The organism is Thermopolyspora sp. NPDC052614 (assembly GCF_040678635.1).
In the GTDB taxonomy this organism is placed as follows: Bacteria; Actinomycetota; Actinomycetes; order Streptosporangiales; family Streptosporangiaceae; genus Thermopolyspora.
Genome location: NZ_JBFATZ010000003.1, coordinates 39,333 through 151,741, shown reverse-complemented (window position 1 = coordinate 151,741; position 112,409 = coordinate 39,333). Strand labels below are relative to the sequence as shown.

The following is a 112,409-nucleotide window of genomic DNA, read 5'->3' as shown; positions in this document are numbered from 1 at the left end:
GGCGGTCGACTTGTGACCCTTCCTGTCGTCCTCAACCAGAATGACCGAATTAGGAGTACCGTGGAGCCGCAAGCAGTCACTCAAGACGAGGACGAAGACATGGAACGCCGAGCACTCATGCAGATGATCGCAACCATGGGAGTCGGAAGCGCCGTAAACCCTGACGTCCTAAATCGTATATTCGCCCAGGCCGATAAAACCCTTGGCCATGCCTTCCCAAGCACCGACGAATGGGAATGGACGGTATACGAGCGATGGCTGGACTGGACTGCCAACCGGCCGGGAGCGGCGATCCCCTCGTTGGCATCCGATCTGCTAAGGGTGACCGGGGCACTCAACCATGCCGAATCCGGCGTAACCCGCAGCGGCCTGACCGGTATCGCCGCCCAACTCGCCGCCCTGATGGGTTGCGATCTCAACGACGTCGGCCAGCGTCAAAGCGCGGAACAGGCGTTCGCCACCGCACGCCGCTTCGCCGATGCCTCCGCAGACCGAGCCCTAGCCGCGTGGGTACGCGGCCTAGAGGCATCCAGCGGCCTGTTCAGCGGACGCCCCCTTCCCATCGTTCGCCGCCTTACCAAGGATGCACTTGAGCTCGCAGGCAACAAGCCATCTCCCGGAGCGGCCACAGCTCAGAGCATGCGCGCGATAGCAAACGCGACCGACGACAACAAGAGGGACGCCCAGGATGCGCTCAAGAAAATGACCGCCATCTGGGAACAGTCCTCCACGCTGAACAGCCCCGTTGGCCCGTCTAACTGGATGGGAGCCAGCAACCGGCTATGGGTAAAGGGCTACGTGCACGCCCTCATAGGAGAGCATGATCACGCGCGAAGGGCGATCGACGAAGCAGAAGTCATCTACGCGCGATCATCACAAAAAGGTGCGGCCGCAAACCTCAAGTTCGTCCGTGCGTTCGCCCTCGTGACGAAGCGGGACACCGAGGGAATCCGCCTCGCCGTCGAAGCGGGCAACGAGATGTCCCTCAGCGCCGTGCGACGGACGATCGGCAGCCAGATCATTGACGCCCTTCCCCCGCAGGAGCAAAAGTCAGAGGCCACACAGGAGTTGCGCTCCCTCATTGCCACCGCAGCCACCGTGCCCCCGCCATCCGTCGTCTGATCGTGTGACGAGGTGCAAGGCGCATCGAGTTGTGGTTCTCGCCGTACCCCGCCCCCGCTGCCCGATGATGCGCGGCACCCGGAACCTGTCAATCCCGGCTCTGCGGGCAGGACAACCAGCGCGCGAGGAAGGTGCCGGGCAATGGAACACGCGAAGCCGGGATTGACAGAACCCGGGCGGCAGTCGCGCCAGGGGCAGCCATCGGGGACGGGGGGAAGTGGCGCAGGAGCCATCCGCGTAACACCCTGCCACTTCCAGGCCCGCCGCATTCGGCGCGACGCCGACCAGGCCCCACCCCGACGAGACGACCGTATCCTCCCTTCTTAGGGATCATGGCTCTCGGTTGTCTGGTCCTTCTCTCGCGCGATCTTGCGGGCGGTGGCGATCCGTTGCCGGGCGATCTGTGCCCACATGTGTTCGCCCTCACGGTGGCCGCTCCCGACGTAGCGCCACGTGCCCAGGGTGACCGTGTCCTGCCCGGGAGGGTCGGGCAGGCCCATGCGTTGCCGCGCTTGCTCGGCCCGATGGTCGGCACGTGCCTGCCGCAGGGTGCCCAGCGTGGTGGAGTAGCGGCGGCTCTTGGTCGAGAAATGCCCCCGGTAGCCCAGCATGTGAGCCCACCGCTGCAGGCCGATCTTGGAATAGTTCGGCGAGCCGTCCAGGGCGAAGCAGGCGTAGATCATTCGCCGGGCATGCTCGGTGACCTTGAGCCGGGCGATCTCCCCGGCGTGCCGGATCGGGTGATCCACCGTGCCGGAGGCTTCGGCCCCCTTGGTGGCGTACTTGGCCACGTAGGAGGCCACACGCTCATCTGAGACCTCTTCCAGACCCGCCGCCACATACAGCGGCTCGATGTCGAGTTGACGGCCCCAAACCAGTTCCAGAGGCGGACCGCCGGGGACCGGGGATCGGACCCGAACCGACACGGTGTCGGCGGCCTGCCGTATGGAATGCTCCAGCAATTCCACCGTGGCCCAGCCCGGGGGGACATCGGCGGGACCTTTCGGGCCGTCCAGGCGGATCACGGCATGGAAGTGGACCAGGCCCCGAGCTTGATATTCGGCGACCTTGGCATAGGAGACGCGCAGCCGCCGGCGAAGCTCCGCGCGGGAGATGCCCAGCGTCCGGGCGAGTACTGCCGGGAGCGCCTGAGTGAAGCGCCGCCACAGCTCACCCGCATGCGCGTTCCACAACACGGCCCCGATGTAGTCGTAGCAGTCCACGCAGAGCGGTTGCCCGATCTGCGGATCATCTTCCGCGTGTCGCTTGCCGCAGCTTTTCGGCCGCCCGTGCCGACACGCGGGGTTGTCGCGCCGAGGCCGACAGGGCATCGCCGTTCCTTCCTTCTCACGACGGGCGTGCACCGCCCCGAAGGACGGCGCGGTGAAGGTGGCGAACACACGTGGATGGGCTGACACGTCCTCGGGAACGCCCTTCCCGCCGCGCAGGCCGGACAGGATCAAGTGATAGGTGTCGTCCCGGTAGGTGGCCGCACACGACGGGCAGACCGACGCGCGCCGGTTGCCGCACGCGGTGAGCAGGTAGCCGGTTGGTTCATCGGCCGTGCGGTAGACGTCAACGATCTCGCCCGTGCCGGTGTCCACGGTCAGGCGTTCCCCGTGGAGCCGGATCGGATGAGCGCAGCCGCCGGTTGCGTAGACCATCTGTTGCCACCGGGCGAAGTCGGGCATGGTCGCGCGCTGGACGGCTGCGATCAGATCCGGAGGAAGGTCGGGATGCCCTGTCATGCGGCATCCCTGCCGTCCTGGTCGGCGGACCGGGCAGCGTGGGGGATATCGGCGAGCTGAGCGCCGAAGATGGCAGCGACATCGCTCCACTTGTCCTTCTGCCATCGAGGGGACTTGGCGGCCTGACGCTTGCCCCACTCCCGAGCAAGCGCCGCGTAGGACGCAGGGTCCGTGATGACTCCTTTCCTCGCAGGGTGCCGCCGTCCCACGGCGGAGGGCAGCCAAGCCGCCCTCACCAGGTACCCGAAGGCGTGCCGGGCGAGCGTCGGTGATGTCTTGGCCTCAGCGAGAGGAATTTGGAGTGTCAGCCTCTTTATGTGCGATGTCTTATATACCGGGTGGGCGTGCCCTGATTCGTGGCCTACCGCTGGGCCGGGTCCCTCCAGCGGAACAGCAATCAGGTTTTCTGTCTGTTTTATGTCCCGGTGGCTATCTCACGCCCGATAAGTCGCGTGCCGGTTTCTCGCTGGCTTCCCTACGGTCGGGGGTCGGTGGCTTCGGTCGGTTCCAGTATGCCCTCTATCCAACGGATAACCCCAGCTCAGAGTTCATTAGTATGCCTGCTCGGCATGGTTTCGCAGCGTCCCACGGTGTCTCACGGTGTCTCGTGGCGTCCCATGGCGTCCCGCCGCATAGAGCTGCGTATGGGCATAAGAAAGGGAGCTGTCACCTTTCGGTAAGGTGGCCAGCTCCCCGTCTTTCCGCCAGACGTCTGGGACGTCTACTCCTCACGCCATATCGGCTCAAGCAGGTCAGGATCAAACCTCTTGCTTCCCCTGACCGCCGGATACACGATCACCGCGTGCAGCGCTCTGCGAATGTAAGTGCGCTTAATCGAGATCGGCAATCCGCCCTCACTCTCGGGCAGGAACCACCGCCGCCGGATCTCGGCGACATCGGTGGACGCCTTGATCTGCTCACGGGCCGCCGCCGCCTCGAACTTAGCCTTCTCTCCGCGAAGCCGGTTGACCTCCCGCTCAAGCCGAGGAGCCAGCGCAAAGAACATGTCGTTGGTCACCTGCTTGCTAATCCACTTTTGTTTCAGCTCCTCAAGCTGTTCCGTCGTCGCATCCAGTTCCGATTGCTTGTCCCACTCGCCCGCGTCGGCCCGTGCGGTGAACTGCGCCTCTTCCAACTTGGCCAGCACCGCCTCAGAGATGAACAGGTCAACCAGGTCCCCGCGTCGATGTACGCCCCCGCAGCCGCCCTCAGACTTGCTCGGACAACCGTACGCGTGATACGTAGCGTCCCTCTGGGGTTTGGCGCGCAAGGCCGTGTTGCAGGGCAAACCGTCATTCGCGCGTCCGCAACGCAAAATGCCGGACAGCAGATACGTCGGGTCCCGATAGTCCTCAGAGTGGGGCCTGTCGATACTCCGCCCGGGGGCATTCCTCTTGCGCCCGTCGTACAGTTCGCGAATCGCGGCCCACTGCGAGGGCTTGATAATCGCTTCCCACTGCCCGACCACCGGCTCACCGTCAGCGCCCCTGATCAACTCGCCGTTGATCTCCCGATAGCCGCAGATGCGCGGAGCGCGCAGCGCCGCCTTCAACGAGTTCACCGTCCAGACGTTGCCGCGCGAGGTTTCGACACCCTTCCGCTGCCACTCCGACACGATCGAGTTCTGGGACCGCCCGCTCAGCAAGTCTTCGGCCGCCTTCCGTAGGAGATCAGCCTCAGCCTTGTTCAAAGTGCCATCGGCGTTCCACCCGAACGGGCGCGGACCACCCCCCGGCTTCCCCCGCAGCGCCCGCGACCGATGCGAGTCCCGCATCCGACGCTGCATCTTGCGTACCTCCATCTTGGAGATCACCGCACCGAACAGGCCCATGCTCTCGACGTCTTCGCTGTATAGATCCTTCTGGCCGGTCTTCTTGTCGGCGTATACCCGTCCATCCCTGTAGGTGATCGCTTCGACGAACCGTTCATAGTCGCCGGGCCGACGTACCAGACGATCATCCGCAGTGACCACCACGCCCTGAACCGGCGTACCATCCGCCAGCCTGCCCGCCCTCAGCACCTTCAGCATGATCTCAAACTCATCCCGTACGACGTCCGCCTTAGCCGCCGACTTGTCGTTGTCGGTGAACTCGTGCACCACGACCCAGTCGTACCTCGCCGCCGTCTGTCGGTTGAACCGGTGCTGATCTTCGACGCTGTGCTCATCCTTCCTCTTGTCCGCCGAGGCACGCGCGTAGGAGACGACGGGGAGCGAACCCGAGGTGAGTGCCGGAACGTTCTGCATTGGAGCCCTCCTGACGAGCCTCATCTTACTTCAAATGCAAAACTAGAACCCGTTCTACATGGTCGAGGACGCCGGCGCGGCCGACCTCATCGCGGGCGGGCGGCTGCAGCTCGGCATCAGCCGCGGATCCCCCGAGCAGGTGATCGACGGCTGGCGCTACTTCGGCTACGCCCCGGCCGAGGGCGAGACCGAGGCGGACATGGCGCGCGGGCACGCCGAGGTCTTCCTCAAGCTGCTGGAGGGCAAGGGATTCGCCCAGCCGAACCCGCGGCCGATGTTCCCCAACCCGCCCGGCCTGCTGCGCCTCGAACCGCACTCGGAAGGGCTGCGGCAGCGGATCTGGTGGGGTTCCAGCTCGAACGCCACCGCGAAGTGGGCCGCCGGGCTGGGCATGCACCTGATGAGCTCCACCCTCAAGGAGGACGAGAGCGGCAAGCCGTTCCACGTGCAGCAGGCCGAGCAGATCGCGGCCTACCGGGAGGCGTGGAAGGAGGCCGGTCACGAGAGCGAGCCGCGGGTGTCGGTGAGTCGCTCGATCATGCCGATCGTCAACGACATGGACCGCGCGTACTTCGGCCGCGACCGCGACAGCTCCGACCAGATCGGCTACATCGACCCGACCACCAGGGCCATCTTCGGGCGCACGTACGCCGCCGAGCCGGACGTGCTGGTCAAGGAGCTGGCCGGCGACGAGGCGATCGCCGCGGCCGACACGCTCCTGCTGACGGTGCCCAGCCAGCTCGGCGTGGACTACAACGCCCACCTGCTCTCGTCGATCCTGACCCACGTCGCCCCGGAGCTCGGCTGGCGCTGACGGGCGGCAGACGGTCCACCGGCGGTTCCGCTCATCGGGGTGGTGGGTCGGTAAAGTGACGGGGTGGCGGATGAGCAGCCGAGTACGCGGGTGGACATCTGGATCTGGGCGGTGCGGCTGACCAAGACCCGGTCGGTCGCCGCCAACGCCTGCCGGGGCGGTCACGTGCGGGTCAACGGCGTACGCGTCAAGCCCGCGCACGCGATCCGCCCCGGCGACGAGGTTCGCCTGCGGCACGAAGGGCGCGAGCGGATCGCCGTCGTCTCCAAGATCATCACCAAGCGGGTGGGTGCCGCCGTGGCCGCCGAGTGCTACATCGACAAGAGCCCTCCGCCGCCGCCCCGCGAGGAGATCGTGCCGGTCGCCGTACGCGCTCGCGGCGCGGGCCGCCCCACCAAGCGCGAGCGCCGCAGCATCGAGAAGCTGCTGGGCCGCCGCGGCCGTCCGGGATGACGCCGCCCCCCGGCACGCCGCCGGTCCGAGGGCGGGCAGGCGTCCGGGGGTGGGCAGACGGACGCGGTCGCCACACGCGTTCGCCGTCAGCCGCACACCATGCGGATCTCCTCAAGTTGGGCGAGTGCCCGAGCGGCTTCTTCACGAAATTCCGCGACACGGGCGAGTTTGATCTCCTCGTAGCCGCGGATCCGCTCCGGCAACTCGGCGATCGCGAGCACCTGCGTGGCCGTGTCGGGGGCGAGATGCGCGAAGGCGTTCGTCATCAGGAGCCGGTACTCCTCGATGAGCTCCCGCTCCACCCGGCGGACCCGCGTGAAGCCGAAGACGTCGAACGGCGTCCCGCGAAGCCTCCTGGCCGCCCGTAGCACTCTGAACAGCGGTCCCGCCGTACGGCGAAGCCTGATCTTGCGCTTCATGCCGAGCGCGCGCAGCACGGGCGGATGCAGCAGCACGGCGACCTTGGCGCCCGGCCCGTGCTCGGCCACCACGCGAGCCCGCTCCGTGGGGTCCAAGTGGAGGCGGGCGACCTCATACTCGTCCTTGTACGCCATGAGCCGGTGCAGGTTCCTGGCGTACGCCGTCACGATCTCCGTGGCGGTCTCCGAGTCGACCTTGCCCTCGACGGCGGCCTCCGCCCGCGAAACCGCCTCGGCGAAGCGGCGGGCGTAGGCCGGGCTCTGGTAGCCGGTCAGGTCGTCGATCCACGCGGCCATGCCCAAGGGCTCCGCGGGCTTGACCTCCTCCGCGGCCGGAGGACTGACGACGCAGGCGCGCCCACTGCGGAACGCGGCGAGGTTCGTCTCCACCGCGGCGCCGTTGAGCCGGATGGCCTCCTCGATCGCGTCCGCGGTCAGCGGCAGGCAGCCGTACTGGAAGGCCGCGCCGACCAGGATCATGTTGGCGGGCATGTGGTCGCCGAACAGTTTCTCGGCCAGCCCGAGCGCGTCCAGGCGGAACGTCTCGGCCACCGACTCGATGCGCTCCAACGCGTCCGCCGGGGAGGCCGGAAGGGGCGCCCGGTGGGTCACCATGCCGAGCGTGGGCACCAGAGCGGTGTTGACCACGGCGACCGTGTGGCCGGGCCGGGCCGTGCTCAGGTTCACCTCGCCGGCGGCCCCGATCAGATCGAAGGCCAGCAGCACGTCGACGCTGCGCTGCGACGCCCTGACCGCCCCCGTGATGGGCTTGGCGGAGATCCGCACATCGCTGATGACCGGCCCGCCCTTCTGGGCCAGACCGGTCTGGTCCACCCCTGCGGCGTGCAGGCCGTCGAGAGCGGCGGCCATCTGGAGGATCTGCGACGCCGTCACCACGCCGGTACCGCCGATGCCGGGCATCCGGATCAGCACGTCGGCGAACCGCCGTACCGGATCGGGGAGATCCGCCGGCACGACCGGGAGCTCCTTCTTCTTCCTGCGTCCCGGCGTCACCAGAAGGAAGGACGGGCAGTCGCCTTTGAGACAGCTCAGGTCGGAGTTGCAGGACGGCTGATGGATGCGGGTCTTGCCGTTCGCGGTGGGATGCACCGACAGGCAGGTCGACTTCTCGGCGCAGTCGCCGCACCCTTCACAGACCCGCTCGTTGATCGCCACCCGCTCCTTCGGCGCGGGCAGCCTGCCCCGTTTGCGCAGGCGCCGCTCCTCCGCCGCGCACCGGTCGTCGTGGATGAGCACGGTGACCCCGCTCAGCGCGGCGAGCTCCCGCTCCGCCTCGGCGAAGTCGTCGCGGTGCCGCACGGTCGCGATCGGATCCAGCCGGACGCCCCGATAGGCGCCGGGCTCCGGGGTGGTGATGACGACCTTGGTGACCCCTTCGAGCGCCAGCCACCTGGTCAGCGCCGGCACGTCCAGGCGGCCCTCCACCCGCTGGCCGCCCGTCATCGCCACCGCGTCGTTGTAGAGCAGCTTGTAGGTCATCGTGACGCCCGCGTCGACCGCCGCCCGGATCGCCAGGGATCCGGAGTGGTGGAAGGTGCCGTCGCCCAGGTTCTGCACGAAGTGGCGGTCGTCGGTGAAGGGCGCGATCCCGAACCACTGCGCGCCCTCGCCGCCCATCTGGGTCAACCCGATCTGGGTGCCCCGGCCCTTGCCGTCCAGGGCGACCATCGAGTGGCAGCCGATGCCCACCCCGACCAGGGTCGTGTCGTCGGTGCGGGTGGAGATGTTGTGCGGGCAACCCGAGCAGAAGAACGGGGCCCTGGCCGCCACCAGGGGCAGCGAACGCCGTACGAGCGGTTGCGAGGCCGGGGCCGGGGCCGCGCGGCCGGTCAGGACGGTCAGCGCCCGGGCCACGTCGTCCGCGCCGAGCGTGCCGCGCGCGGTCAGCAACTCGCGGCCGATCACCTCGGGCGCGCCGGGACGCCGGTAGAGCGCCTCCTTCAGGCGCGCCTCGACGAAGCTCACCTTGTCCTCCACCACCAGCACCCGCGTCAGGTCGGCGGTCAGCTCCACCAGCTCCTCGTCGGACAGCGGGAAGGGCATGGACAGCTTGATCAGCCGGTACGGCTCCGCGTCCAGGCCAAGATCGGCCAGCGCGCGCAGAACCACCGGAAAGGCGCCGCCGGGCGCGACGATCCCCAGCGTGGCGCCCTCCGGATCGGAGACGACGCGGTTCAACCCGGCCGCCCGGCCGTAGGCGAGGGCCAGGCCCAGGCGGCGGGTCCGCATGTCGTACTCGGCCTCCACCGCCGCCGCGCCCGACCCCGGCGACAGCGCCCGATCACGGTCGGGCAGCGGGATCCCCGCACCCAGCCCGGCCAGGTCCACGGTGGCCGAGCCGTCGGCGACATCGGTGAGCATCTTCAGGCCCACCCACAGACCGCTGGCCCGGGACATCGCGACGGCGTGCAGCCCCAGCTCGATGACCTCGCCGACCGTGCCGGGCGCGAGCAGAGGCATCGACAGGCTCTGGCACATCTGCTCGCACGAGCTCGGCACCGTCGACGACTTGCACGCGGGGTCGTCGCCGATCCAGGCCACCGCGCCGCCCAGCGGGTCGGTGCCCGCGAGCATGCCATGCCGTAGGGCGTCCGCCGCCCGGTCCAGGCCCGGGTTCTTGCCGTACCAGAACCCGGTCACCGCCTCGTGGCGTCGCCCCGGCACGCGGGCCAGCAGTTGCGTGCCCGCGACGGCGGTCGCCGCCAGTTCCTCGTTCAGCCCGGCCTTGAACACCACGCCGGCGGGTTCGAGCAGGTGGGCCGCCCGTTCGAACTCCACGTCGACCCCGCCGAGCGGGGATCCCCGGTAGCCGCTGACGAAGACCCGGGTGTCGAGCCCCCGCTCCTCGTCCAGGCGGCGTTGCTCCAGCGTCAGCCGTACCAAAGCCTGGATCCCGGTCATCAGCGCCCGGCCGTCGCTCCGGGTGTACTTGTCAGTGAGCGAGGCCATGGCCCGCCCCTTCCAGCCGTGCGCGGACGAGCTCCTGCGCGACGAAGTAGGGGCTCTCGCCGGCCCGCTCGGCGTTGTCGAGCACCCGTGCCAGGGTGTCGGCGATTCCCGCCACCCGGGCTCTGGCCTGCTCCGGGGTCTCCCCGCGCAGCTCGATGGCGTGGGCGTAGATGGCGCCGCCCGCGCTGACGATGTCGTCGGGCGCCCACAGGACGCCCTTGTCGTGCAGCATCCGGGCGACCGACGGGTCGGCGATCTGGTTGTTGGCGGGTCCGGCGACGGCCGCGCAGCGCAGGCTCGGCACGAGCTCCTCGGTGAGCAGCCCGCCCAGCGCGGCCGGGACGAGGATGTCGAGCTCGGCGGTGACGACCTCGTCCGGGCCGAGCCAGGTGGCGCCGATCTCGTCGGCCAGCCCCCGCTTGGCCGGGTCGATGTCGGCGACCAGGAGCTCGGCCCCCTCGGCGGCCAGCATCCGGGCGAGATGCGCGCCGACGTGGCCGAGCCCCAGCAGGCCCACCCGCCGGCCCTTGAGCCCGCTCTTGCCCAGGTGATCGCAGACCGCGCCCAGCGCGGCCATCACTCCCGCGGCCGTCCCCGGCGAGGAGTCCCCGCTGCCGCCGACCTCGGCGGGGGTGCAGAAGACGTGCGGCGTTCTCTGCTTGATGACCGCCATGTCCTCGGGGCCGGTGCCGACGTCGGGAGCGGTCGCGTAGAGCCCGTTGAGGGAGTGCACCACGTCGGCCACGTCGTACAGCAGGTCGCGGCGGTCGCCCGGGACATGTCCGGGCGGCAGCGCCACCACCGTCTTGCCGCCGCCGTTGTCCAGACCGGCGATCGCGCATTTGTACGTCATGGCCTGGGACAGCCGGAGCGCGTCGGTCAGGCCGTCCCGCCAGTCGGCGTAGTGGTTGACGCGGCAGCCGCCGACGGCCTGGCCCAGCCTGGTGGAGTGCACGGCGACGATCACCGGAAGTCCCGTGCGCAAGCCTGCCCGAATGACGACTTCCTCATGCGAGAACATGTCATTTCCTCACTTGTCTCAATTCGACGATGTCGGCCGGCACCGGCAGCGGAACCGCGGAAAACGCCCGTGTCATCGCGTCGCCACCGAGACGGCGAGCACGTCCACCAGGCGCCGCAACCGGTCGCAGAGCAGCTCGACGTCGCGGTCGGCGGCCTGCACCCGCAGCTCGATCTCGCTTCGGCCGTACGGCGGAGCCGCCCGCAGGCTCACGGCGGTGACCCGTACGCCGCTACGGCGGCGGGCGGCCAAGGTGACCCGGAGCAGGGCGTCGAGAGGACGGACGGCCGACACCGTGATCGCCGATTCGCCGGCCCGCATCACGGCACCTGCCCGGCGATGGTCGCCATGACCGCCTCCCGCTGCTCGAACCCGACGGCGTGCGCCGCGCCGGGCACGAAATGCGGGACGCAGGACGGCAGCGCGGCCGCCATGGCGCGGGCCACCGCGATGGGCACGTTGACGTCCTGGTCCCCATGCCACATGTGCACCGGCCCGGTCACGTCCCCCAGGTCGAATCCCCACGGGCTGGCCAGCAGCCGGAGTTCGTCGGCGGCGGCCCGGGTCCCGGCGCGGAACGCGTCGGGCACGGCGAGGTGACGAATCCGGTAGTCGGGATCGGCCGCGGCCTCCCGATCCGCCGCCGGTCCTCCCCGCGCCATCAGCCCGGCCATCGCGGGCACCCGCAGGGCCCACCGCATCACGGCGAGCGGAACGCGCAACCCGGCGGGCAGGTAGCGCGCCAGGTAGTGAAACATCACGTTCGTCGGGCGCATCCCTTTGCGTACCCAGGGCTCGTGGCCCGGCCCCATCGCGGCGAGCAGAACCGTCAGGGTCACGGCGGCGGGCAGGGCATGGCTCACCGCGAGGGCGTGCGGGCCGCCGCCGGACTCGCCCGCCACCGCGAACCGCTCCAGGCCGAGGTGAGCGGCGAACTCCTCGACGTCGGCCGCCCACCGGGCGAGGGTCCGCCGCGGGCAGGGGTCGGACCGGCCGTAGCCCGGCTTGTCCACGCAGATCCACCGCACGCCGGCCTTCGCCGCCGCGAGGTGATAACAGCCACCGGCGAGCCCGGACTCGGGGGTGCCCGCGATGTAGAGGCAGGGCACCCCATCCGGGTCGCCGAACTCGTACCAGGCGAGCCTGCGACCGTCGGACAGCCGCATCGTCCGCGGGGTCATGCGCGCATCCGGACGCTCAACGGCAGGACGCCGTAGTAGCCGGTCTCGAACGACACCGAGGCCGGGCTCCACAACGAGTAGTCCACGTTCGCGAACGGAACGACGTCGAGGCCCGCGACCAGGGCGGAATCCGCCCTCGCCCACAGGTCGCAGCCCGCGGTGCCGGCGAGCGCGGCGGCCTTGGCCGCGGCGCCGTCGTAGGCGCCGTTCTGGATGTGCGCGAAGTTGCTGCCGCCCTCCGCCGGTGGCGGCCCGGAGAAATAGGCCCGCGTCTGGGCCGGGTTCTGCCCGTCGATCGGCACCCAGGCGATGTCGAAGTTCCCGGACTGGAACACGGAGGTGAGCAGCTGGGCGTCGGTCTCACCGTGTGCCTTCACCGTCACGCCCGCGGCCGCCCACTGCTTGATGGCGAGTTGCACCGCCGCGGCGGCGGCCGGACCCAGCTTCGACATGTAGCGCAAGGTGAGTTCCCTGCCGCTCAGCGGCGCCAGCGCCGCCTTCGCCGCCGCGACGTCCTGGGCCGGGAGGTTGCCCGGCACGGTCGACTGCTTGCACGGGCTGGATCCGGTCAGCCGCTCCGGCGCGGAGCCCAGCCCGGAGGTGGAGACCGTCCGGAGCTCGGTCAGGTTCAGCGCCTGGACCAGGCCGCGGCGGATGGCCTGCGGGCGGACCGGCGAGTCGGCCGACTGGTTGAAGAACAGCTCGCCGTACACCGATTGCGTGCTGTGGCGGGTGAGCTTGGCCGCCTGCAGGCGGCGCACGTCGGGCCCGGCGACGACGCCCGCCTGAAGACCGCCGTTCAGCAGCAGGTTCGCCGTGGTGGTCTCGTTGGTGACGACGTTGACGGTCACCTTGGCGGGCAGCCCCGCCGTGGCCGTGGTCGCCCCGCCGGGCCCCCAGCCGTAGCCGGAGCGCAGGGACAGGGTGTAAGTGGAGCCGGACACGCTGGAGTCGAGCACGTACGGCCCGGTGCCGTCGGCCCCCTGGGTCAGCAGCTTGCGGTCGGCGAGCCCGCGGTCGCAGACGATCGGCAGGTTGGCGACGCCGTGCAGGACGAAGGCGGCGGGCTCCGGGGTGATCAGTTCCACCTCGGAGGCGGCGGCGTCGGCGGTCGCCTTCGAACCGGCCGGGATGGTGAGGTCGGCGAGCGGCGAGCCGTTCTTGGGATCCGCCACGTAGTTGAGATTCGCCGCCACGGTCTCGGCGGTGAGCGGCTTGCCGTCGGAGCAGGTCACGCCCGGACGGATGTGGAACCGGACCACCGTGCCGTCCTGGCTCCACTTGTCGGCCAGGCCCGACGAGAACGCCTCGCCGTCCTGATGGATCAGCGGGTCGTAGAGGAACAGGGCGAGCTGCTGGACCACGCCCAGCGGGCTGGCGTGCGGGTCGAGGCCGCCGGGGTCGGCGTTGAGAGCGAGGGTGAAGACCTGTGCGGCGTCGCCGGTCCGGCTCGGGGCGGCCGGTGACTGGGCCGAGCAGCCGGTGGCCGCGGTGGTCACGGCCACCAGCGCCAGGGCGGCCGCCGTTCGACGGGGGGATGACATCAGGTGCGCTCCAGAGGTGGGGGGAAATGACACGCCGCGTGATGCGGGAGGCCACGGGTGATCGGCGTCGGCTCGTCGGTGACGCAGCGGGCGCCCGCCGGCTCGGCGCGCGGCCTCAGCGGGCAGCGCGTGTGGAAGGGGCAGCCGGTGGGCGGGTGCCGGGGATCGGGGGGATCGACATCGTCCGGCGGGCCCGCCGGTGCCTCGCCCAGCACCGGGATCGCCTCGATGAGGGTCCGCGTGTACGGGTGCCGCGGCGCGGCGACGACGGCCTCACCGGGGCCCAGTTCGAGCGTCCGGCCCAGGTACATGACGGCGATGTCGTCGCTCACCTGCCGTACGGCCGCGATGTCGTGTGAGATGAAGATCAGGCCCCAGCCGTACTGGCGTCGCAGCCGGATCAGCAGGTTGAGCATCGCGCCGCGCGCCGAGACGTCCAGCGCCGACGTGACCTCGTCACAGATCAGGAACTCCGGCTCGCTCGCCAGCGCGCGGGCCAGGGCGACCCGCTGCCGCTGGCCGCCGGAGAGCCGCCCGGGGAGGGCGTCGCGGAGCGTCGTCGGAAGCTGGACCGCCTCCAGGAGCTCGTCGACGCGGTCGCGGCGCCGCTCCCGGGGGACGCCCGCAGCCGCGACCGCGTCGCCGAGGATCCGCGCGACCGGCATCCGCGGACTCAGCGAGCCGCCCGCGTTCTGGAACGCGAGCTGGATCCGGCGCAGGTCCGAGCGCGAGCGGCGGGGCGGCAGGAGGCGGCCGTCGAGCCGGATCTCACCGCCGGCGGGGGCGACCAGACCGGCGATGGCCCGGCCGAGCGTCGATTTCCCCGACCCGGACTCGCCCACCACGCCGAGCGCCGCGCCGTGCGGGACGCCGAGGCTCACCCGGTCCACCGCCACCAGGCGGTTCCTGCCGTGCCCGAAGGCGACCGTGAGGTCGTCGACCGTCAAGCCGTTCATCATGCGACGCCTTCCAGGGGATGCCAGCAGGCGGCCCGATGCCCCGGCGACAGGTCCGCCAAGGGGGGCCGCTCGCTCAGGCAGCGGTCCGTGGCTCGGGGGCAGCGCGGCGCGAAGGCGCAGCCCGGTCCGGCGGACCCGGCCGCGGGCAGCGAGCCGGGAATCACCGGGAGGGGCGCCGCGCGATCGGCGTCGAGGCTCGGCAGCGTCGCCAGCAGCGCCGCGGTGTAGGGGTGGGCCGCGCCGCCGGGCAGCAGCCGGACCGGCAGGTCCTCGACGACGCCTCCCGCGTACATGACGATCAGGCGCTCGCACATGCCCGAGACGACGGCGATGTCGTGCGAGATGAACAGCAGCGCGGAACCCGACGCGGTGACCGCCTCCCGCAGGACCCGCAGCGTGGCCCGTTGCACGGTCATGTCCAGCGCGGTCGTCGGCTCGTCCGCGATGAGCAGGTCCGGCTCCGCCGCCAGCGCCATCGCGATCATGGCCCGCTGGAGGGTCCCGCCGGACAACTGGTGCGGATACTGCCGGGCCCGCAGCGCGGGACTGGCGACCTTCAGCGCGCGCAGCGCTTCGACGACGTCGCGCCCGGCCGACGCCTCCGCGATCTGTGTGCCGACCCGCAGCACCGGGTTCATCGCGCGGGTGGGGTCCTGGAAGACCATGGCCACGCGGCCTTTCAGGTCCCGGTCGCTTCGCCGTACGTCCAGGACGTCGACCTTCGCGACCGAGAGGCTGTCCGCCGTCACCACGCCGGGATGGGGGACGAGCCCGGCCAGGGCGAGTGCGGTGACGCTCTTTCCGGAACCGGACTCGCCGACCAGCCCGACGCGTTCGCCCTTGCCGATGGACAAATCGACGCCGTCGACGACGGTGACCGGGCGGCCGGCGGCATCCGGGAAGGCGACCCTCAGCCCGCGCGCCTCGGCCACGGTCGTCTCTTCCGGTACGGCGGGCACGGGGCGGCGGTCGCCTCGGGCGGTGGCCCGCAGGGCACGCCGGACGCCGGACGACGCCTCCGCGCCGTGTTCGCCCACCATGCTGAACGTCATGCCGGCCAGCATGATCGCGAGGGCCGGCCCGAGCGCGGCGGCCGGCGCGGTGTAAATCTGGCTGAGGCCGGACTGCAGCAGTTGACCCCAGTCGTACTCGGGCGGCTGCACGCCGAGGCCGAGGAAGGACAGACCGGACATCACCACCAGCGCGTTGCCCGCCGCGAAGGCGAGGCCGAGCAGCAGCGGCCCGGCCACGTTCGGCAGCACGTACCCGATCAGCACCCGGCTGTGCCGCAACCCGAGAAGCCGGGCCGCGCTCACGTAGTCACTGGCCATCACCGAGGCGCCGAGCGTCTGGGTGAGGCGGCCGAAGGACGGCGCCATGGCCAGGCCGACCGCCAGCACCGCGCCGCGGGTTCCGACGCCGAAGATGACCGCGAAGAAGATCGCGAGCAGCAGGGAGGGGAAGGCGACCAGAACGTTGAGCATGGCGGTGAACAGCGGGCCGACCCGCCGGGCGAGTGACGCGCCGCCGAGCGCGATCCCGGCGACGGCGGCGATGGCGGTCGCGGCGACCGCCGAACCGAGCGACAGGCGCGAGGCGACGATGATCTGCGCCAGGATGTCGCGGCCCAGATGGTCCGTGCCCAACCAATGCTGGGAGGAGGGACCCTGCAGGAGTCCCGCGACGTCGGTCCGGTCGGCGGCGGGCCCGGCCGGCACCGGCCCGACCACGGCGAGGACGAGGAAGAGCGGGATGAGGACGAGCAGCGCCCTTCTCATCGGCCCCATCAGCGCTCCAGGATGCTTGATCGCGGGTCGATGGCGGCGATCGCGAGATCGACGAGCAGGTTCACGGTCAGGATCGCGGCCCCGTAGACGAGCACGAACCCCTGCACCAGCGCGTAGTCCTTGCCGGTGATCGCGGTGACGATGGCCCCGCCGACGCCGGGCCAGGCGAAGACGTTCTCCACCACCACGGTGCCCGCGATCAGCCCGCCCAGCAGCAGCCCGCTGACCGTCAGCGTGGCGGTGAGCACGTTGGGCAACACGTGTCTCAGGTAGATCACCCGGCGTCGGAGCCGTTTGCTCCGCGCCGTACGGACATAGTCCTCGCGCAGGGCCCGCCGGGTCTCGACCCGCATCAGCCGTGCGATCACGGCGGCGGGCCCGACGGCCAGCGAGAGCACCGGCAGCACGTACGCGCCGGGCCCCGTGCCCCCGGCCACCGGGAACCACCCCAGCGACACGGCCAGGGCGTACACGAGACCGACGGCCAGCAGGAACTCGGGAAGCGCGCTGAACAGGCCGGTGACCACGGTGAACGCGAAATCCGATCCCGGTCGCCGGCCGTCGCGGCCCAGCACCCCGGCCGCCATCCCCAGCGGTATCCCGACCGCCAGGGTCAGCGCGAGAGCCGCCCCCGCAAGGCCGGCCGTCGCCGGAAGCCGCTGCTCCAGCACGACGCCGACCGGCTCCCGCGACATGATCGAGGTGCCGAGGTCTCCCGAGAACACGCCCCGCAGGTAGGAGAGGTACTGGTCGGCCAGCGGCCGGTCCAGCCCCAGCGTCGCACGGGTCCGCTCCACCAGATCCTGCGGCGCACTCGGGCCGAGCGCGGCCCGCACCGGATCGCCCGGCACCAGGTGGATCATCGCGAACGACGCGGTGACCAGAGCCAGCAGCGACAGGACGAACCGGCGCAGACGCCTGGCGGCGAACGCCATGCGTGGATGCGCGGTGAACCGGCCCACGCCCGCGTGTGTTGCTGTGCTCACGGCAGTTCCCGTAACTTCATTATCGTAATAATCCGGTTACGGTAATCTGGTTATGGGAAACTGTCAATGAACAGAAGGAGGACCGTGCGACTCACCCGGACCGAAGCGCGAGAAGCCAACCGGCGAGCCCTGCTCGACGCGGCTCGCACGCTGCTGGCCCGTGACGGTGCGGACGTCTCAGTCGAGGCCATCGCCGCGGCGGCCGACCTCACGACGGGGGCGATCTACTCGATCTTCGGCAGCAAGAGCGACCTGCTCGTCTCCCTCCTCGCGGACGACATCTCCCGCGTCGACGTCCTGCTGGAGCCCCTGCACGACCCCGAGCCATCCCTGGCCGAGGTCATCGACCGCTACGTCGCCGCCTGGTTCGCCACGTACGGAGACGACTCCAAGGCCCAGACCGCCTTCGAACTCCGCGTCATCCTGGCCGCCATCGAAGACGACCGGCTGCTGAAGAAACTCACCAAGACCCTCGACGACGAGATCGAGCGGCTGGCCGCGGTCCTGGTGAACCGGGTCATCGACCCCGCCCGGCCCTCCGAGCGGACCACGGCCGAGCAGAGCCTGGCGATCGCCAAAGCGCTCAAGTCCTTCCTCACCGGCTTCGGGCTGCGCCAGGTGGCGATGCCCGAGGCCTTCGAACTCGCCCGCCGGTCCTGCCTGGCGCTGACCTCACTCGCCTCGGACCAGGGATCCACGGCACGACCGCCAGACCGGACGAGTCACTGAGGCGTCATACGAACAAACCCCTGCTCGGCACCACCGAGCCGGGGTCTCTTCACGGACGGTGCGGCCCGCACGAGGCTCGCCGCGCTGCGGTCGCCGCCCATGGGCGATCGGGACACGCGGGAGAGCGGCCTCGACCCGCCGCCGGGCTCGCGGCGGAACGGGCGCCATCCCCACGCCCGGCCGAGGGGATGGCGCCCGGTGCCGTGCCAGGGGTCAGGGCCTCCAGTCGCTGATCATCTCGACATAGTTCTTCCCGCTGACCTTGGTGTTCTTGTAGGTGCCGGTGAAGGCGGCGGTGGCTTCAAGGCGACCGTTCTCGCCCTGGGCGAATTCCTGGTCGACGGTGCCGGTGATGGTGACGGTGAGGCGGGTCGAGAGCGCGGGGATGTTGATCCGCCAACGGGTCGGGTACTTCTGCCCGCTCACGGGGCTCGTCCAGAACTTGTCCGCATGCTTCTCAACCGGCTCAACCGCCACCACTTCGTGAGAGCCGTCGCGACGCATGACCGTGGCGAAGCTGTTCTCGCCCTTGTCGCTGCGAGCGTCCCAGATGGCCACGGCGTCGCCGTTGGGCAGGTTGAGATTCATCCATGTCCAGCGCAGGCTCGGGTCGTCCGGGGTCGGTCCCCATTGGCGATCCAGCCAGGACCGGCCGGTCACTCGCTGGGTCTTGCCGTCGATGGTCAGGGTGCCGGTCGTCCGCATGTCCGGGAAGGCGTACTCGTAGTTGGTGTCGCCGAGGATGGGGAACACTCCGGTGCCGCCGTAGTTCAGGACCGGTCCCCGTGAGGTGAGCGTGACGTCGAGGGAGCCCCACGGCACGTCGAGCGACACCGACATCTTCTCCGCGTTGCCGGTCCACCTCAGGCCGGGCGCCGAGATGTCAAGGCCGGTGGTGCTCCATTTGTAGTCCTCCGGATCGACGGCAAGCATGTAGTTCTTGTACCAGCCGGCGGTCACGTCGGTGACGGCGAACGACACCAGCCGTCCGAACCCCTTGGGGACGTTGATGGTGTGCACCAGCAACCCCATGTCGTGCCCGCCGGCCTTCACCTGACTGGTGAAGTAGATGGAGTCGGCCCAGCGGGTCTCCGGCCCCGGGGTTTTGGCTGCCAGATCCGCGTTCGGGTCAACCATTGCCGGAATCCCGTTACCCGCCGTGGTGACCGGCCTGTCACGGTTCGTGTCGCCGGCCGCTTGGGCGCCGGTCGGCACGAAGGTCGAGGCGAGCAGCGCCGTCAGGGCGACGGTCAGTTTGATACCGGTTGCTCTCCGCAACGGAACCTCCACATGTGATGGGATGTCGCGACTATTTGTCGGAAAAACTGCGTGGAATACGCGTCAGACAGGTATGCGGGATGGTCCGGCGGCAGGCGGAAGACCGGGCGCGCCTGGACCATGCCCCCGCAGGAGTGGCCGATTTTCACGCAGGAGTCGGCTGAACGTGAGCCGTCGGATGCTGCGTGCCGGCCCGACGGCAAGCAGCATGTCGTGGTTGTCGTGTCCGGTCCGGTTCGCCGCCGGAGCCGCGATCAACTCCCGAAGACGTAGCGCGGCGAGCTCGATCTTCCGCGCGGCGATGCGGCCTGAGTGATCCGGTGCCGCCACCGGCGAATCCTTGTCGCGGACGTGGTCGTACAGGATGTCGCACAAGGTCCGGCCGGTCTCGCCACGACTCCGGACACCTGCTGAGACTCAGGGGTGCTCAGCCGTACCTGCCCGGGGCATTGCAGCCACGATGCCTCATGTCAGTCCGGGACCACTACGCCTCGGGTACGGGGTCGACGAGATGAAGCCCCGTCGCCGGCGCGAAACCGTGCGCGCTACGAGCGCCGGACGTGGCGAGACGCTGGTGGGCCCAACGGGATGTTCGCCCTCGGTGGGCCGGGTCGGTGTTCGACACGGAAGCTCCTTATCTAAGTTAAGTTGACTTTGACCAGCGTGCCTTAACTTTGATAAGTTGTCAACATGTCGAAGGGGATAACGCGCGAGAAGGTCGTGGCCGCCGCATTCGAGCTGCTCGACGAGCAGGGCATCGAGAGCGTCACCGTCCGCGCGCTCGCGGAGCGCCTCAACGTCCGCGCGCCTGCCCTGTACTGGCATCTGCGTAACAAGCAGGAACTGCTCGACGAGATGAGCACCACGGTCCTGCGCCGGATCATGGATGTGCTGCCGACTCCCAGTTCGGGCTGGCGCGAAGATCTGGCCACGTACGCTCGCGCGCTCCGCGCCGAGTACCTGCGCCACCGCGACGGTGCCCGCATCTTCAGCGGCGCGCGGCTGACCGATCCCGAAGGGCTGATGCGCGTAAAGGAGTCCTGGTACCGGCACTGGACGGACGAGGGGCTCACCCTCCAGGAGGCGGACGACGCGATAGACCTGGTTGTCGCGTTCGTCGTCGGCTTCGTCATCGAGGAACAGGAACGGCTCCAGTCAGCCGACGCCGATCCCACGCGGTACTCGCTCGCCGAACGCGACGCCCGGCTGGGCGAGCACGCACCGCTGGTCAAGGCCGCCGGGCACCTTCGCGATGACGGTGATCAGAGGTTCGAACGCCACCTCGGCATCGTTCTCGACGGCCTCGCCGCCCGGCACGTTTCCCACAACCCGTCTTGACGGACGCGGCGCACCCGGTGAAATCCCGGCCCTCGGCCGAGTGGCACGGGGCGTAGCGGCGGCGGCAGGCTGAGGCCTCACGGCGCAACAACCCTGCAGAGGAGATCGAGCACGTGCCAGAGGAAGCCACTAAACCCGAACGGCCACCCGTCATCGCTGCGATCGTCACATGCGAGCGCGGCGTGCTGGTGGGGCGACGCCACGACGGAAAACCGCCCTGGACTTTCATTGCGGGCGAGGTCGAGCCCGGCGAGTCCATCGCCCGCCTTGACGTACCGGCCTCGCTGAACCCGCATCGTCGTCGACGCGAGGAGTCGCAGAAGTAGCCGCTTACGGGCGCGGCGGCGACCAAGTTTTCGCCGCCGGTGGAGCCTTCGGCAACAGCGGAAGGGTGCGCCTGCTCAGGCGCGCCCTTGGCGATGTGGAGAAGGTTCTCACTCCGGTGTGTCTGCGTGGGGCGCAGGTACCTGCGCCCCACGCAGAGTCAGATCATCCGGCCTGGGACGGCAGAGCCCTGATCGCCGGCCTCTGATCGCGCGCGGTGATGGTCCCGGCACGGTTTAAAAGCCTCCAGGCGGTGATCCACCGCGCCTGCTCTTCGGCGTCGCCGCCGCATCCCCTGATCAGCCCAAGCAGGTAGTGCATCTTGAGCGCCGGTTTATCCGCCCTGTCATAGATGATCTTTGAGATGGTGGCGTGTGAGAACGCGCCCCGGGAATAATCAGCGATTCGTCGGGAGGAGGGTGCACCGGCCCACCGCCAAAACTCCCGAGCCAGGTCTTCCAACTCGGAGATGGTCTGGGCGGTGAACGGATCCGGCTTGAGATCGTATCCGGACGCGTCCTCGATCACGGGCTCAGGGACTCGTTCCGACCGCCGCGGGAGGCGGCGTTCGGGCTGGATATTGATCGTGCCACCGGTGTTGTTGATGACGAGGGTGCCCGCCTGGTCGGCGTCACTCACGTTGACGCGGACGGTCTCTGACCACGGGCGGTAGAGCTTGGCCCGTTCGTATGCGGCGTGAAAGGCGATGAGGCTCGACTCGGGCGCGCCGAGCTGATTCAGGAGGGTGTGTACCGCACGCCATGAGGGGAGTTGACGGGTGGCGTCAAGCGCTTGCCGTAGAACGGTCCTACTGGTTCCAGGGGGCCAGAGGTAGCTCTGCCAGTCACGGCCCCTGGTCTGAAGATCGATGAGGGCCTTCAGAGCGGCCTCGAATGTGGGGACGTTGTCGGCTCCGCCACCGTCGCCCGGTCCAGGCAAGGCAGCACCGCCGCCGATGCCGTTCATGACCGTTTCCGGGTCGCGGAGGGCGAACGGCCACGCCAGGCGTTCAACAGGCGGCCATAAGACACACCGATGGCGAACACGATCGCGGTCGTGACGGCCGTCGACTGGTGAGCGATTTGCAAGTAGGCCAAACCGCCGCCGGTCGCGACGGTATGGGCCACAGGAAACAGCCACGGCGGCGGGCTGATTTCCGCCTTGAAGGCGAGCTTCATCAGGCATCCCTTGGCGTAAGGCACAAGGGAGCGGCCCGTCGGCCCCTCCCTTGTGCGACTGGAACACGTCCGGGGCAGACAGGTCCGCGTATGACGACGGGCCGACCTGCCACAGCCGACCCGTCACGGAAGCCTCACCCCGCTATACCAATAGTGGCCTGCCTAGCCTCCGGATGCAAAGCCGTAACGAATCATTTCCAGATCTGGGCAAACCGTAAGCGATTTACACCAGGCATTCGCAAAGTCGGGTCATGGTCTTTCCAGTGCAACCCTGTAAACGGATCAACTGAATGTGTTCATGGTCGTCAATTGCTGTCTCATCCTGTAAAAGCTACTCGCTAGTACACATCAAGTGCCTGCATACTCTTAGACATCGCCTTCACGGAGCTTTAGATCATCGTGAGGCGGAGTGCGTACCGGCATCCCTTGCTCGACTGGAACACGACAAGAACATCGGGACGCGCCCCAAGAGGTGCCCGCCTGCCACCGGGCCCCTCTGGACGTGAGCGGAGGCATCGCCCTCCGCTCATTGTCATTTCCGGCGGAGCCCCAGGGAGAGGCTGGTCCCTGCAGTTGGCGACTCGAGCAGGTGGCCAACGACTTACGACCCCCGCAGTGAGCCGTCGACGTCGCTGGTCTTGTCGAACTAGGGCGCAACGGCACCACGGTCTTCACCGAAGTTGCACGGTGTACCGCGATAACGATCAGATGCAGCCCCGCCGGATCCGGGCTGCGGGCCGCTGGAATGTAGTCGTGCCGTTGCTTCCCCGCCGCCGCCCCGCCCGTCCTCGGGCCGCTTCGGTCTTCGTTCCGCCGCCCTTGCCCACCCCGCGGGCCGCAGCCTGGTGGATTCTGCTGGCCGTGCTCCTGGTCGGCGCCGCCGTGGGCGGCACCCTGTGGTGGCTACTGACCGACCTGGCCGGTCAGGCCACCGGACCGGCCGGACAGCCCAGCCCCGGGGCGGGCAGCGCGCGGGGGGAGGTCCTGCGCACCGCGCTGGCCGCCGGCGCCGGCGTAGGCGCCGCCATCACACTGGGCCTGGCCTTCCGCCGCCAGCGCCACCAGGAGATCACCGCCGCGCACACCACCCACGACGCCACCGAACGCCGGGACCGCCCTGTACACTAAGGCCGCCAAACAGCTCGGCCACGACAAGGCCGCCGTACGTCTGGCCAGCCTGTACGCCCTGGAACGCCTGGCCCAAAACAACCCCGGCCACCGGCAGACGATCGTCAAAGTGATCTGCGCCTACCTGCGCATGCCCTACACCCCTCCCGCGACGCCGGATCCAGACCAGCAACGCAAAGCCGCCCTGCTGGCGGCCCGGCGCCGCTACCGGGCCGCTCACGCGGCCGCGGCTCCATAGCCAGCACCGTCACCCGACCTCGGCGATCAGGAGGGCGAACGGCAGGTCCGCGGAGTATAGACAGCGTCGGGCGTACGGTCGTGGGAGTCTGCAGAGGCTGGAACGCATGGTGGGGCCATCAGCCACCATCCCGGTCGGCATTCTGATCGTCTGAGGTTGTGGGGCGGCAGTTCGGGTCGCGATGGTTCAGCATCGCGCGGGCCGAGTTGTAGTCGCGCGTCGGATCGCCTCCAGCCATGCCTGAGACGGCGGCTTTCCGGGGGAAGCTGTCCGGACGTGAGGAAGTCGCACATGCGAGTGCCCCGTAGAGGGAATCTCCGGTGGCGCACTGGGGTGCGCACCTCCAGTTCGGTGGCGATCGCCGCGAGTACCCGTCCCGCCCGTGCTCGGGGATGCCCACCGTCAGCGCCTGGGGGATGGCCCGCTTATAGACCGCAGTGGCGGCCCGGCTCACCGCCTGCGGGGTGCGCGGCCGCGCCCGCCATGCACAAGATCCAAAGTCCAGTTGGGCACCCTGGCGTACGGCTCACCGGTCCTGCCGGGCAACCGGAGCACCGAATGCAGCACCGAGCGCTGGAATCCCCGAGGGCGCGACCGCGACAGCCACGCACCGCCTGGTACGTCTTGATGGAACAGTTCGCGACGGGCCCGGTCCAGCGCCTTGTCGCTGACGCCCAGCGCGTCGGCGACCACGCCACGCCGGATTTGGGCCACCCGTCGCGGACCGCGCACACCCCCCTCTATCCGGGGCACGGTTAGCGTCTCGTAGTACGCCCACACGACCACCGCGAGCGCACTGTGATCGGGAGAGCGGAGCAGGCTCTTGGGCATCTGGATGTGCCCGCGCGCGTAGGGCCGGTGAGAGGGCTCGAGGATGCCCCCCGATTCGGGCACCGTGCCATCGGTGGGCTCGGCCACCACCGCGGCGCTCATCGGGCGTCCGCACGCGAGGCGTCGGTCGGCCTCACCGCAGGGGCCGCCGCGGCCATTCCGCGTATATTCCGCCGCTGCTGGCGCTCGCGTGCCGTCAGTGGCAACCCCTGGCACACGTGCGATGCGGAGAATTTGGCGTTGTCCCAGGTCAGCCGCATGATCGGCCTGGTCGTGAAAGCGCGCCCTGCAGGATTCGAACCTGCGACCGTCGGATTAGAAGTCAGAGATTTGCGGCTTCCGTTTGCGCAGGTGAAAGGGTAAGAGCTCATCCAAGCAACATGAAGTTGCGCACGCATTTAGCACAGGCGGTGTCTGGTCTCTCCTCGATGGCTGGGTGTAGGCCGAGCCTGGCACGTGCTCCCGAGCCGTGCCAGGCTCTACGTCCACTCAATCAGGGATCTTGAACGTATAGGACCAGGCGAACCGGGACGCAGCATGCACGCCCCTGGCATATTCAATCGCCCGGCCCTCCGCCGTCCGCGTGACACGGTGCAGCTCCACCACCGGCTCACCGGGCGGGAGCTCCAAGAGATCCGCCTCATCGGCCGTCGGCATCCGCGCGAACAGATCCTCCGTAATCTCGTCTGGCACCAAACCGCGGTCGGTCAGGATCGCGAACCCGCCCGCCTGCCCGGCAATGCCCGGTCGGGGGTCGACGATCGGTGTGCCCTCGACATCCTCCACTCGGTAGTAGCTGGTCATGGTGTGCGTGGGCACCCCCTCGCGGGTCATCACCCGCGCCCGCTCGTATACCATCGCGCCGACCTCGACGCCGAGCGCGGCGGCCGTCCGCTCGTCGGCCTCCACCAAGGAGACCTCCTGCGTCTGGCCGCCCTGCTGTCGCGTGGCCTCGCTTGCCGAGCGGTCGTCGGCGTGCACCTCGACGGTCACGTTGGCCCAGCGAGATCGGGCATACCGGTCGGGCCCTAGCCGGCGCACCGGGTGGGCATCCCGGACATAGGCACCGCTGCCGTAGCGGGTGACGATCAGGCCTTCACCGCGCAGCTGGGCGACGGCCTTCACGGCGGTGTTGCGTGAGACGCCGTACTGATCGGCGAGGCTGCGCACGGGAGGGAGTTTCGCGCCGGGCGCGATCCGCCCTTCGATGATGGCTTCCCGCAGGTCCTGGACTATGCGTGCTGCGGGTCCTGTGTGTGCTTCAGGAGACATATCTCCACGCTACCCCAAGTGTCGTACGCCAATTTGGCCGACATACATGCGTCGTACGACGAATTACTTGACAGACCCTAAGCGTCGTACGATGCTTTGTCGTACGACGCCTTGCGAAATGTTGCTGGGCGGTCACATCCCGTGTCATGTCATGTCCGATTTCGATTGGAGGTGTCTATATGAGCGCCGCCTACGCCGTCGGCGGCCACTCTCCACTGATGACCCCGGAAGAGGTCGCGGAGTTGTGCGGTGTCGACATCGACACCGCCAGGCGGTGGGGGCGCACCGGGAAACTCACCCAGCGGAAGACCCCCGGCGGTGGGCGAACGCTCTTTCTCCGCTCCGAGGTGTACGCCCTCATGGGCATTCCCCAAGCCCCCGCCAACGTGAGCACCACGTGAATCAAGAAAACGGGTCCGCCCAGTGATTCCGGCACCAGGCGGACCCAGACAGACCGACCCCCTGCAGAGAGGACGAGTCCGCCATGCAGTTTACGACCCTGCGCTCCCGTGGGGGTGGCAGATGACCCCCGCCCAGATCAAGGCCACGCTGGCCGCCGTCAAGCAAGCGATCACCCCCAGCGGCAAGCCCGGCCTCACCCGGCCCGTCATCGACACCGGCACCCGCTGCACCAGCCCCGGATGCACCCGCTGCCGCAAGGGAGGCCAGCGGTGACCCGCGAGGACGTGCAGGGCTACGTGCAGGACCTGATCGCCTACAACGAGACCCGGCGGGGCGGGCAGGGCAGGCCGAAGCCGCCCGCGGAGCCGAGGCCGCCGGTGCGGCTGCCGGCCCGGCCGCCGAAGGCGGGGTGATCGGGGTGGGTCGGACCGATCACGATCAGACCGATCACGAGCGGGACATGGAGCGCCTGGCGGTGCGCATCGTGCGGATGAACCAGCGGGATGCGGCCCTGGCGCGGAGCGATCCGCGTAACGGTCAGGACCGGCGGCGGGACGGTGAGAGGTGAGCGGCAGGCGGCGGTGGCCCGCCGGCGCCGACACCGGCCGGGCCCAGCGGCTGTACTCGCCCTCGGGCCGGGCCATCAGCGCGCGGCAGGCGCGGCGTCCGCTGCAGACCAGCAAGCCGATGCCGGGCGAGCCGGTCAAGGAGGGGACGTGCCGTTGATCCCCGGTGAGTACCGGCGCCAGGACCTGGAGCGCATCGCGCGCGAGGAGACCGCCAAGGCCGCCGGCCGTGCCGAGCTCGGGCACACCTGGGCGGCTGACCGGCACCGGGGCAACGCGGCCGAGGCCATGCAGATGATCGCCGACGGCGAGTACGGCCGCAGGTCCGGAAACCACCAGTGGCGCTAGGGGACGTCGAGTCCACCTGGCCACGACAGCCCGGCCGGCAGACACCCGGGTGCGAGTCCCGGGCGGGCACGGACGACAGCGACCGATTCCCCAGTCACAAAGGAGGGCCGCATGGCCACCGACGAAGCCGGATGCGACTGCACGCCCGATGAGGCCTGCCCTGTCTGCGTCCCGTGCGACATCTGCCGCGAGGGGCCGCGGGAGTGCGGCTGCGAGGGCGGTGAGGACGGCGGCGGTTACACCTGCGACGGCTGTGACGGGTCCGGCTACCGCGTCCCGGAGCACTGCTGCGGCTGCGGCGGCTCGCCGTACTGCGTGCAGTGCCACACGTGCGGCGCCTCCTGCTTCGGGGCGTGCCGCTGCCCGGTGGCCGTCCGGTTGGACGGCGGGGGCGAGCTCGTCCTGTAGCCGTCGCACCGGCCCGGCCGGCAGGCACCCGGGTTCGAGCCCCGGGCGGGCGCGCAAGGCGGGGCGGCCCCCGATCCGCCAAGACACGAGGGCCGCCCCTTACTCCAGGAAAAGGAGCTCATCCATGATGACCGATCACGGCTGTGCCCCGCCGCCCCAGCGGCGGGCGGAGCCCCGCGAGGGCCCCGGCGCCGCGAGGGTGGTGGTGACCTCGTTCGGGTATGGGCACGGCCCGGCCCCGGAGGCGGAGCTGACCATCGACGCGCGCCGGTACCTGCGCAACCCGCACCACGACCCGGCGATGCGTCATCTGACCGGGCTGGACGCGGTGGTGGCCCGGCACGTGCTGGACACCCCCGGGGCGGCCGGCACCGTCGAGGCCGTCGTGGCGTTCGCCCGCGACCTGCTGACCGGCACCGCCGACACCGGCACCGGCACCGACGGCCGGTCGGGTCCGGTGCGGATCGCGGTGGGCTGCGCGGGCGGGCGGCACCGCAGCGTCGCGCTCGCCCAGGCCATCACCGACCGCCTGACCGGGCTCGGCATCGCCGCCCGGGCGTGCCACCGCGATGTGGCCAAGCCCGTCATCCGGCCCGCCTCGCCGGCACCGATGCCACCGGCCCAAGCGGAGGCCGTCACGGAGACCGCCGCGGAGGCGGGGCCGGTGCGCGTGGCGCAGCTGGCGGCGGTGCGGGTGCTGGCCGGTCTGCTCCAGGCCGATCTGCCCGTCGCGCACTGGCGCGTCAGCGAGGCATGCCCGGGCGAGCTGACGGCGCAGATCGGTACCTGGCGGGCCGGCGAGGGCGAGCGGACCACGCGGATACGGGCCTGGGCCGCGGCCCTGGGCGGCATCGCGCGGTGGACGCCCGACATCCACGTCAGCTGCGAGGGCGGGGACTTCAGTGTTCAGGCGGACGCCGGGGGTGTGCCGGTCCGCGTGTGGACCTATCTGAGCGGCGCCCCCGCCGCCGGGACCGATGGGGACCGGCCCGGCGGAGACGAGACGGACACCGGCGAATCCGGCGGGTCCGGTGCCGGGTGCGAGGCGCTGCGTGCGGCCGTCGCGGTGCTGGGCGGGCTGCTGGAGGCCGACAGGCCGGCGGCCGACTGGCAGATCAGCGACCGCTGGGGCCTGTCGGGCCAGATCCGCGTCCACTCCGCCGGTGACGCCGTCCGTGCCGCAGCGGTGGAGTGGTGGGCGGCGGAGCTGGGCCTGACCCTGCGCTGGCAGCCCTACGCTACCGGCCGGCCGGGCGGGGCGTGGCTGGCCGCCGGGAGCGTCGGCGACGTCCGGGTGGAGGTGTGGACCTGGCTGCCCGCCGACCCCGCCGACTCCGGCGGCATCCCCGGCACCGCCGCCGACGGCGGTGACCAGGCGGAGGGCCGGTCGTGACCGCGAGCCTCGACCTCGCCACCGACGCCGACACCGTGCCGGACGTGATCCTGGCCCTGACCTTCGGCGAGTTCGCCACCGCCCTGTGCTTCTCCCCCATGCCGGCGACCGGGCGGCACACCGCCGAGCAGGTCATCGGCTGGGTGCTCGACGGCATCGACCGGGCCGGGGGCGTCGCGGCGGTGCGCCGGATCGACCAGGAGATCCTGGCCGCGCTCCGCTACGGCGACTTCGACGGGGTCAACGACCGGCACTTCCCGCTGGGGGAGCGCCGCCGGCGCGCCGGCGACCTCGCCGACGACCTCACCCGCTGGCTGACCGGCCGGGGGCCAGCCCGCCCAGGGGTGATGCCCCGATGAGCGACCGGACGTACTACGAGATCGCCATGGAGCGCCTCGCCGAGGACCTCCGCGAGGCCAACGAGCGCGACGCGAAGGCCGCCGCGACCGACCCCCGCAACGCCGACCAGCAGGGGGTGCGGCGGTGACCACGACCATCGACCCCCGCGACAAGGGTGCGGCCGCCAGGTCCTGCAGGCCATGTCCGACCTGCCCGAACGGCCACGCCCTCTCCGGCGGACCGGTCGCGTTCTGGTGCCCGTGCGGCACCACGTACGCCGCGGACCTGGACAACGAGTTCAGGGGCGCGGCATGAGCGCCGAGAGCGTCCGCACCGGACGCGACGCCCCGCCCGATGACGTGCAGCCCCTCTACTCGCCCAAGGACCGGGCGCGTACCGCCGAGCAGGCCCGCCGCCCCATCCAGACCAGCAAGCCGAAGGAGGACCGGTGAGCAGCAAGTACCGGACCGTCAAGGCCACCCAGGTCCGCCCCGGCGACAAGTTCGCCAACGGGGACGAGGTCACCGACACCTTCCGCGACCCGATCGACGGCGGCGTGTACATCCGCACGCACGACGGCGACTTCGGCGGCGTCGAGCCCGACACCCGATTCCGCATCCACATCTAGGAGGAGCCGTGCCGCTGATCCCCAGCGACTACAACCGCGCCGACCTGCAGCGGATCGCCCGCGACGAGTCCGCCCGCGCCGCCCAGCGGTCGGAGCAGGGCCACACGTGGGCCGCCCGGCAGCACGAGGCAAACGCGGACGAGGCCCTGACCAGGATCGCCAACCGCCAGTACGGCAGGAGGAAGCGCTGAGGTTGCGGATCGCGCCCGACCTGACCGGGCGCGTGTCCGGAGCAGAGCGCTCCACCAGATCACAAGGAGACCCATGAACAAGCGCGAGCTCGTCGAGACCGTCGCCGAGGCCACCAAGCTCGACAAGAAGGACGTCAAGGCCGTCATCGACGCCACCATCGCCGCCGTCCAGGTCGCCGTCGCCGCCGGCGACAAGGTGACCGTCCCCGGGTTCATCACCGCCGAGGCGGTCCGGAAGCCCGCCCGTATCGCCCGCAACCCGCAGACGGGGCAGCCGGTCGAGGTCCCGGAGACGTGGAAGCCGCGGATCGTCGCGGGGTCCGCGTTCAAGGACCTGGTCAGCGAGAGCAAGGCGCTCGCGTCGGCGTAGCACCGTCCGGCCGCGCCCGATCGAACGGCGGGCGCGGCCGGGGCCGACCACCGACCACAACGAAAGGAAGCGACATGGCGACCGGAGGATCCACCTACCTCTACCGCGACGGCGTCGACTACCGCGTCACCGCAGAGGCGACCTCCACGGACGGGCTGTTCGAGCTCTCCGTCTACTGCCGCAGGTGCGGGCCCGCGGGAGGCAAGTACGTGCCCGACCTCCTGCTCGCCCGGGAGGCGGAGGCGATAGCGGCTGATCACGCGAGGCGTCGGCGCTGACCGCCCACCAGCCCAACCACCTCTGACCGTCCCGCCCGCTGTGGGCCCGCAGACCCACCCCGGCCCGCCCGGGGTGGGTGTCCAGACCCCCAGCACGCCGCCACCCGACCACCCCGACCACACCAGGAGAGACCATGCAGACCGCCGCCACGCCCGGCGACGAGCCGACGCCGCAGGACATCGCGGGTCTGCTCGCCGAGGCCGAGCGCATCGCCGCCGACCACGCCCCTCCCGCCGAGCCTCCCGCGCCGCCCGGGCCTGACGTGCAGGACGCGCCCGCGCCGCTGTTCGGCCCGGCCGTGCCCGCCGACGGCTACAACGGGTTCTTCCGCGAGAGGTGCCCTGGGTGTCGCCGTCGCGACGGCTATCACGATCTGGACTGCTCCGCCCTTGACGAGGCCGCCACGGCCCCGCCCGCCCGGCCCGTCCAGCCGGGCGAGGCCGGCGACCCCGAGGACGCCGACGTCAGCGGGGACCTGGAGGACTTCGCCGGCGTCGGCGAGGTCGCGCCGGTGGACGCGGGTGAGACGCGGCGGGTGCGCCAGCTGCGCGCCCGGGTCGCCGAGGCGCACCGCCTGGTCGAGCTGCAGGACGACCAGGCGCTGCTTGAGGTCGAGACCGACAAGGTGCGCAAGCGGCGGCTGAAGGTCAACCAGGCGGCCCGGTTGTACGCGCTGGGGCAGGACCCGCGTGCGCTGGCCTGGCGCGATCAGAAGGTGCGGCGCACGGTCACCGCGATGGTCATGTCGGCCGCCGGGATCGCGCTGTCGGTGTCGTCGATCGGCGTGCAGGGCTCGGTGTCCACGGCGCTGGAGCTGAAGGAGCGCAGCCTGGCGTGGTGGGCGGCGTTCGGTGTGGAGCCGGCGCTGTCGCTGCCGCTGCTGGCGGCGGTCGGGGTGCAGGCCTACAGCGCGATGCGCGGCAAGGTGGTCGACCGGCGCAGCCCCGAGGGCAAGCGGCTGACCCGGGTGGAGGCCCTGCTTTTGGGGCTGACCCTGCTGCTGAACTGCTGGCCGGCGCTGCCGGGCGTCGCCGGCGACTTCGACGCGCTGACGCTGGTGGTGCACGCGCTGGGGCCGGTGGCGGCGGTGACGGCGGTGTGGGTGCTGCCCACGCTGTGGTCGCTGCTGGCGGTCCTCCCGATGCCCGTCGGCGATCGGTCCCCGGCGGTGTCGCCCGCCACGTCCCCCACCGGGTCTGACCTGGGAGGGAGGACCTCGGAGGAGGGGGCGGAGGAGCCCCTCGGAGGAAGGGGCGGAGGAGCCCCCCGCCAGGAGTCTTCCAAGGGCCGGACGCCCGAGGAGCACCGTGCCGAGCTGCAGCGCCTGATCGCCGCCGGGAAGTTGCCGCCGCGCCCGTCCGCACGCGCGATTCAGCAGGCGCTGCACTGCCGGGAGGAACTGTCCCGCCTCCTGCGCGACGAGCTGCGGTGCCCGGGAGGTGCGTGATGGCCGGCCGTGAGAGGCAGTTCCCCGGGGTGCCCGAGAGCGTGGGCCAGGTGCGCGAGTTCGTGGCGTCCTGCCTGCCGCCCGCCTGCCCGCCGGCGGTGGCCTGCGATGTGGCGCTGTGCGTGTCGGAGCCGGCGTCCAACGCGGTGCTGCGTTCGGCCAGCGGCGCCCCGGGCGGGACGTTCGTGGTGCGGGTGCGCGTCGACGACGCCCACCAGGCGGTGGGCGTGGACGTGGTCGACCAGGGCCCGGCCCTGGCGCCGCTGCCCCGGGTGGCCCCGGGCGGGTACGGCCTGCGGCTGGTCCAGGCGCTGGCCGCCGCCTACGAGGTCGTCACCACCCCCCGCAGCCGCTCGGTGTCGTGCCGGCTGGACTTCCAGCAGGTGGAGGCGGCCCGGTGAGCGAGTCCATGGTGCCTGAGCCGGCCGCCCGTCTGGCCGGGGCGGTGGGGGGCGTGGTCGTGGTCGCGGTCGCCGCCGGCGAGGAGGGCCAGGCGTCGATGGAGATCGACTGCACCGGCACCACGCCGCTGATCACCGTTTCCGGGGATCTGGCCGCCGTCCCGGCTCGCCTGTACGGCGTGGCCGCGCACGAGGCGGCGCACTGCGTGCTGGGGCACACCGACCGGCGGCGGCGGTGGTGGCGGCTGGCCGCAGCGGGGGCGGCGTGGGCCGGGGTGGGCGCGGGGTCGGCGGCCCTGGTGACCGGCGCGAGCATGCTGCCGGCGGTGGCCGCCGCGGTGGTGTCGGTGACCTGTCTGCTCATCGGCGCGGCCCTGGGGCGGCGTGCCGAGTACGCGGCCGACGCCCACGCGGTGCGGCTGCTGGAGGCGGCCGGGGTGCCGGGGCGGCAGGCTGTGGCCGCCGCGCTGGCGGCGATCCCGGCCGAGTCGGCGTGGTATCGGGCGGGCGGGTGGCTGGTCGACGGCCACCCGCTGCGCGCGGCCCGTCTGCGCAGGATCGCGGGTGGCGCGTGATGACCCCGGCGAACAGCGCGAACACGCCGAACGCGACGTGCCCGGCGGGCACGGCGGCCGGGGCCGTGCGGCACCGCCCGGTCATCCGGCGCGACCGCGACGCGTCCGGCTGGGTCTACCGGATGCGCCTGCGGGGAGATCGGCGAGCGGCAGCCGGTTCGCCGCCTCGCCGAGCGGGACCTGAACGAGCACGTCAAGGCCCTGCCGAAGGTCCCGGCGGACCGGCAGTGCCGCCACCCCAAGGAACACGACCGCCGCCCGTGGGAGCCGTGCGGGCTGTGCGCGGGCCAGCTTTCCCTTTTGGACCTGGAGGTGACCGAATGACCAACCAGACCGCTGACCAGCTCTTCGACCGGCTGGCCGAGGTGCCGCTGCAGGCGGCCGGGCGGTTCCGCGCCCTGGTGGACGAGCTGGGGGCGCAGTACCCGCTCTGTGCCGAGGGGGTCGCCCGGCTGGAGGAGATCCACGACGCGCAGGCGCGGCTCGCCGCCGACTGCGCGCGGGCCGTTCGCGTCCTGCGGACGGGCGGTGCCTGATGGTCGAGAAGACCACGACGGCCGCGCCCGAGCAGGAGACGGTCCCGGCCTCGCCCGGTGAGGGCGAGCCCGGCCAGCCTGGGGCGGATCAGTGGGGGCAGATGCCCGCCGATGCGCCCGCTCGCGCCGACGACCCCGGCGACAACGACCAGGACGACGAGGACGACGGCGGTGAGCAGGCGGGGGTGCCCGCCGGGATGCTGCTGCTGGGCGGCCTGGCGACGGTGGTGCTGGGGCTGTTCGGCCTGTACCAGGTGGCCGGTTGGTGGGGGGTCGCCGGTGCCGGCGCCGCCGGTGCGGGTGCGGTCGCCTGGCGGCAGCACCGGCACGGCGACCGCGACCGCAGGCAGGACAAGCCCGGAAAGACCGGCGCCGGGACCGGCGGGCGCTCGCGCAGCGTGCTGGGCGAGCTGTTCGGCGGCGGCCGCGCCGGGGGGCGTGCGGGCAAGGGCCGCGTTCCGGCCGCCCACGGGTCGACCGGCCGCACCACGGCGACCGGGCGTCTGGGCGGCCGCGCGGGCGGCGGTGTGCCCGGTACGGCGGGCGCTCACGCGAGCCGGTCGACCGGGCGGACCGGGCGGTCGCTGGGGCGGCGGATCGCGGCCGCGCTGGGGGTGCGCGGCCGCGGGCCGGACAAGCACACCGACCGGGCGGGGGCCGGTCACCGCACGCGCGCCGCCGGCGGTGTGCGGGGGTGGCTGAAAAGACGGCGCCGGGCATCGGCCGGTGACCAGGACCAGCAGGACCAGGGGCAAGACCGGCGGCAGGGCCGGCGGCGGGACGGGCGGGTGTCCAAGGGCGCGCGTGCCGTCCGGCGCTGGGCGGGCGCGGCCGCTCGCGGGGTCGGCGGCGCGATCGGCGGCGGGGTGCGGCGGGCGGCGATCTGGGCCGGCCGGCGCGCGGGCGGCCGGTTCAGCACCGCGTGGGCCTCCGCCCGGCAGGGCCGGGGGCTGCGGGCCGCGCGGCGCCGGGCGCTGGCCGTGCTGGGCGGCCGTCACCGCAGCTGGGGCACCCAGGTGACGGCGGCCGTGGTCGCGGTGGCCGCGTGGCTGTCCGGCCCGTGGCGTCGCCGGCGGGAACGCCGCAAGGCCGACCGCCGGCACCAGGAGCAGGACCAGGAGCAGACTCCGCACGGCCAGACCGCGCCGGACGCCCCCGGCGGCGACGGCGATGGCGAGGGCGGCGGTGAGCAGGACGGGCGCACGCCCGAGCAGGCCGGCCCGGACAAGCCCGGGACCGGCGAGGTTCCCACCGATCACACCAGGAGGAGAAGGATGTCCGGATTCCCGATGGTCGCGCTCGCGGCGGAGATGCACGCCGCGGCGGCCGACTACGCCACCGACGACATGATGATCGTCGCGGCGCACCTGGACCAGTTCGGCGAGCTGCCCGGCAACGTCGCGCTGGCCATCCGCACGCTGGCGGCCCGGCTGGAGGCCGAGTACCCGGTCGACCACCCGGTGATCGAGCTGCTGTCGCAGATCTACGCCGGGATGGCCGCGCTGGTCCCGCTGGCCGAATCGGTCGGGCCGACGTTCCGCACGCTGCACCAGGCCGACATCGCCCGCCACGAGACGCCCCGCACCGGCGAGCAGAAGTGGAACGTCCACTGACCCGGTGCCGCGTCCGGTCGCCTCGGACCTGCCCGGTCTGGCAGGGGCTGGGGCGGCTCACCCGGCACCGGATCCGACGGGTCCCCGCCTTACCCGATCAGCACTCAGCACATCCACGCGATGGAAGGGAACGCCGCAGTGCACGCCAGCAGGAAGAACAAGCCCGCCAAGCCCGCCAGGGCGGCCAGGGCCGCTGCCGGTGCGGATTGGTCGCTGGTCCCGCGCGGCCCGGTCTCGGGCGCGGCCGTTGGGGCGCTGGGCCTGGCCGCCGCCGCCGCGGTGGGTCACCAGGCCGGCCTTGAGGCGTGGTGGGCGGTGACGGCCGCCACCGTGGGCGGCATCAGCACGCTGGTCACCGCCCAGAATCTGACCCCGGCCGCGCTGTGGTACCGGCTGGGCCTGTGGATCGGCGGCGGCGGCTGGCTGACCTGGGCATGGCTGTTCACCCCGTGGGAGCGCAACACCCTGCTGAGCCTGGCGGCCGGGGCGCTGACCGCCGGTCTGCTGTCCCCGCTGGGCCGCCGCAAGGCCCGGCCCCGGCCCGGCGTGGCCGGTGTACCGCAGCGGGCCGGCGGCGTGCTGATGCGGCGTGCCGACAGCCAGCTGATACAGCAGTGGCAGGCCCGGTTCTTCCGGGTGTGCCGCCTGCAGGTGCAGGTGCTGGACGTGCAGTGGTGGCCCGGCCGGACCGGCTACACCCTGACCTGCCTGATGCCGCTGGGCAACGCCCCGCTGTCGCGGATCGAACAGGCCGCCGACACCTTGGCGATCGACGCCCGGCTCCCGGAGGGCTGCGGGGTGGAAAAGCCCGGCCCCGGCTCGCACCGGGGCGAGTTCACCCTGCGCGTCTCGGTGGTCAACCGCCTGATGGAGCCGGTGCCGTATGAGCCGGACGCGGGGCCGGACGGCATCGACGAACCGCTGCCGTACGGCGTCTACCGCGACGGCACCCCGGCCCTGGCGGCGCTGCGCGAGCACTCCGGGGTCATCGTCGGGGCGCGGGGCGGCGGCAAGACCAACCTGCTGCACGTGACCACCGCCCGCGCCGGCCGCTGCCGCGACGCGCTGGTGTGGCACATCGACCTCAACGGCGGCGGCATGTCGCAGATCTGGCTGCACCCCTGGCTGGAAGGCCAATGCGACCGCCCGCCGATCGACTGGGCGGCCGGCACCCCCGGCGACGCGCTGGAGATGGTCCAGGCCGCGCTGGCGATCGCCAAGGACCGCAAACGCACCTCCCGCCGCCTGAAGATCGCCGCCAACAGCAACCTGCTACCGGTCTCCCCCGACCTGCCCGAGATCGTGCTGCTGCTGGACGAGGGAGCCGAGATCCTCTCGCCCCGGCACACCGACCCGGTGCGCAAGGGCATCCGCGAAGGGGTGGAGGAACTGCAGCGCATCGGCCGCAACGAGGCCGTCAACGTCATCGTCAGCGCGCTGCGCGCGACCATGGACATGATCCCCCGCGCGATCATGACCCAGGCCGCCTGGAAGGTCGGCTTCCCGGTGGAGGAGACCGCGGAGCTGGCCTACCTGTTCGGCATGGAGAAGTACGGCTCCTTCAACCCCGACAACGACCTGCCCACCTCCGGCTGCGTCTACGAACGCGACGGGCGGGCGCCGATCCGCCCGGCCAAGGTCGAGCTGATGCAGCCCGCCGACATCCTGTCCGAAGCACTGGTCATCGCCCGCACCCGCCCCGAACTCGACGCCGCCGCCGTCCGCGCCGCCGGCGCCGCCTACCAAGACCGCTACCAGCGCATGGCCGCGGTGTTCGCCGACGGCGACCTGGAGGCGCTGCAGGCCGCCGAACTGGCCGCGCTAAGCCGCACCGCCGGCCTCGCCGGTGGCGGGGGCGGGGGTGCGGCACCGCCCGCCCGCGGGCGCGCGCATCTCAGCGTGGTGCCCGCCGTCCCGGACGCGTCCGCCCTTGCCGTCGCAGGGGCGTCAGGCCCGGCAGCGACCTGGGCCGACCCGTATGAGCTTGGCCACCGCCAGGCCGCCACGTCGACGGTGACCGGCCCGGCCTCCTGGCCCGACCCGCCGATGACCCGCCGCACCACCCCGCGCCTGCACGCCCGGCAGATGCACCCGATCCCGCCCGGCCCGGACGCCCCCGCCGACCCCGTGCGGCCGATCCCGCAGATCCTGCTCCGCGCCCTGGCCGTCTTCGACGCCGAACGGGCCGGGCGGCTGCACAGCGAGGAGCTGGCGGCCGCGCTGAGCGTCGTGTCCGGCGACGGGCGCCCCGACCCCTACGCGCTGGCCGCGCTGCTGCGTCCGCTGGACGTCAGCACCCGCCCCAACAAGTTCATGCGCAACGGCAAGGACCGGCGCGGCTACGCCCGCGAGGACCTGCAGGCGGCTGCGGAGCGTATCAGCCGCGGCGAGATCGACGTCCCCGAGGAGGTGGCCGCCTGGCGCCCGGCCGCCGGCTGACCTCCCCCGGGGGAGTCCCCCGGGGGACCTCCCCCGGCCCCCAACCCTCCCCCGGGGTCCCCCATCCCCGAGCCACCAGGGCGGACGGCCGATGTGGGGGAGGTGGGGGACCCCCACGACCCCCCCTCCAAGGCCCGCCCGCAGGCCCGTCACCCCCACCTCCCGGCCTCCCCCACCCCGCTCCGCCCGGCTCGCCGGCCGGCCCCTGGGCTCCAAGGGGACCGTCCCGACCGAGCACCACCCGTTCATCACCCACCGTCACCACAGGAGGAACCACGTGGACCACACCGAGATCACTTTCACCCACCCCGACGTCCTGACCCGCGGCGTCACCGAGGGCTGGGCCGACCCCGAGACCGACCCGACCCGGATCGACTGGACCGAGCGGCTCAAGCACGCGGCGATCCCCTTCGCCGTGGTCGACGGCCGCCCGCTCAACCCGCACGCCCCGACCGGGATCCGGCACGGCAGAAATCAGCTGGGGCACTGGGGCGAGCAGCTGTGCGCCGACGCCGTGGTGACCGCCACCACCACCGACGGATGCCGCGTGCTGCTGATGGTCGAGCGCGCCGACGGCCACGGCTGGGCGCTGCCCGGCGGCGCCGTCGACCCCGGCGAGACCCCGCTGCGGGCGGCGGTGCGCGAGCTCGCCGAGGAGACCGGCCTGACCTTCCCCGGCATCCACTGGCAGGCGCTGCCCGCCCGCTACGTCCCCGACCCCCGCGCCAGCGATGAGGCGTGGATGGTCACCGTGCCCTGCCGGGCCGACATCGGCACCGTCGACTACGGCGCGTTCCCGCACCCGGTCCCCGCCGACGACGCCAGCGACGCGGCGTGGCTGCCCGCCGGCAACTACGTCGCCTTGACCTGTTTCCTGGAGGAGGTCTTCGGCGGGGACGTGTTCCCCGCCCACCAGCAGCTGCTGAAGGACCTGCTCGGCTGCCCGCCGGTCGAGGTCACCTCCTTCGGCTACGGCCACGCCGCCCCGCCCGAGGCCGACATCGTCCTCGACGGTAGGCGGCTGTTCCGCAACCCGCACGCCAGCCCGGCCATGCGCGCCATGACCGGGCTGGACCCGGCCGTGTACGAGCACGTGCTGTCCACCCCGGGCGTGCGGCAGGTCGTCGACCACACCGCCGCGTGCGTGCGCGAGCTGCTGGCCGCCACCGGCCAGAGCGTCCGCGTCGGCGCCGGATGCGCCGGCGGCCGCCACCGCTCGGTCGTGATCGCCCGCGCCCTGGCCGACGAGCTCGCCGCCACCGGGGTCGACGTTCGCGTTCACCACCGCGACGTCGACAAGCCGATCATCCAGTAACCGCAGACGGGCGCGTACCAGCGTGACCATCCGCCAAGACCGGTTCACGCCGGACGCGCCCGCAACCCCCATCCATGCAGATCAGGCAGATTCAGGAGGCGTCTCCATCATGACCCACACAGCCGAGCCGCAGGCCTGCGGGCAGCGGCTCACCGTCGGCGTCTTGCACGCCCTGCGAGGCGAGACCGGCTCGGTGCGTACCGAGCTGACCCGTATCGACGCCAAGGCGTCGGCGTTGATCGGATGGGCCGGGGCCGCCGTCGCGGTGGTGTCGGCGGCCGCGACCGTGGCGACCGTGCCCCTGCTGTCCAAGGCTCTGACCGTCGGCGCCGCCGGGCTGCTCGTCGCCGCCGCCGGGCTGCTGCTGGCCATCATCCGCCCGCGCGTCCCCCGCAAGGGCGCGGTCGGATTCGCGGCGATCGCGGGCGCCCGCGGCGCCGAGGAGGTCCTGGAGCAGGTGCCGATCCTGATTGAGGACCAGTGCCGCCAGGCCGCCGCCGAACTGCTGCTGCTGTCGCGGATCGCCCGGGACAAGTACCGCAGGCTGCGCCTGGCGGTCGATCTGCTGCTGGCCGCCCTGCTCGTGCTCGCCGCCGCGTTGGCGCCGGCGGTGACCGCATGACCGGCCGACGCGAGATCTCCGAGGCCGAGGCGATCGGCACGCTGCTGGCCCGTCTGCCCGACGCCGACGCCGGCGTCCTGCTGGAGCTGGGCCGTACCTGCCCCGACGAGACCGCCCGCAAGACCGCCGCCCGCATCGACGCCGCCCTGCGGCGTCTGCGCACCCACCTGGCCGACCTCATCGACGACGCCCACCGCCAGGCCATCGCGGCCGAGGAGTGGATCGCCTCCCTGGAGACCCCGACCGATTCAGGGGCGTGAACTCCCCGCGGCCTCGCCCACCCGTCGACCACACCGCAAGGAGGCTTCATGAGCATGATCGGACGCACCTATCTGGAACGCGGCCGGCCCGTGGTCGTGCCGGCGTCCTGGGGGCCGCCGATCCGCCCCGGCGACCGGCCCGGCCCGCGCATCGCTCCGGCCACCCCCTCGGGTCCGGCGATCCCGGCGCACGGCACCGGGCCGCGTAACGTGCTGATCCGCCGCGCCGGCGGCGAGCTGGTGGTGCGCCCGTTCCGGGGCCTTCGCCGCCTGCCCGAGGTGACGGGCCGGTGAGCACTCATTCGAGGTTGCGGTTCGCGCTGGCCGCCGCCGCCCGCGGCTGGCATGTCTTCCCGCTCGCGTGCGGTGACAAGGTCCCGCTGGCGGGCTGGCGGTGGACCAGGAAGGCCACCACCGACCCGGCCACGGTCCGCCGGTGGTGGGCGCGGGCACCGTACAACATCGGGATCGCCTGCGGCCCCTCGCGTCTGGTCGTGCTCGACCTGGACGTGGCCAAGCCCGGCGAGGTCCCGCCCCCGCAGTGGGATCTGCCCGGGGTGGCCGACGGCGCGGACGTGCTGGCGGTGGTATGCGAGCGGGCCGGGCAGCCGCTGCCGACCTGGGAGACCTTCAGCGTGCGGACCCGGCTGGGCGGCATGCACCTGTACTACACCGCCCCCGGCGGCGTCGAGCTGGGCAACACCCGGGGCGAGGACGGCGGCGGCCTGGGCTGGAAAATCGACACCCGCGCGAGCGGCGGCTACGTCGTCGGCCCCGGCAGCGTCGTCGATCTGCCCGACGGGGCCGGCGCCTACCAGGTCATCCACCCCGCGCCCCCCGCGCCGCTGCCCGGCTGGCTGGCCGAGCGGCTGCGCCGGCCGCCGCTGCCGCCGCAGCATCCGGTGACGGTGCCGGTCGCCGCCGACCGGCGCGGCGCCTACCTGCGGTCGGCGGTGCTGGCCGAAATCGGGCGGGTGACCGGCTCGCCGCCTAACGGGCACAACAACGCGCTCTACCACGCCTCGGTCGCCCTCGGCCAGTTGGTCGCCGGCGGCGAGCTGGATGAGGCCGATGTGATCGCCTGGCTCGCCCAGGCCGCGATCGCGGTGGGGCAGCGGCCCGGCGAGGCCCGCCGCACCATCGCCTCCGGGCTGCGCGCGGGGGCCAGGCGGCCGCGGAAGGTGGCCGCGTGAGCCGCACCCCGCACGTGCAGATCGGATCCGGGCCCGAGACCATCCGGGTGCTGAAGGCCGCGCTGGCCGACCGGCTGCTGCCCGACACCTATGTCGCCGGCGGCGCGCTGGTGCACATGGAAACCGTCTCCGGCGGCCTGGTCAGCCCGGCCGCCGACGAGGACTGCCCGCTCCCGGTCACCGCCAGCACCCTCACCCCCGCCACCCTGGCCGGGCTGCTGGCCGAACACGCCTACGTCTACCGGCTGCGCGCCCGCAAATCCGGCGGCTTGCGCGAGGGCGGCGGCACCGGCACCGGCACCGGTGAAGCGGGCGGTGCCGGTGCCGCCGGTGCCGGGGTGGAGCTGTTTGAGGAGGAGGTCACCCCGCCCCGCGACATCCTCGCCTCGGTACTGGCCGGAAAGACCTGGCCCGGCGTCCCGCCGCTGCGCGGGGTGATCGGGGCACCCGTGCTGCGCCGCGACGGCACCCTGCTGCAGACCCCTGGCTACGACCCCGCCACCGGGCTGTATCTGGCGGCCCGCGTCGCCATGCCGCCGGTGCCCGACCGGCCCACACCCGAGCAGGTGCGCGCGGCCCGCGAGTTCCTGCTGAACCGGTTCCTGCGGGACTTCCCCTGGGCCGGGCCGGCCGACCGGGCCAACTATGTGGCGCTGCTGGTCACACCGATCCTGCGGCACTTCACCCGGAGCCTTGCGCCGTTCGCGCTGATCGACGCGACCATGCCCGCCTCGGGCAAGTCCATCCTCACCGGCGGCCCCGGCATGCTGTACGGCCAGCGCGTCATCCCCTGGGCCTACGCCGAAGAGGAACTGCGCAAGAGCATCACCGCCGTGCTGGCCGAACAGGTCGGCGTCGTGGTCTGGGACAACCTGGCCGAAGGCACCGTCATCGACTCACCCACCCTGGCCCTGCTGCTGACCACCGGCGTCTGGTCCGACCGCCAGCTGGGCGCCTCGCGCACCATCGCCACCGTCAACGACCGGCTGTGGATGGCCACCGGCAACAACCTCCAGGTCGGCGGCGACATGGCCTCGCGCACCGTCCGCGTGCACCTGGACCCCGACATGCCCCGCCCCGACCAGCGCGACCAGTCCCGCTTCGGCATCCCGCACCTGGACCAGTGGATCACCATCCCGGCCAACCAGCACACCGTGCTGCGCCACCTGCTCATCCTGGTCCTGGACTGGACCGGCCATGGCGCACCCCGCGCCGCCGGCCTGTCGATGCGCCAGTTCACCCCCTGGGCCCAGGCCCTGGGCGGCTTCCTGGCCCACCACGGCATCGACGGCTTCCTGACCAACGCCGCCGACGTGGCCGCCATCGACGAGGACGAGTCCCGCTGGCGCGCGTTCCTGGCCTGCTGGCACCAGCTGCACGGCGCCACGCCGATGACCGCCGCCGAACTGCGCCGCTCGGCCGAACCCGACCACGCCGACGGTCAGGAGCTCGACACCTGGGACGGCCAGTTCATCACCACCCACACCGGCCGCCTGCCCAACCCGCTATCGCTGGGCCGGCTGCTGACCGGGCAGGTCGGCCGCTGGCGCGGGCCGTACGTCATCCGCTCGGCCAAGAACGACCGCGGCGACCGCAACGTCTTCTGGGTCGAACACCATGCGTGAGCACACCACGGCCGCAAGGCCGGTTCACACCGGAGAACCGCTGAAACATCTCCGCATCTCCGCATCTCCGCACACTCTCTTCTCGCCTGCGCAAACACCTGCGGAGATCTTGGAAGGGCGCGGAGGTCCATCTCCCGATCTCCGCAGATTCTGCGGAGATGGGCCGCCGCTGCGGAGGTGGCCCCCCTCCAGAACTTTCTATCTCCGCAGCCATCCGCCCTGGTCAGAACCGGTCGTGCGGAGGTGCGGAGGTGTGGCGATGTTTCAGCCCTCCCCGCACAGAACGAGCGCCGCCGCCCTCACCCCATGACCTGAACCCTCACTGTCCGTAACGACCAGCCGAACTCCGAGGTCCACATGAAGATCCGCATCATCTCCCTGCCCGAGGAGGCCGAACAGGCCGCCGACCTGATCGCCCGCGCCCTCGACGTCATCGAGGTCAGCGAGCCGTACCCCAGCCGCGGCAACAGCCGCAACGTCCGCATCTACATCGAGGCACGACTCCCCTGACCACCGGCACCGCGTCAGCTCACACATAAGAAGCGGCCCCGACCGAACCGACCAAAGCACGTCGGGGCCGCACCACCTGTCAAAGGAGGCACCACCATCATGGCCACGGCCAAGTCTGAGGAGAAACTCACGGTCGATGAGATCTGCAAGGACCTGCGGATCAACCGGCGCACCTTTTACGACTGGCGCGCGAAGGGGCGCGCGCCGCGTTGCCTCAAGCTCCCCAACGGCGACCTTCGCGTCCGTCGCGGCGACTACGAGAGCTGGCTCAAGGAGCGCGAGGAAGTCGCTTGATGAAGGACATCACCTACGACGTCCGCGTCTACAAGACCGAGGTCTACAGGGGCAAGAAGGTCATCACGTACTACGTGCGATGGAAGGTCGGAAAGAAGCCGCGGCGCAAGTCGTTCCGGAACGCAGCTCAGGCCGACACCTACAGAGGCGAAATCCAAGCCGCTGCCCGCAAGGGAGAGGCGTTCAGCCTCCTCACCGGCGAGCCGATTTCCTGGGGCCGCACGGATCGCCGGGTCATGAGCTGGTACGACTTCGCCTGCAAGTTCGTCGACATGAAGTGGAAGAGCGCATCGGCGAAGTACCGCCAAGACATCGCCCGCGCACTCATGGCCGCCACCCCCGCCATGCTCGCGAGCGAGCGTGGCAAGCCCGACGACATCATCCTCCGTACGGCTATGCGCCGATGGGCCTACAACACCAAGCAGCGGGGGAGGGCCGTCGGTGCCGTGGCCGCCGCTCTCCTCTGGCTGTCGACCAACACCAAGCCGATGTCCGAGCTCGCCGATGACCCCGCTCTGGTGAGGGCGATGCTGGACATGGCCACCTCGCGGCTGGACGGCAAGCGAGCTGCGACGAGCACGATTCTGCGGAACAAGACGATCCTGCAGAACGCCCTGGACTACGCGGTGGAACTCAATCTTCTTCCGGAGAACCCGTTAAAAGGCCTCAAGTGGAAACCGCCGAAGAGCACCCATGAGGTAGACCGCCGCAGCGTCGTCAACCACGCCCAAGCCCGTGCTCTGCTTGACGCCGTCCGGGCACAGAAACCGAGCGGCGAGCGCCTGGTGGCGTTCTTCGCGCTGATGTACTACGCGGGACTTCGGCCAGAGGAAGTCGTCCACCTGCGAGTTCACAACATCACCCTGCCACCCCTGGTCTTGAACGGGACCGGCGAACAGAAGGAGACCGATGAGGCGTGGGGGGAACTCCACCTGGCCGCTGCGGCCCCGTTCGCCGGGCGGGAGTGGACCGATGGCGGCACTCTGCGCGAGGAGCGTTCGCTGAAGCACCGGGCGGACGGTCACACCCGCCTCGTGCCGATGCCGCCCGCACTGGTGAGGATCCTTCGCGCCCATCTGGCCGCACCGTACGGTAAGGCCGCCGACGGCCGGCTGTTCTCCGGGGTGCGTGGGGGAGAGCTGCCTAGCATCACCTATCGGCGCGTCTGGGCGAAGGCCAGGAAACAGGCCCTCACCGAGCAAGAGGTCGCCTCTCCGCTGGCCAAACGCGTCTATGACCTGCGGCATGCCTGCGTCTCCACCTGGTTGAACGCGGGGGTCGCACCGACACAGGTCGCCGAGTGGGCCGGCCACAGCGTCCAGGTGTTGCTCAGGACCTACGCCAAGTGCATCAGCGGGCAAGACGAGATCGCCAAGCGACGGATCGCCGACGCACTCAAGCACGACCTCGAGTGATCGGGGCTCGCTTCAGAATCTGCGCACGTATTTGGCACACCCAACCGCAGTCATCCGCTGTCAGCCGCACACCACCGCCTACGACACGAGAGCCCCTGACCGGCGTTAGGGCAGGTCAGGGGCTCTTTCATACTGATCGTGGAACGCGCGCCCTGCAGGATTCGAACCTGCGACCGTCGGATTAGAAGTCCGGTGCTCTATCCAGCTGAGCTAAGGGCGCTCCTGCCTCATTGTGCAGGATCCGGGGAGTGCCTGTGCATCTGATATTGCATCGGTAGGGTAAACGAGTAATATCGCGTTGGCGACGATGGTGGATCTCCGCTGCGTGGACGCCGCTGGACCGAGCCATTTGCCGAGGACGGGGGTCGGTGGGGCGTTTGGTGGTCGGTGAGGACGATACTCAGCTCCGAGGCGGTCGCGGATTCGTGTGGAGCGGCTCGGGACCGAATTGGGATCTTGCGGAGCAGGGCGTCGTCGATGTGGTCGGCGAGTGTGTGGACGGGGTTCTGCCGGCATTCGGATGATGTTCGCGCACGTCAGGCTCGGGGTGCCTGTCCGTATTGTGGGGGAATTTCGCTGCGTGATCGGGTAAGGAGGGTTACCCTTGTGACCCATGTCTCTGAGCATGGCCCTGCCCGAGGTTTTCCTGGGTGGGGGAGAGGTCACCGAGGGAGTCGTGCGCGTCGGCGACACTGTGCGGCGGCCGGTGCGGGTGTCGACGCCCGCCGTCCATGCCCTGCTCACGCATCTGGAGGCCGTGGGGTTCGACGGTGCGCCGCGTGCGCTCGGGGTGGACGAGCGGGGCAGGCAGGTTCTGTCCTTCATGCCGGGCGAGTCGGTATCGCGGCCGCTTCCGCCTTTTGCGGTCAGTGATGCGACCCTGGTTGCGCTTGGGCGGCTGCTGCGCCGTTTTCATGATGCCGTGGAGGGGTTCGTCCCGCCGCCTGGGCTGGTCTGGGAGGACGGGTCCGGTGACGACGGGGAGCCTGAGATCGTCGGGCACTGCGATGTGACTCTCGAGAACGTCATCTTTCAGCGTGGCGTACCGGTGGCTCTGATCGATTTTGATCTGGCGCGGCCTACGACCCGCCTCTTCGACGTCGTCACCACGTTGCGGCACTGGGGGCCCATCGCCGATCCCGTCGACGCCGATCCGCTGCAGCGGGGGCTCGACGTCGGGGCCCGGCTTCGGTTGTTCTGTGACGCGTACGGGCTGGCGCCTCGCGATCGCCGCCGCGTCGTCGAGGTGGCCAGGTTGCGGTTCGGCCGTTCTTACGCGGCGATGCGGGCCCGTGCGAGCCGCGAGGGCGGGGGATGGGCGCGAATGTGGGCCTCCGGCGCGGGGGACCGCATCCGCAGGGCCGCCGCGTGGCTTGACGCGCATCAGGAAGAACTTGAAAGACATCTTTTTTGATGAGAAGCGTCGTGCTTCGGGGGCCGCGCCGAGTGGGAACCGTCTGTCGGTCGGGTCGCGACTGCGTTCGGATGGGCGCGGCCGCGGCCGTTGGCCTGCTTGTGGGCGCGGCCGCGGACGCGGTGTTCGCCGACCCGCGGCGAGGCCATCCGGTGGCGCTGTTCGGGCGGGCGGCGTCCGCGATCGAAAGGCGTCTGTACGCCGACTCGCGTGTCAGGGGAGCGGCGTACACGGCGGTGTGCGCGGGTGGGGCGACCCTGATCGGGGTGGCGGCGCATCTGCTCACCCGGCGTCGTCCGGTGGCGCGGGCCGCCGTGACCGCCGCCGCCACGTGGGCCGTGCTCGGCGGCACCACGCTGGGGCGTGAGGGGGCGTATATGGGCGCGGCCCTGGAACGTGGGGACGTCGCGGCGGCTCGGGCGCGGCTGCCGCATCTGTGCGGGCGCGATCCGTCGGGGCTGGGCGAGGATGAGCTGGCCCGCGCGACCGTCGAGTCGATCGCCGAGAACACCTCCGACGCCGTGGTCGGCCCGCTGGTCTGGGGGGCGATCGGTGGCGTGCCCGGTCTGCTCGGGTATCGGGCGATCAACACGCTGGACGCCATGGTCGGGCATCGCTCGCCGCGCTACGAGCGTTTCGGCTGGGCCTCCGCACGGCTGGACGACGTGGCCAATCTGCTTCCGGCCCGGGCGACCGCCCTGCTCACCGTCGTCAACGCGTCCCGGGTCGGGGGTTCGGCTCGGCGGGCGCTCGCCGTACTGCGGAGGGACGGTCATCGCCATCCCAGCCCGAACGCCGGGCGGTGCGAGGCCGCCTTCGCCGGTGCGCTGGGGGTTCGCCTGGGCGGGGCCAACGACTATGGGGGCCGGATCGAGCATCGCCCTCACCTTGGCGACGGCGACGGTCCTCGCGTACCCGATATTTCCCGATCGGTACGGCTTGCGCGTGCCGTCGGCCTGTCCGCCACCGGCCTGGCCGCGATCGCGGCGGCGATGCTCGGCTCCAGAGGCGGCCGAGCGCGTCGCTGGGCCGGCACGGGGCCTCGTTCGGTACGGTCGGCTCGTGCTTTCGGCCTGTCCGCCACCGGCCTGGCCGCGATGTTCGGCTCCAGGCGCGGGCACGTGCGTCGCTGAGCCGACGCCGACTGCGGCGATCGCCGATCTTGGTGGCCGGTTGGCTCGTCGCCGTGGCCCAGGGGGATTGCGGCTCTGTCTTCTCGTCGCGGTTTGGGGGAATGTGACATCTTTGTCCCATGGCGCGAGGGGCACTGCTGGTCGCGGGGACGGCGTCCGACGCGGGGAAAAGCGTGGTCACGGCGGGGATCTGCCGGTGGCTGGCGCGGCAAGGGGTGAAGGTCGCGCCGTACAAGGCGCAGAACATGTCGCTGAACTCGTTCGTGACGCTCGACGGCGCCGAGATCGGGCGGGCGCAGGCGATGCAGGCGGCGGCGTGCGGGCTGGAGCCGAGGGCCGACATGAACCCGATCCTCCTCAAGCCGGGCAGCGATCGGCGCAGCCAGGTCGTCGTGCTGGGCAAGGCGATCGCCGACGTGGACGCGATGGAGTACGGCGCGTACCGGGATCGGCTGCGGGAGATCGCGGTGGCGTCGCTGGAGCGGCTGCGGGCCGAGTACGACGTGGTGATCTGCGAGGGTGCGGGCAGCCCGGCCGAGATCAACCTGCGGGCGGGGGACATCGCGAACATGGGGCTCGCCCAGGCCGCCGGGCTGCCGGTGATCGTCGTCGGGGACATCGACCGGGGCGGCGTCTTCGCCTCCCTGTACGGCACGCTCGCCCTGCTCGACGCCGCCGACCAGGCGCTCATCGCCGGATTCGTGATCAACAAGTTCCGGGGCGCGGACGAGTTGCTCGCCCCCGGGCTCGACATGCTGCGCGAGCTGACCGGCAGACCCGTGTACGGCGTGCTGCCCTGGCGCGAGGGCCTGTGGATGGACGCCGAGGACTCCCTCGCCCTCGCCACGGCCCCGCCCGCCCGGGAGGCCGCGACCGGGGAGAGCCTGCGCGTGGCCGTCGTACGGCTGCCGCGCGTCTCCAACTTCACCGACGTCGACGCGCTCGCCGCCGAGCCCGGAGTGATCGTCAGGTTCGTCACCACCCCCGGCGAGGCCGAGGACGCCGACCTGCTCGTTTTGCCGGGCTCGCGGGCGACGGTGGCCGACCTGGAGTGGCTGCGCCGTACCGGCCTGGCCGACGCGGTCGCGGACCGCGCCCGGCGGGGGCGCCCGGTGCTCGGCATCTGCGGCGGCTACCAGATGCTGGCCCGCGACATCCGCGACGAGGTGGAGTCGGGCGCGGGTCTGGTCGAAGGGCTCGGTCTGCTGCCCGCCACCGTCGAGTTCGGCGCGGCCAAGACGCTCGGCCGCCCGGTGGGGGAGGCCTACGGCCGGCCCGTCGCCGCGTACGAGATCCACCACGGCGTGGTGACCGCGACCGGCGGCGAGCCCTTTCTCGACGGCTGCCGACTGGGCGCGGTGTGGGGCACCACCTGGCACGGCGCGATGGAGAACGACGGCTTCCGGCGCGCGTTCCTCGCCGAGGTCGCCGCCGTGGCCGGGCGGAACTTCACGCCCGCTGCGGACACGTCGTTCGCCGAGCTGCGCGAGCGCCGCCTGGACGCGCTCGGCGACCTGATCGAACGCCACATGGACACCGCGGCGCTGCTGCGCCTGCTGGACAATGGGGTGGAAAGGGATCTGCCGGTCCTGCCGCCCGGAGGAGCGTGACGGAGATGCGCCTGCTGCTGATTGCCGCCCTCGTGATCGCACTGCTGGCCGCGATCAGTTTCGGCATGGCCTGGCTGTCCAGAAAGACCGCGGAGGCGCGCCGCCCGGCGGCCGAGGATCCGCGCGAGATCCTCAAGCGCCGGTACGCCGCGGGCGAGATCGACGAGGACGAGTACCTGCGCCGGATGTCCGGCCTGTCACAGGACTGGTGACCCCCGCCGAAGCGTCGGCCGGACAACGGCCGTGCCCTCGCCTCGCCGGAAACCCGACTCGCCCCCTCGCCACGAGAGGCACTCACGATCAAGGGGGAGGGGCCCGGCGGAACAACCGGCCACAGCACTGAACCTTCTCAACCTGGCCAGAGGGTCGGGTAGGCCATGTGGCGGTCTGCCGGGACGATGGCCACTCAGCCTCTTCGCCGACCCGACCCGCTGTGGCGGAGTCCTCGTGTGGCCCTGTTGCCCGGCCAACTCGATGTTGAAAAAGGTCACTGAACCCTTTGCAACCTGGCCAGAAGGCCGGGGCTGGGCCCACGCGACGTTGGTCGGAATATGGCCGCCCTGCACCACGGGCCGCCTGGGGCGCGATGGCCGAGGCCGCGCGTACCTGTCCTGACCGGCAAGCATGAGGTTGAAAAGGGTTCACTAATGTCCCGCGCCGGAGACCCGCCGGTTGAGTACGAGACGCCTCCCACCGCGCTATCGCGGTCCCGCGAATGAAAGTAATCATTCCGGTCGCAGAGGCACACGGTCGGCCGTATAGCTCCAAGTCACCCGTATCGTCCCCGTCGACCAGTGGCTTCACGGAGATGATCCGCGCGTCCACAGTCCACGCGCGCGTTACTCCCCACATCGATGGTTGACACGGAATATGCCAAAACTTTAGCGTCCGACGACTGTCAGAGCAGATCGTCAGATCCGGGCGAAGACGGTCTCATGGTTGATTCCGCGCGAAAAAGGTTTTGATGCAGCAATATCTCCTGCGCGCCGCACGACGACTGACGGCGGCGCTGGTGATGATCACACCGGTTGCCGCCGGGCTGATCATGGCCTCCCCCGCCTCGGCCGGCGACCCGGCCGCTTCCTCCGGAACCGCCACAGCGACCACCGGCGACTACATCGTCGTCCTCAAGAAGGACGCCGGCACGCGCAGGACGGACGTTCGTCTCCGCGCCCGCCAGGTGACGGAGCAGACGGACGCGCGCCTCGGGTTCGTCTACCAGCACGCCCTGCAGGGCTTCAGCATCCGGGCGACCCCCGACGAGGCCAAGAAGATAGCCGCCGACCCCGCCGTGGCCTTCGTGGAGAAGGACCGCCCGATCACACTCGCCTCCGATCAACAATCCAAGCCGCGCTGGGGCCTGGACCGCATCGACCAGCGCCACCTGCCGCTGGACTCCACCTACAACTACTCCACGACCGCCGAGAACGTGCACGTGTACGTCATCGACAGCGGCATCCACTCCGCCCACAACGAGTTCGGCGGCCGGGTGACCGGCGGGTACAACTTCGTCGAGGGCAACACCGACACCTCCGACTGCTACGGTCACGGCACCCACGTGGCCGGCATCATCGGCGGCTCCACCTATGGCGTCGCCAAGGGCGTGCGGCTGGTGGGCCTTCGGGTGGGCGACTGCTCGAACCTGGTCAACCTCACCAGGGCCATCGCCGCCGTCGACTGGGTCACCGCCAACGCGATCAAACCCGCCGTGGCGAACCTGAGCGGCGGCATCAGGGGTGGCAACGCGGCCTTCGACCTCGCCGTGAGCAACGCCATCGCCTCCGGCATCACCGTCGTGGCCGCGGCCGGCAACTACGGCATCGACGCCTGCCAAATCTCCCCGGCACGACTCCCCCAGGTGATCACCGTGGGCGCGACGACGCACGACGACAGGCGGTGGAGCAACTCCGACTTCGGATCGTGCGTGGACATCTTCGCGCCCGGCGAGGGCATCATCTCCGCCTGGCACACCGGCCCGACCGCCATCGACGCCAAGACCGGCACGTCGATGGCCGCCCCGCACGTCGCGGGCGCGGCGGCGCTCTACCTTGCCGATCACCCGACCGCCACCCCCGCCCAGGTTCAGGACGCCATCGTCGCGGCCGGCACCAAGGACGTGGTCACCGACGCCGCCGGCGCCCCGAACGTGCTGCTGTATACCGGGCCATGACCTTCCGGCCGTCCCGCGAAGGGTGACGTCCTCAACGCGACCGGCGGCTCGGATCTTCCGAGCCGCCGGTTCCATGCTCACATCCCGCCTGAACACTCGTGTCGTCACGACCAGTGCTCGACCTCTAGTACTTGACCTCGAACCAGACGGCCCGCCCCGCGCTGTCGTCGTAGATCCCCCAGCTCCGCGCGAGCAGATCCACGAGAAACAGGCCGCGCCCGCCCTCGCCGTCCTCCTCCTCGCCGCCGATGTGCGGCACGTTCGCCGCCCCGTCGTCGATGACCACGATGTGGATCACGCCGGGCATCGCCGCGGCCACGAGCGTCACCGTCCCGCCGTGCCGCGAGTCGGAGTGCCGCACCGCGTTCGTCAGCAGTTCGGAGGCGAGCAGCAGCACGTCGTCCAGGGCCGGGTGGTCGTTTCCGAGGCGGCCGCGCAGCCAGGCCCGGCCGCGTGCTACCGACTCCTCCGCGCCGGGCAGGTCGAGCGTTCCGAGCAGGCCGCCTTCGGTCATCGGCCGCCGCGCCTGGTGTCGGGCCGGAGCATCGGTGCCGGCGTGGCGGGCGGGTACGTGGCAGGACATGGCACGGGCGCCTCGATTCCCAGAGGAGGTGTGTCCCACTCACGGCTACGTGCGGGCTAAACGGGAAGTTCGAGAGTACCGTGTTGTCCGAAATCAGACCATAGGCGGTCCAAAAAGGGGTAAGGTGCGCCCGAAAGTCCGGCGGACCGGGAGACCTAGGCGAACCTGTCGAACAGGAACAGGGCGAGTCCGACCCCGGCGGCCACGGCGGCCACGTGCACGAGGATCGACCAGACGCGCAGCTTGGCGGGGTTCATCAATGCGCTCCGTTCAGCAACCGGGCCTTGGCCGCCGCGAACTCCTCGTCGTCCAGGTGTCCCGCGCGGTGCAACGCGGACAGCCGCTCCAATTCGCCGACCAGGGGGTGCGCCAAGGGCACCGCCTCCGGGCCGCGGCGCAGACCCGGCAGCCGGACCGGGCTGATCCACCGCTGCTCCTCATGTACGCGCCGCCGGTCGCCCGGCCTCGATGACGCCGCCGGTACGGCCGGGCCGTACACGATGCGCTTCCAGGTCTCCTTGGTCCAGAAGGCCATCGGCGCCAGCCCCAGCAGGACGAAGAACGCCCCGAGGACGGCCCAGCCCCAGCCCTGCCCCGCCACGGCGGACTCGATGAAGGGCCCGCCGACGGCGAGGAACAGGGCCGGCCAGACGAGCCCGGTCACCCGGGGGCCGGCGGGCAGCCGGTTGCCGGCGAGGTAGGCGCCGAGGCCGCCCAGCACCATGAAAATACTGATCGGGACGAACAAGGCGACGTCACACGTATCGCGTCTGGCGGTGGTGCAGCCGTGGGTGCCGGTCAGCGCGGCCTCGAGCGCGGCGAACAACAGGATGATTCCACAGGTGAGGACGGCCAGGCCGATGAAGACTCCGGCGAAGCGCCCGGCGAGCCGGACCGGGGAGATCTCAACACTGGGGGCAATCACCCTGGAATAGTAGGGCACTGCAGTAAGTCCGCCATAGCAGTTAACCTGCACCGTTAACTACTGAAATGCTGATAAAACACGGCACAGGCGGTGAGTATTAGGTGACCGGTATGTCGCGGCGGCGCAGCCCGGCGAGCCCGCCCAGAATGAACGCCGCCGCGATCCCCGTCAGCCACGCCAGCGGCGCGAGCGTCACCTCCTCCGCCGGAACCTGCGGCACATGGGTGAACGGCGACAGATCGAGGATCCGCTCGTCGAGCCGAAGCAGCGCCCCCACCTGCCCGAGGAGCACGCACGCCCCGAACACCGCCCACGCCGCCGCCGCGAACCGCGGAACCAGCCCGAACAGCAGCGTCGCCAGCGCGCCGAGCACCGCGACCGCGGGCAGTTGCACGAGGGCGGCCCCCAGCACCCGCGGCACGGCGCCCCCCACGTCGCCGGAGGCCGCGCCGTACACCACCCCGGCCGTCAGCCCGCCCAGCGCGAGCGCGAAGGCCGGCCCGGCCACGGCGAACACCAGGTGCCCGGCCGCCCACCCGACCCGCGACACCGACCCGGCGAGCACCGGCTCGCTGCGCAGCGCCGCCTCCTCGGCGCGCATGCGCAGCGCCGCCTGAATGGCGTAGCCGGACGCGGCCAGCGCCATCACGCTCACGATCGCCGCGATGAAGGCGTCGGAGAACCGGTCCGAGCCGCCGAGCCGCGCGAGCATCTCCTGCAGCTCGGCATTGCCCTTCAGCGCCTGCTCGACCGCGTCGGCGGCGGAGCCGTACATGAGCCCGAGCACCACGAACCCGGCCCCCCAGCCGATCACCAGCGCCCGGTGCAGCCGCCAGGCCAGCCCGAGCGGCCCGCGCAGGTACGGCGCGGCGTCCGCCGGACCCGGCCGCGGCGGCAGGATGCCCGCCCCGAGGTCCCGCCGCGCCGTCAGCGGAACCGCCGCCGCGACGAGCAGGACGACCGCCGCCAGGGACGGCGCGAGCAGCCACCAGCGCTCGTCGGCGAACGCCCGGATGTGCTGCCCCCACCCGATCGGCGACAGCCACGACAGCCATCCGGTCGCGCCGTCCTCGCCCGCCGTGTCCCCGGCCAGCCGCAGCGCGAACGCGAGCCCGAGCACGGCGAGCCCGATCCCCCGGGCGGCTCCGGCGCTCTGGGCGAGCTGGGCCGCGACCGCGCCGACGGCCGCGAACACCCAGCCGCACGCGGCCAGCGCCAGACCGAACGCGAACGACCCGCCCGCGGCCAGCCCGCCGCCGCCCTGCAGCCCGAGCCCGGTCAGCAGCCCCAGCACCACATTGGCGGCGAAGGTGACGAGCAGCGCCGCGAACAGCGGTGCGTTCCTGCCGACGACGGTCGCCCCGAGCAGCTCGCGACGCCCGGCCTCCTCCTCGGTCCGGGTGTGCCGGATCACGGTGAGCAGGCTGATCAACGACACGACGATGAACATGAAGCCGGACCGCTGCGCGACCAGCGCCCCGAGGTCCGCCCCGTACACCGGCCCGAGCATGCCGATGATCGCCGGGCTCTTGGCGGTGCCCTCGTAGTACGTCAGCCTGGCCGCCTCGGTCGGCAGCAGCTCCTGGAAGCCGCCGATGGAGGCCATCACCACCAGTGGGACGAGGAGGATCCACAGCGGCAGCAGGAACCGGTCCCGGCGCAGGATCAGCCGGGCCAGCCCGAGGGTTCCGGTCAGTCCGTTCATCGGGCCGCCTCCATCCGGCGTCCGTTGCCCGCCTGCTCGTAGTGACGCAGGAACAGCTCCTCCAGCGTGGGCGGCTGGCTGGTCAGCGCGCGGACGCCGACGGCGGTCAGGTGGCGCAGCGCCTCGCCGAGGGCGTCGTTGTCCACGTCGAAGCGTACGCGCCCGTCCTCCACCCGCAGATCGTGTACGCCGGACAGCCCGGCCAGCCCATCGGCGGACCCGGCGAGCTCGGCCGAGATCGTGGTGCGGGTCAGGTGGCGAAGCTGCGCCAGCGTGCCGCTCTCCACGATCCTGCCGCTGCGGATGATGCTCACCCGGTCGCACAGCGCCTCGACCTCGGCGAGGATGTGGCTGGACAGCAGCACGGTGCGGCCGTTGTCCTTCTCCTCGCGGACGCACTCCTGGAAGACCGACTCCATCAGCGGGTCCAGGCCCGAGGTGGGCTCGTCCAGCAGGAGCAGCTCGACGTCGGAGGCGAGCGCGGCGACCAGGCCGACCTTCTGGCGGTTGCCCTTGGAGTAGGTGCGGCCCTTCTTCCGCGGGTCCAGCTCGAAGCGGTCGAGCAGTTCGGCCTTGCGCCGGGGGTTCAGCCCGCCGCGGAGCCGTCCGAGCAGGTCGATGACCTCGCCGCCGGTCAGGTTCGGCCAGAGCGTGACGTCGCCGGGCACGTACGCGAGGCGGCGGTGCAGGGCGACCGCGTCCCGCCAGGGGTCGCCGCCGAGCAGGCGGGCCTCGCCCGAGTCGGCGCGCAGCAGGCCGAGCAGGACGCGGATCGCGGTGGACTTTCCCGCGCCGTTGGGGCCGAGGAAGCCGTGCACCTCGCCGGGCCGTACCTCCAGGTCGAGGCCGTCGAGGGCGCGGGTGCGGCCGAAGGTCTTCACGACCTTCGACATGCTGATGACGCTTTGCATGGGGTACTTCCTTCGTGTTTCACAATTTCACAAGCGTGCGGAGGCGGGAATGGGGATAAATCGGGCTTGGTCGGCGGCGGGCCGGGTCGCGGCTACGTAGGCGGCGAAGCCGACCACGCGCCGGCGGGGAGGCGCCGGGGCGGATGCGCCGAATCCGCGCAGCCGGCCGACCCGCGGCGGCGAGCGGACATTCGGCCGGACATTCGGCCGGACATTCGGCCGGACATTCGGCGGGGCGGCGGCCGGGCCGGTGAGGAGTGGCTCACGGCGCCTCCTGGAACGGTTCCTTGGGCCAGCCCAGCAGCCGCGCCCCCAGCACCGCCGTCTCCAGCGTGAACCGCTGCGTCGGCTCGTCCGGGGAGAACCCGGTCAGCCGGCGGATCCGCTCCAGCCGGTAGGTCACCGCCCGGGTGCTGATGCCGAGCCTGCGCGCCGCCGCCGTCTGGTTCCCCTGCGAGGCGAACACCGCCTCCAGCGTCTCCAGCAGCGGCTCCGGCCCGCCCCGCGCCTCGCACAGCGGGCTCAGCACGCTGCCCACCAGATCCTCGATCGCGGCCCGGTCCCGCAGCAGCACCGGAAAGACGAGCAGGTCGGAGGCCTTGAGCACCTGCGGTCGCAGCCCCAGCCGGTCGCCGGTCTCGATCGCGCCCGTCGCCTCCCGATAGGAGTTCACCACCCCGCCCGCCCCCCGATGCGGGCGTCCGATCCCGACCCGCCACCCCGGCGGGAACGCCCCGCGCACGTGGTAGGTGAACTCGCCCGTCGCCGCCGTGAGCGAGCCGGGCGCGACGCACACCAGCATGCCCTCCCGGGCGGCGATCAGGATGTTGCGCGAGCCGAACCGGGCGATCAGCGCCCGTTCGATCCGTCCGGCCAGCGCCTCGACGTCCGGCAGCGGGGCGCCGGGCCGGGCCACCGTGACCACGTACGACTCGGCGAGCCCAAGACCGAAGTGCTCGGCCCGCTCGGCCAGCCGCTCCGCGCGTCCCTGCAGCAGGTCGTCGACGAACTCCCGGCGCGCGTCCTCCTCCCTGCGCAGCGCCCTCCGCTGCGCGTCCTCGTACCCGTCCGCGTACGCCGACAGCATGCGCCGCAGGGCCGCGAACACCGGCGGCGGCGCCGCGCGGGCCGACAGTTCGGCGGCCAGCAGGCAGGCGTCGGCGAGCGAGCGCAGCGCGATCCCCCGTTCGGCGGCCTCGCCGCCGAGCGACCGGAACGTCGCGATCTCCTCCCGGCCGGGGAGACGGCCGGAGGAGGCCGCCGAGGCCAGCGCGGGCAGGCACCCCGAAAACAGGTCGGCGGGCACCCCGGTGGCCTCGCTCACCCGAGCGAGAACGTCCATCACACACCCACATCGCGCCTGTCGAAAGCCGGTACGGCCGCCAGCAGCACCGCCGCCGTCGCGGCGAGCAGGACCAGATAGCCGCCCAGAGGCCAGCCCTCGAACAGCGGCAGCGGACCCAGGTAGTAGTGAAAGGGGGACAGCCAGCGCAGCCAGGCGATCGACGCGACGCCCGCGCCCAGCGTCTCGACCGCGTAGCCGCCGATCGCGAACGCGGTGGTCACGTACAGGGCGACGGGCCTGCTCCCCGTGGCCGCCCCGACGGCGAGCGTCAGCGTGCCGAAGAACAACGTGACCAGGAACAGGCCCGTGTGCGCCGCCACGACGTTGCCCGCGTCGGCGCCGATCCCCAGCGTCGTGTTGAGCACCAGCACCAGCACCAGCGTCGCGACCGCGACCTGCAGCACCGACACCGCCAGCGCGCCGAACCGCTCCAGCAGCAGCCGCCGACGGCTGATCGGCAGGGTGACGGTGAGCTCCAGCGTGCCCTCGTGCTCCGGCTCGGCGATCGCCTGGGCGCCGAGCGACGCCGCGAACATCCCGAACAGCAGGAAACCGAGCAGCTGGTAGAGCATGACCTGGAGGTAACCGGGCCCCGCCAGGCTGCCGTGCAGGCCCATCAGGTCGCGCAGCAATCCGGGGTACTTGGCCGTCGCCACTTGGTCGTAGAAGACGGGGTCGTCCCTGATGGCCGGGTAGAACGCCGTGTAGCACAGCAGGAACACGAACAGGCCGATGCCCCAGCTCAGCACGGAACGCCGCTGCTCACGCAGCGTTTTACGCATCAGCGGCGGCATGCTCCCGCGCCTCCTCCTCGCTGTAGTACGTCAGGAAGATCTCTTCCAGGTCGGGGTCGGCGCTGACCAGATGCACCACCGTGAACCGGGCCGCCGCCTTGATCAGCGCGTCGGGGCGGCCGTCGATGGTGCAGCGCAGGCTCGTGCCCTCCAGCTTCAGGTCGCGCACCCCGGGCAGGTCACGGAAGGCGTCCTCCGGCACCGGGGCGTCGAAGTGCACCTCCACCCGCCGTACGGCCCGCTCGCGCAGCGCGGCGACGTCCTCCACGGCGACCAGCCGACCGGCCCGGACGATGCCGACCCGGTCGGCGACCTGCTCCACCTCGGCGAGCACGTGCGAGGACATCAGCACCGTGCCGCCCGCCGTGCGCACCTGCCGCACCATCGCGTGGACCTCCTGCTGCACCAGCGGGTCCAGGCCGTTGGTCGGCTCGTCGAGGATGACCAGCTCGGGCTCGTGCATGAACGCCTGAATCAGGCCGATCTTCTGCTTGTTGCCCCGGGACAGCCGGCCCATCCGCATCGACAGGTCGGCCTCCAGCCGCTCGGCCAGCTCCCGGATGCGCTCCTTGGACACCCCGCCGCGCACCTCGGCGAGAAACGCCAGGTAGCGGTCGGCGCGTTCGTTCCCCTCCAGGCGCAGCTCGCCGGGCAGATAGCCGATGCGGGCGCGCACGACCGGGTCCCGCGGCACGCCGCCGAGGACCTCCACCCGGCCCCGGGTGGGCCGGATCACGTCGAGCAGGAGCCGGATCGTCGTCGTCTTGCCCGCGCCGTTCGGGCCCAGGTAACCGAACACCTCCCCCCGCTCGATCCGCAGATCGAGGTCCTCCAGTCCCCGGCGCCTGCCGTAGAACTTCGTCAGACCCTCCGCCCACACCGCTGTCATGGCCGACATCGTCCCCCTCCCTTCGCCCCGCCGAAAGGTGCGTACCGGAACACTTGGCCGCCGCTTCGCTTCCCGCTTCCGGAAGCCGGCGCGCCACCGGCCGCGGTGCCTCGAACGCGGCCGCGCACCACCTGGCTCTACGACCAGTGGCACCAGATCGACACCTGGGTCACCGAGAACCGGCCATCCCCCTACACCACCCCGTCAGACCTTTCCTGACGACGAGATCGCCTCAACGACCAGCCAGACGTTGCTGGAGGGATTGCCGACTTTCCTCCCCGGCAGGGCATGCTCCGGATCGGCGCGCTCGGCCCGTTGGCGCGCCGTGACGTGCCTGACGTAGGGGAAGTCGCCCGGCAGACGCTTGCCGTACCCGGGGATGTGCCGGCTCAACTTGTCGTGGACCGCTCTGGTGCTGAGCGCCGCGGGACAATCCTGGAAGTGCCACAGCAGCCAGATCTCGAAGCACGGGCACGAGATCACGAGCTTGACGCCACGATCCCGCGCCTCCTTGATCGCCTGATCCAGGGAGGTGTGATCATCAACGTCGACCACGGCCCACACTTCGTCGTAGGCGAGGAACGCGTCCCTGCGCCTGCGCGCGGCCTCGGCCGCGCGGTCACGACACTTCACCGCTTCACGGACAACTCTCAACGGATCTTTTCCGACGCCTTCCACCGCGCAGGCGCCGATGACGACCGGAATAGCGCGAAAATGATCCTTTATCCCCTCAAAGTACTCGACCTCGGTCACCTCGCCCTCACAGATGACGAGGATCCGCTTACGAACCTGCCTCTTCGGCGAGGGCGGCCGTAGGCGTGGAGGGCTGCGCCGTGGGCTCATCGAGGTCGTTACGCCTCTCTCGGAACACATTCCGGATCTTTTCGAAGTTCACGTACGGCACGGCACCGTACCTGCCCTGAAGGTAGCCGCGCTCGACGTTCTCGTCATTTCGCGGGTGAAATTCGGCGAGCGGAAACAACTCGGTGGCTCCGTCGCGATCCTTCTCGGTGAACCAGACCTCCTCGCGTTCCAGGATTTTGTCCTCCAGCATCGAGCCGAGAAGCGTGGTGTCGTGGGATGCGAACAGCAATTGGGCGCTATTTCGGTTTATTTCCGCATCCTTGAACATGCGGATCAGCGTGGAGCTGAGTACCGGATGCAGACTGGAGTCGATCTCGTCCACGACGAGCACGTTGCCGCTCTCCAGGCAGAGCGCGGCGAAGACGATCAGCGAAAGCCATACGCGCGTGCCGTCGCTCTCCTCGTCGAGAGGCAGGGTGGCATCGGTGCCGCCACGGCGAAGTGTGATCCTCTTTCGCAGGACGTCGGCGTCGATCGACTCGCCGCGTCGGCTGACGGCCTCCCGGAAGGCCGCTATCTGAGCCTCGCGCTCCGGTGTCAGGACCATCTCCTCCAGTACGGCTCCCTCCACACCGAGATCGGCGAGCTGTAGGAAGGGATCCACGTAGTGGGACACCAGTCCGTCGTCGAGCAGGGACATGGTGGCCAGGAGGCGAGCCTGTTCGTGCCGATGGCCTTGCCGGATGAAGGCGTTACGAGTGACCAGGGCGGAGTGGATTCCCCTGAGCAGAGGGTGGTTGTTCGACGCGGCAGAGGAGAGATAGAGGGCGTTCTCTCTGGTGAGCTTGGCGATCCGCACGTTTTCGCCGGCCAGCGTCCGCCCAAAATCATATTTATCCGGACCGGTCCGTTCAAACAGTCGCCTCACCCGTCCGTGAGGAAAAGAATTAAGCCATTCGCCTACAACGGCCTCGTTGTCCACCTCAAACCCATATGAGTAGCGAACGCCCTCGTAGAGGAAGTCCAACTCGTAGAACGACAGAAGCGTCCCGTACTCCTCGGCGAACAGGAAGGGATGCCGGGGAACGCCCCCTCCCGGGCTCCACCGCGTCTGCGATGTCGCGATTGCCTCGATCATCCACCTCAGGGCATCCAGGACGTTGGACTTGCCCGAGGCGTTCGCACCATAGATCCCTGCCACGGAGACCGCAGGCGGGATCTCGGTGGCCCGTGGCTTCGGCGCGCCTCGCCGTGGCGTGGAGACGAAGGACAAGGTCTGCTCATCACGCAGCGACCGATGATTGGCCACACGGAAGCGGAGAAGCACGGGGTCACCTCCTCATCGAACGCCAGAACCATACAGGTTCAACGCCTACTACGACGAGATTCCCCGCAGTTAGGCGTTGAAGCGCATCTGTGACGCCTGTAACTCGGCGATCAGTGGGCCGCTGCAAAGGCTGTCCGAAGGTCCAGTGCAGGTCTTCGCGCGGATGTTCTGAGGTCGTCGCGCCGACGTCTTGGCATTCGTCGGCGCGGACCGTCGGGTAGATCAATCTTTGGATCGGGCGGTGGATCGCACCGCGACCGTTTACCCTTAGTAGTTATTTGGTGACGCCACAGTCAAACCGTCTCTCGGTGATGGGCCCTGGACGGCTTGCAACTCGCGTGGACGCAGGGGGTCACGGCATGTCGGTCGAGGGTGGTTTGCGGTCTTCCGAGAGCCCATTGGAGTGCTTCGGCTATGAGTTGCGTCGTCTCCGCGATGAGGCGGGGATGACTCAAGAGGAGTTGGGCTCGACGATCAACTACTCGGGTGCTCAGGTGAGCGCGGTGGAGAACGGCAAGCGCAGCCCGCGCAAGGACTTCGCCGTCGCCTGTGACGCTGCGCTCAACGCTGGCGGCTACCTTATTGAGCTGTGGCGTAACATCAGGCACGCCATCCACCGCCCCGTGATCCGCTCTTACCTGGATCTGGAAAAGGATGTCTGCTTTTTCCGGACCTTCGAGTTGGTCTTCGTGCCGGGGCTTCTCCAAACGGAAGCGTATGCGAGGGCCGTGATCCGGGGAGGTAGCCCTGCTGATGACGAGGAAACCATCGATGCCAGAGTGACGGCGCGGATGGAACGTCAGGGCATTTTGCACGGAGATCGGAAACCTCTACTGCTCGCGATCATCGAGGAAAACGTCTTCTACCGGCCTATCGGTGGTGACGACGTGATGCGAGAGCAGCTCCTCCATCTCATCAAGGCGGCTCAGTGTCCCAGGATCACGGTCCAGGTGGTACCCAAGACGGTGGGCGCCTATCCTGGAATGGAAGGCCCGATCACGCTCCTTTCCTTTGAAGAATTACCCGAGGTCGCATACTTCGATCATGCGGGAGGGGGAGAGATCGTCAACCGTCCTGAGGATGTGGTCAGGGCCTCCCACCGGTTCGACGGGGTACGCGCGGAAGCCCTGCCGAAAGGTGCGTCAATCGAGCTGATGAGGAGGGCGGTAGAACGATGGGCCTGACCGAACCTGTATGGCGTAAATCCAGTCGCAGCGGTGGGGAAAATGCCTGTGTCGAGGTCGCTGTTATTAGGAATTACCGGAGATCGGCTCCAGGGAACACGGACGCAGGGTACTGGTTCGCACTACGTGACAGCAAGGACCCCGAGGGCCCGCGTCTCTACTTCACCTCAGCAGGGTGGGAGACGTTTCGCCGCGACTTGGAGAACGGTAAGTTCGATAAATTGCAACCTTGACAGGTGGCCTGGGAAACCTTTGGCTCAAGGTGTAGGAGTAGACGCCCGAAAGGAACTGGGACCATGGACCTGACTGATCCCGTCTGGCGCAAGTCCAGCCACAGCGGAAGCGAGAACGTCTGCGTCGAGGCTGCGATGGTTTGGCGTAAGTCCACCTACAGCGGCGGTGAGAACGAGTGTGTCGAGGCTGCTGCCTGCAGTAAGAGAACCGCAGCGCATAAGGCTGAGGCGAGTCGCCTTGTCGTTTTGCGCGACAGCAAGGATCCCGATGGCCCTCGCCTCTACTTCACTCCGGCTGAGTGGAAGGCTTTCCGTCTCGACGTATGTGAGGGCAAGTTCGACGGCCTGAGCCGTTGACGCTCGGGAGAACACCGGGCGGTGAATCGGCCTCGGCGAGGGCTGGGATGGCCGCTATGGGATGAGCAGGAGTTTGCCGGTGCTGCGGCGGGATTCCAGATCGTCGTGGGCCTGACGGGCGTCGGCGAGGGGGTAGCGGCGGGAGATGTGGACGGTGAGGTCGCCGGCGGTGGCCCAGCCGAAGACGTCCTGGGCGCGGGCGAGGAGCTCGTCGCGGGTGAGGACGTAGTGGTGGAGGGTGGGGCGGGTGAGGAAGAGGGAGCCGAGCGGGTTGAGGCGTTGCGGGTCGAAGGGTGGGACCGGGCCGCTGGCGGCGCCGTAGAGGGCGAGCATGCCTCGGGGGCGCAGGGAGGCGAGGCTGCCCTCGAAGGTGGCGGCGCCGACGCCGTCGTACACCACGTGGACGCCTGAGCCGGTGAGGTCCTTGACCGCGTCGGCGAAGCCCTCGTAGCGGAAGACGTGGTCGGCTCCGGCCTCGCGGGCGAGCTTCTCCTTCTCGGCGGTGGAGACGGTGCCGATGACGCGGGCGCCGCAGAGCTTGGCCACCTGGGTGAGGAGCAGGCCCATGCCTCCGGCGGCGGCGTGGACGAGGACGTCGTCGCCCGGCTGCACGTGGTAGGTGGAGTGGGTCAGGTAGTGGGCGGTCAGGCCCTGGAGGAGGAGGGCGGCGGCGGTCTCCGGGTCGACGCCGTCGGGGAGGGGGATCACGTGGGTGGCGGGGATGACGGCGCGCTCGGCATAGCTGCCGGGGATGTTCGCCCAGGCCACCTTGTCGCCTACGGCGATGTCGGTCACGTCGGAGCCGACCGCGGCGACCGTGCCCGCGCCTTCGGATCCCGGCACGAACGGCGAGGGCATCTCGTAGCGGCCGATGCGGTGGTATATGTCGATGAAGTTCACCCCGCTGGCGGCGATGTCGATCAGAACCTCGCCGGGGCCGGGCACCGGGTCGGGGATCTCGGTGTATTCCAGAACCGAGGAGTCACCGGGGGTGGACACGACGATCGCGCGCATGATGCCTCCACTCCTTCACAAGATTGCGATGCGGAACATCCTGCCCGATGGCGACACCCGCCACCCTTGCGGGGCGGCGATCAGTCCGGGGGGACGGCGCTCGCGACCTGTGCGGGGCGGTGATCAGTCCGAGGCGGACGCGCCCTGCTTCGGCCCGTGCAGGGTGAAGTTGTCGTAGCGCATTTTCAGCACCGAGTCGCCGTTCTCGGGCACCCGGGCCAGCAGGCCGATGTCGCCGTTGCGCAGGCCGACCTCGTCCGTGACGTCGTGCACCTGCTCCCCGTCCACCCACATCTTCAGGTGTACGGCCGCGCCCTCGGATTCGCACTCCACCTGGATCCGGGCCTTGGCGGGCTGGCCGTCGACCTTGACGGGGTCGGCGATGTTGCCGCCGGAGCCTTTGACGACCTTGCGGATGCGGGCGTTCCCCGACGAGTCGAGCAGGAACTCGTACTGCGAGACGCGGTAGTCGCCGTCCGAGCGGCAGAACACCCCGTACTCGCCGTACCCGGACGGCTTGCCCGGGTCGGCGTCCACGCCGATCAGCAGCGTGCCCGGGGTCGTCGGGGTTGGCGTGTCCGTGGTGCTCGGCGGCGTGGTCGGCTGCTCGCGCACGAACGGGATCGGGGCCTTCTCCTGGTGCTCGGAGTTGGTGCCGCTGACATCCATGGCGTAGTAGCCGCCCGGGGCGTAGCCGTAGGTCTGGGAGTCGCCGTCGTAGCTGCCGGTCCATCCGCTGTCCGATTGGGTGAAGTCGTCCCCGTACAGGCGGGTGAGGTCCTCGGGCGGCCCGCTCGGTGACAGGAGAAGCCGTACCACCATGATGATCAGCACCACGGCGACGGGGCCGGCGACGACGGCGCCGATCAGCGACTTCCGCCGGTCGGTCGGGCGGCGCTCGGTGGAGGTCGCCGTGGCGGGGGTGGTGGGCGTGGGCGGCTCGCCCGGTCGCGGCACGGTGTTCCGGTCCGGAGCCGGGTACTGCGGCGCGGCGTGCTGGTACGTCGCGCCGGGCTGCGGCGCGGCGTGCTGGAAGGCCGCGTCCGCATGCTGTGGCCCGGTGCTCTCGAAGGGACCGCCCGGCCGGGTCGCGTCCGGTTGGTACGGCCCGCCGCCCTGCCGCTGCCCGCCCTGGTACGGGCCGCCTTGCTGTGGCTCGCTCTGGTAGGGCCCGCCATGCTGTGTTCCGCCCTGGTACGGGCCGCCTTGCTGTGGATCGCTCTGGTAGGGCCCGCCTTGCCGTGGCCCGCCCTGATACAGCCCACCCTGATACGGCTCGCCCTGGTACGGCTCGCCTCGGTACGGCGCTGCGCCGGGGAAGCCCGTCGCCGGGCCGGACTGCAACGGCCCGCTCGGATATGCCCCACCCGGGTACGTTCCGCCCGCCGAGCCTGGAACGCCCTGATGGGGGAGTGTCCCGATGTAGGGCGTGGTGGGCTGCCGGGGGGCGTTCCCCGGCTGCGCGGACGGCGGCCCGCCCTGCCGCCACGCCTGCACGACCGAGTGCTCGGCGTGCTCCGGCGACACCCGGCCGATCATGCTGTCCAGCAGTTGCTGCGCGGTGGGCCGCCGCGCGGGGTCCTTCGACAGCGCCGCCGCCACCAGTTCGCGCAGGTTCGGCTCCAGCCCGTCGAGGACGGGCTCGTTGTTGAGGATCTGGTACAGCACCGACGGCAGCGCCCCCTCGCCGCCAAACGGCGAGCGTCCGGTGCCCGCGTACGCGACCAGGCATCCCCACGAGAACACGTCGCACGCGGGCGACACCGGCTCGCCCCGCAGCGCCTCGGGGGCCATGTACCGGGGGGTGCCGATGATCTCCCCGGTTCCGGTCACCCCGCCGAGCGTGTCCAGCGCCCGCGCGATGCCGAAGTCGATCACGCGTGGGCCGACCGGGGAGAGCAGGACGTTCGACGGCTTCAGGTCCCGGTGCACGATGCCCGCGCCGTGGATGGCGGTCAGCGCGGTGGCGACGCCCACGGCGAGCGCGTCGAGGCTGGAGCCCCGCAGCGGCCCGGACGCCCGCACGGTCTCCTCCAGGTCGCGTCCCTCGACGTACTCGGTGACGACGTAGAGCTGATCCCCCTCCAGCGCCGAGTCGAGCACGGCCGCGGTGCAGAACCGCCGCACCCGCCGCGCCGCGTCGGCCTCCCGGCGGAACCGCATGCGGAACTGCTCGTGCTGGGTGTACTCGGGGTTGATCACCTTGACGGCGACGCGCTGCCCGGTCTGGTCCTCGCCCAGGTACACCGTGCCCATGCCGCCGCGCCCCAGCCGGCCGAGCAGGCGATACCGCCCGATGTGCTGCGGATCGCCAGGTTGAAGGTCGTTCACCACGATGCCTTTGTCACCGAACATTCTTTTCGTGAACCGCCAGCCTAGTGGTCGGCGTGGAACTCCCGCAGCCGAGGCGGATCCAGCCCCTCCAGGCCGCCGTGCCCGACCAGCAGCACGGTGCATCCGGCGGCGGTGGCCGAGGCGACGCCGGCCGGGCTGTCCTCGATCGCCACGCACGTCTCCGGGCCGAGGCCGAGCGCGGCCATCGCCAGCAGGTACGGCTCCGGCGACGGTTTGCCGCGCGGGACGTCGTCGGCGGTCACCGTGACCCGGAACCGCCCCGGGCCGAGGCGGCGCAGCACCATGTCGGTGATCCAGCGGGGTGAGGCGGTGACGAGCGCGGTCGCGATGCCCTCGGCCGCCAGCGCGTCCAGCAGTTCGACCGCACCCGGCAGCACCGGGAAGCCGCGGGCGACCCGCTCGGCGTAGGCGTCCGTGAGCAGCGCCTTCACCCGCTCGCGTTCGTCGCCCCCGGCGATGTCGAGCGGCCCCCGCGCCCCGCGCGCCGGGTCGTCGGCCGGTCCGTACGGCCCGCCGACAGGGTCACCTACAGGGTCGCCGACAAGGTCACGGCCGCCGAGCCCCCGCTCGTTTCGCCGGGATCGTGCCGTGGCATCCGGTGAGCGGGGAGCGATGGGCGGCGGGTCGCCTGTCCGGGGCTCCGGCGCGTGGGGGTGCCGCTCCTCGTACGGTCCGTCCACCCGGCCGTCGGCGGGGGGAACGTCCCGGAGCCGCCGCAGCAGATGGTCGGCGGCGTGCTCGATGGTCCGGCCGTACACGTACTCGGCGTCGGCGCGGGTCGCGGTGCCGCCGAGCCGGGTGGACACCTCGGCGTACGCCTGCCACCACAGTCCCTCGGTGTCCACCAGCGTGCCGTCCAGGTCGAACAGGACGGCGCGCAGCTCACCGGGCACCGGCGACGTCGGGGGACGCGTTGGCGTCGGGTTCGCCGGACGGCCCGTCCGCGGACTCGGCGGGCGAGTCTTCGGAGGATCCGGCGGCGGACTCGGCGTCGTCGGCCGAGTCGGCAACGGCGTCGGCGGAACCCGGGGAAGCGGCGGACACGCCGCCGGAAGCCGAGCCTCCGGACGCCGGGCGTGGCGCGACGAGGACGGGCCGGTCGACCAGCCGGACCGATACGCGGGTTCCGGGCGCCAGCCGTGCCGCGTCGTGGCCCGGCACGTCCGAGAGCACCTCGGTGCCGTCCGCGAGTTCCAGGCGCAGCCGCGCGGAGGCGCCGCGGAAGGAGGAGTCGAGGATGAGGGCGGGTCCCTCGGGGTCGGGGGTGAGGAGCACCGCCTCGGGGCGGATCAGCACGTTCACCTCCGGCGACGCCGGCACCGGCCCGTCCACCGGCAGCGTCTGGCCGATCACCGTGACCACGGCCCGCTCACCGCCACCGCCCGCGTCGGACGCGTCGGAGGCGGGGGAGGCGTCGGATCCGGAGGCGGCGGCTTCGGCGGTGCCCTCGGAGACGGCCTCGGAGACGGCCTCGGAGACGGCCGCGCCGGGCGACGGCTCCGCGCCACCGGCGGAGGCGGCGGCCGACGCCGGCGCGGCGGCCGCGGGGACCAGGGAGATGACGCCGGGCAGATGGTTCATGGTGCCGACGAACTCGGCGACGAACGCCGTCGCGGGCCGGTCGTACAGCTCGGACGGCGTGGCGCACTGCTCGACCCGCCCGGCGCGCATCACCGCGACCCGGTCGGCGATAGACAGCGCCTCCTCCTGGTCGTGCGTCACGAAGATCGTCGTGATGTGCAGGGAGAGCTGCAGCTTGCGGATCTCCTCGCGCAGCGTGACGCGCACCTTGGCGTCGAGGGCCGACAGCGGCTCGTCGAGCAGCAGCACCCGGGGCTCCAGCGCGAGCGCGCGGGCGAGCGCGACCCGCTGCTGCTGCCCGCCGGAGAGCTGATGCGGATACCGGTCGCCGTGCTCGGGCAGCCCGACCAGCGCGAGCAGCTCCTCCGCGCGTGCGCGCCGCTTGGCCGCCGCAACCTTGCGCACCCGCATCCCGAAGGACACGTTGTCGCGCGCGTTGAGGTTGGGGAACAGGCTGTAGGACTGGAACACCATGCCCGCGTCGCGCCGGTTCGCGGGCACCCGCGTGATGTCCTCGCCGTCGATGAGCACCGCCCCGGCGTCGGGCTGCTCGAAGCCCGCGATGACGCGCAGCGCGGTCGTCTTCCCGCACCCGGACGGCCCGAGCAGCGCCACCAGCTCGCCCGGCTCGATGGTCAGGTTAAGATCGTCGAGGGCGACGGTGCCGCCGAACGCGCGGCGCAGCCCCTTGAACTCGACGCGGGCCCCGGTCATGTCGCACTCCCTTTCCTGACGCCCGCGCCCGACACCACGAGCAGCAGGATCCACGTGAGCAGCAGGCTGAACACCGACACCGCGACCGACACCTGCGCCTGCGCCCCGGAGATCATCACGATCCACACCGGGAACGGCAGGAAGCCGAGCAGCCGCGCCACCGTGTACTCGCCGAGCACCAGCGCGAGCGTGAGGAACGACGCCCCCGCCAGCCCGGACCGGATGTTCGGCACGATCACCGTCAGCATGACGCGCGGCCACGACGCGCCGCAGTTCCTGGCGGCCTCGACCAGGGTGCGCACGTCGATCGCGGTGAGCGCCGAGTCCAGCGACCGGTACGCGAACGGCAGCGCCAGCACCACGTACGCGAGCACCAGCACCACCGGGAAGTCCTGGTTCTGGATGGCCAGGACCGTCTGGTAGAAGGGCGTGGGCGCCAGCACGTCCTGCGCCCACGGCAGCAGCATGTAGATCCCGGCGGTGAACGAGATCGGCGGCACCACGAGCGGCAGCGTGCACAGCACCTCGAGGAGCGGCTTCAGCCTCGGCGCGCTCAGCCGTACGGCGAGCATCGCGGGCAGCAGCAGCACCAGCACCAGCACGATCGTGGCGGCGGCGAGCCCAAGCGACAGCAGCAGACTGCCGGTGAAGCCCTCCACGGTGAAGATCCGCGCGTAGGCGTCGAGGGTGAACCCCACGTTCGGGATGTTCACCGTGAACACGAACGCGGCCAGCATCGGCACCAGGAAGTACAGCGCGGCGACCGCCAGCACCACGCCCCGCCAGACGCGCACCTTGCGGACGCGTCCCCGCCCGGTGGCGGCGGGACCTGGGGCGGCGGTGTCGGTGAGGACGGCCGGGGCCGGGGTCAGTGTGGCCATCGGGCCCTCCCGCGTCGCGTTCCGGGCCTCTCACGGGCCGTCGTGTGGGCCGTGGTGGGGGCCGTGGTGCGGATCGGGGTCAGCGCAGCCATCGGGCGCTCCTGCGTTGCAGCGGCAGGTAGACGGCCATGACCAGGCCGGCCACCACGATCATGTCCAGGCTGAGGGCGAGCGCCACGTTCTCGTGCCCGACGAGCACGTTGCCGGAGAGCGCGTCGCCGATCTGCAGGGTGATCAGCGGCACGGTGGCGCCCACCATCGCCGCGGCCGTGGCGTACGCGGCGAACGCCCCGCCGAACAGCAGCACCACCCCGCCGAGCAGCGACGGGGCGAGCACCGGGATGCCGACCCACCGCCAGAACTGCCAGGCGGAGGCGCCGCTGTTCTGCGCCGCCTCCCGCCACTGGGGCCGCAGCCCGTCCAGCGCGGGCGCCATCACCAGCACCATCAGCGGCACGGAGAAGTACAGATAGACCAGGGCGAGACCCCAGAAGTTATACAGACTCCATCCGATGGTGGACAGTCCCAGCGAGGTCGTGACGACCCCGGCGTTGCCCAGCGTGGCGATCCACAGGAAGGCGAGCGGCACCCCGCCGAAGTTGGCGAGCACCCCGGAGGCGGTGAGCACGCCCTCGCGCAGCAGCCGGGACCGCGAGGTCACCACCGCCTGGGCGAGGAACGTCCCCAGCACCGCCCCCGCGATCGCCACCACGGCCGACAGCTGCACGCTGCCGATCAGCGCGACGAGATAGCCGCCCTGCAGCGACTCGACCATGTTGCCGAGGCCCGGCTCTCCCTGGACGGTGAACGCCCCGATGAGAATCATGATCGCGGGCCCGCCGAACACCACCGCGTAGAAGACGAGCAGCGGGACCGCGGCGAGCCAGCCCGCCGACCGGACGCGTGCCAGCGGCCCGCGCCCGGTCCGGGTCCTTCCCGGCCTGCCCGTCATCCGGCGACGGCCGCGGACCAGCCGGTGGCGATGGCCTCCTGGGCCTTCTTCACCTGCGCCTCGGTCGGGAACGTCGGGGTGCCCTCGACCTTGGGCAGCTTGGCCACCAGGGCGGCGTCGGCGGTCTTGTCGGCCTCCATGGCGGGCAGCAGCGCCGGCCGCGCGTACCCCTTCAGGTAGAGGTTCTGGCCCTCGGGGCTGTAGAGGAACTCCATCCACAGCCGCGCGGCGGCCGGGTGCGGCGCGTCCTTGTTGATCGCCTGGGCGTAGTACGCGGCGTACTGCCCGTCGGTCGGCACCACGACCTGCCAGTCCAGGCCCTTGGCGTTGAACTCGTCGGCGTACTTGGCGTTGAGGTAGTCCCAGTCGATGCTGATCGGCGTCTCGCCCTTCTCGACGGTCGCCGTGGTCGTCTCGACCGGGTTGAAGTTGCCGGACTCCTTGAGCTTCTTGAAGAAGTCGAGGCCGGGCTGGATGTCGTCGAAGGACCCGCCGTTGGCGAGCGAGGCGGCGAACACGCCGGCGAACGCCGAGCCGGACTTGGTCGGGTTGCCGTTCAGCGCGACCTTGCCCTTGTACTCGGGCTTGAGCAGGTCGGCGAAGGTCTTCGGGCAGGTCCCGACCGCCTTGGCGTCGCAGCCGATGGAGATGTAGCCGCCGTAGTCGTTGTACCAGTTGCCGTTCGGGTCCTTCAGCCCGGCGGGCAGCTTGTCCCAGGTGGCGACCTTGTACGGCGCGAACAGGCCCTCGGCCGCCCCGCTGAGCGCGAACGCCTGGCCGAGGTCGAGCACGTCGGGCGCCCGGTCCTGGCCCTTGCGCGTCTTCACGGCGGTGATCTCGTCGGAGCTGGACCCGTCGGGGTTCTCCTCGTTGATCTTGATGCCGTACTTGGTCTTGAATGTGGAGATCAGCTCGCCGTAGTTGGCCCAGTCCGGCGGCAGCGCGATGACGTTGAGCTGGCCCTCCTTCTTGGCCTCGGCGATCAGCGCGTCCATGCCGCCGAGATCCTGCGCGGAGGTCGCCGTGGCGGCTTTCGAGGCGCTAGCCGTACCGGCCTGCTCGGTGGGGGCGGATCCGCAGGCCGCGGTGAGCGACACGGCCACGGTCAGGGTGGCGGCCAGTCCCAGAAGACGGGAGCCGGACGTAATGCGGGACGAAAGCACGCAGGCCTCCAGGAACCTCTAGCGCACGTAAAACACGTACTGGTGCGCTGAACGTAGGCGAAATCGCGCGACCAAAGCCAGACCAAGTAAGTCGCACAACGGTTGCGGTTCTGTGAACAGATACTGACCGTCCTCCTGTTTTCCGAAAGAGCGGTTTGCCGCGGGGTAGGGCGTGGGGTCGGGAGGGGGCCGAGGCGCCACGGTTTTCGGACAGGGCCTGCGCCGTATCGGAACCCACGGTGATCGGGGTCGAGCGGCGCTCGGGTGGTCGCCGGCCGGGCGGCGGGCGTGCGTGGCCCGTGTCGGCCCTGAAGTCGGCCTCGAAGTCGGCCTCGAAGCCGGCATCCCGGGGGCGGCGTGTCGCGACTTGCATCCCGGCCGCTGGGAACATATGTTCGATGTATCCGTCGACGCCCGTTCTTCCCCCGGGTGGCTCCGCAGCAGGCCACAGGGAGACGAACCGTCTTGAGCAGACTTTACGGCGACCCCATCGAGGTGTGGACGCGAGACGGCGAGCCCATCCAGTTCGTCTGGCGCGACCGGCTCTACGTCGTCCGCCAGGTGCTCGAACACTGGGTGGTGGCCCGGGAATGGTGGAAGACCTCCGAGACCGACCCGGGCGAGCGCCGGTTCTGGCGGGTCGAGGCGAGCCCCGGCAAGGACGTGGGCACCTACGAACTGCGCTATGACACCGCCAGCGAGGGCTGGCTCCTGCTGAGGGCGTGGGACTGATGGCCCCGACCCCGTACCCGGGCATCGACCCGCGCCTCCGCCGGGACGCGCCGCCCACGGCCTCGCCTGCGGATCCGTTCCCGCACCTGCACGTCGCCTCGGCCTATTCGCTCCGGTACGGCACCGCCTTCCCCTCGGCCCTGGTCCGCCAGGCCGCCGACGACGGCGCCGACATCCTCGCGCTGACCGACCGCGACGGCCTCTACGGCGCGATCAAGCACGTCCAGGCGTGCCACGAGGCGGGCCTCGGCCCGGTCGTCGGCGTCGACCTGGCGCTGTCGGGCGAGGACCGGGCGGGAGGAAAGGCGTCGGCCCGGTCGGTGGCCCGCTCGTCGGCCCAAGCGGTGGACAACCCGGACAACGGGACGGCGGATCGGGTGGTCGTGCTGGCCCGCTCCGACGGCTGGCCCCACCTGTGCCGCCTGGTCACCGCCGCCCACTCCGGCGAACGCGGCGACCCCCGGGTCACCCCGGAGATGATCGCCGAGCATGCCGAGGGCCTGTTCGTGCTGCTCGGCCCCTGCTCCGACGTCGGCCGCGCCGTCGCCGCCCGCCGCGACCAGCAGGCCCGCGCCCTGCTGGCCCGCTGGCGCGCCGCCGCCGGAGACTCGCTCGTGATCGAGCTGGTGGACCGCTACGGCCCGCGCGAGGCGAGCAACGCCACCCGCATGCTCGCCCTCGCCGAGTCGGCCGGCCTGCCCGCCGTGCTCACCAACGCCGTCCGCTTCCTCGGCCCCGCCGACTACCAGGTCGGCCACGTGCTCGACGCGGCCCGCAACCTCGCCCCGCTGCACCCGTACACGGTGGAGCGCTCGGCGTCGCACGCCTACCTGAAGACCGGCGCCGAGATGGTCCTGGTCGCCCGCCGCGTCTGCGGCGCCGACCCCGAGCGCATGGCGCGCCTGCTCGCCACGACCCGCCGCGTCGCCCGCCGCTGCGTGCTCGACCCGCTGGAGGTCCTCGCCCTGCGGAACGACCCGCCGCGCCTGCACCTGCCCGAGATCGGCCGCGACCCGGTCCCGCTGCTGCGCCACCGCTGCGAGGACGGCCTGCACGAACGCGGCCTGGAACGTTCCACACACGCCCGCCGCCGCCTCGCCGAGGAGCTCGACATCATCGAGCGCAAGCGCCTGTCCGGCTACTTCGTCGCCGTCGCCGGAATCACCGACATGATCCGCGGCATGGGCGTGCGCTGCGCCGTCCGCGGCTCGGGCGCGGGCAGCCTGGTCACCTACCTGATCCGGATCGGCGAGGTGAACCCCCTCGACCACGGCCTGCTCATGGAGCGCTTCCTGTCCGAGGGCCGCGTCGGCCTGCCCGACATCGACATCGACGTGGAGTCGGCGCGCCGCCTCGACTGCTACCGCGCCATCCACGACCGGTACGGCGAGGCCCGCGTCGCCTGCGTGTCGATGATGGAGACCTACCGGGCGCGCAGCGCCATCCGCGACGTGGGCGCGGCGATGGGCCTGCCCCCGCACGAGATCGACGTGATCGCCAAGGCGTTCCCGCACATCCGCGCCCGCCAGATCCGCGCCGCCCTGTCCGACCTGCCCGAGCTGCGGCAGAGCGGGCTGAACGACCGGATCCTGGAGACGACGTTCCGCCTCGCCGAACGCCTGGACGGCCTGCCCCGCCACATCGCCCTGCACCCGTGCGGCGTGCTCATCGGCAACGCGGGCCTGCGCGACCGCACCCCCGTCGAACGCAGCCTGCTCGGCTTCCCGATGAGCCAGTTCGACAAGGACGACGTGGAGGAGGCCGGGCTGCTCAAGCTCGACGTCCTCGGCGTGCGCATGCAGTCGTCCCTGGCGTACGCGGTGGACGAGATCGAGCGGGTGGACGGCGAGCGGATCGACCTCGACGCGGTCCCGCACGACGACGCCGCGACGTACGACATGATCCGCGAGGCCCGCACGATCGGCTGCTTCCAGATCGAGTCGCCCGGCCAGCGCGACCTCGTCGCCAAACTGGAGCCGCGCAGCATGCACGACCTGATCGTGGACATCTCGCTGTTCCGCCCGGGACCGGTCAACTCCGACATGGTCACGCCGTACCTGGAGGCCCGGCACGGCTGGCGGTCGGCCCGCTACCCGCACCCGAAGCTGCGGGCGGCCCTGGAGGAGACCAACGGCGTGGTCGTCTTCCACGAGCAGGTCCTGAAGATCATCGACATCATGACCGGGAAGGGCCTGTCGGAGGCCGAGAAGATCCGCCGTAGCCTCGGCGACCCCGAGCGCCGCGAGCTCGTGCGGGGGTGGTTCCGGCGCAACGTCCTGCCCGAGTACGGCCCGGCGGACGTCGAGGAGGCGTGGCGCGTCATCGACGCGTTCGGCGCGTTCGGCTTCTGCAAGGCGCACGCGGCGGCGTTCGCGCTCCCCACCTACCAGTCGGCGTGGCTGAAACGCCACCACACCGCCGCGTTCTTCGCCGGGGTGCTCGCCCACGACCCGGGCATGTACCCGCCCCGCGTGATCCTCGACGAGGCCCGCCGCTGCGGCGTGCCGATCCTCCCGCTGGACGTCAACCGCTCCGGCCGCACCTGGCGGGTCGAACGCCTCCCCGGGGACGCCCGCCCCGGCGGGCCGCCGAGCCCTGTGCCGGGCGGCGGCCTGAACGCGGCCGGGCACGGATTGCGGGTCCCGTTCTCGGCCGTCAAGGGGATCTCGGAGGCCGAGGTGGACCGGATGGTGGCCGGGCAGCCGTACACGTCCCTGGCGGACTTCTGGGATCGGGCGCGGCCGTCGCGCCCGATCGCCGAGCGAATCGTCGAGGTGGGCGGCTTCGACGCGGTGCACGGCCTGCGGCCGGGCGAGCCGCGCTGGCGGCCCGGCCGGCTCACCCGGCGCGACCTGGTCGCCCAGGTGGGCGCGCTGGAGCGGGCGTCGTCGGGGGTGGGGGAGACCCAGCTCGTCATGGGCTTCACCGACCGGGTGACCCCCGGTGAACTGCCGGAGATGTCCGAGGCCGAGGCGGTCGAGGCCGAACTGACGATCCTCGGCCTGGACGTCAGCCGCCACGTGCTCAGCTTCCACGACGAACTGCTCGACGCGCTCGGCGTGACCCGCGCCAAGGACCTGCTCCGCCGCCGCAACGGCGCGGAGATCCTGGTGGCCGGGGTGAAGGTGGCCACCCAGACGCCCGCCATCCGGTCGGGACAGCGGATCATCTTCACCACGCTGGAGGATTCGACCGGGCCGATCGACCTGACGTTCTTCGAGTCGGTGCAGGGCCGCTGCGCGGCGACCGTGTTCGGATCGTGGCTGCTGGTGGCGCGGGGCGTGGTACGGCGCACCGGCGCGCGGGCGGTCTCGGTACGCGCGGTCGACTGCTGGAACCTGGTCGATCTGGACCGCGCCTGGCGCGGCGGCGGCGTCGCCGAGGCGCGGGCGCTGATGAGCGCGACCGGGCGGCGGGCCGACGGCGGCGTCGGCGGGGGCGTCGGCGGGGCGGCGATCGAGTACGGCAACGGCTACCGGATCTCCCCCTACGCCGACGTCGGCCCCGCGCCCGGCGTCACGAGGCCGCCGCGCTCCCTGTGGCACGCCAGCGGAGGCAGCTCGGGCCCGACCGTACGCCGGGGGGCGTGATCCTTTCGCTACGCGAGATTTCCGGTTCGATACCTCTCGCCTGGTTCGATCAGGTGTAATTCGTCTATACACGACATCGGCGACATGGGATGGGGGCGGTGTGACGGGCCATCCGATGGACCGCACGTGGGGCCGCTCCAGGCGGGGCCACGCCGATCCGGAGCGCGCGGGCCTCGCGCTCGCCGGAACCGGGCATGCGGTATCCGGCCACGCGATCTCCGGTCGTGCCGTATCAGGCCACGCGGTATCCGGCCACGCGGCGTACGGGCACGCGGTCTCCAGGCACGCGGGGCCGGGGCGCTCGCGATCGGGACGTCCGGAGCCGAGCCGTTCCGAGCCGGGGCATCCGAGCCAAGATCCCGCACCGGGACGTCCGAGGCCGGCGGGAACGCCGAGACGAACGAGGAGAACGGCGCGTGCGGTCGCCGCCGCGCTCGTGGCGCTCTGCACGTTGCTGTCCGGCTGTTCCTCCGGCTCCGAGCCGACCTCGGAGAACTCGAAGAACCCGAAGAAAACGTCCGAGGCCAACGCCCGGCCCCCGGCCACCACGCCGACGGAGGCCACCCGGATCCTGCGCGCCTATCTCGCCGCGATGAGCAAACCCGACACGGCCGCGAGCAAGTCGGTGGAGGCGAGCACCGCCCGGACCGTGCACGCCGTACGGCTCCGGCTCGGCGAGGACGTGACCCCGAGTCTCGCCCCCGAGTTCGCGATCCCCAGGTTCTCGTCGTACCCGCGGTGGTTCGCGGCCGGCGCGGTGCGGCCCGGCATGACGGGCGACGTCGCGATCTTCGTGCAGAGCCGCAAGGACGCCCCCTGGCGCGTCCACCACGTGGCGTACCTCAGCCGCCCCATGCCCGAGCTGAGCCGTGACGCCGAGGGCTACGTCACCGTGGCCGATCCCGGCAGCGTCCCCGTCAGGCAATCCAAGATATTCACCGACGCGCTCATCGACCCCAGCGTCATCGCGGACCGCGCCAAGCTGGCGGGGTCAGCGGAGGGCGACGCCGACAACCCCGTCATACCCGTGATCGACGGGCTCCGCCAGAACAGCAAGCTCTTCGCCGCCTCCTCCTGGCAGATCCAGACGAGCGAAGTCACCCAGACGGGCCGGTCGTACGCGCTGAAGACCAAGGACGGCGGCGCGGTCGTCTGGTACGCCCTGCAATACAACTTCAAAGCGGTCAACGTGGGCAGGCGTTTCGAGATCACCCTGGCCGACGAGGCGGTCCGCATGCTCGGCGGCAGGCCCGCCGTGAGCAGATTGTTCGCCTGGAGCGCCCTCTACCAGAGCGTCGCCCACGCCCCGGCGACCGGTGACGCGAAGGTCCTGGGCGTCTTCCCCGGCTGGGCCAACATGGTCGGCGCCTGAGCCGCCGCGCCCGTTTGGTCGGCTTCAGCCGCCCACGACCCGGCTGTGATCCTCCTCGGCCGAAGGGGTGGCCGGCGACGCGGCGGGGCGGGGAGGCGCGGCGAGCGGCGTGATGCGGCGCAGCGGAGGCAGGAACGGGCGGGTGGCGGCCGGGCGGCGGGCCGTACCGTAGGTGATCTCGCGGACCGTGGCCGCGCAGAGGGCGGCGGCGAGGGCGGTCACCGCGACGGCGGCCGGGTTCAGGCCGGTCAGCCCCTCCTCATGTGTGCCCACCGAAACGACGATCATGGCGAGGGCGGCGAGCCAGCTCAGCCACCAGGCGGCGAGCAGCGGCAGCCACCACCGCCTGCGACGCTCGGCGGGGCCCGTCGCCTCCCAGGCGGCGTGCAACGCGAAAGGGGGCGCGATCAGGTTGACCCCCGGGATCACCCAGGCCCAGACGGCGTTCCGGCGTACGCGGCGTAACCAGGTCAGATAGGCCACCGCAGCCGCGACGGAGGTGGCGAACACCGCCAGCACCAGCAGCGCGAACAGCGTCACCTCGCCCGTGATCTTCTCAGCGCCCGGAGCCCGGGGATCGCCGCCGACGGCCGCGATCCGCTCGGCCAGCGGGCCGCCCCGCGCCGCCTCGAAGACCACGAGCGCGGCCATCGCGAGCACCTGGGCCGCGAGGGCCACGTGAACCCGCACGGCGCTCCGGCCGGCCGAGGACAGGGCGACGCGCATGATGTTCTCCCCCCGGCATGCGCTGATGGGTGTGGTGCGTGGCGTTTGTGTGCCGCTGTCAGTGATTTATCCCGTCGGCCTCGCCGCTAATCCCGGACACGCGTTCGGCCCCCGCTCGGCCCTGTTCCGGCCTGATACCCGCTCGACCGCCCGGCCGGCGGCTCCCGTCAGGCGACCAGGCCGCACTCCCAGGCCCAGGCGGCGATCTCCACCCGGTTCCGCGCGCCGAGCTTGGCCTGGACGCTGCCGAGGTGGGTCTTCACGGTGGACAACGAGACGAACAGCTCGGCGGCGATCTCCTGGTTGGTACGGCCCCGCGCCACCAGCCGGACCACGTCCATCTCGCGTTCGGTGAGCTGCTCGCGCGGGGGACGGGCCTGCGGCGTCACCGGCTGGGCCAGGTGCTTCAGCAGGCGGACGGTCACCGACGGCGACACCAGCGAGTCGCCGACCGCCGCCGCGCGCACCGCCTCGATCAGCAGCGTGGGTCCGCTGTCCTTGAGCAGGAAGCCGCACGCCCCGGCGCGCAGCGCGCCGTAGACGTACTCGTCCAGGTCGAAGGTGGTCACGATCACCACCCGCATCGGGTCGGCGACTCCGGGCCCGGCCAGCAGCCGGGTGGCCTCCAGGCCGTCGAGCCGGGGCATGCGTATGTCCAGCAGACACACGTCCGGCCGCAGCCGCCGGGCCTGCTCCACCGCCTCCACACCGTCGGCGACGGCGGCCACGACCTCTATGTCCGGCTGGGCGTCGAGAATCATCTGGAAGCCCGTCCGCACCAGTTGCTGATCGTCCGCGATGAGCACCCTCACGCGATGAATTCTGCCACTGGTCAAGGCACGGCCAACTGCGCCCAAAAAATGCCGCTGAGGAGGCCGGCGCCGATCTTCGACATCCGGAAGAAGGCCGTTGTCCGCCGCCCGGCCGGGTCGAGCGGCCCGGATCGATCAGCCGAGGACGAGATCGCGGATGACGCGCAGGGTCGGCTCGTCGCGGGGGCCCATCACCAGCAGGGTGGTGACCGGGCTCTTACGCCACAGTTCCAGGCGCTCCCGGATACGGCCGGGCGGGCCGACGAGGCTGATGCCGTCGGCGAGTTCGTCGGGGATCGCCCGGAACGCCTCGTCCTTGCGGCCGGAGAAGTAGAGCGACTGGATGTGCTCGGCCACCTCCGCGTAGCCCATGCGACCGACGATGTCGGCGTGGAAGTTGCGCGTCCGGGCCCCCATGCCGCCGATGTAGAGCGTGAGCATGAACTTCACGCCGTCCAGGGCGGCCCGCACGTCGTCGGTGACGGCCACGTTGACCATGGCGGCGATGTCGAAGCCGGGGCGGGCGCCCCGGAGCGCCTCGCCGTACATCTGGTCGATCTTCTCGGGGAACGTGAACAGCGGCAGCCAGCCGTCGGCGATCTCGGCGGCGAGGGCGACGTTCTTCACCCCCTCGGCGCCGAGGTAGAGCGGGATGTCGGCGCGCAGCGGGTGCGTGATGGACTTCAGCGGCTTGCCGAGTCCGGTGCCGCCGGGGTACGGCAGGGGGTAGTGCGGCCCGGCGGAGGTGACGGGCTCCTCGCGGCGCCACACCTTGCGCATGATGTCCACGTACTCGCGGGTCCGCGCGAGCGGCTTGGGGAACGGCCGGCCGTACCAGCCCTCGACGACCTGGGGGCCGGAGGCGCCGATGCCGAGCATGAGCCGGCCGCCGGTGAGATGGTCGAGCGTCATCGCGGTCATCGCCGTGGTGACCGGCGGGCGGGCCGAGATCTGGGCGACGCCGGTGCCGAGCCGGATCCGGCTGGTACGCGCGCCGTACCAGGCGAGCGGGGTGAAGGCGTCGCTGCCGTAGGCCTCGGCGGTCCAGGCGGAGTCGTAGCCGAGGCGCTCGGCGGCGAGCACGCTCTCGGTGGCGTCGTCGGCGTGGCGCTGCCAGTAGCCGATCATCAGCCCGAGTCGGAGATCGTCCGCCATCACCGCACCTCCATGCCGCTGCGAACCTAATGATTAGAACATGTTCTAGATGGGCGGGTCGAGAGCGGGGGCGCCGCCCGCCTCCTTCCGGGTGAGGACGAGTTCGGCGGCCGCGCCGGAGTCGAGCGCTCAGCCCGACGGCGCGGGCGGCCCGGCGTCGAACAACTCGGGGTAGGCGTGCGCGAGGTGATCGGCGATCGCCTGGCCCGCCTCCGCCGCGTCCCCGGCCTCGATCGCCGCGTGGATGCGGCGGTGGTCGCGCCGCAGCACGGCCGTGTCGCCCAGCGCGACGACCGCGTCCACCGCGTACCGCCGTACCGACTCGCGCAGCGCCTGCATGACGGCCATGAGCAGGCGGTTTCCGCTCGCGCCGACGATCGCCGCGTGGAAGGCCGTGTCATGCTCGACGAACTGCTCCGCCGTGAGCCCCGGGCGTTCCATCAGCTCCAGCGCCTCGGCCATCGGGCGAAGATCGGCCCCATGCCGGGCGGCGTGCTCGGCCGACCAGCGCTCGATCATCAGCCGGGCGTCGATGACATCGCGCATCGACACGCTGGACAGCCGCAGATGCAGGCGCAGCAGGTCGGTGAGCGCGCCGCCGGGGCGGGCGGTGAGCACCGCGCCCGCGTCCGCGCCCCGCCCGACGTTCGAGGACACCACGCCCAGCGTCTCAAGCACGCGCATCGCCTCGCGCACCGAGGCGCGGCTCACCTGGAGCTGCTCGGCGAGCTGACGCTCCCCGGGGAGCCGGTCGCCCGGCGTCAGCCCGTCGGCCTCGATGCGCCGCTCGATCTGGGCGAGCACCTCCTCGAACGTGCGGGTGCGCCGCACCGGACGCCACCCGTCGTCGCTCACGGGCCTCTCCTTACGGTCTCAGGTGTGGGGACCTTGACGTTCGGGTATATGGTCTGAGCATACTGTGGTCTGACCATATGAAGGAAAGGCTAACGTGTGCGCGTCGCCCTTTTCATAACCTGCGTCAACGACACCCTCTTTCCGGACACCGGCAAGGCGGTCGTCACCCTGCTGCGGCGGCTCGGGTGCGAGGTCGAGTTCCCCCGCGCCCAGACGTGCTGCGGCCAGATGCACCTCAACACCGGCTACCGCGATGAGGGCGTACGGCTCGCGCGGCACTTCGTCGAGGTCTTCGCCGGGTACGACGCGGTCGTGGCGTCCTCCGGGTCGTGCGCGGCGATGGTACGCGAGCAGTACCCGAAGCTGGCGCACAACCCGAGCTTCGCCGACGGCGCGCCGGTCGGGGCCGGGCCGCGGCGGATGGTCGCGACGCGGGCGGGGCGGGAGTTCGCCGCGGCGGTGGAGGAGGTGGCGCCCCGGGTGTACGACCTGTCGGAGTTCCTGGTGGACGTCCTTGAGGTCGTCGACGTTGGGGCATATTTCCCGCACCGGGTGACATATCACCCCACGTGCCATTCGTTGCGCGGGCTGCGGGTGGGCGACAGGCCGACCAGGCTGTTGCGCGCCGTACGGGGGCTGGACCTGGTGCCCCTGCCCGGCGCGGAGGAGTGCTGCGGTTTCGGCGGCACCTTCGCGGTGAAGAACCCGGCGATGTCCGCGGCGATGTGCGCCGACAAGGTGCGCAACGTCATGGCGACGGGGGCCGAGGTGCTGTGCGCCGCCGACAACTCCTGCCTGATGCACATCGGCGGCACGCTCGGCCGCCAGCGCGGCGGCGTACGGGTGATGCACCTGGCGGAGATCCTCGCCCAGACCGAGGGGAGGGCGTCGTGAGCGGGCCGGGCGGACACGGACGCGCGAAACGCGGCGGGGTCGTCGATCTCGGCATGCCGACCTTCCCCGGGAACTCCGCACGCGCCGTCGCCGACTCCCAGTTGCGCTTCAACCTCCGCAAGGCGACGCACACGATCAGGGGCAAGCGCGCGGGCGTCGTCGCCGAACTGCCCGACTGGATGGAACTGCGCGCGGCGGGCAAGGCGATCAAGGACCACACCCTGCGGAACCTCGACCGTTACCTGCTCCAACTGGAGCGATCCGTCACCGAGGCCGGCGGCCACGTGCACTGGGCCGCCGACGCCGCCGAGGCCAACCGCATCGTGGCCGACCTGATCAAGGCCACCGGCGAGACCGAGGTGGTGAAGGTCAAGTCGATCGCCACCCAGGAGATCGGGCTTAACGAGGCCCTGCGCGAGGAGGGCATCACCGCCTACGAGACCGACCTCGCCGAATTGATCGTGCAGCTCGGGGACGATTGGCCCTCGCACATCCTCGTCCCGGCGATCCACCGCAACCGCGCGGAGATCCGGGAGATCTTCCTCAACCACATGGCGGAGTGGGGCCGCCCCGCCCCGGAGGGGCTCTCCGACGATCCGCGCGCCCTCGCCGAGGCGGCCCGGCTGCACCTGCGCGAGCGCTTCCTCGCCACCAAGGTGGCCGTCTCCGGGGCGAACTTCATGGTCGCCGAGACCGGCACGATGGTCGTGCTGGAGTCCGAGGGCAACGGACGCATGTGCCTCACCCTGCCGGAGACGCTGATCAGCATCGTCGGCATCGAGAAGGTCGTGCCGACCTGGCGGGACCTGGAGGTGTTCCTGCAACTGCTGCCCAGGTCCTCGACCGGGGAGCGGATGAACCCCTACACCTCGACCTGGACCGGCGTCACGCCCGGCGACGGGCCGAAGGAGTTCCACCTGGTGCTGCTCGACAACGGCCGCACCGACGTGCTCGCCGACGAGGTGGGCCGCCAGGCGCTGCGCTGCATCCGCTGCTCGGCCTGCCTGAACGTGTGCCCGGTGTACGAGCGGGCGGGCGGCCACGCCTATGGGTCGGTCTATCCCGGCCCGATCGGCGCGATCCTCACCCCGCAACTGCGCGGCATGGCCTCGCCGCTGGACGCCTCGCTGCCGTACGCCTCCTCGCTCTGCGGCGCCTGCTACGACGTCTGCCCGGTGGCGATCGACATCCCCACGGTCCTGGTCCACCTGCGGGCGAAGGCGCCGCACCCCACGGCCGAGCGGGCGGGCATGCGGGCCGCCTCCTGGGCGCTGGGCCGCGCCGACCGGCTCGCCCGCCTCCAGCGGCTCGCCTCCCGCCTGCGCCGCCTGGTGCCCCGGCGGCGGCTGCCCGGCCCGGGGGCGGCCTGGACCGACACCCGCGACATCCCGCCCATCCCCGCGGAGTCGTTCCGCGACTGGTGGGACCGCACCGAGGGAGGTACCCGGTGACCTCGTCCATGCCCCCGTCCAAGCCCCCGTCCAAGCCCCCGTCCAAGCCCCCGTCGATGCCCCCGTCGATGCCCCCGTCGATGCCCTCGTCCATGAACTCGTCGGTGAACTCGCCGTCCGGGCCCTCGATGGGTTCGCGTGATCTCATCCTCGCCCGCGTCCGGTCGGCGATCGGCGGCGCGCCGGAGCCGCAGGTGCCGCGCAACTACCGGACGAGCACGTCCATGTCCGAGCTGGAACTGATCGAGCTGTTCGCCGAGCGGGTGCGGGACTACCGCGCGATCGTGCACACCGTCGCCGCGGGCGAGGTGGCCGCCACGGTCGCCGCCGCGCTCGCCGAACGGGCGGTCAAGCGGCTCGTCGTGCCCGCCGGGATACCCGGCGAGTGGCTCGCGGAGGCGTCCGTCGAGCGGCTGCCCGACGACCCGCCGCTCGACGCGGCCGAGCTGGACCGCGCCGACGGCGTGATCAGCCTGTGCGCGACGGCGATCGCCGAGACCGGCACGATCGTGCTCGACGCCGGCCCGGGTCAGGGCCGCCGGGCGCTGACGCTCGTGCCCGACTATCACCTGTGCCTGGTACGCGCCGATCAGATCGCCGCCCGCGTCCCCGAGGCGGTCGCCCGGCTCGACCCGCGCCGCCCGCTCACCTGGATCAGCGGCCCGTCGGCGACGAGCGACATCGAACTCAACCGCGTCGAGGGCGTACACGGTCCCCGAACCCTGGAGGTTGTGATCATCGCGGGAGACCGCCCGAGCGCGCCGAGCGTTTGAGCGGCGTCGTGCGTTAGGCCGTGTGCGTCGGCGTACGCCCGGGGCTCAGAAGCGCAGCAGCGCGGCCACGCCGTCGGGGGCGTGCAGCTCCGTCGCCGAGACGAACCACAGATCGGCCCCGGTCGTCGCCGCCGCCCGCACCAGCGCGGCGTCGGCGCGCTCCTTGATCGGGTCGGTCACCCTCGTGGCGCGCAGCTCGGCCTCCCCGACGCCGATCGCGTGACCCTGCTCGCCGATCCACAGCGTGCCGTCCGCCGACGCATCGTCCACGATCAGCAGCGTGCGCACCCGCCGCTCCCGCAGCGCGTCGACCGTCTCGGCGAGGCTCTGCGTCGCCATGGCATGGCCGGTGGCCTCGCCGTACGCGTCCAGGACCTCCGCCCGCCGCGTCGCGAGGTACTCGTCGAGCACGGCCTCGGCCTCCTTGGCGAACAGCGTGGGCGCGGCCCCCGGGGCGCGGCTGCCGTGCTCCACCATGACGATCTTCGAGGCCGCCTCCTTGCCCACGTGCTCGCGTACCAGCATGCGTGACTTGGGCTCCCCGGCGAGGATGACCAGCTCCGCGCCGAGCCTGCGGACCTCCTGATCGATCGTCTCCGCGACCGCGACGGCGTTGCGTTCCCAGGTGGTCTCCACGCCGCGCTCGTAGCGCTTCTGCGACCAGCCGCCCTGGCCGGTCTTCTGCAGCGGCCAGTCCTCGGCGCCCACCACCAGCTCGCGCGGCGCGCCCGCGCCGATCGCCACCACGTCCGCCCCGGTGTGATCGGCGAGCACGCGCAGGTGCGGCACGTTCTCGCCGCGCTGCGCGAGCAGCGGCATGACGTGCGGCAGCGGGGATCGCCGGGCGATCTCCCGGCGAGGCGGAGCCGGCAACGCCTCGGTGTAGACGACCTCGTGGCCCGCCACGAACACGGCACGGCCGGGAGCGGCCATGCCGGGGTCGCCGACCAGGTCGGCGATCGGGATCAGCTCCTCGGCGGTCGCCCCCTCCTCGACGAGATGCTCGCTGAGCCGCCGGCGACGCAGCTCGATTTCGGTGGCCCCGGTCTCCGTCGTACGGCCGGTGTCCAGGTAGATCGAGACGAATGGACCCTTCCGCTCGTAGAGCGGACGAAGGAAGTCCAGTCTCATCGTGCGGCTCCTTCCCGGAGGGCCTGATCAGCGGTGGTTCTCCGCGCCGAGCCCCAGCGCGGTGGCGACCTCGCCGACGTTGTGGAACTTCTCGTCCGGCAGCGTGCGCACCGCCTGCAGCACCGGCTCCGGCGCGGCCTTGGTGACCGCGTGCGTGAGCAGGGCGCGGCGGTCGGCGGGGAACCGGGCGTCGCTCAGCCACTTGGCCAGGTTGCTGCGCCGTTCCACGTCCGCGGGTGTGATCCCTTGAGGTACGGCGGACCCGCGGCTGGGCACGGTGCCGTCGTCGAGGGCCTCCTCGGCCGGTGCGAGCATCGGCTCGGGCTGCTTCCACTCCTCGGCGTGGGTGGCGCCGCCGCCGCGGACGAGCCCCTCGGTCTCGTGCTTCTGCTGCTCGTCCAGGCGCGGGCCGTGCTTCGAGCTGCCTCGCTCCATGACCGTCTCCTCCCGTTCGGCGAAGGTACGAATCGGGTCATAACGGTCTCCGTACCCGAGCCCCCGACAGCAAACGTCGGCGCGCCGGGCGAGCGCCCACCTCAGGAGCGCTTTGCACCTACTTGAACGACAGTTGAGTATTTGTATACGATGCCAGCACGGGAATAGGAGGGATGTGGATGAACAGCCGCGAAGAATTCAGCGCCTCGCAGGCGCTCGGCGAGATCGGGCGAATCGGCGGGAAGGTGCGGCGTTCGGCGCGCCGAGGTCCCCGATACTTCCTGGCGTTCGGAGTGGCCGCGGCCGCCTACTGGGCGATCATCCACTTCGCCGACCGGTCCCTCACCATCGTCGCCGACGTGGGCTGGCTCGTCTTCTGCGTCGTATCGATCGTCTACGCCTGCCGCAGCCACGTGTACCACCCGGTGATCTGGCGCCTTCAGTGGGTGGTGACCGGCCTCTTCCTGGCGGCGACGGTCTTCAACCTCTGGGTGATGCGCTATGTGCAGGAGGGCGTGGGCGCCGGGCCGGTGCTCGCCGGCGTCGCGGGCGTCCTGGCGTCGGCCGCGCCCCCGCTGTACGGCGCGTGGCGCGGGATGGCCGCCCTGGGGAGCCGCACGAGGCCGGTCGCGGAGCGATGACCATCAACGGCAGCCATCCCCGGCACCACCTCGACGAGATCATCCACGCGCCCGTGCGCCTGTCCATCGTCGCCGCCCTCGCCGCCGCCGAGAAGGCCGACTTCCGCTTCCTGCGCGACACGATCGAGGTCAGCGACTCGCTGCTGTCCAAGCACATCGTGACGCTGGAGGAGGCCGGCTACGTGCGGGTGCAGAAGGGCTTCGTCGGCAAGCGCGCCCGCACCTGGCTCTCCCTCACCGATCGGGGACGCCAGGCGTTCGACGAGTACGTGGCCGTACTGCACAGGATCATGAACAACACGGGAGGAACCTCGGATGCTCCGCATTGACGAGCTGAGGAAGCGATATGGCGACAAAATCGCCCTCGACGGCGTCACCCTGTCGGTCGGCCCCGGCGAGATGTTCGGCTTCGTCGGCGCCAACGGAGCCGGCAAGAGCACCACGATGCGCATCGTCATGGGCGTGCTCGACGCCGACGGGGGCGAGGTGCGCTGGAAGGACCGCCCGCTCGACTTCGAGACCCGGCGCCGGTTCGGCTACATGCCGGAGGAGCGCGGCCTGTACGCCAAGATGCGCGTCGCCGAGCAACTGGAGTACTTCGGGCGGCTGCACGGCCTGACCCAGGCCGCCGCGAAGAAGGCGTCCGACGACCTGCTGGAGCGGCTCGGCCTCACCGAGCGGCGCGACAGCGAGGTGGACAGCCTCTCGCTCGGCAACCAGCAGCGGGTGCAGCTCGCCGTCGCGCTCGTGCACGACCCCGAGATGCTCATCCTGGACGAGCCCTTCTCCGGCCTGGACCCGATCGCCGTCGACGCGCTCGCCGGCGTGCTCGCCGAGCGCCGCGCGGCGGGCGTGCCGGTCATCTTCTCCAGCCACCAGCTCGAACTCGTCGAGCGGTTGTGCGACTCGGTCGGCATCATCGCCGCCGGGCGCATGGTAGCCGTCGGCACGGTCGCCGAGCTGCGGGGCAGGGAGAGCCATAAGCGGCTGCGCGTGGTGGTCAGCGGCGCCTCGGCGGGCTGGGCCGACGAGCTGCCCGGCACGATCGTGGCGAAGGACGGGGACGAGGTGATCCTGGAGTCCGCCGACGACCGGGAGGTGCTGCGCATCGCGTCCCGGGCGGGACGGCTGGAGCACTTCGGCTGGGTCGAGCCGCGGCTCAGCGAGATCTTCCGCGAGGCGGTCGCGTGACGCGGAGGGGCCAGGAGACAGAGGGCGGAAGGAGAAGGCCATCGTGAAGGACATGGGCCCGGTCTGGCTGGCCGCGCGCCGAGAGATCGCCGTGCGCAGCCGGAGCACCGGCTACCGCGTCGGCCTGGCCATCACCGTGCTGCTCGTGATCGTGCTGGTGGCGCTGCCGCGCCTGTTCGACGGCGGCGACGCGTACACGGTCGGCGTCGCCGGGGCACAGGGCGACCAGCTCGCGACCGCGCTGAGCGCGCAGGGCAAACCGGCCGAGGATCTGACAATCAAGGTCGTCCGCCACGCCGACGAGACGGCCGCCCGCGCCGCCGTCGAGGCCGGCGACGTCGACGCCGCGGTCGTGGACAACACCAAGGTGATCAGCGAGAGCGCGCTCGACAACGAGCTGTCGGTCATCATCGACACCGCGCACCGGTCGGTGGCGACGCAGCAGAACCTGCGTACCGCCGGGCTGGATCCCGGCGCCGTGCAGCGGGCGCTGCAGACCACGCCCCTCGCCGAGGTGACGCTGAGCCCCACGGCGGAGGACGCGGCCCTGCGCCGGGTGATCGCCTCGGCGATCGTCGTGATGCTGTTCATCCTGATCGTCCAGTCCTGCTCCATGGTCGCCATGGGCGTGGTGGAGGAGAAGGGCAGCCGGATCGTGGAGATCCTGCTCGCCTCGGTACGGCCCTGGCAGCTCCTGGCCGGCAAGACGATCGGCCTGGGCGTGCTCGGCCTGCTCCAGATCATGCTCATCGCGGTGGTCGGCCTGGCCGGAGCTCAACTCAGCGGGGCGGTGCCGGACATGCCGGACGGCATCTACGGCGTGATCGCCGTCACGATCCTGTGGTTCCTGCTCGGCTACGCCTTCTACGCGGTCATGTTCGCCGGGATCGCCTCCCTGGTGTCGCGGCAGGAGGAACTGCAGGGCGTGCTGACCCCGGCGACGATGTTGCTGATGGTGAGCTATTTCGTGGCGTTCGTGGCGACCGCGGACCCGACCGGCGCGGTCACCCGCGTGTTGTCGATCGTGCCGCCGTTCTCGTCGATGATCATGCCGGTGCGGGCCGCGGGGGCCGAGGTGCCGCTGTGGGAGAGCGCGCTGGCGCTCGGGCTGATGGTGCTCGCCGTCCTGGGGATGCTGTGGCTCGGCGGGCGCGTCTACCAGCGCGCCGTGCTGCGGACCGGCGCCCGGGTGCGGTACCGCGAGGTCCTTCGGGCGCGTTGAACGCCGTTGGCTGCACTCCTACTCAGGTACTTGAGTGATGATGGGGTGATATTTGCCTGCAAAACCGTCCTGAGGGGGAACATGCCGGGGTTCGACGAGCAGCTGACGCTCAAGTCGCAACGACTGGTCCTGCGCCCCTTCGGGCCCCGGGACGCCGCCCAGGTGCGCGCGATCATCGCCGGCGGGGCCGAGTTCCTGCCCCCCGGCGCGCCCGGACACCCCTCGATGATCGACCAGTGGCTCGCCCACGGCGTCCACGAACTGCGCCGCTCCGGCCAGGGCATCCATCTCGCGATGGTCGCGGACGGCGTGATCGTGGGCGCCATCAGCCTGTTCAAGACCCTCTGGGGCGCGGGCAGCACCGAGATCGGGTACGGCGTGCACCCCGCCCACCGGGGCCGCGGGTACGCCACCGAGGCGGTGCGCGCCCTCACCTCGTGGGCGCTGCGCGAGGGCCGCCTGCGCCGCGTCGAACTGCGCGCCAACCTCGACAACGCCGCCTCGATCCGGGTGGCGGAGAAGGCCGGGTTCACCCGCGAGGGCCTGCTGCGCGGCGGCGGCTACGCGAACGACGGGCCCCACGACCTGGTGGTGTTCGGCCTGCTGGCCGGGGATCCGCCGATGCCGTACACGGGCTTCCACACCGGGCTGAGGCTGGAGAGCGAGCGGCTGCTGCTGCGCCCCTTCGCCGCCGCGGACGCCGCCGACGTGTACGCCGCGATCGACGGCGATCCGGAGATCGGCCGCTGGATGCCCTGGGCCGCGGGCTACACCCTGGAGCGCTCCCGCCAGTGGTGCACCCGCTACGCCCACCTGGAGGTCGCCACCGGCGTGCAGTTCGCCCTCCAGCCGCGCCGGGGCGGACGGCTCGTCGGGTCGGTCGGCGTCCACCGGGCCGACTGGGAGCGCGGCGACGCCGAGATCGGCTACTGGATCTCCCCCTGGGCGCGCCGGCGCGGATACGCCACCGAGGCGACCCGCGCGGTGAGCGAGCACCTGTTCGAGCGGGGCTTCCACCGCGTGCACATGGTGATCGCCGAGGGGAACCTGGCGAGCCAGGCGGTGGCGCGCAAGGCCGGCTTCACCCGGGAAGGGGTGATGCGCCGGGCGCTGCCGGTACCAGGCGGTATGACCGACGCCGTGCTGTTCAGCCTGCTGAGAGGTGAATGACGAAGAGCGGGCGGAATGCGGCAAGCCGGGGACGCCGTGCGGAACTCTGGGATATCCTCACGGTTTGCCTACGCAGGTCAAGCATGGGAGACCGAGATGAAGCCGCCGCTGCTGCTGATCGGGAAAGGCACCGACGACAATGGCGGCGTCGCCGAGTTCGGCAGGTTCGTGCACCGGCTTCGCTGCCGCCTGGAGCACATCGCGGCCGACGTCTGCGGCGCCTTCCTGGACCGGACCGAGCCCACGCTGAGCGCCTCGATCTCCTCGCTCATCGCCCGCGGCCACCACCGCGTGGTGGTCCAGCCGCTCGTCCTGTCCGGCAACGACTCGCCCCTGGCCGGCCTCCCCGCCGCCCTCGCCCTCGAGCAGGAACGCCACCCCACGTTGATGTACGACTACGGCCGCCCCATCGGCCCCGACTCGCGCGTGCTCGCCCTGCTGGCCGAGCGCCTCGCCGACGCCGAGGCGGAGATCCCGCGCCTGTCCGCGGTGACCGCCGCCACCGCCGCGCCCGCCGCCGCCGTCGACCGGTCCGACACGGCGATCGTCCTGGTCGGCGCCGGAGCCGCCGACCCGGCCGCCAACGCGGACGTGCACCGGGTGTCCCGGCTGCTGTGGGAGACCCACGCGTCCGGCTATCTCACCGTGGAGACCGCCTACGTCTCGGCCCGGCCCGGCGTACCGGGTGGCCTGGAACGCTGCCGGCGGCTGGGCGCCAAGCGGGTGATCGTCCTGCCCTACCACGTGTTCGCCGACGGTGAGCTGGAGCGGATCTGGGCCCAGGCGATGGCGTACGCGGCGGGCCACGAGGGCCTCGACATCCGCTGCGCCGAGGCGATCGGCGACTGCGAGGGGCTCGCCGACGCGGTGATCGAACGCTACGAGGACGCCCTCACCCTGGAGCTCGCCGCCCACCGGGAGATCGTGCGATGACCACCGAGCACACGGACGCCGCCGCCCTGCTGGAGCGGACGATCGCCGCGATCGGGCCGCTCGACGAGGCCGCCGCACAGGCCGCCCGCGACCACCAGGACCGGCTCACCAAGCCGCGTGGTGCGCTCGGCGTGCTGGAGGACGTCGCGATCCGGCTCGCCGCGATCACCGGATCCTGCCCGCCCCCGATGCCGGTGCCCGCGGCCGTGGCCGTCTTCGCCGCCGACCACGGCGTACACGCCCAGGGCGTCAGCCCGTGGCCGCAGGAGGTCACCGCCCAGATGGTGGCGAACTTCCTCGCCGGAGGCGCCGTCGTCAACGCCTTCGCCGCGCAGGTCGGCGCCTCCGTGACCGTCGTCGACGTCGGCGTGGCCGCCGATCTGGCGCCCGCCTCGGGACTGATCGACCACAAGGTCGCACGTGGCACCGCGGACCTGTCCCAGGGGCCCGCGATGACCCGCGGGCAGGCCGAGGCCGCCGTCGCGGCGGGCGTCTCGGTCGCGGCCGGTCTGATCGGCGACGGCGCCCGCTGCCTGATCGCCGGCGACATGGGCATCGCCAACACCACCGCCTCGGCGGCGTTGATCTGCGCCTTCACCGGACGCGACCCGGCGCGGGTCACCGGCAGGGGCACCGGCGTCGACGACGCCACCCTGCGGCACAAGATCGAGGTGGTACGGCGCGGCCTCGCCGTCAACGAGCTGCCGTCGGAGCGGGCCACGGCCCTGGACGTGCTGGCGCGGGTGGGCGGTTTCGAGCACGCGGCCATCGCCGGGTTCATCCTCGGCGGCGCGGCGGCCCGGGTGCCGGTGATCCTCGACGGCGTGATCGCGGGGGCGGCCGCGCTGGTGGCCGCCGGCATCGCGCCGGGGGCGATGGACTACTGCCTGGCCGGGCACCGTTCCGTCGAGCCCGGGCATCTCGCGACGCTGGAGCATCTCGGCCTGCGCCCGCTGGTCGATCTGGAGCTCAGGCTGGGCGAGGGCACCGGCGCGGTGCTCGCGTATCCTCTGGTGTGCGCCGCCGCCCGCGTCATGCACGACGTCGCCACCTTCGACGCGGCGGGGGTTTCCGACAAGGAGTGACGTCCGCTCGACGGGGGCGGCACTTGTCGGAAATGGTCATATATATACGGTATGACCGGCCGTTCAACCGGGGCGGACGACGGGGTCGCCGGGGCGGGGGCCGACAATGTTTTCTGACCGTCGGTCAGTGCGGTGTGGGCAAGCCGTTGCCGGGGCGATAACCTGCGTTGCCTGAAACAAAAGCGCTGTAGGTTTACCTCACGTGCCACACCCGCCGACCTTTCGCCGTGGAGGGGAATCCGCGTCATGTCGCCCTACATGCTCGGCCTCCGCCTGGAGGGGCGGCGCGTGCTCGTCGTCGGGGGCGGCCGGGTGGCTCAGCGGAGGGTGCCCGCGCTGCTCGAGGCCGGGGCCCGCGTCACGCTGGTCTCGCCGAGCGTCACCCCGGCGCTCGACGATCTCATCACCGACGGGCGGGTGCACTGGGAGCGCCGGCCGTACCAGGTGGGGGACTGCGACGGCGCCTGGCTGGTGCAGGCCTGCACCGACGACCGGGCGGTCAACACCGCGATCGCCGCCGAGGCCGAGGCCAAGCGCGTGTGGTGCGTGCGCGCCGACGACCGGGACGCCTCGGCCGCCTGGACCCCCGCGAGCGGGCGGGTGGGCGAGATCGGGGTCGCGGTCACCGCCGGAGGCGACCCGCGCCGGGCCGCCGGAATCCGGGACGAGATCGTCGACGCGTTGCGCGACGGCACCGTCGACGCCCGCCGCAACCGCACCAAACCGGTCGGCGTGGCCCTGGTCGGCGGCGGCCCGGGCGATCCGGGGCTCATCACGGTCCGCGGGCGGCAACTGCTCGCCCAGGCCGACGTCGTGATCGCCGACCGGCTGGCCCCGCGCGCCCTGCTCGACGAGCTCCCGCCCGACGTCGAGCTGATCGACGCGGCGAAGATCCCGTACGGGCGCTATCTCGCCCAGGAGAAGATCAACGAACTGCTGGTCGAGCACGCCCGAAAGGGCAAATTCGTGGTCCGGCTGAAGGGCGGCGACTCGTTCGTCTTCGGGCGGGGAGGCGAGGAGATGCTCGCGTGCGCCCGGGCCGGCATACCGGTCACCGTGGTGCCGGGCATCACCAGCGCGGTCGCGGTCCCCGCGGCGGCGGGCGTGCCGGTCACCCACCGCGGCGTCAGCCAGGAATTCCATGTGATCTCGGTGCACGTGCCGCCGGGGGATCCGCAGTCCACCGTGGACTGGCCGGCACTGGCGAGATCACAAGGAACTCTGGTACTTCTGATGGCGGTCGAGCGGATCCCGATAGTTGCAGACACACTGCTCCAAAATGGACGTTCACCAGAAACTCCCGTAATGGTGGTGCAAGACGGTACTCTTCCCACCCAACGAGCGGTTTCCGCCACGCTTGACACGGTGGCGGAACGCGTTACCGCGGCTGGGATTCGTCCGCCGGCGATAGTGGTCGTCGGCGAGGTCGTCAGGGTCGGCCAGGAGATTGAAATGGTGCGAGCGGAGCGGATTCCGTGAATTCGGCTGCGAACAGGGCCGCCGGGCAGTCTCCCGTGAGCGACGACCACGAGTCGCCCGGCGAACGGACCATGTCGTTCGGTCCCATCCGCGACGACGAGGCCGCGAGTTCCGGCCCCGGGGAGAATCCCGCCCAGGAGGCGGCCGGGCGGTCCCACGCGGATGGCGGACACGAGGACGACGACGCCCCGAACACCCGCGACGCCGACGACGCCGCGGACGTCGAGGGCGCCACTGACTCCGGAGGCGTAGCGGGCGCCGAGGATGCCACGGCTGCGAATGACCCGGTCCGGCGCGATGAGGATTCGCGTGCGGTACGCGCGAATGACGTGAGCGATTCGGACACGGACGATTCGGACGCGGGTGATTCGGACGGGCAGGACGTGACCGTCGGCGAGGATACGTCGTTCATCCCCGTGATCAGGGATGATGCCGACGAACCCCGGACCGGCGGGACACACGCCACTCCAACGGGAGCGGCCGCGTCGGTCACTCGGGATCCGCGGCCGGAACCTCATCAGGAGGCACGACCGCATGCGCAAGGAGCCCGGTCGGAACATTCGACGACCGACTCCGAGCCACGAGAATCCGGTCCTACAGGACAGGCCACCAAGTCGGATGCGGGCGAGCCCCGGCCCGGGCCGCAGGCAGCGGAGTCGCAGGCGCGGGGGGTCAGGCCGGATGTGCGCGTGTTCCGGCCGCTGTCACAAATGGTGGGGCTGGAGACGCGAGGGGCAGAGCCCGCAGCGCAGAGGGCTGCAAGCCAGACCGATGCGTCCCGGTCCAACCCCCAGGCGGCCGAGCCGGATGCGGATGAAGCTCGGGCGGAAACCCGAGAGGCCGAGCCCACGGGGCAGAAGGCCGATGCGTCCCGGTCCGGTCAGCGTGCGGATGGGGTGCAGGGCGATGTGCCCTGGCCTAGGCCGCAGGTGGCCGAGTCGGGTGCGGGTGGGCCTCGGGCGGAGGCCCGAGAAGTCGAGCCCGTACGACAGAAGGCCGATGTGTCCCGGTCCGGTCAGCGTGCGGATGGGGTGCAGGGTGATGTGTCCCGGCCTAGGCCGCAGGTGGCCGAGTCGGGTGCGGGTGGGCCTCGGGCGGAAACCCGGGAAGCCGAGCCCGTAGGGCAGACGGCCGATGTGTCCCGGCCTAGGCCGCAGGTGGCCGAGTCGGGTGCGGGTGGGCCTCGGGCGGAAGCCCGAGAGGCCGAGCCCGTAGGGCAAAAGGCCGAGCGTCAGGCCGATGTGTCCCGGCCTAGGCCGCAGGCGGCCGAGCCGGAGGCGGGCAGGCCCCGGGCGGAAGCCCGAGGAGCCGAGCCGGCGGCACGAGGACCTCGGTCGTCAGCGCCCCGAACAGGGTCCGGGATGCCTGGACCCCAGGCGGGGATGCGGGAGGTTCCGGTGCCGGAACCGGTGTCCCGTGCCTTCAGTTCAGCCCTCGCGGAACTGCGTGAAAGCATCATCGGGCTGCATTTCGGGCTCGACCTGCCGGGCGCGGTGGAAGCCCGAAAGCTTCAGGCCGAGATCCTTTCACAACTCGGCAACTACGTGATTCCGCGCGTCCACATGAGCACCGCCCCCGCGATCATCGCCGTCGCGGGCTCGACGGGCGCGGGCAAGTCCACCATCGTCAACTCGCTCGCCGGGGCGAAGATCAGCGCCACCGGCGTCCGCCGGCCGACCACCGGAACACCCGTGCTGGCCTGCCATCCCGGCGACCGCGAATGGTTCGCCAAGGGCAACGTGCTCAGCGGACTAACCCGGGTGACCACCCCCGGCATCACCCCCGGCATGTCGAGCTTCGTGCTCAGCTCATCCCCCGGCCTCCCGGAGGGCGTCGCCCTGCTCGACACCCCCGACATCGACTCGGTCGTCGAGGAACACCACGAGATCGCGCACCGCATGCTGGACGTGGCCGACCTGTGGGTCTTCGTCACCACGGCGGCGCGCTACGCCGACGCGCCCTCCTGGCAGTTGCTCAAACTCGCCAAGGAACGCGGGGCCCGGCTGGTCATCGTGCTGGCCCGGGTGCCGCTCAAGGCCCGCGAGGTGGTGCTCAAGCACTTCGCCCGCATGCTGGACGACTACGGCCTGGGCGAGGTGGAGCGCTTCATCGTCCACGAGACGACCGTGTCCGACGGCCGGCTGCCGGATGAGGAGATCCGCGAGCTGCGCATGTGGCTGGCCGAGTTGTCGGTCGACGACGAACGGCGGATGCGGGCCGTACGCACCACCCTGGACGGCGCGCTGAACAGCTTCCGCGTCAGGATCCCGGCGCTCGCCCGGCAACTGGAGGCGCAGGTGGCCTTCCGGGCCGAACTGCGCACCGACGTGGACGCCGCGTACATGGCCGCCCTCGCCGAGATCGACGAGACCACCCGGAACGGCTCGCTGCTGCGCGGCGAGGTGCTCGCCCGCTGGCAGGACTTCGCGGGCTCCGGCGACATCAAGCACACCCTGCACCTGCGGCGGCCCGGCCGGTTCGCCGGACGGGCGCGGCAGGAGGCGCCGATGCGCCTGAGCGCGCTGAAGACGGCGTTACGCGCCGGCCTGGAGTCGATCATCATCGCCGCCGCGCAACGGGCGGCCGAGGACGTCGTCAACCGGTGGCGCAACCGCGCCGGGGCCGGCGACCGGCTCGCGAGCACCCCGGGTCTCGGCAGACCCTCGGAGGAGCTGGTACGGCGCACCGGCCAGGCCGTCAGCGCGTGGCAGGACCACCTCGTCGAGCTGGTCCGCACCGAAGGGGTGACGAAGCGTTCGATCGCCCGGGTGCTGTCGTTCGACGTGGACTCGCTGGCGGTCGTCTTCGCCGTGGGCCTGCTCGGTTACGAGGCCTCGGAGACCGCCTCCGGCACCGGCGGCTCGCTGCCGGAACGGCTGCTGCGCGGCCTGCTCGGCGCCGAGTCGCTGCGCAGTATCGGCGGGAAGGCGCGCAGCGACCTGCGGGCGCGCATCGGGATGCTGTTCGATGAGGAGACCATGCGCTACGTCCACGTGCTCGACAGCGCCGGCATCCCGGACGAGTCCGCCGCGACCCGTCTTTACCAGGCAACCTACAACCTCGAGGTCGCCCGATGACTCTTGGCACGACGACCGCTTCGGCGCAGCACGGGCTCGGCGCCCGGCTGGCCGCGCTCGCCCGGATCGTCGAGCTCGGCCCCGGACGGGTCGACGCCACGCTCCTGCGCGACGCGGGACAGCTCCTGCTGCGAGCCGGTGAGCGGCTCCGGCTCTCCGCCGATCACACCGTGGTGGCCCTGGCGGGCGGCACCGGCAGCGGCAAGTCGTCGCTGTTCAACCGCGTCTCCGGGCTGGAGCTGTCGCCCACCGGGGTGCGCAGGCCCACCACCGCCCGTACCCACGCGTGCGTATGGGGGCTGGAGGGCGCCGCGCCGCTGCTCGACTGGCTGCAGATCCAGTGGCGGCATCGCTTCGCCCGGGCCAGCGCGCTCGACCGGGGCGAAAGCCGGCTCCACGGGCTCATCCTGCTCGACCTGCCCGACCACGACTCGATCCGGGCCCTGAACGACACCGAGGCCGAGCGCCTCATCAAGCTCGCCGACCTGGTCGTGTGGGTGCTCGACCCGCAGAAGTACGCGGACGCCTCGATCCACCGGCGCTACCTGTCGGAGCTGAAAGGACACGAGGCGACCACCGTCTTCGTGCTCAACCAGGTGGACAAGCTCGCCCCGGAGGAGCTCGTCGAGTGCGTCGGCGACCTGGCCGAGCTGCTCAAGCGGGAGGGCGTGGAGCACCCGCGCCTGGTGTCCACCTCGGCGCTCACCGGGCGGGGGCTCGACGGGCTCAAGGGCGTGCTCGCGGAGTCGGTGTCCCAGCGCCGCGCCGCCGTGCAGCGGCTGGAGGCCGACCTGGACCGGCTGCTCGAGGACTTCACCAAGGCCATGCCCATGCCGGAGGTCACGACGGTGCGGCCCACCGTGGACCCGGCCCGGCAGGAGGCGCTGGTCGACGCGTTGTGCGACGCCGTCGGGCTCACCGCCGTCGGCGAGGCGGTGGAGAACGTCTACGCCGCCCGGTCGATCGAGTGGGTCGGCTGGCCGTACGCGCGCTGGGCGGCGAAGCTGCGGCCGGACCCGCTCAGCAGCCTGCGCGTGGGCGACCTGCGCGAGGAGATCGGCGAACTGGTGGGCGGCAGCGTGACCGCGCAGCCCGCCGAGGTCGCCAACGCGGTGCAGGCCCTCACCGACGGCCTCACCGCCGGAATGCCCGAGGCGTGGAGCAACGGCGTGCGGGACGCCGGACGGTCCGCGTCCGGCCGGCTGCCGCAGACGCTGTCCGAGCAGCTCTCGCGGATCGCACCGAAACTGGACCAGGTGCCGGGCTGGTGGTGGGCGGCCAAGATCTGGCAGTACGCCCTGGTGGTGCTGTTCGCCGCCGGATTCCTCTGGGCGGGGGCGATCCTGGTGTACGGCGTGCTCGGCGTGGGCGACGCACCGGGTGAGCTGCTGGAGGACGTCGCCGTGCTGCCCTGGCTGGGGTTGATGATGGCGAGCGTGCTCGGCCTGGGCGCGTTGTCCTCGATCGCCAGCCGCAACTTCGTGATCCTCGGCGCGGGGACCGAGCGGGAGCGCCTGGTGCGCGAGATGCGGCAGCGCGTCGCCGCCATCGCCGCGGAGACGGTCATCGCGCCCGTCGAACGCGAGCTGCATCGCTACAACGAGTTCTTCGCCGCGATGTCGGTCGTCCGTCGCTGACCGGCGTTCCCCGGCGGCCAAGGCCCGCGATCCCTCGGCACGGGGGCGTGTGCCTTGCCTCCGAGGAGTTCCCGTGCCGCCGCCTGTTGTGCGATGGCGTCGCCGTCCGTCCTGGCGGCGGGACGGGCTGTCCTTCGCAAGGGGCGAGCCGCCAACAGGCCGATATGTCCTGCCTTTAAGGCCTGTATTTCTCCGGGGCCGGGCGGGCTGTGTGGGTCGCAGGGTGGCGGGTGCAGGGTGGCGGGTGGTCTGCCGCCCTGCGCTCCTCGGCGCGACGCCGACAGCGATATGCACAGGCGATTGCCTCGGTTACCCGCGAGTATCCACAGAACGCGATTCCAATGGTCCGCAGGGTGTCTGTCTCCGGGATCGTTGCCTTGGCCGGAGGGCGTATCGGTCCTCCCGGCCCGGCGCACCGGCCGATGAGTCGGTTGACGAGCAGGAGGCAACGATGAACGACATCTACGTCACGCTGAGCGGTAACGTCACCCACGACCCCCGGCAGTTCCCCCTCCCGGACGGCTCTCGCGTCACCTTGATCCGGGTCGCCACATCGCGGCGCTACCTCGATCGGCACACCCAGGAGTGGCTGAGCTCCCCGCCCACCTTCTTCGCCGTCCGCTGCTACCGGGGCCTGGCCGACAACGCCGCCCAATCGATCAGGCGGGGCCAGCCGGTCGTGGTCCACGGTCGGCTGCGCATCCGGGAGTTCGAGCGCGACGGCGAGCGTCGCTTCATCGCCGAGATCGAGGCCACGTCCGTCGGCCACGACCTGAAGTGGGGCATCGCCACCTTCGAAAAGCCGCTGCGTTCGGTCAGATCCTCGGCCGCCGACCGGGAGCGGGCGGAACTCGAGCGCAGCACCCTGGACTGGGCTCAGGGCGGCGGCACCGCTCTCACGACCGGTCCCGCCGACAACCTCGCGGCCCTCGAAGCCACCGAGGAGATCACCTGGTCCGCTGACGAGAGACCGCCTGCCGACGACCGCCTGGCGGCATGAGACACGCCTGGCAACCGCTATCCAACGGCCCATGAGCCGGGGTGTTCGCAGGGCCCGCCGTCGTGAAGACCGCCGGGCCGGATGGCCGACGACCTGCGTCTGGCGCCGAGAGCCGGGCCGGGGCCCGGCCGGAGGCGCGGGCGACGGGGGAGACAGGACTCGGAACGGGGACTACGGGGACTTGAAGGGGAGGATTCGGTGAGGGAAGGGCTTGGGGACAGGGGGCTTAGCGGGGGGCTTGCCGTGGGGAGGGGGTATCGGCCAGAGAACGGGGGGTCTCCTCGGCGTTGGCGAGGACGTCCTGAGGTGGCCGATGGCGCATTACACGGCGAGTACTCGGATTCAAGTCCAGATGACGCCTTGCGTCATGGGCTGCTCCTTTCACTCGATCCACTACCGGAGAGAGCGGATCCGCACCAATGCAGCCTATCGGTTCCCATCGCGCGTCGCACAGTCCGCAACTATTGTGTTACACATCGGAGTCGTCGGCCCGGCGGCTCAGGACGAGTGCGATCGATGTGGTGGGGGGAAGAGATGGTCGCAGCCGATCAAGTCTCGGCCAAGCCGCAGGGCGTCATCGCCGCGCGGGCCGGCCGCTGGCCGTTGCTGGGGGAGCGGCGCGCCCTCGTCGGCTACGTCTGCTGTGTCGTGGCACTCGATCTCGCCGCGCTGGGGATCGCCATCGCCGGGACCGAGATCCACGGGCACGACCTGGTGATCTTCGCGGCTCTGCTCGCCTGCGGAGCGGTCTGCATCGAGGCGAGCCGCCGTCTGGGGGTGCCCGCCGGGGTCTCGCGCGACCTGCTGTCGGCCTGGTGGCTGCCGGTCGCGCTGCTGCTGCCGCCGGTCTACGCGCTGCTCGCGCCCCTTCCGGTGCAGTTGCTGCTGCAACTGCGCGTACGGGAGACGATGGTCTACCGCCGGGTGTTCAGTTCGGCGGCGATCGGCCTGTCGGCGGGAGCCGCCTCGCTGGCGTTCCACGAACTGGTGCCGATCGCGGGCGGGTACGTCCTGGGCGTCAACACCACGCTGTGGCTCGCGATCGGCTGCGGCGTGCTGTTCACGGTCCTCAACACGGCGCTGATCGCCATCGCCGCGCACACGGCCGAGCCCAGGCCGCCCTGGCGGCAGGTGCTGTGGGACAGGGAAAGCGCCATCCTGGACCTGGTCGAGCTGTGCCTGGGCGTGCTGGTCACCATCGCGTGCGCGCTGACGCCGTGGCTGCTGCTGGTGACGCTGCCCCCGATCGTCCTGCTGCAGCGCAGCCTGCTGCACGCCCAGCTCCAGGCGGCGGCCCGTACCGACGGCAAGACCGGTCTGCTCAACGCCGCCGCATGGCAGCGGGAGGCCGATACCGAGATCGCTCGGGCGCGGCGCACCGGCGAGACGCTCGCCCTGGTCATCCTCGACATCGACCACTTCAAGAAGGTCAACGACGAGCACGGTCACCTCGTCGGCGACCGGGTCCTGGCCGGGGTCGCCGCCACCCTCCGCTCCCAGGTGCGCGAATACGACGTCGTCGGCAGGTTCGGCGGTGAGGAGTTCGTGGTCCTGCTGCCCAACACCGAGGTCGTCGAGGCGCGCAGCGTGGCCGAGCGGCTCCGCATGCACGTCGCCAACATGGCGGTGCCGGTCAACGACGTCTCCATCACCGTGACCGTCTCGGCGGGCGTCGCGGTGATGAACCTGCACGGCGAGGACCTGCTCGACCTCCTCGCCGCCGCCGACCTGGCCCTCTACCGCGCCAAGGAACTCGGCCGCGACCGCGTCTGCCTTCCCGCGATCCAACCCCCGCCCGACCCGCGCCGCCCCCTGCGCTGATCCCCGCGCTGATCCCCGCGCTGATCCCTACGTCGGCTCCCGCGTCGGCCCTTGCGCTGATCCCCGCGTCGGCCTTCCCGTCGAACCTGTGCTGATCCCCGCGTTGGCCCCCGCGTTGGCCCCCGCGTTGGCCCCTGTTCGGCCTCTACGTCGGCCGTTGTGTCGATTCCCGCGTCGGCCTTAGCGTCGTGAACCTGTGCTGATCCCCGCGTTGGCCCCTGTTCGGCCTCTACGTCGGCCGTTGTGTCGATTCCCGCGTCGGCCTTAGCGTCGTGAACCTGTGCTGATCCCCGCGTTGGCCCCTGTTCGGCCTCTACGTCGGCCGGTGTGTCGATTCCTGCGTCGGCTTCTGCGCCAGCCTCCATGTCTCTCTCCATGTCGGCCTCTGCGCCGAATCCTGCGCTGATCCCCTTCTCGACCTTGCCCCGAGCCCCGCACCGGTCCGCATCCGACCCCTGTATCTCCGTTTCGCCTCTGTCCGGCGCCCACCGGCCCTGAACCGATCGCCGAGGCCCCCGTCGATTCCCGCGCGGGCGCCCGTTCACCCCCTGCAGGGGCGGCGAGGCCGAGAAGTAGTCGCGAGGGACCACTAAGCTGGTGGCATGCCGGAGTACATCTACACGATGCAGCGCGTGCGCAAGGCGTACGGCGACAAAGTTGTGCTTGACGACGTCACGTTGCACTTCCTGCCCGGGGCGAAGATCGGCGTACTGGGGCCGAACGGCACCGGGAAGTCCTCGCTGCTGAAGATGATGGCCGGCCTTGAGCAGCCGTCGAACGGCGAGGCCAGGCTGATGCCGGGCTTCACCGTCGGCATCCTCATGCAGGAGCCGCAGCTCAACGAGTCCAAGACGGTGCTCGGCAACGTCCAGGAGGGCGTGGCCGAGACGCTGGAGTTGCGGTCCCGCTTCGAGGAGATCGCTGAGAAGCTGGGTACCGACTACAGCGACGAGCTGCTGGAGGAGATGGGCAAGCTCCAGGACGCGCTGGACCACCGCAACGGGTGGGAGATCGACAGCCAGCTTGAGCAGGCGATGGACGCGTTGCGCTGCCCGCCGCCCGACGCCGACGTGACCACGTTGTCCGGTGGCGAGCGCCGCCGCGTCGCGCTGTGCAAGCTGCTGCTGGAGCAGCCCGACCTGCTGCTGCTCGACGAGCCCACCAACCACCTCGACGCCGAGAGCGTCCAGTGGCTGGAGCAGCACCTGGAGAAGTACCCCGGCACCGTGCTCGCCGTCACCCACGACCGCTACTTCCTCGACAACGTGGCCAACTGGATCCTGGAGCTCGACCGGGGCCGCTGCTATCCCTACGAGGGCAACTACTCCACCTACCTGGAGGCCAAGGCCGCCCGGCTGAAGGTCGAGGGGCAGAAGGACGCCAAGCGCAAGAAGCGCCTGGAGGAAGAGCTGGAGTGGGTGCGGTCCAACCCCAAGGCGAGGCAGACCAAGAGCAAGGCCCGTCTCCAGCGCTACGAGGAGATGGCCGCGGAGGCCGCGAAGTACCGCAAGCTGGACTTCGAGGAGATCCAGATCCCGCCGGGCCCGCGCCTGGGCACCACCGTCATCGAGGCCGCCAACCTGACCAAGGGCTTCGGCGACCGCCTGCTCATCGAGAACCTCTCCTTCTCCCTGCCGCGTAACGGCCTGGTCGGCGTCATCGGCCCCAACGGCGTCGGCAAGACCACGCTGTTCCGTATGATCACCGGTGGGGAGACCCCGGACAGCGGCTCGATCACCATCGGCGAGACCGTGAAGATCTCCTACGTCGATCAGAACCGCGCCGGCATCGACCCCAAGAAGACCGTTTGGGAGGTCGTCTCCGACGGGCTCGACCACATCAAGGTCGGCAACGTGGAGATGCCCTCGCGCGCCTACATCGCCGCCTTCGGCTTCAAGGGCCCCGACCAGCAGAAGCCCGCCGGCGTGCTGTCCGGCGGCGAGCGCAACCGGCTCAACCTCGCCCTCACCCTCAAGCAGGGCGGCAACGTGCTGCTGCTCGACGAGCCCACGAACGACCTCGACACCGAGACCCTCTCGTCGCTGGAGAACGCGCTGCTGGAGTTCCCGGGATGCGCGGTCATCACCTCCCACGACCGGTGGTTCCTCGACCGGATCGCCACCCACATCCTCGCGTGGGAGGAGGGGTCGAGCTGGTTCTGGTTCGAGGGCAACTTCGCCGACTACGAGAAGAACAAGATCGAGCGCCTGGGAGCGGAGGCGGCCCGCCCGCACGCCGTCACCTACCGCAAGCTCACCCGGGACTGATCTCGGCCGAATCCGGGACGCCCCGGGAGACGCGATCCATCCGCGCCTCCCGGGGCGTTCGCCGTTCGGCCTGCTTAATTCCCTTTATCCCTGCTTGCGGCCGTGGTCCGGGGGAGGCGAAAGCCCGCACCTCGGCACCGGGTGCGGTCGAAACCCGTCAGGGGGCGGTGAGCCAGGCGGCGGCGTTCGGGGGCAGGACGTCGCTCACCGGCACGGTGGAGATGAGGACCTCGCCGTGCGCGGGGAGCGGAACGGGGTCGTCGCCGCAGTTGAGGGCGCAGATGAGGGTGCCTCGGGAGAAGAAGAGGGACTCCTCGGGGGAGTCCAGCCAGGTGATGGCGGAGGGCAGCGACCTGACCCGGTCGCGGCGCAGCGAGAGCATGCGGCGGTAGAAGGACAACATCGACGTCGGATCGGCGAGCTGGCGTTCCACCGTCAGCGCCGCCCAGTCGGCGGGCTGGGGCAGCCAGGGCGGCGCCGGTGCGGTGACCCGTCCCTTGGCGTCGCCCGCCGGGCCGTTCGATGAACCCTCGGACCGCGACGGTCGCGCCGGACCGGCGGGGAAATCGGCGGAGAAGCCGAACGGCGGCTCGGAGCCCGACCAGGGGAGGGGGACGCGGCAGCCGTCACGCCCCGGAATCTCGCCCCCGGTGCGGAAGAAGGTCGGATCCTGGCGGCTCTCGGGGGGAAGGTCCTTCACCTCGGGGAGGCCGAGTTCCTCCCCTTGGTAGAGGTAGGCCGATCCGGGAAGGGCGAGCATCGTCAGAACCGCGGCCCGGGCCCGCGCCACACCGGCGTCCGGGTCGAGCGAGCCCTCGCCGTACCGCGTCACGTGCCGTACCACGTCGTGGTTGGACAGCACCCAGGTGGGGGCCGTGCCCAGGGCGGCCAGGGTGTCGTCGATGACGGTCCGGAACGCGGCGGCCTCCCAGGGAGCTTCAAGCCAGGCGAAGTTGAAGCACTGGTGCAGTTCGTCCGGCCGCACGTACAGGGCGAGGTCCTCGGCCGAGTCGGTCCACACCTCTCCCACGGCCATGCGCTCGCCGTCGTAGGCGTCCAGCAGCTTGCGCCACTCGCGGTACACCTCGTGCACCTCCGGCCGACCCCACATCGGCGAACTCGACTGCATGCCCTGCAGGTCCGTCGGCACGGAGGGGAGGCCCTCGGCCTTGTACAGGCCCATCGCGACGTCGATGCGGAATCCGTCCACCCCCCGATCGAGCCAGAAGCGCAGGATGTCGAGGAACTCCCGGTGGATCTCGGGGTTGCGCCAGTTGAGGTCCGGCTGCTCGGGGGCGAACAGGTGGAGATACCACTGCCCGTCGGGCACCCGGGTCCACGCCGGTCCCCCGAACACCGACCGCCAGTTGTTCGGCGGCGCGCCGTCGGCGCCGCCGGGGTCGTCCACGAAGATGTACCGCTCCCGCTCGGCCGCGCCCGCCGGGGCCGCCAGCGCCTGCTGAAACCAGGGGTGCGCCGAGGAACTGTGGTTCGGCACCATGTCCACGATCATCCGCAGCCCGTGGGCGTGGGCGTCGGCGACGAGCCGATCGAACGCCGCCAGATCGCCGAACAGCGGGTCCACGTCGCGGTAGTCCGCCACGTCGTATCCCCCGTCGACCATCGGGGAGCGGTAGAACGGGGTCAGCCAGACGGCGTCCACGCCGAGCTCGGCCAGGTACGGCAGGCGACCCCGGATGCCCTCCAGGTCCCCCACGCCGTCGCCGTCGGCGTCGGCGAAGCTGCGGACGTAGATCTGATAGACGATGGCGTCACGCCACCAGGGGATGCTCTCCATGGAGTCAGGGCTGCCCGGGATCGGCCGATCTTACGCGTCGCCCGCATGCCCCCGGCGCGGCGGCCGCCGGAGAAGGACCTACCCGGGCGAGTTGACCAGGCTCTGCGCGGCGTACACGAGGTAGTCCCACAGCCTGGTCTCCAGCTCGGGGGCGAGCCCCAGCGACTCGACCGCGTCGCGCATGTGCTTGAGCCAGGCGTCGCGCTCGGCCTCGCCGATGACGAACGGCGCGTGCCGCATGCGCAGCCGCGGATGGCCCCGCCGCTGGCTGTAGGTCGAGGGACCACCCCAATACTGGATCAGGAACAGCCGCAGCCGCTCCTCGGCCCCTGCGAGGTCCTCCTCGGGATACAGCGGACGCAGCAGCGGATCCTCGGCGACGCCCTCGTAGAAGCGGCGGACGAGCCGTTCGAACGTCTCGTCGCCGCCGACGGCGTCGTAAAAGGTCATCGCCTCGTCGGGGGTAGCAGACACGCATCTAGGGTACGGCCTTGCCCGCCGCCCGGGTGACGGGCGGCGGACGGTCCGGTGTGAGGCCCCCCCACACGGCCCTCACATGGGGGCTCAGGGGGTGGCGGCGAAGGCGATGCCCCTCTCGTCGAGGGCGCGCTTGATGCGCACGCGCAGCTCGCGGGCGACCTGGGCCTGCTGGCCCGGCACGGTCTTGGCGGTCACCCGGAAGATCAGGGCCGAGTCGGAGATCTGCTCGACGGCGTACACCCTCGGCTCCTCGACGATCACCAGGTCGTGCTGGTCGGGCTCCTCCCACAGCCCGGTCGCGATGTCCTTGAGCAGTTCGCGTATCTCGTCGATGTCGGCGTCGTACGGCACGGGCACGTCGACCAGCGCCCGTGACCAGCCCTGCGACTCGTTGCCGACCCGGGTGATGGTGCCGTTGCGGATGTACCACACCTTGCCGTCGAAGTCCCGCAGCCGGGTGATGCGCAGGGTGACGGCCTCCACGGTGCCGGTGGCGGTGCCGGTGTCGATGATGTCGCCCACGCCGTACTGATCCTCGAGCAGCATGAACATGCCGCTGATGAAGTCCTTGACCAGCTCCTGGGCGCCGAAGCCGACGGCCACGCCGAGGATGCCGACGCTGGTGAGCAGGGGGGCGAGGTTCATGCCGAACCGGGCCAGGATCATCAGCAGCGCGGTCCCCATGATCACGATGGAGGCGATGTACCGCAGCACCGAGCCCATGGTCTCGGCCCGTTGCCGGCGCCGCTCGGTGAGCAGGGCTTGCGCGGTGTCCATGTGCTCGGCCCGGCCGCGCAACCGCTCGGGGAGCACGCCCATCGCCGCCCTGCGGGTGATCCGATCGATCAGCCGGCGGACGAGGTTCCGCAGGACCAGCGCGCCCAGCAGGATGAGGATGATCGTGATCAGCCAGGCGGCGAACGGCGCCCAGCCCTTGGGGAGGACGCCCTCGACCAGCGGGCAGATCACGTCGTCGTTGCCGCTGCAGGTGGCCAGCACGGTGTTGGTGAGCGTCTCCGGGTCCGGCAGGACCATCTCCTCCGGCGAGGTGGGCGTCGGTGTGGGCGTCGGCGTGAGGGTCACGACGGGTGTGGGGATCGGCGTGAGCGACGGGTCGGCCGTGGGGGACGCGTCCGGCGCCGGTGTGGGAGAGAACAGCAGGAACACTTACAGGCCCCCGAGTATCGCTTCGGTCGGCAACAGGTCATTACGCGGTCAACCTTATTGATACCGCCGACGCACGCCGCCGTCCGGCCGCTGCCGAGACGGTTATGGGGACGGTTATGGGGACGGTTATGGGGACGGTTATGGGGACGGTTATGGGGACGGTGGCGGAGGCGACGGGGGCGACGGGGGGCGATGGGGGAGGTCACGGGGGAGCCGGTGGGGGCGGTGGTCCGCGTCCGCTCGGGCGGTCATCGGCCCGGGAGTCGTCGGCCCTTGCCGTCGGCGTGAGCGCGTCCGGCGTGCGATCCGCGGACGAACCGGACGGGGCACTCGCGCTCGGCGCGGCCGGCCGGCAGGTGTACCCGGAAACACCTGTCGGCCGTTTCCTCGCCGAAGGGAGGCCCTCCGGCACCGTCCGGCCCCGCGTTCGCAGCCGGACCGGACGGTGGCTTCGCTGGCTTCAATGGTGCGTATTCAATGTTCTGTGCGAACGTGCTGTACAGATGAAACGCACGATCGTCGTTTACCGTTCCTTTTCGGTTCTGACATTTCTGGAGCCAGGGTGGGTCCGCCGGCTACTCGCCCACCGCGGCGAGTACCCGGGCGACCTTGGTCGCCGCCCCGGCGGGATCGTCCGCCCGGTGCATGCGCTCCCCCCATGACCACCAGTAGTAATCGGTCGCCGCCTGGGGTCGGCAGGTCACGTTCTCGGCGAGGCTGGTCGCGTTCGGGTTGATCACGCGCACGAAGGCGCGACCCGTCGGCGTGCGTACGACCCGTGCGAGCAGCCCACGCGCATCCAGTTCCGACACCAAGCGCTCCAGGTGACCGAAGTCGTCCTCCCTCACCTTGCGCCTCCTTGTACGGCGGGCCCTCCACGGCCCGCGCACTCGATTCCGGTTGGCCCAAGATGACTGACGACAACGAATGACGCAACGCGCCTTTGTGATGCCCTCGGATGGGGGATACCCCATACAGGTTGAAAGAATCAGTCCGACGGAGGACGATCCTCAGCCGAGTTTTGCAAGAACGGTTCCCCGCTGGGCATCGTCTGGTCCATCATTCTCAGTAGGCGCAGCGCGACCCGCCAGTGACGCTGCGTCATGGATGACCAAGATCCCGGTGGGAGTCAACAGGGCGGACCGCGCACCCGCCCGCGAGAGGGGCTGCCATGGCCATGCCAGGTGGGTCGGCGGCGATGGCGGCACCTCGATCATCAGGGCGACGGAGAACTGAATCGTGACCGGCAGACACAGGGAGACCGAGCTGGCGCGGCGAAGCCGGGCCCGCGGGCTGGCCGCGGGGCGAAGCACCCCGCAGATCGCCGACGAGATCCACGAGCTGTGCGGGCCCCGATTCGGCACCACGCGGATCAAGTCGCACCGCCTGGCGCACGGCATCGCGCTCGCCGACGTGATCGAGCAGGTGCGGGCGTTGTTCGAGCGCGACGGCAAACCGATCCCCGGAATCGGCGAGACCCTGCTCTCGGCGTACGAGAGCGGCCTGAAACGACCCGGTCCGGAATATTTGCACTACTTATGCACGGTCTATCGCGTCGAGCCGGTCGCCCTGGGCTATGACGGGCCGTGCATCTGCGGGCACGGCCACCGCATGCCGGGCGTCGTTCGAGGCACCGAGGTGGAGGAGTCCAAGCCCGAGGTTGTTCCCAGCCAGCGTGAGCTGTGGATACAGCAGACCGGTAGTGATGCCCCCGGCGCCGGGGGCGAGGAGGACGAAAACGTGCTTCGCAGGACGTTGTTGCAGCTCCTCGCGGCAACGGGAACCGGCGTGGCCCTCGACCCGGAGATCCACAGCCGGGTCTTCGGAGCGGTCGACAACATTCGCAGGCGCATGGACGACACGTTGGTGTCGGCGACCGTCTCCCCGGCCATGCTCGACCAGTGGGAGGACGCGACCTCCGGTTTCGGCCGGCAGTACATGAACACCCCCCCGCTTCAGCTCCTGTGCGACGTGCTGCTGGAGTTCAGCTCGGTACGCAAGGCCATGGCCCACCGGCAGCCGGTGGATCTGCAGGAGCGCCTGTGCCGCATGGCCGCCCGGCTGGCCGGCCTCAGCGGCATGATCATGATCAACCTTGGTGACCACCGCCTGGCCAGATCCTTCTTCCGTACCGGCAGGACCGCCGCCGACGAGACCGGCGACCGGGCGCTGCGGGCCTGGGTGATCGCCCGCGAGTCGCTGGTCCCGCTCTACTACGGGGATCCGCGCGAGGCGCTCAACCTGGCCAGGAAGAGCCGGGACCTGGCCGGTCAGACGCCCTGCGCCGCCCAGGCGATGGCGCCGATCGTGGAGGCCAGGGCCCTGGCCATGCTCGCCGGCGCGGGCAAGAAGGACGTGGTCGACCAGGCCAAGCGGGCCCTGTCGCGAGCCCGCGCGGCCTTCGCCCGGATGAACAGCGACGTCCAGGGGGACATCGCCTTCGGCTACACCGAGCGCCAGCTCTACTTCCACCAGGGCGACGCGCTGGTCCGGCTGGGCCAGCCGCTGGAGGCCGACGTCATCCTCGAGCAGGCGCTGGCCAAGTACGAACCGTCGGAGTGGCTCGACCCCACGCTGATCAAGTTCGACCGCGCCCGGTGCAAGCTGCTGGAGGGCGAGGTGGAGGAGGCCGTGGCCATGGCCATGAAGACCTGGCAGAGCCTGGATGACGACTACCGCGCGGACATCGTCGTCCGCAAAGCGCAGGACCTGGTCAAAGCGGCCGAGCAGGTGCGCAACGCCGACCAGATCCCCCAGTTGCGCGAGCTCAAAGAGGCCATTGCGACGCGAACCAAGGTGACGAATGCATGACCTTCCGGATCAGGCGCTACCGCTGGTCTGACCTCGAGGCCGTCTCGGCGCTGCATCGAATCGGGCTGGCGCAGGTGGGGCTGGCGCCCGGCGACGGGGTCTACTACGACCACGACCTTCCGCGCATCCACGAGATCTACCTCAGCGATCACGGCGAGTTCCTCGTCGGCCTGATCGGGGGCCGGGTCATCGCCATGGGCGGGCTGCGCCGCGTGGACGACCAGGTCGCCGAGCTGTGCCGCATGCGGGTGCACCCCGAGCACCAGCGCCGCGGCTACGGCACGCGCATCCTCACCCGGCTCGAAGAGCGGGCGTTGGAGCTCGGCTACCGCCGGCTGCGCTGCGACACCACCGTCAATCAGGTGGCGGCGATGGCGCTCTACCGCCGGTACGGCTGGGTGGAGGTCGGCCGCAGGGAGGTCGGCGGCCTCACCGTCGTCTACTTCCGCAAGGACCTCCACCCCGACCCGGATGATCAGGAGCCCGAGACGAGCCCGGGAGTACGGCTGACGCCCGCGATACGCGGCGGCGCGCCGGACGAGGAGCCGCCCGGCGCACCGCCACGGTAACGGGCGAGCTCAGGCCCGCCCTTCCCCGGCGGCCTCGGCCAGACCGGTGTGCGTGGCCAGGAAGGCGAGCTGGTCGGCCATGAGCTCGACGCTGCGGCTCACCGCCCGCGCCCCGTGACCGACCGCGGTCTCGTTGCGCAGCAGGATCGGCCGATCGGATGCGGTGGCGTGCTGCAGGGCCGCGCACATCTTGCGCGCGTGCAGCGGATCCACCCGCGTGTCGGAGTCGAACACGGTCAGCAGCGTGGCCGGGTACGGCACGCCCTCCCGGACATGATGGTAGGGCGAGTAGGCCAGCAGCCAGGCGAACTGCTCGGGGTCCTCGGCCGAGCCGTACTCGACGTTCCAGGTCGCGCCAAGACCGAACCGCTCATAGCGGATCATGTCCAGCAGCGGGGCGGAGCAGGAGACCGCGGCGTAGAGCTCGGGGCGCTGGGTGAGCGCGGCCCCCACCAGCAGACCGCCGTTGGATCCCCCGGAGATCGCCAACTGCCCGGGCGTGGTCACCCCGGTGGCGATCAGATGCTCGGCGGCGGCGTGCAGGTCGTCGAAGACGTTCTGCTTGTTGCCGAGCATGCCGGCCCGGTGCCACTGCTCGCCCTCCTCGCCGCCGCCGCGCAGCTGGGCGATGGCGTAGACGCCGCCGGCCTCGGCCCAGCTCAGGATCGACGCCGAGTAGCCGGGGGCCATGGACAGGCCGAAGCCGCCGTAGCCGTACAGGATCGTCGGGCGTGGGCCCTCGCCCGGCCGGGCGATCACCAGCATGCGCACCTCGGTGCCGTCCTGCGAGCGGTAGACGACCTGCTCGGCGCGCACGTCGGGCACGTCGACGGTGCCGGGTGCGGCGGCCCACAGCGTGGTCGCGCCGGTGCGGGCGTCGTAGCGGTGGATGGCCGTCGGCGTGGTGTTGTCGGTGTAGCCGAACCACGCCTCGTGGCCGCCCTCGGGCCGCTCGACGATGCCGCCGATGGTGCCGAGGCCGGGAACGGGCACCTCGCCGGTGCGGGCTCCGGTCGCCAGATCGTGCACGGTGATCTCGCCGATGGCGTGCCGGGTCCAGCCGACGAGCAGGGTCGCGGCGTCGTCGAGGATCGCGTACGACGACAGCACGGCCTCGGCGTCCTCGGGGACGAGATCCCGCCAGTGCTCGTGCGACGGCCGGGCCGGGTCGGTCACGCGGATCCGGCCGCGGGGGGCGTCGCGGTCGGTGAACACGTAGAGGCGGCCGTCGCGGCCGAAGTGCAGGCTCGTCTGGGCGTCCACCCCCTCCTGTACGGTGACCAACTCCGGCGCCTCAAGCGGTGTGGCGGACAGATCGGCGATCCACAGATCGTTGCGCGGCGCGGTCCCCCGGGAGGCGGAGACGGTGAGCCAGCGGCCGTCGCGGGAGACCGACACGCCGTAGTACTCGGTCTTCTCCCGGCCGTCCCCGAAGATCATGACGTCGTCGTCGGGGGAGGTGCCGACCCGGTGCAGGTAGACGCGCCGGTGGTACTGCTCCTCCCCCTGGGGCACGGCCTCCGGGGGCAGCCGCCGCACGTAGTAGAACGCCTCGCCCCCGGGCACCCAGGCGACGGGGGAGTAGCGGCAGCGGTCGATGGGGCCGTCGATCTGCTCGCCGGTGGCCACGTCCATGACGTACAGGCGGGACTCCTCGTCGCCGCCCACTGAGAGCTGGTAGGCGAGCAGGCGCCCCTCCTTGTCGGGCTGCCATTGGTCGAGCGTGGTCAGGCCGCTCGCGTCCAGCGCGATCGGATCCAGGAGCGCGCGCTCCCCGCCGTCCCCCGGGGCCTGCCCGGCGTCGTCGACCACGTACAGCACGGCGTGTTCCTGGTCGGGGGTGCGGCGCATGAAGAAGTACCGGTCGCCGCGCCAGATCGGCGGGCCGACCGAGCCGGCGCGCAACAGCTCGGCCACCCGTTCGCGGAACCGCTCCCGGATCGGCAGACCCGGCACGGCGGCCGTGAACAGTTCATCCTGCGCCTTCAGCCACTCCTTGGTGGCGGGATCGTCGCGCGACTCGAGCCAGCGGTAGGGATCGGGCACCGGGGTGCCGTGCAGAATCTCGACCACGTCGTCGCGGTACGCGGGTGGGTAGGGCGGTCGTGTCATGCCCGTAACCCTAAGCGTCCCCCGGCGGTGGGGGCGCAAGGGGACGAGACGGGCTTATGACGACGTTACCCAGAGGCGTAAAAAATCCTCAGAGGGGGGATTACACGTATCAGACGTCTCTCCCGCCATTTCCGGCCAGTGCGTTATGGGGTGGCGAGAGAGGAGTTGGAAGCGCCACACTGGTTGCGGGCGGTGCCGTGGTGATCATCCGCTGGACCGTCCGGCGGAGGTCCTTGTGACGGAAGCGTCCGGGCCCGATACAGGGCCGCAAACGGGGTCGTGCCGAGGCACGGCTCCTGAGGTGACGCGCTCAACTGGAAAGGCCCAGTGATGCGCCAGGTGTTGCTGTTGAACGCCACATACGAACCATTAACCACGCTCTCCCTGCACCGGGCCGTCGTGCTGGTGCTCAGGGAGAAGGCGGACGTCGTTCACCGTGACCGGCGGGGCGCCGTGCTGCGGTCCGCGAGCCGTACGCTGGATGTGCCGTCGGTGATCCGGCTGCGGCGCTATGTCAGAATCCCCTTCCGCTCCCGCATCCCGCTCACCCGGGCGGCCCTGATGCGCCGAGACGATTTCCGCTGCGCCTACTGCGGGCAGCGGGCCGAGACCATCGACCACGTCATCCCTCGTTCCCGCGGAGGCACCCACACCTGGGAGAACTGCGTCGCGTCGTGCATGCCGTGCAACCACCGCAAGGCAGACCGGCTGGTGGAGGAGCTGGGGTGGACCTTAAGGGTCGCCCCGGTGGTGCCACGCGGCGCTCACTGGCGGCTCATCGGCGCGCAGCTCGATGGGGACCCCCAGTGGGCGCCGTACCTGGAATCGGCCGCCTGACGACGCCCGACCGGATCCCGGCCTGTCCGCCGGGCCGGGATCCGGCCAGGTGAGACGGACGCGCGCCGCCGGTCGTACCCTTGTGCCATGCCGCGATACGACTACCGCTGCCGCGCCTGCGGCTCCACGTTCGAGTTGTCCCGCCCCATGTCCGCGTCGGGTGACCCGGCGGTCTGCCCCGAGGGCCACGACGACACGGTGAAGCTTCTCACCACCGTCGCCGTGACCGGCTCCGCGGCGGCCCCCCGGCCCTCCGGCGGCGGCTGCTGCGGGGGCGGTTGCTGCTCCTGACCCCGGGTACGGCGGGCCTTCCCCGAGGGCCACGACGACACGGTGAAGCTTCTCACCACCGTCGCCGTGACCGGCTCCGCGGCGGCCCCCCGGCCCTCCGGCGGCGGCTGCTGCGGG

Annotated in this window: 110 protein-coding genes, 1 tRNA gene and 1 pseudogene (1 of these 112 only partly in view); 69 read left to right on the top strand and 43 right to left on the bottom strand. The window is 71.2% G+C overall.

Features of this window, described 5'->3' with window-relative positions; genetic code table 11:
• On the top strand, positions 1-1,122 hold the 3' portion of the coding sequence (locus tag AB0K60_RS07305; protein WP_364049599.1) for a helix-turn-helix transcriptional regulator. It extends 222 nt beyond the left edge of the window; only the last 1,122 of its 1,344 coding nucleotides appear in the window; its start codon lies beyond the left edge, outside the window; it ends in the stop codon at positions 1,120-1,122.
• A 323-nt stretch (positions 1,123-1,445) separates the two neighbouring features.
• Here the strand turns inward: AB0K60_RS07305 and AB0K60_RS07300 are convergent, their stop codons facing one another.
• Both AB0K60_RS07300 and AB0K60_RS07295 read right to left on the bottom strand, forming a co-directional pair.
• Positions 1,446-2,813, bottom strand: a complete 1,368-nt coding sequence (locus AB0K60_RS07300) for a replication initiator (RefSeq protein ID WP_364049597.1) — start codon at positions 2,811-2,813, stop codon at positions 1,446-1,448.
• A gap of 778 nt (positions 2,814-3,591) precedes the next feature.
• Complete coding sequence (locus AB0K60_RS07295; protein ID WP_364049595.1) at positions 3,592-5,115, bottom strand: recombinase family protein; 1,524 nt, start codon at positions 5,113-5,115, stop codon at positions 3,592-3,594.
• A gap of 58 nt (positions 5,116-5,173) precedes the next feature.
• Here AB0K60_RS07295 and AB0K60_RS07290 point away from each other — a divergent pair, with 58 nt between their 5' ends.
• Both AB0K60_RS07290 and AB0K60_RS07285 read left to right on the top strand, forming a co-directional pair.
• Positions 5,174-5,929, top strand: coding sequence for an LLM class flavin-dependent oxidoreductase (locus tag AB0K60_RS07290; RefSeq protein ID WP_364049593.1), 756 nt, complete (start codon positions 5,174-5,176; stop codon positions 5,927-5,929).
• 63 nt (positions 5,930-5,992) lie between these two features.
• On the top strand, positions 5,993-6,382 hold the full coding sequence (locus AB0K60_RS07285; RefSeq protein ID WP_364049591.1) for an RNA-binding S4 domain-containing protein: 390 nt from the start codon (positions 5,993-5,995) through the stop codon (positions 6,380-6,382).
• Positions 6,383-6,468: 86 nt separating this feature from the next.
• Here the strand turns inward: AB0K60_RS07285 and AB0K60_RS07280 are convergent, their stop codons facing one another.
• The 8 genes from AB0K60_RS07280 to AB0K60_RS07245 form a co-directional block, all read right to left on the bottom strand.
• A complete protein-coding gene (locus tag AB0K60_RS07280; protein ID WP_364049589.1) occupies positions 6,469-9,771 on the bottom strand; it encodes an indolepyruvate ferredoxin oxidoreductase family protein in 3,303 nt (1,100 codons plus the stop codon).
• On the bottom strand, positions 9,755-10,756 hold the full coding sequence (locus AB0K60_RS07275) for a Glu/Leu/Phe/Val dehydrogenase dimerization domain-containing protein (protein WP_364049587.1): 1,002 nt from the start codon (positions 10,754-10,756) through the stop codon (positions 9,755-9,757). The genes AB0K60_RS07280 and AB0K60_RS07275 overlap by 17 nt, the downstream gene beginning before the upstream one ends.
• Positions 10,757-10,864: 108 nt before the next feature.
• Positions 10,865-11,113: an ACT domain-containing protein gene (locus AB0K60_RS07270; RefSeq protein WP_364049585.1), complete on the bottom strand. Its 249-nt coding sequence runs from the start codon at positions 11,111-11,113 to the stop codon at positions 10,865-10,867.
• The gene (locus AB0K60_RS07265) at positions 11,113-11,973 is read right to left on the bottom strand and encodes an alpha/beta hydrolase (RefSeq protein WP_364049583.1); all 861 of its coding nucleotides are present in this window, start codon (positions 11,971-11,973) and stop codon (positions 11,113-11,115) included. Before AB0K60_RS07265 ends, AB0K60_RS07270 begins: the two co-directional genes overlap by 1 nt.
• Positions 11,970-13,517 carry an ABC transporter substrate-binding protein gene (locus tag AB0K60_RS07260; protein ID WP_364049581.1) on the bottom strand — a complete coding sequence of 516 codons (1,548 nt, stop codon included), beginning with the start codon at positions 13,515-13,517 and terminating at the stop codon, positions 11,970-11,972. The genes AB0K60_RS07265 and AB0K60_RS07260 overlap by 4 nt, the downstream gene beginning before the upstream one ends.
• Positions 13,517-14,464 (bottom strand): ABC transporter ATP-binding protein, encoded by a 948-nt coding sequence (locus AB0K60_RS07255; protein WP_364049579.1) that lies wholly within the window; start codon positions 14,462-14,464, stop codon positions 13,517-13,519. Before AB0K60_RS07255 ends, AB0K60_RS07260 begins: the two co-directional genes overlap by 1 nt.
• An 8-nt stretch (positions 14,465-14,472) precedes the next feature.
• Positions 14,473-16,263 carry a dipeptide/oligopeptide/nickel ABC transporter permease/ATP-binding protein gene (locus AB0K60_RS07250; RefSeq protein ID WP_364049577.1) on the bottom strand — a complete coding sequence of 597 codons (1,791 nt, stop codon included), beginning with the start codon at positions 16,261-16,263 and terminating at the stop codon, positions 14,473-14,475.
• The gene (locus AB0K60_RS07245; protein ID WP_364049575.1) at positions 16,263-17,249 is read right to left on the bottom strand and encodes an ABC transporter permease; all 987 of its coding nucleotides are present in this window, start codon (positions 17,247-17,249) and stop codon (positions 16,263-16,265) included. Before AB0K60_RS07245 ends, AB0K60_RS07250 begins: the two co-directional genes overlap by 1 nt.
• 84 nt (positions 17,250-17,333) lie before the next feature.
• Between AB0K60_RS07245 and AB0K60_RS07240 the strand changes: the two genes are divergently transcribed.
• Positions 17,334-17,978, top strand: a complete 645-nt coding sequence (locus tag AB0K60_RS07240; protein WP_364049573.1) for a helix-turn-helix domain-containing protein — start codon at positions 17,334-17,336, stop codon at positions 17,976-17,978.
• Positions 17,979-18,191: 213 nt separating this feature from the next.
• Here the strand turns inward: AB0K60_RS07240 and AB0K60_RS07235 are convergent, their stop codons facing one another.
• A complete protein-coding gene (locus tag AB0K60_RS07235) occupies positions 18,192-19,268 on the bottom strand; it encodes a lipocalin family protein (protein ID WP_364049571.1) in 1,077 nt (358 codons plus the stop codon).
• 678 nt (positions 19,269-19,946) lie between these two features.
• On the opposite strand from AB0K60_RS07235, the gene AB0K60_RS07230 reads away from it, so the two are divergent.
• Positions 19,947-20,594: a TetR/AcrR family transcriptional regulator C-terminal domain-containing protein gene (locus AB0K60_RS07230; protein WP_364049569.1), complete on the top strand. Its 648-nt coding sequence runs from the start codon at positions 19,947-19,949 to the stop codon at positions 20,592-20,594.
• 113 nt (positions 20,595-20,707) lie between these two features.
• Positions 20,708-20,920 (top strand): NUDIX domain-containing protein, encoded by a 213-nt coding sequence (locus tag AB0K60_RS07225; protein ID WP_364049567.1) that lies wholly within the window; start codon positions 20,708-20,710, stop codon positions 20,918-20,920.
• A 163-nt stretch (positions 20,921-21,083) separates the two neighbouring features.
• Here the strand turns inward: AB0K60_RS07225 and AB0K60_RS07220 are convergent, their stop codons facing one another.
• Entirely contained in the window at positions 21,084-21,884 is an 801-nt protein-coding gene (locus AB0K60_RS07220; protein WP_364049565.1) for a hypothetical protein, read from the bottom strand.
• Complete coding sequence (locus AB0K60_RS07215; protein WP_364049563.1) at positions 21,881-22,096, bottom strand: hypothetical protein; 216 nt, start codon at positions 22,094-22,096, stop codon at positions 21,881-21,883. The genes AB0K60_RS07220 and AB0K60_RS07215 overlap by 4 nt, the downstream gene beginning before the upstream one ends.
• Positions 22,097-22,849: 753 nt before the next feature.
• On the opposite strand from AB0K60_RS07215, the gene AB0K60_RS07210 reads away from it, so the two are divergent.
• Entirely contained in the window at positions 22,850-23,224 is a 375-nt protein-coding gene (locus AB0K60_RS07210) for a hypothetical protein (RefSeq protein WP_364049561.1), read from the top strand.
• 688 nt (positions 23,225-23,912) lie between these two features.
• Here AB0K60_RS07210 and AB0K60_RS07205 read toward each other — a convergent pair.
• On the bottom strand, positions 23,913-24,395 hold the full coding sequence (locus tag AB0K60_RS07205; RefSeq protein WP_364049559.1) for a hypothetical protein: 483 nt from the start codon (positions 24,393-24,395) through the stop codon (positions 23,913-23,915).
• 387 nt (positions 24,396-24,782) lie between these two features.
• A complete protein-coding gene (locus AB0K60_RS07200) occupies positions 24,783-25,565 on the bottom strand; it encodes a GntR family transcriptional regulator (RefSeq protein WP_364049557.1) in 783 nt (260 codons plus the stop codon).
• Positions 25,566-25,744: 179 nt separating this feature from the next.
• Between AB0K60_RS07200 and AB0K60_RS07195 the strand changes: the two genes are divergently transcribed.
• The 30 genes from AB0K60_RS07195 to AB0K60_RS07050 all read left to right on the top strand — a co-directional run bounded on the left by AB0K60_RS07195 (position 25,745) and on the right by AB0K60_RS07050 (position 44,734).
• A complete protein-coding gene (locus tag AB0K60_RS07195; RefSeq protein WP_364049555.1) occupies positions 25,745-25,966 on the top strand; it encodes a helix-turn-helix domain-containing protein in 222 nt (73 codons plus the stop codon).
• 121 nt (positions 25,967-26,087) lie between these two features.
• Positions 26,088-26,240 (top strand): hypothetical protein, encoded by a 153-nt coding sequence (locus AB0K60_RS07190; protein WP_364049553.1) that lies wholly within the window; start codon positions 26,088-26,090, stop codon positions 26,238-26,240.
• A complete protein-coding gene (locus tag AB0K60_RS07185) occupies positions 26,237-26,380 on the top strand; it encodes a hypothetical protein (RefSeq protein ID WP_364049551.1) in 144 nt (47 codons plus the stop codon). The genes AB0K60_RS07190 and AB0K60_RS07185 overlap by 4 nt, the downstream gene beginning before the upstream one ends.
• 151 nt (positions 26,381-26,531) lie before the next feature.
• Positions 26,532-26,693 carry a hypothetical protein gene (locus tag AB0K60_RS07180; protein ID WP_364049549.1) on the top strand — a complete coding sequence of 54 codons (162 nt, stop codon included), beginning with the start codon at positions 26,532-26,534 and terminating at the stop codon, positions 26,691-26,693.
• Complete coding sequence (locus AB0K60_RS07175) at positions 26,684-26,881, top strand: hypothetical protein (protein ID WP_364049547.1); 198 nt, start codon at positions 26,684-26,686, stop codon at positions 26,879-26,881. Before AB0K60_RS07180 ends, AB0K60_RS07175 begins: the two co-directional genes overlap by 10 nt.
• 111 nt (positions 26,882-26,992) lie before the next feature.
• Positions 26,993-27,289, top strand: a complete 297-nt coding sequence (locus AB0K60_RS07170; RefSeq protein WP_364049545.1) for a hypothetical protein — start codon at positions 26,993-26,995, stop codon at positions 27,287-27,289.
• A gap of 124 nt (positions 27,290-27,413) precedes the next feature.
• Entirely contained in the window at positions 27,414-28,682 is a 1,269-nt protein-coding gene (locus AB0K60_RS07165) for an RNase adapter RapZ (RefSeq protein WP_364049543.1), read from the top strand.
• Positions 28,679-29,041, top strand: coding sequence for a hypothetical protein (locus AB0K60_RS07160; RefSeq protein WP_364049541.1), 363 nt, complete (start codon positions 28,679-28,681; stop codon positions 29,039-29,041). The genes AB0K60_RS07165 and AB0K60_RS07160 overlap by 4 nt, the downstream gene beginning before the upstream one ends.
• The gene (locus tag AB0K60_RS07155; RefSeq protein ID WP_364049539.1) at positions 29,038-29,169 is read left to right on the top strand and encodes a hypothetical protein; all 132 of its coding nucleotides are present in this window, start codon (positions 29,038-29,040) and stop codon (positions 29,167-29,169) included. Before AB0K60_RS07160 ends, AB0K60_RS07155 begins: the two co-directional genes overlap by 4 nt.
• Positions 29,166-29,336 carry a hypothetical protein gene (locus tag AB0K60_RS07150; RefSeq protein ID WP_364049537.1) on the top strand — a complete coding sequence of 57 codons (171 nt, stop codon included), beginning with the start codon at positions 29,166-29,168 and terminating at the stop codon, positions 29,334-29,336. Before AB0K60_RS07155 ends, AB0K60_RS07150 begins: the two co-directional genes overlap by 4 nt.
• Positions 29,333-29,473: a hypothetical protein gene (locus AB0K60_RS07145; protein ID WP_364049535.1), complete on the top strand. Its 141-nt coding sequence runs from the start codon at positions 29,333-29,335 to the stop codon at positions 29,471-29,473. The genes AB0K60_RS07150 and AB0K60_RS07145 overlap by 4 nt, the downstream gene beginning before the upstream one ends.
• The gene (locus tag AB0K60_RS07140; protein ID WP_364049533.1) at positions 29,470-29,649 is read left to right on the top strand and encodes a hypothetical protein; all 180 of its coding nucleotides are present in this window, start codon (positions 29,470-29,472) and stop codon (positions 29,647-29,649) included. Before AB0K60_RS07145 ends, AB0K60_RS07140 begins: the two co-directional genes overlap by 4 nt.
• A gap of 8 nt (positions 29,650-29,657) precedes the next feature.
• Positions 29,658-29,840, top strand: a complete 183-nt coding sequence (locus tag AB0K60_RS07135) for a hypothetical protein (protein ID WP_364049531.1) — start codon at positions 29,658-29,660, stop codon at positions 29,838-29,840.
• 73 nt (positions 29,841-29,913) lie between these two features.
• Positions 29,914-30,210 (top strand): HU family DNA-binding protein, encoded by a 297-nt coding sequence (locus AB0K60_RS07130; protein WP_364049529.1) that lies wholly within the window; start codon positions 29,914-29,916, stop codon positions 30,208-30,210.
• Between the two features lie 74 nt (positions 30,211-30,284).
• Complete coding sequence (locus AB0K60_RS07125) at positions 30,285-30,488, top strand: hypothetical protein (protein WP_364049527.1); 204 nt, start codon at positions 30,285-30,287, stop codon at positions 30,486-30,488.
• Positions 30,489-30,622: 134 nt separating this feature from the next.
• The gene (locus tag AB0K60_RS07120; protein WP_364049525.1) at positions 30,623-31,936 is read left to right on the top strand and encodes a hypothetical protein; all 1,314 of its coding nucleotides are present in this window, start codon (positions 30,623-30,625) and stop codon (positions 31,934-31,936) included.
• A complete protein-coding gene (locus tag AB0K60_RS07115; RefSeq protein WP_364049523.1) occupies positions 31,936-32,337 on the top strand; it encodes an ATP-binding protein in 402 nt (133 codons plus the stop codon). Before AB0K60_RS07120 ends, AB0K60_RS07115 begins: the two co-directional genes overlap by 1 nt.
• Positions 32,334-32,912, top strand: coding sequence for a M48 family metalloprotease (locus AB0K60_RS07110; protein WP_364049521.1), 579 nt, complete (start codon positions 32,334-32,336; stop codon positions 32,910-32,912). The genes AB0K60_RS07115 and AB0K60_RS07110 overlap by 4 nt, the downstream gene beginning before the upstream one ends.
• Before the next feature lie 320 nt (positions 32,913-33,232).
• On the top strand, positions 33,233-33,448 hold the full coding sequence (locus AB0K60_RS07105; protein WP_364049519.1) for a hypothetical protein: 216 nt from the start codon (positions 33,233-33,235) through the stop codon (positions 33,446-33,448).
• The gene (locus AB0K60_RS07100) at positions 33,448-35,061 is read left to right on the top strand and encodes a hypothetical protein (RefSeq protein ID WP_364049517.1); all 1,614 of its coding nucleotides are present in this window, start codon (positions 33,448-33,450) and stop codon (positions 35,059-35,061) included. The genes AB0K60_RS07105 and AB0K60_RS07100 overlap by 1 nt, the downstream gene beginning before the upstream one ends.
• Positions 35,062-35,199: 138 nt before the next feature.
• Complete coding sequence (locus AB0K60_RS07095; protein WP_364049515.1) at positions 35,200-37,500, top strand: hypothetical protein; 2,301 nt, start codon at positions 35,200-35,202, stop codon at positions 37,498-37,500.
• 277 nt (positions 37,501-37,777) lie between these two features.
• Positions 37,778-38,815, top strand: coding sequence for an RNase adapter RapZ (locus AB0K60_RS07090; RefSeq protein WP_364049513.1), 1,038 nt, complete (start codon positions 37,778-37,780; stop codon positions 38,813-38,815).
• Between the two features lie 109 nt (positions 38,816-38,924).
• Positions 38,925-39,437, top strand: a complete 513-nt coding sequence (locus AB0K60_RS07085) for a Pycsar system effector family protein (protein WP_364049511.1) — start codon at positions 38,925-38,927, stop codon at positions 39,435-39,437.
• Positions 39,434-39,697 carry a hypothetical protein gene (locus tag AB0K60_RS07080; RefSeq protein ID WP_364049509.1) on the top strand — a complete coding sequence of 88 codons (264 nt, stop codon included), beginning with the start codon at positions 39,434-39,436 and terminating at the stop codon, positions 39,695-39,697. The genes AB0K60_RS07085 and AB0K60_RS07080 overlap by 4 nt, the downstream gene beginning before the upstream one ends.
• Before the next feature lie 48 nt (positions 39,698-39,745).
• Complete coding sequence (locus tag AB0K60_RS07075) at positions 39,746-39,991, top strand: hypothetical protein (RefSeq protein WP_364049507.1); 246 nt, start codon at positions 39,746-39,748, stop codon at positions 39,989-39,991.
• The gene (locus AB0K60_RS07070; protein WP_364049505.1) at positions 39,988-40,890 is read left to right on the top strand and encodes a bifunctional DNA primase/polymerase; all 903 of its coding nucleotides are present in this window, start codon (positions 39,988-39,990) and stop codon (positions 40,888-40,890) included. Before AB0K60_RS07075 ends, AB0K60_RS07070 begins: the two co-directional genes overlap by 4 nt.
• Positions 40,887-42,515 carry a hypothetical protein gene (locus AB0K60_RS07065; RefSeq protein ID WP_364049503.1) on the top strand — a complete coding sequence of 543 codons (1,629 nt, stop codon included), beginning with the start codon at positions 40,887-40,889 and terminating at the stop codon, positions 42,513-42,515. Before AB0K60_RS07070 ends, AB0K60_RS07065 begins: the two co-directional genes overlap by 4 nt.
• Before the next feature lie 357 nt (positions 42,516-42,872).
• Entirely contained in the window at positions 42,873-43,025 is a 153-nt protein-coding gene (locus AB0K60_RS07060; protein ID WP_364049501.1) for a hypothetical protein, read from the top strand.
• 99 nt (positions 43,026-43,124) lie between these two features.
• Complete coding sequence (locus AB0K60_RS07055) at positions 43,125-43,319, top strand: helix-turn-helix domain-containing protein (RefSeq protein ID WP_364049499.1); 195 nt, start codon at positions 43,125-43,127, stop codon at positions 43,317-43,319.
• Positions 43,319-44,734: a tyrosine-type recombinase/integrase gene (locus AB0K60_RS07050; RefSeq protein ID WP_364049497.1), complete on the top strand. Its 1,416-nt coding sequence runs from the start codon at positions 43,319-43,321 to the stop codon at positions 44,732-44,734. Before AB0K60_RS07055 ends, AB0K60_RS07050 begins: the two co-directional genes overlap by 1 nt.
• A 146-nt stretch (positions 44,735-44,880) precedes the next feature.
• On the opposite strand, the gene AB0K60_RS07045 is transcribed toward AB0K60_RS07050, so the two are convergent.
• Positions 44,881-44,954: transfer RNA gene (locus AB0K60_RS07045), tRNA-Arg, on the bottom strand.
• Between the two features lie 393 nt (positions 44,955-45,347).
• Here AB0K60_RS07045 and AB0K60_RS07040 point away from each other — a divergent pair.
• The 5 genes from AB0K60_RS07040 to AB0K60_RS07020 all read left to right on the top strand — a co-directional run bounded on the left by AB0K60_RS07040 (position 45,348) and on the right by AB0K60_RS07020 (position 51,061).
• Positions 45,348-46,148 (top strand): aminoglycoside phosphotransferase family protein, encoded by an 801-nt coding sequence (locus tag AB0K60_RS07040; RefSeq protein WP_364049495.1) that lies wholly within the window; start codon positions 45,348-45,350, stop codon positions 46,146-46,148.
• 71 nt (positions 46,149-46,219) lie between these two features.
• Positions 46,220-47,281 (top strand): cobalamin biosynthesis protein, encoded by a 1,062-nt coding sequence (locus AB0K60_RS07035; RefSeq protein WP_364049493.1) that lies wholly within the window; start codon positions 46,220-46,222, stop codon positions 47,279-47,281.
• A 119-nt stretch (positions 47,282-47,400) separates the two neighbouring features.
• On the top strand, positions 47,401-48,891 hold the full coding sequence (locus tag AB0K60_RS07030; RefSeq protein WP_364049491.1) for a cobyric acid synthase: 1,491 nt from the start codon (positions 47,401-47,403) through the stop codon (positions 48,889-48,891).
• A 5-nt stretch (positions 48,892-48,896) separates the two neighbouring features.
• A complete protein-coding gene (locus AB0K60_RS07025) occupies positions 48,897-49,103 on the top strand; it encodes an SHOCT domain-containing protein (RefSeq protein ID WP_364049489.1) in 207 nt (68 codons plus the stop codon).
• A 752-nt stretch (positions 49,104-49,855) separates the two neighbouring features.
• On the top strand, positions 49,856-51,061 hold the full coding sequence (locus tag AB0K60_RS07020) for a S8 family peptidase (protein ID WP_364049487.1): 1,206 nt from the start codon (positions 49,856-49,858) through the stop codon (positions 51,059-51,061).
• Positions 51,062-51,185: 124 nt separating this feature from the next.
• On the opposite strand, the gene AB0K60_RS07015 is transcribed toward AB0K60_RS07020, so the two are convergent.
• From AB0K60_RS07015 to AB0K60_RS06975, 9 genes are all read right to left on the bottom strand, one after another.
• A complete protein-coding gene (locus AB0K60_RS07015; protein ID WP_364049485.1) occupies positions 51,186-51,575 on the bottom strand; it encodes an ATP-binding protein in 390 nt (129 codons plus the stop codon).
• A 325-nt stretch (positions 51,576-51,900) separates the two neighbouring features.
• Entirely contained in the window at positions 51,901-52,569 is a 669-nt protein-coding gene (locus AB0K60_RS07010; RefSeq protein WP_364049483.1) for an SHOCT domain-containing protein, read from the bottom strand.
• A gap of 97 nt (positions 52,570-52,666) precedes the next feature.
• Complete coding sequence (locus AB0K60_RS07005) at positions 52,667-54,274, bottom strand: ABC transporter permease (protein WP_364049481.1); 1,608 nt, start codon at positions 54,272-54,274, stop codon at positions 52,667-52,669.
• Positions 54,271-55,185 (bottom strand): ABC transporter ATP-binding protein, encoded by a 915-nt coding sequence (locus tag AB0K60_RS07000; RefSeq protein WP_364049479.1) that lies wholly within the window; start codon positions 55,183-55,185, stop codon positions 54,271-54,273. The genes AB0K60_RS07005 and AB0K60_RS07000 overlap by 4 nt, the downstream gene beginning before the upstream one ends.
• Positions 55,186-55,447: 262 nt before the next feature.
• Positions 55,448-56,527 carry a helix-turn-helix domain-containing protein gene (locus AB0K60_RS06995; RefSeq protein WP_364049477.1) on the bottom strand — a complete coding sequence of 360 codons (1,080 nt, stop codon included), beginning with the start codon at positions 56,525-56,527 and terminating at the stop codon, positions 55,448-55,450.
• Positions 56,527-57,324, bottom strand: coding sequence for an ABC transporter permease subunit (locus tag AB0K60_RS06990; RefSeq protein ID WP_364049475.1), 798 nt, complete (start codon positions 57,322-57,324; stop codon positions 56,527-56,529). Before AB0K60_RS06990 ends, AB0K60_RS06995 begins: the two co-directional genes overlap by 1 nt.
• The gene (locus tag AB0K60_RS06985; RefSeq protein WP_364049473.1) at positions 57,305-58,222 is read right to left on the bottom strand and encodes an ABC transporter ATP-binding protein; all 918 of its coding nucleotides are present in this window, start codon (positions 58,220-58,222) and stop codon (positions 57,305-57,307) included. Before AB0K60_RS06985 ends, AB0K60_RS06990 begins: the two co-directional genes overlap by 20 nt.
• A 195-nt stretch (positions 58,223-58,417) precedes the next feature.
• Positions 58,418-59,056, bottom strand: a complete 639-nt coding sequence (locus AB0K60_RS06980; RefSeq protein ID WP_364049471.1) for an RloB family protein — start codon at positions 59,054-59,056, stop codon at positions 58,418-58,420.
• Complete coding sequence (locus AB0K60_RS06975) at positions 58,995-60,344, bottom strand: ATP-binding protein (protein WP_364049469.1); 1,350 nt, start codon at positions 60,342-60,344, stop codon at positions 58,995-58,997. The genes AB0K60_RS06980 and AB0K60_RS06975 overlap by 62 nt, the downstream gene beginning before the upstream one ends.
• A gap of 359 nt (positions 60,345-60,703) precedes the next feature.
• Between AB0K60_RS06975 and AB0K60_RS06970 the strand changes: the two genes are divergently transcribed.
• From AB0K60_RS06970 to AB0K60_RS06960, 3 genes are all read left to right on the top strand, one after another.
• Entirely contained in the window at positions 60,704-61,528 is an 825-nt protein-coding gene (locus AB0K60_RS06970) for a helix-turn-helix transcriptional regulator (RefSeq protein WP_364049467.1), read from the top strand.
• The gene (locus AB0K60_RS06965; RefSeq protein ID WP_364049465.1) at positions 61,519-61,761 is read left to right on the top strand and encodes a DUF397 domain-containing protein; all 243 of its coding nucleotides are present in this window, start codon (positions 61,519-61,521) and stop codon (positions 61,759-61,761) included. Before AB0K60_RS06970 ends, AB0K60_RS06965 begins: the two co-directional genes overlap by 10 nt.
• A gap of 63 nt (positions 61,762-61,824) precedes the next feature.
• Positions 61,825-62,118, top strand: coding sequence for a DUF397 domain-containing protein (locus tag AB0K60_RS06960; RefSeq protein WP_364049463.1), 294 nt, complete (start codon positions 61,825-61,827; stop codon positions 62,116-62,118).
• Positions 62,119-62,172: 54 nt separating this feature from the next.
• Here AB0K60_RS06960 and AB0K60_RS06955 read toward each other — a convergent pair whose 3' ends face one another.
• The 7 genes from AB0K60_RS06955 to AB0K60_RS06925 form a co-directional block, all read right to left on the bottom strand.
• Complete coding sequence (locus AB0K60_RS06955) at positions 62,173-63,132, bottom strand: quinone oxidoreductase (RefSeq protein ID WP_364049461.1); 960 nt, start codon at positions 63,130-63,132, stop codon at positions 62,173-62,175.
• A 123-nt stretch (positions 63,133-63,255) separates the two neighbouring features.
• Entirely contained in the window at positions 63,256-65,487 is a 2,232-nt protein-coding gene (locus AB0K60_RS06950; RefSeq protein ID WP_364049459.1) for a protein kinase, read from the bottom strand.
• Between the two features lie 20 nt (positions 65,488-65,507).
• Positions 65,508-66,380, bottom strand: a complete 873-nt coding sequence (locus AB0K60_RS06945) for an HAD-IA family hydrolase (protein ID WP_364049457.1) — start codon at positions 66,378-66,380, stop codon at positions 65,508-65,510.
• Positions 66,370-67,782: an ABC transporter ATP-binding protein gene (locus AB0K60_RS06940; RefSeq protein WP_364049455.1), complete on the bottom strand. Its 1,413-nt coding sequence runs from the start codon at positions 67,780-67,782 to the stop codon at positions 66,370-66,372. The genes AB0K60_RS06945 and AB0K60_RS06940 overlap by 11 nt, the downstream gene beginning before the upstream one ends.
• Complete coding sequence (locus AB0K60_RS06935) at positions 67,779-68,663, bottom strand: ABC transporter permease subunit (protein ID WP_364049453.1); 885 nt, start codon at positions 68,661-68,663, stop codon at positions 67,779-67,781. Before AB0K60_RS06935 ends, AB0K60_RS06940 begins: the two co-directional genes overlap by 4 nt.
• 79 nt (positions 68,664-68,742) lie before the next feature.
• Positions 68,743-69,615, bottom strand: coding sequence for an ABC transporter permease subunit (locus tag AB0K60_RS06930; protein WP_364049451.1), 873 nt, complete (start codon positions 69,613-69,615; stop codon positions 68,743-68,745).
• Complete coding sequence (locus AB0K60_RS06925; protein WP_364049449.1) at positions 69,612-70,778, bottom strand: extracellular solute-binding protein; 1,167 nt, start codon at positions 70,776-70,778, stop codon at positions 69,612-69,614. The genes AB0K60_RS06930 and AB0K60_RS06925 overlap by 4 nt, the downstream gene beginning before the upstream one ends.
• A 465-nt stretch (positions 70,779-71,243) precedes the next feature.
• Between AB0K60_RS06925 and AB0K60_RS06920 the strand changes: the two genes are divergently transcribed.
• The 3 genes from AB0K60_RS06920 (at position 71,244) to AB0K60_RS06910 (ending at position 76,472) form a co-directional block, all read left to right on the top strand.
• On the top strand, positions 71,244-71,510 hold the full coding sequence (locus tag AB0K60_RS06920) for a DUF6504 family protein (RefSeq protein WP_364049447.1): 267 nt from the start codon (positions 71,244-71,246) through the stop codon (positions 71,508-71,510).
• Complete coding sequence (gene dnaE / locus AB0K60_RS06915; RefSeq protein ID WP_364049445.1) at positions 71,510-75,100, top strand: DNA polymerase III subunit alpha; 3,591 nt, start codon at positions 71,510-71,512, stop codon at positions 75,098-75,100. Before AB0K60_RS06920 ends, dnaE begins: the two co-directional genes overlap by 1 nt.
• A gap of 436 nt (positions 75,101-75,536) precedes the next feature.
• Positions 75,537-76,472: a hypothetical protein gene (locus tag AB0K60_RS06910; protein WP_364049443.1), complete on the top strand. Its 936-nt coding sequence runs from the start codon at positions 75,537-75,539 to the stop codon at positions 76,470-76,472.
• A gap of 24 nt (positions 76,473-76,496) precedes the next feature.
• On the opposite strand, the gene AB0K60_RS06905 is transcribed toward AB0K60_RS06910, so the two are convergent.
• The 4 genes from AB0K60_RS06905 to AB0K60_RS06890 all read right to left on the bottom strand — a co-directional run bounded on the left by AB0K60_RS06905 (position 76,497) and on the right by AB0K60_RS06890 (position 80,020).
• Positions 76,497-77,198 (bottom strand): DUF4328 domain-containing protein, encoded by a 702-nt coding sequence (locus AB0K60_RS06905; RefSeq protein WP_364049441.1) that lies wholly within the window; start codon positions 77,196-77,198, stop codon positions 76,497-76,499.
• Between the two features lie 167 nt (positions 77,199-77,365).
• Positions 77,366-78,010, bottom strand: coding sequence for a response regulator transcription factor (locus tag AB0K60_RS06900; RefSeq protein ID WP_364049439.1), 645 nt, complete (start codon positions 78,008-78,010; stop codon positions 77,366-77,368).
• Between the two features lie 135 nt (positions 78,011-78,145).
• Positions 78,146-79,165 carry an LLM class F420-dependent oxidoreductase gene (locus AB0K60_RS06895; protein WP_364049437.1) on the bottom strand — a complete coding sequence of 340 codons (1,020 nt, stop codon included), beginning with the start codon at positions 79,163-79,165 and terminating at the stop codon, positions 78,146-78,148.
• 129 nt (positions 79,166-79,294) lie between these two features.
• A complete protein-coding gene (locus AB0K60_RS06890; RefSeq protein ID WP_364049435.1) occupies positions 79,295-80,020 on the bottom strand; it encodes a FadR/GntR family transcriptional regulator in 726 nt (241 codons plus the stop codon).
• Between the two features lie 96 nt (positions 80,021-80,116).
• Between AB0K60_RS06890 and AB0K60_RS06885 the strand changes: the two genes are divergently transcribed.
• From AB0K60_RS06885 to AB0K60_RS06875, 3 genes are all read left to right on the top strand, one after another.
• Positions 80,117-80,914, top strand: coding sequence for a (Fe-S)-binding protein (locus AB0K60_RS06885; protein ID WP_364049433.1), 798 nt, complete (start codon positions 80,117-80,119; stop codon positions 80,912-80,914).
• Between the two features lie 53 nt (positions 80,915-80,967).
• Positions 80,968-82,365: a lactate utilization protein B gene (locus AB0K60_RS06880; protein ID WP_364050603.1), complete on the top strand. Its 1,398-nt coding sequence runs from the start codon at positions 80,968-80,970 to the stop codon at positions 82,363-82,365.
• A gap of 128 nt (positions 82,366-82,493) precedes the next feature.
• Positions 82,494-83,138 carry an LUD domain-containing protein gene (locus AB0K60_RS06875; protein ID WP_364050600.1) on the top strand — a complete coding sequence of 215 codons (645 nt, stop codon included), beginning with the start codon at positions 82,494-82,496 and terminating at the stop codon, positions 83,136-83,138.
• 45 nt (positions 83,139-83,183) lie between these two features.
• Here AB0K60_RS06875 and AB0K60_RS06870 read toward each other — a convergent pair whose 3' ends face one another.
• Both AB0K60_RS06870 and AB0K60_RS06865 read right to left on the bottom strand, forming a co-directional pair.
• On the bottom strand, positions 83,184-84,269 hold the full coding sequence (locus tag AB0K60_RS06870) for a Vms1/Ankzf1 family peptidyl-tRNA hydrolase (protein ID WP_364049431.1): 1,086 nt from the start codon (positions 84,267-84,269) through the stop codon (positions 83,184-83,186).
• A 27-nt stretch (positions 84,270-84,296) separates the two neighbouring features.
• Positions 84,297-84,704, bottom strand: coding sequence for a DUF2795 domain-containing protein (locus AB0K60_RS06865; protein WP_364049429.1), 408 nt, complete (start codon positions 84,702-84,704; stop codon positions 84,297-84,299).
• A gap of 179 nt (positions 84,705-84,883) precedes the next feature.
• Here AB0K60_RS06865 and AB0K60_RS06860 point away from each other — a divergent pair, with 179 nt between their 5' ends.
• The 13 genes from AB0K60_RS06860 to ettA all read left to right on the top strand — a co-directional run bounded on the left by AB0K60_RS06860 (position 84,884) and on the right by ettA (position 102,227).
• Complete coding sequence (locus AB0K60_RS06860) at positions 84,884-85,345, top strand: hypothetical protein (protein ID WP_364049427.1); 462 nt, start codon at positions 84,884-84,886, stop codon at positions 85,343-85,345.
• Positions 85,342-85,674 carry a transcriptional regulator gene (locus AB0K60_RS06855; protein ID WP_364049425.1) on the top strand — a complete coding sequence of 111 codons (333 nt, stop codon included), beginning with the start codon at positions 85,342-85,344 and terminating at the stop codon, positions 85,672-85,674. The genes AB0K60_RS06860 and AB0K60_RS06855 overlap by 4 nt, the downstream gene beginning before the upstream one ends.
• Positions 85,661-86,536: an ATP-binding cassette domain-containing protein gene (locus AB0K60_RS06850; RefSeq protein ID WP_364049423.1), complete on the top strand. Its 876-nt coding sequence runs from the start codon at positions 85,661-85,663 to the stop codon at positions 86,534-86,536. The genes AB0K60_RS06855 and AB0K60_RS06850 overlap by 14 nt, the downstream gene beginning before the upstream one ends.
• A gap of 52 nt (positions 86,537-86,588) precedes the next feature.
• Positions 86,589-87,758: an ABC transporter permease gene (locus AB0K60_RS06845; RefSeq protein ID WP_364050597.1), complete on the top strand. Its 1,170-nt coding sequence runs from the start codon at positions 86,589-86,591 to the stop codon at positions 87,756-87,758.
• Positions 87,759-87,839: 81 nt separating this feature from the next.
• Positions 87,840-88,928 (top strand): GNAT family N-acetyltransferase, encoded by a 1,089-nt coding sequence (locus AB0K60_RS06840; RefSeq protein WP_364049421.1) that lies wholly within the window; start codon positions 87,840-87,842, stop codon positions 88,926-88,928.
• 96 nt (positions 88,929-89,024) lie between these two features.
• On the top strand, positions 89,025-89,861 hold the full coding sequence (locus AB0K60_RS06835; protein WP_364049419.1) for a sirohydrochlorin chelatase: 837 nt from the start codon (positions 89,025-89,027) through the stop codon (positions 89,859-89,861).
• Entirely contained in the window at positions 89,858-90,946 is a 1,089-nt protein-coding gene (gene cobT / locus AB0K60_RS06830; protein ID WP_364049417.1) for a nicotinate-nucleotide--dimethylbenzimidazole phosphoribosyltransferase, read from the top strand. Before AB0K60_RS06835 ends, cobT begins: the two co-directional genes overlap by 4 nt.
• Positions 90,947-91,192: 246 nt before the next feature.
• The gene (gene cobA, locus AB0K60_RS06825; RefSeq protein ID WP_364049415.1) at positions 91,193-92,425 is read left to right on the top strand and encodes a uroporphyrinogen-III C-methyltransferase; all 1,233 of its coding nucleotides are present in this window, start codon (positions 91,193-91,195) and stop codon (positions 92,423-92,425) included.
• Positions 92,426-93,822: 1,397 nt separating this feature from the next.
• Positions 93,823-95,502, top strand: a complete 1,680-nt coding sequence (locus AB0K60_RS06820; RefSeq protein WP_364049413.1) for a GTPase — start codon at positions 93,823-93,825, stop codon at positions 95,500-95,502.
• The gene (locus AB0K60_RS06815; RefSeq protein WP_364049411.1) at positions 95,499-97,139 is read left to right on the top strand and encodes a GTPase; all 1,641 of its coding nucleotides are present in this window, start codon (positions 95,499-95,501) and stop codon (positions 97,137-97,139) included. Before AB0K60_RS06820 ends, AB0K60_RS06815 begins: the two co-directional genes overlap by 4 nt.
• Positions 97,140-97,590: 451 nt before the next feature.
• Positions 97,591-98,139: a single-stranded DNA-binding protein gene (locus AB0K60_RS06810; protein ID WP_364049409.1), complete on the top strand. Its 549-nt coding sequence runs from the start codon at positions 97,591-97,593 to the stop codon at positions 98,137-98,139.
• Positions 98,140-98,673: 534 nt separating this feature from the next.
• Positions 98,674-99,960: a GGDEF domain-containing protein gene (locus AB0K60_RS06805; protein WP_364049407.1), complete on the top strand. Its 1,287-nt coding sequence runs from the start codon at positions 98,674-98,676 to the stop codon at positions 99,958-99,960.
• 602 nt (positions 99,961-100,562) lie between these two features.
• Complete coding sequence (gene ettA / locus AB0K60_RS06800) at positions 100,563-102,227, top strand: energy-dependent translational throttle protein EttA (protein WP_364049405.1); 1,665 nt, start codon at positions 100,563-100,565, stop codon at positions 102,225-102,227.
• 157 nt (positions 102,228-102,384) lie between these two features.
• Here ettA and AB0K60_RS06795 read toward each other — a convergent pair whose 3' ends face one another.
• From AB0K60_RS06795 to AB0K60_RS06780, 4 genes are all read right to left on the bottom strand, one after another.
• The gene (locus tag AB0K60_RS06795; protein ID WP_364049403.1) at positions 102,385-104,025 is read right to left on the bottom strand and encodes a glycoside hydrolase family 13 protein; all 1,641 of its coding nucleotides are present in this window, start codon (positions 104,023-104,025) and stop codon (positions 102,385-102,387) included.
• Positions 104,026-104,103: 78 nt separating this feature from the next.
• Positions 104,104-104,499, bottom strand: coding sequence for a globin (locus tag AB0K60_RS06790; protein ID WP_364049401.1), 396 nt, complete (start codon positions 104,497-104,499; stop codon positions 104,104-104,106).
• A 90-nt stretch (positions 104,500-104,589) separates the two neighbouring features.
• The gene (locus AB0K60_RS06785; RefSeq protein WP_364049399.1) at positions 104,590-105,672 is read right to left on the bottom strand and encodes a mechanosensitive ion channel family protein; all 1,083 of its coding nucleotides are present in this window, start codon (positions 105,670-105,672) and stop codon (positions 104,590-104,592) included.
• Between the two features lie 575 nt (positions 105,673-106,247).
• Entirely contained in the window at positions 106,248-106,520 is a 273-nt protein-coding gene (locus AB0K60_RS06780; RefSeq protein ID WP_364049397.1) for a hypothetical protein, read from the bottom strand.
• Positions 106,521-106,911: 391 nt separating this feature from the next.
• Between AB0K60_RS06780 and AB0K60_RS06775 the strand changes: the two genes are divergently transcribed.
• Positions 106,912-108,483, top strand: coding sequence for an XRE family transcriptional regulator (locus tag AB0K60_RS06775; protein WP_364049395.1), 1,572 nt, complete (start codon positions 106,912-106,914; stop codon positions 108,481-108,483).
• Positions 108,480-109,052 (top strand): GNAT family N-acetyltransferase, encoded by a 573-nt coding sequence (locus AB0K60_RS06770; protein ID WP_364049393.1) that lies wholly within the window; start codon positions 108,480-108,482, stop codon positions 109,050-109,052. The genes AB0K60_RS06775 and AB0K60_RS06770 overlap by 4 nt, the downstream gene beginning before the upstream one ends.
• A 9-nt stretch (positions 109,053-109,061) precedes the next feature.
• Here the strand turns inward: AB0K60_RS06770 and AB0K60_RS06765 are convergent, their stop codons facing one another.
• Positions 109,062-111,164 (bottom strand): prolyl oligopeptidase family serine peptidase, encoded by a 2,103-nt coding sequence (locus tag AB0K60_RS06765; RefSeq protein WP_364049391.1) that lies wholly within the window; start codon positions 111,162-111,164, stop codon positions 109,062-109,064.
• A 330-nt stretch (positions 111,165-111,494) separates the two neighbouring features.
• On the opposite strand from AB0K60_RS06765, the gene AB0K60_RS06760 reads away from it, so the two are divergent.
• The 3 genes and pseudogenes from AB0K60_RS06760 to AB0K60_RS06750 form a co-directional block, all read left to right on the top strand.
• Complete coding sequence (locus AB0K60_RS06760) at positions 111,495-112,001, top strand: HNH endonuclease (RefSeq protein ID WP_364049389.1); 507 nt, start codon at positions 111,495-111,497, stop codon at positions 111,999-112,001.
• Between the two features lie 87 nt (positions 112,002-112,088).
• A complete protein-coding gene (locus AB0K60_RS06755) occupies positions 112,089-112,292 on the top strand; it encodes a zinc ribbon domain-containing protein (RefSeq protein WP_364049387.1) in 204 nt (67 codons plus the stop codon).
• A 21-nt stretch (positions 112,293-112,313) separates the two neighbouring features.
• A pseudogene (locus tag AB0K60_RS06750) lies at positions 112,314-112,409 on the top strand (zinc ribbon domain-containing protein); the annotation flags it as partial.

Bases quoted from the DNA above. Each gene is read 5' to 3' on its own strand.
- AB0K60_RS06960 (WP_364049463.1), top strand. From the start codon at position 61,825: ATGGACCTGACTGATCCCGTCTGGCGCAAGTCCAGCCACAGCGGAAGC.
- AB0K60_RS07270 (WP_364049585.1), bottom strand. From the start codon at position 11,113: ATGCGGGCCGGCGAATCGGCGATCACGGTGTCGGCCGTCCGTCCTCTC.
- AB0K60_RS07060 (WP_364049501.1), top strand. From the start codon at position 42,873: ATGAAGATCCGCATCATCTCCCTGCCCGAGGAGGCCGAACAGGCCGCC.
- AB0K60_RS07165 (WP_364049543.1), top strand. From the start codon at position 27,414: ATGATGACCGATCACGGCTGTGCCCCGCCGCCCCAGCGGCGGGCGGAG.
- AB0K60_RS06965 (WP_364049465.1), top strand. From the start codon at position 61,519: ATGGGCCTGACCGAACCTGTATGGCGTAAATCCAGTCGCAGCGGTGGG.
- AB0K60_RS07035 (WP_364049493.1), top strand. From the start codon at position 46,220: ATGGGCGCGGCCGCGGCCGTTGGCCTGCTTGTGGGCGCGGCCGCGGAC.
- dnaE (WP_364049445.1), top strand. From the start codon at position 71,510: ATGGCCCCGACCCCGTACCCGGGCATCGACCCGCGCCTCCGCCGGGAC.
- AB0K60_RS06995 (WP_364049477.1), bottom strand. From the start codon at position 56,527: ATGGACGTTCTCGCTCGGGTGAGCGAGGCCACCGGGGTGCCCGCCGAC.
- AB0K60_RS06905 (WP_364049441.1), bottom strand. From the start codon at position 77,198: ATGCGCGTCGCCCTGTCCTCGGCCGGCCGGAGCGCCGTGCGGGTTCAC.
- AB0K60_RS07025 (WP_364049489.1), top strand. From the start codon at position 48,897: ATGCGCCTGCTGCTGATTGCCGCCCTCGTGATCGCACTGCTGGCCGCG.
- AB0K60_RS06860 (WP_364049427.1), top strand. From the start codon at position 84,884: ATGAACAGCCGCGAAGAATTCAGCGCCTCGCAGGCGCTCGGCGAGATC.
- AB0K60_RS06895 (WP_364049437.1), bottom strand. From the start codon at position 79,165: ATGGCGGACGATCTCCGACTCGGGCTGATGATCGGCTACTGGCAGCGC.
- AB0K60_RS06835 (WP_364049419.1), top strand. From the start codon at position 89,025: ATGAAGCCGCCGCTGCTGCTGATCGGGAAAGGCACCGACGACAATGGC.
- AB0K60_RS06810 (WP_364049409.1), top strand. From the start codon at position 97,591: ATGAACGACATCTACGTCACGCTGAGCGGTAACGTCACCCACGACCCC.
- AB0K60_RS07280 (WP_364049589.1), bottom strand. From the start codon at position 9,771: ATGGCCTCGCTCACTGACAAGTACACCCGGAGCGACGGCCGGGCGCTG.
- AB0K60_RS07230 (WP_364049569.1), top strand. From the start codon at position 19,947: ATGTCGAAGGGGATAACGCGCGAGAAGGTCGTGGCCGCCGCATTCGAG.
- AB0K60_RS07075 (WP_364049507.1), top strand. From the start codon at position 39,746: ATGAGCATGATCGGACGCACCTATCTGGAACGCGGCCGGCCCGTGGTC.
- AB0K60_RS06970 (WP_364049467.1), top strand. From the start codon at position 60,704: ATGTCGGTCGAGGGTGGTTTGCGGTCTTCCGAGAGCCCATTGGAGTGC.
- AB0K60_RS06865 (WP_364049429.1), bottom strand. From the start codon at position 84,704: ATGGAGCGAGGCAGCTCGAAGCACGGCCCGCGCCTGGACGAGCAGCAG.
- AB0K60_RS07195 (WP_364049555.1), top strand. From the start codon at position 25,745: ATGAGCGCCGCCTACGCCGTCGGCGGCCACTCTCCACTGATGACCCCG.
- AB0K60_RS06770 (WP_364049393.1), top strand. From the start codon at position 108,480: ATGACCTTCCGGATCAGGCGCTACCGCTGGTCTGACCTCGAGGCCGTC.
- AB0K60_RS07295 (WP_364049595.1), bottom strand. From the start codon at position 5,115: ATGCAGAACGTTCCGGCACTCACCTCGGGTTCGCTCCCCGTCGTCTCC.
- AB0K60_RS06935 (WP_364049453.1), bottom strand. From the start codon at position 68,663: ATGGCCACACTGACCCCGGCCCCGGCCGTCCTCACCGACACCGCCGCC.
- AB0K60_RS06980 (WP_364049471.1), bottom strand. From the start codon at position 59,056: ATGAGCCCACGGCGCAGCCCTCCACGCCTACGGCCGCCCTCGCCGAAG.
- AB0K60_RS06755 (WP_364049387.1), top strand. From the start codon at position 112,089: ATGCCGCGATACGACTACCGCTGCCGCGCCTGCGGCTCCACGTTCGAG.
- AB0K60_RS07145 (WP_364049535.1), top strand. From the start codon at position 29,333: ATGAGCGCCGAGAGCGTCCGCACCGGACGCGACGCCCCGCCCGATGAC.
- AB0K60_RS06930 (WP_364049451.1), bottom strand. From the start codon at position 69,615: ATGACGGGCAGGCCGGGAAGGACCCGGACCGGGCGCGGGCCGCTGGCA.
- AB0K60_RS07115 (WP_364049523.1), top strand. From the start codon at position 31,936: ATGGCCGGCCGTGAGAGGCAGTTCCCCGGGGTGCCCGAGAGCGTGGGC.
- AB0K60_RS07265 (WP_364049583.1), bottom strand. From the start codon at position 11,973: ATGACCCCGCGGACGATGCGGCTGTCCGACGGTCGCAGGCTCGCCTGG.
- AB0K60_RS07125 (WP_364049527.1), top strand. From the start codon at position 30,285: ATGGCGACCGGAGGATCCACCTACCTCTACCGCGACGGCGTCGACTAC.
- AB0K60_RS07040 (WP_364049495.1), top strand. From the start codon at position 45,348: ATGTCTCTGAGCATGGCCCTGCCCGAGGTTTTCCTGGGTGGGGGAGAG.
- AB0K60_RS07055 (WP_364049499.1), top strand. From the start codon at position 43,125: ATGGCCACGGCCAAGTCTGAGGAGAAACTCACGGTCGATGAGATCTGC.
- AB0K60_RS06985 (WP_364049473.1), bottom strand. From the start codon at position 58,222: ATGTCGGCCATGACAGCGGTGTGGGCGGAGGGTCTGACGAAGTTCTAC.
- AB0K60_RS07205 (WP_364049559.1), bottom strand. From the start codon at position 24,395: ATGAGCGCCGCGGTGGTGGCCGAGCCCACCGATGGCACGGTGCCCGAA.
- AB0K60_RS06760 (WP_364049389.1), top strand. From the start codon at position 111,495: ATGCGCCAGGTGTTGCTGTTGAACGCCACATACGAACCATTAACCACG.
- AB0K60_RS07155 (WP_364049539.1), top strand. From the start codon at position 29,038: ATGAGCGACCGGACGTACTACGAGATCGCCATGGAGCGCCTCGCCGAG.
- AB0K60_RS07290 (WP_364049593.1), top strand. From the start codon at position 5,174: ATGGTCGAGGACGCCGGCGCGGCCGACCTCATCGCGGGCGGGCGGCTG.
- AB0K60_RS07000 (WP_364049479.1), bottom strand. From the start codon at position 55,185: ATGCAAAGCGTCATCAGCATGTCGAAGGTCGTGAAGACCTTCGGCCGC.
- AB0K60_RS07105 (WP_364049519.1), top strand. From the start codon at position 33,233: ATGACCAACCAGACCGCTGACCAGCTCTTCGACCGGCTGGCCGAGGTG.
- AB0K60_RS06850 (WP_364049423.1), top strand. From the start codon at position 85,661: ATGCTCCGCATTGACGAGCTGAGGAAGCGATATGGCGACAAAATCGCC.
- AB0K60_RS07220 (WP_364049565.1), bottom strand. From the start codon at position 21,884: ATGAACGGCATCGGCGGCGGTGCTGCCTTGCCTGGACCGGGCGACGGT.
- AB0K60_RS07020 (WP_364049487.1), top strand. From the start codon at position 49,856: ATGCAGCAATATCTCCTGCGCGCCGCACGACGACTGACGGCGGCGCTG.
- AB0K60_RS06880 (WP_364050603.1), top strand. From the start codon at position 80,968: ATGCCGACCTTCCCCGGGAACTCCGCACGCGCCGTCGCCGACTCCCAG.
- ettA (WP_364049405.1), top strand. From the start codon at position 100,563: ATGCCGGAGTACATCTACACGATGCAGCGCGTGCGCAAGGCGTACGGC.
- AB0K60_RS06845 (WP_364050597.1), top strand. From the start codon at position 86,589: ATGGGCCCGGTCTGGCTGGCCGCGCGCCGAGAGATCGCCGTGCGCAGC.
- AB0K60_RS07030 (WP_364049491.1), top strand. From the start codon at position 47,401: ATGGCGCGAGGGGCACTGCTGGTCGCGGGGACGGCGTCCGACGCGGGG.
- AB0K60_RS06940 (WP_364049455.1), bottom strand. From the start codon at position 67,782: ATGACCGGGGCCCGCGTCGAGTTCAAGGGGCTGCGCCGCGCGTTCGGC.
- AB0K60_RS07080 (WP_364049509.1), top strand. From the start codon at position 39,434: ATGACCGGCCGACGCGAGATCTCCGAGGCCGAGGCGATCGGCACGCTG.
- AB0K60_RS07250 (WP_364049577.1), bottom strand. From the start codon at position 16,263: ATGGGGCCGATGAGAAGGGCGCTGCTCGTCCTCATCCCGCTCTTCCTC.
- AB0K60_RS06805 (WP_364049407.1), top strand. From the start codon at position 98,674: ATGGTCGCAGCCGATCAAGTCTCGGCCAAGCCGCAGGGCGTCATCGCC.
- AB0K60_RS07190 (WP_364049553.1), top strand. From the start codon at position 26,088: ATGACCCCCGCCCAGATCAAGGCCACGCTGGCCGCCGTCAAGCAAGCG.
- AB0K60_RS07300 (WP_364049597.1), bottom strand. From the start codon at position 2,813: ATGCCCGACTTCGCCCGGTGGCAACAGATGGTCTACGCAACCGGCGGC.
- AB0K60_RS07085 (WP_364049511.1), top strand. From the start codon at position 38,925: ATGACCCACACAGCCGAGCCGCAGGCCTGCGGGCAGCGGCTCACCGTC.
- AB0K60_RS07120 (WP_364049525.1), top strand. From the start codon at position 30,623: ATGCAGACCGCCGCCACGCCCGGCGACGAGCCGACGCCGCAGGACATC.
- AB0K60_RS07170 (WP_364049545.1), top strand. From the start codon at position 26,993: ATGGCCACCGACGAAGCCGGATGCGACTGCACGCCCGATGAGGCCTGC.
- AB0K60_RS07215 (WP_364049563.1), bottom strand. From the start codon at position 22,096: ATGAAGCTCGCCTTCAAGGCGGAAATCAGCCCGCCGCCGTGGCTGTTT.
- AB0K60_RS07015 (WP_364049485.1), bottom strand. From the start codon at position 51,575: ATGACCGAAGGCGGCCTGCTCGGAACGCTCGACCTGCCCGGCGCGGAG.
- cobA (WP_364049415.1), top strand. From the start codon at position 91,193: ATGTCGCCCTACATGCTCGGCCTCCGCCTGGAGGGGCGGCGCGTGCTC.
- AB0K60_RS06795 (WP_364049403.1), bottom strand. From the start codon at position 104,025: ATGGAGAGCATCCCCTGGTGGCGTGACGCCATCGTCTATCAGATCTAC.
- AB0K60_RS06870 (WP_364049431.1), bottom strand. From the start codon at position 84,269: ATGAGACTGGACTTCCTTCGTCCGCTCTACGAGCGGAAGGGTCCATTC.
- AB0K60_RS06950 (WP_364049459.1), bottom strand. From the start codon at position 65,487: ATGTTCGGTGACAAAGGCATCGTGGTGAACGACCTTCAACCTGGCGAT.
- AB0K60_RS06840 (WP_364049421.1), top strand. From the start codon at position 87,840: ATGCCGGGGTTCGACGAGCAGCTGACGCTCAAGTCGCAACGACTGGTC.
- AB0K60_RS06955 (WP_364049461.1), bottom strand. From the start codon at position 63,132: ATGCGCGCGATCGTCGTGTCCACCCCCGGTGACTCCTCGGTTCTGGAA.
- AB0K60_RS07005 (WP_364049481.1), bottom strand. From the start codon at position 54,274: ATGAACGGACTGACCGGAACCCTCGGGCTGGCCCGGCTGATCCTGCGC.
- AB0K60_RS06765 (WP_364049391.1), bottom strand. From the start codon at position 111,164: ATGACACGACCGCCCTACCCACCCGCGTACCGCGACGACGTGGTCGAG.
- AB0K60_RS06875 (WP_364050600.1), top strand. From the start codon at position 82,494: ATGGGTTCGCGTGATCTCATCCTCGCCCGCGTCCGGTCGGCGATCGGC.
- AB0K60_RS07050 (WP_364049497.1), top strand. From the start codon at position 43,319: ATGAAGGACATCACCTACGACGTCCGCGTCTACAAGACCGAGGTCTAC.
- cobT (WP_364049417.1), top strand. From the start codon at position 89,858: ATGACCACCGAGCACACGGACGCCGCCGCCCTGCTGGAGCGGACGATC.
- AB0K60_RS07130 (WP_364049529.1), top strand. From the start codon at position 29,914: ATGAACAAGCGCGAGCTCGTCGAGACCGTCGCCGAGGCCACCAAGCTC.
- AB0K60_RS07200 (WP_364049557.1), bottom strand. From the start codon at position 25,565: ATGTCTCCTGAAGCACACACAGGACCCGCAGCACGCATAGTCCAGGAC.
- AB0K60_RS06855 (WP_364049425.1), top strand. From the start codon at position 85,342: ATGACCATCAACGGCAGCCATCCCCGGCACCACCTCGACGAGATCATC.
- AB0K60_RS06990 (WP_364049475.1), bottom strand. From the start codon at position 57,324: ATGCCGCCGCTGATGCGTAAAACGCTGCGTGAGCAGCGGCGTTCCGTG.
- AB0K60_RS07100 (WP_364049517.1), top strand. From the start codon at position 33,448: ATGGTCGAGAAGACCACGACGGCCGCGCCCGAGCAGGAGACGGTCCCG.
- AB0K60_RS06815 (WP_364049411.1), top strand. From the start codon at position 95,499: ATGACTCTTGGCACGACGACCGCTTCGGCGCAGCACGGGCTCGGCGCC.
- AB0K60_RS07260 (WP_364049581.1), bottom strand. From the start codon at position 13,517: ATGTCATCCCCCCGTCGAACGGCGGCCGCCCTGGCGCTGGTGGCCGTG.